This is a genomic window from Rhodanobacter sp. MP1X3, from assembly GCF_014207165.1.
Classification (GTDB): domain Bacteria; phylum Pseudomonadota; class Gammaproteobacteria; order Xanthomonadales; family Rhodanobacteraceae; genus Rhodanobacter.
On record NZ_JACHCO010000009.1, the window covers coordinates 115,344 to 230,686 of the forward strand.

Consider the following 115,343-nt stretch of genomic DNA (forward strand, 5'->3'; position numbering starts at 1 on the left):
TCGACTACGCGCGAGGCTCAGCCCACGAAGTGTTCGATCGCAGTATCGACGTCCAGATCAGCCGCATCCGGCGAAAGATTGAAACCGATACGCGCAATCCGGAAATGATACGCACGGTGCGCAACGCCGGTTACATCTTCACCATGCCGGTCGAACACGCGCAATGAAACGCCATCACGTATTCGACAGCATTGCCTGGTGGTTTGCGCTCAATGTGGCCGGTGCCATCCTGATCGCGCTGCTGATGTGCATGGTCTTTGTGCAATTCGCCGGCGTCTGGGCGCAGCCCTCTGTCGAAAGCGCCGGGTTGATTGAACAGGCAGCCGGCATTGCCCTCACGATCGATAAAGTCCCTGCCACCGAGCGCGCGCAGCTGGCCCTGAAGCTCACCACACCCGCCTTCGCTACGCAGTGGTATCCACAACGCGACCAGGTTCCAATATCGGCTGATCATGACAAGAAAGAACACGATACCCGTTGGGTCAAGCTCACCCGTATGCTGGGCCGACCCGATGCCGGCGTGCTGGCCTCCAGTCCCGATGACGTCGCCGCGAACGCCGCGAACGCACTGCGCAAATATGCCATCGCCATCGAGCTGTCCGACCACAGCTGGATCATGTTCGACACGGCCCAGCGCAGTTGGGGTATCGCTCGCGGTTTACAGATATTGCTAACCATTCTGTTCCTTCTGCTTTCGAGCGGCATCATCGCCAGTGCAGCTGGCCGGCGGCTGGCACGACCCGTGCAGCGATTTGCCGATGCTGCCGAAACCTTCGGCGCCGGTTCGCGTGCCGAGCCATTGCCGCTGGTCGGCCCGCTGGAAATCCGCGAGGCAGCGGCAGCGTTCAACGCCATGCAGGAGCGCATCCAGCAGTTGATGGATAGCCGCACCGAAATGCTCACGGCGATCTCGCATGATCTGCGCGCACCACTTACGCGCATGCGCTTGCGCGGCGAATTCATCGAAGATAACGAGCAACAGCGAAAACTGTTTCGCGATGTCGACGAAATGCAGGCCATGGTCGAGGCCAGTCTGGCGTTCTTCCGACTGGATGGTCAGCAAGAGGAAATGACCCGTTTCGAGCTGGGCGAACTGATCCATACCGTAGTGGATGATTTCCGTGACATGGGCCAGCCGGTAGAGTCCGCTCATTTGATGCCGCTGGTTTACCTGGGTCGCCCGCTGGCACTCAAGCGGGTGCTTACCAATCTTATCGACAATGCAGTGAAGTACGGCAGCAGGGCGCTCATCACGTTGAGCGCGCAGAATAGCCAAGTCATCATTACCATCGACGATGACGGCCCCGGCGTCCCTCCCAGCCTGATACCCAAGCTTTTCCTGCCCTTTTTCCGGATCGAAGCCTCACGCAATCGCGCAACCGGCGGCTTTGGTCTGGGGCTGCCCTCGGCCCGTTCGATCATGCGCAACCACGGCGGCGAGCTCACCTTGGAAAACCGCCAGCCACATGGCCTGCGCGCTACCGTCTTTCTGCCCAATGCTTCGGGCGACGTGTGAAGCCCCAAGGAGACTCCTTGAAACGGTTTCCGCTTGATTCAAGACAACTGACGCTTACAGAACCACGCCCTCGCGAATCAACTCGATAAAAGCGCGCAACGCAGCAGGGACGTGACGATGACCCGGGTAATACAGACGCATGCCCGGAAACGGTGGTGTCCAGTCGTCCAGCACCTGCACCAGTCGGCCCGCAGCAAGATCCTCCGCAACATACCACTCGGACACGAAAGCAAGGCCAATACCAGCGCGAACGGCCTGCGCGATCATCCGAGGCTCATCCAGAATCAGCGGACCCTGCACGTCGACCGCTAACGATTCACCATGACGCTCGAGCTCCCAGCGGTAAATCCCGCCGTGCGACATGCGCAGGCGAATACACGCGTGCGCGGCCAGATCGCCCGGCACCTGCGGCGGCGGGTGATGCTCAAAATACGACGGCGCACCGACCACGATTAAGCGTTGATCACCACCAATCGGCACGGCGATCATGTCGCGCGGCACCGACTCCTCCAGCCGGATGCCGGCGTCAAAGCCTGCAGCGACGATATCCACCAGGCGCGCCTCAGTAACAATGTCCACCGTCATGCCTGGATGGCGTTGCATGAAAGCGAGCACCAGCGGCGCGAAGATCATCTGTGCGGCACCGGTTGATGCATTGATGCGCAGCGTTCCAGTCAGTGACTGATCCTGCGGGTTGATTTCCTCGGACGCGCGGCGAATTTCGACCAGCGCCGGGGTGATCCGGTCGGTGAAACGTCGTCCCGCCTCGGTCAGCGACACGCTGCGGGTGGTGCGATGGAATAGCCGCGAACCCAGCCGTGCCTCCAGTCCTGCAATGGCGTTGCTGACCGCCGAGGTCGACATGCCCATCTCAGCCGCCGCACCGCGAAAGCTGCCGCGTCGCGCCACAGCCAGCACGGCCTCCAGTTCGACCAGTCCCGAGCGATGCATTATCCTGATTTCCAGAATGACCTATCCAGTAAGTCCTAGCTTATCAAAACAATCGTCGACGCCCAGACTGTGCGGATGCCGGATCAACCGGCGTTCGCGGAGATCGGCCATGCAGAACATCGAGACCATTTACATCGGCGGCGCGTTCGTCACGCCTCACGGCGAAGAGCGCTTCAACCTGTTCAACCCGGCGAAGGGCGAAGTCATCGGCCAGGTACGGCTAGCGGACGAACAGGATGCCAACCAGGCTATCGCCGCTGCCAAACACGCATTCCCCGCGTTTGCCCGCACGTCCAGGGCCGAGCGGCTCGGCTGGCTCAGCCGCATGCACACGGCGATCGAGGCACGCGAAGATGAGCTCAATGAGGCGATCATCGAGGAATACGGCGCACCGGTGTCGCGAGCGCGATGGATGGCCAAGCACGCCGCAAGCGTTTTTCTCGATATGTCGCTGGTGCTGGAAAACTATGACTTCAACCGCCGCGTCGGCAGCGCCAAGGTGGTGATGCAACCGGCCGGCGTGGTCGGCCTGATCACGCCATGGAACAGCAATGCCGGTTTTATCTGCGGTAAGCTCGCCACCGCCATTGCGGCCGGTTGCACCGCCGTGATCAAACCCAGCGAAATGAGCGCCATCCAGACCCGCATCGTCACCGAGGCATTGCATGAGGCTGGGCTGCCACCTGGCGTCTTCAATATTGTCACCGGCCGCGGCGAGACCGTGGGCGCGACGATCAGTGCCCATCCGGATGTCGCCAAGATCTCCTTTACGGGCTCCACAGCGGTGGGTAAATCCATCCTGCGTGCCGGCGCCGAGACGCTGAAGCGCATCACCCTCGAACTGGGTGGCAAATCGCCGGTACTGGTGCTCGACGATGCCGACCTCGCGATCGCAATACCAATGGCCATCCAGGCGGGTTTCATGAACAGCGGTCAGGCCTGCATCGCCGGCACGCGCATCCTGGTGCCGGCCTCGCGCATGGCCGAGGCCGAGGCAATTGCAAAGGCGGCTGTGGAAGCTACCGTGGTGGGCGACCCGCGTCATTTCGGCACCGACATCGGCCCCATGGTCAGCCAGAAACAGTGGGACCGCGTGCAGCGCTATATCAACCTGGGCATAGAAGAAGGGGCTCGCCTCGTTGCGGGCGGCCCGGGATTGCCAGACGGCCTAGCTGCTGGCTGGTTCGTCCGACCTACCTTGTTTGCCGACGTGCGCAACGACATGAGGATTGCCCGCGAAGAAATCTTCGGACCGGTGCTATGCCTCATTTCATATGAGGACGAAGAAGACAGTATCGCCATTGCCAATGACACTCCCTACGGCCTGCAGGGTTATGTGATGTCGACCGATATCGAACGAGCGAATCGAGTCGCCGGACGCATCGACGCGGGACGCGTGCTGATCAATACGTTGGCACACGAGCCAAAAGCACCATTCGGCGGTTTCAAGCAGTCCGGCCTGGGACGCGAGTACGGCACCTTTGGACTTGACGCATACCTGGAACCCAAGTCGTTGCTGGGCCTGCACGCTGCCTGATGCATGTAGCGCAACGCGCAGAAACCCCGCACTGACTATCAAAAGCCGCCGCAAGGCGGCCGCAGAAAGTCTTATCTGCGCTTTGATCAGCGTCCAGTCACCTTGGATTTCTCAGGCGCCACCCGCAAACCTGGCCGCTGTCGAGCCAGTTTGCGCAGCAGTTCGGCAAAAGCCTGCAGGTCGACATGCCATGGCGACGCATCGCGCCAGTGCAACGCAATCTCTCTGCCTGGCGCCTGCCCGGTGAGCTTGGCCAGCACGATATTGGGCATCGAGGCCAAGCGCTCATGCGCCAACGCGGGTACCAGGGCATAGCCGCCGCGCAGGCTGACCAAGGCGGCAAGGCTTTCCAGGCTGACGTCCTGCACGTAGCCACGCGACGCCTGCGCGCTCTCGCTGCCCGTGCCGTTCAAGCCATCCGCGTGACCTTCGGCCATCAGTATCGCTTCGGCCGGATCGAGCTGCTCCAGCGACAGGCTGCGCTTGCCGGCCAATGGATGATCGGCGCGCAGCATCAATTCCCATGGCTCGAAAAACAGCGGCCGCACCGCGATGCCGCTGATGGGCGGCCCTGCCGGTGCCAGTACCGCGTCGAGCTCACCTTCATGCAGACGACGCAGCAGGCCGCGCGGCTTGCCTTCGGAAATGCCCAGACGCGCACCGGGAAAGTGCTGCGGAAAGGGCTCGATCAAATGCGGTAGCAGATAGGGACCGAGTGACGCCGGCAAACCGAGCCTCAACTCGCCACCGAAGGCTACCGCGCCCGCGCGCGCCATTTGCTGGAGATGCTCGGCTGCAGTGAGCACGGCGGCAATTTGTGCCAACAGCTGATGACCGCCAGCGGTCGGCACGATGCGCCGACCACCGCGCTCGAACAATGGCGAACCGAGCGCCTGCTCCACCTTCTGAACCTGATGCGAGAGTCCCGACGGGCTGATGTGCATCGCCCGCGCGGCACTGTTGAAACTGCCGTGCTGATGCACTGCCTGCACCAGCGCAAGATCGCGCAGCGAGACGGCGGATAAAGTCATCGAAATCATCGAACGCTGCATGTCATCAAAGGCGTTTGTGTGAGGTAGTCATCGGGTTCATGCTGGGCCGTGAAGTTCAGCCACAAGCGTTGGCAAAGTCTACTCGTCGTACCCGTTTTCAGGCGCGCCGGGAACGACACGACCTGCGATCAAGGTCGCGACCATCCGGCGTTTGGGCGATAATTGCGTTTTACCAAGCCGGCGAATCGCTCTCGCCACGCTTGCAGTCATCCCAGCCGCAGGATCAGCCAGGAACCTACCCATGAAAGACACCTTTTCCGTACGCGACACTCTCGAGGTCAATGGCCAGCACCACGTATTCGCCAGCCTGACCAAACTCGGCGAGCGTTTCGACCTGAAGCGGCTACCGTATTCGCTGAAGATCCTGCTGGAGAACCTGCTGCGCCACGAAGACGGCGTCAACGTGACCTCGAAGGAAATCGAGGCGATCGCGAAATGGGATGCCAAGGCCGAACCCGAGATCGAAATCGCCTTCATGCCCGCCCGCGTGGTGCTGCAGGATTTCACCGGCGTACCCTGTGTGGTTGACCTGGCCGCGATGCGTGATGCCGTGGTGAAGCTGGGCGGCGATGCAAATCAGATCAACCCGCTGGCACCAGCCGAGCTGGTCATCGACCACTCCGTGCAAGTCGACGTCTACGGTTCCGAGTCTGCGCTGGAAAAGAACGTCGAGATCGAGTTCGAGCGCAACCAGGAGCGTTACTCGTTCCTGCGCTGGGGGCAAAAAGCGTTCAACAATTTCAAGGTCGTGCCGCCGCGCACGGGCATCGTGCATCAGGTCAATCTGGAGCATCTGGCTCGCGTGGTGTTTACCGCTGACAAGGACGGCGAGAGCTGGGCCTACCCGGACACCGTGTTCGGCACGGATTCGCACACCACCATGATCAATGGCATCGGTGTACTGGGCTGGGGCGTAGGCGGTATCGAGGCCGAGGCCGCCATGCTGGGCCAACCGTCCTCCATGCTGATTCCGCAGGTCGTCGGCTTCAAGCTGACCGGCAAGCTGCCGGAGGGCGTAACCGCCACTGACCTAGTACTGACAGTGACGCAGATGCTGCGCAAGCTCGGCGTGGTCGGCAAGTTCGTCGAGTTCTTCGGCGACGGCCTCAAGCACCTGCCGCTGGCAGACCGCGCCACCATCGCCAACATGGCACCCGAGTATGGCGCGACCTGTGGCATCTTCCCGATCGATCAGGAGGCGCTGAACTACATGCACCTCTCCGGCCGCGGCGATGCACAGATCAAGCTGGTCGAGGCGTATGCCAAGGCGCAGGGTTTGTGGCATGACGAGAACACCCCGCACGCCGAGTTCACCACCACGCTGGAACTCAACCTTGCCGACGTACGCCCGTCGCTGGCCGGCCCGAAGCGTCCACAGGATCGCGTACTGCTGGAAGACGTCAAGCAGAGCTACCTCGATGCCGTCGGCAGCCTCACCGCCAATCGCAAGCAGTCCAGCGAAGCGACTGCCGATTTCGCCAATGAAGGCGGAGCTACGGCGGTTGGCAATCTGGCCAATACGGTCAGCCATGGTGGCGTGCGCGTCGAGAAAGACGGCGAATCCTTCAGCCTGTACGACGGCTCGGTAGTCATCGCCGCAATCACTTCATGCACGAACACTTCCAACCCGGCCGTGATGCTCGGTGCCGGTCTGCTGGCCAAGAAAGCTGCTGCGCGTGGCCTCAAAGCCAAACCGTGGGTGAAGACGTCGATCGGACCCGGTTCGCTGGTGGTCACCGATTATCTGAAGAAGACCGGCCTGCTGGAGGAACTCGAGAAGATCGGCTTCTACATCGTCGGCTACGGCTGCACCACCTGCATCGGCAACTCCGGCCCCCTGCCCGAAGAAATCAGCAAAGGCATCAGCAAGGGTGACCTCGCTGTGGCATCGGTGCTCTCGGGTAACCGCAACTTCGAAGGCCGTGTGCATCCGGAAGTGAAGATGAACTACCTGGCTTCGCCGCCGCTGGTGGTCGCCTACGCATTGGCCGGCTCGCTGCATGTCGATCTGAGCAAGGACCCGATCGGCGAAGGCAGCGATGGCAAGCCGGTGTACCTGAAGGACATCTGGCCGTCCAACCAGGAAATCTCCGACGCGATCGCCAGCTCGATCAACCCGGCCATGTTCGAGAAGAACTACGCCGACGTGTTCAAGGGCGACAGCCGCTGGAACCAGATCGAATCGCCCGACGGTGCGACGTATGCCTGGGACGATTCCACCTACATCAAGAATCCACCCTACTTCGACGGCATGAGCAAGGAAGCCGGCACCATCGAGGACATTCATGGCGCGCGCGTGCTCGGCCTGTTCGGCGACTCGATCACCACCGATCACATCTCGCCGGCCGGTTCGATCAAGAAGGACAGCCCGGCGGGCCGTTTCCTGATCGAGAAAGGCGTCGAGCCGCACGACTTCAATTCCTACGGCTCGCGTCGCGGCAACGATGACGTGATGGTGCGCGGCACCTTCGCCAACATCCGCATCAAGAACCTGATGCTGGATGGCGTCGAAGGCGGCTATACCCGGCACGTGCCGAGCGGCGAACAGCTGGCGATCTACGACGCGGCCATGAAGTACAAAGCCGATAAGACGCCGCTGGTCGTGCTGGCAGGCAAAGAGTACGGCACCGGTTCATCGCGCGACTGGGCAGCCAAGGGCACATTGCTGCTGGGCGTAAAGGCTGTGATCACCGAGAGCTTCGAGCGCATCCATCGCTCCAACCTCGTCGGCATGGGTGTGCTGCCCTGCACGTTCAAGAACGGCGAGAATGCGCAGTCACTCGGCCTGACCGGCAAGGAAACTTTCGACATCACCGGTCTGGATGACGGCAAGTCGAAGGAAGCCAAGGTAGTCGCGACCCGCGAGGACGGCAGCAAGAAGGAGTTCACCGTGCAGGTGATGTTGCTGACTCCGAAAGAGCGCGAATTTTTCCGCCACGGCGGCATTCTGCAGTATGTGCTGCGTCAGCTGGCGAACAAGAAAGCCGCCTGAGTCGGTGTGGATGAGTAACCGCCAGAAATGAAAACAGCCCCGGAATCCCGGGGCTGTTTTTTAAGGACGTTAACCACGTCGCGCATGGCTCATCATTGCATCAGTTGCTTCCAACTCGCCGTATAGCAGTCCCACTTGCCGTCGTCCTTGCGCCATGCCGACTCGACCTGATAAACGCCCAGCTTGTCCGGAAGCACGTGACTGCCACGGGTCAAAGTAACCGTGAGAGTCCCCATCATCCGATCACCCCGATGCTCGATGGTGACTGGACCGGTGGTGACCCCGATATGATCGCCGCGCAACGCGACCAGTCGCATCATGTTGGCCAGGGAGCGCTTGTCCAGCTCGCCAGCGTTGCCGTCGAAGTCATTACTAAGCGGCTCGACCGCGCCACTTGTGTCACCGGTTTCGGCAGCGTTTGCCACGGAAGCAATCGCCTGACGAACCTGCTCCTCATCCGGCGTGTGCCGGCAGCCCGACAGAAGCGCCGTCGACAGCGCAACGCAGAGCGTGAGACCCGCTATTTGAAGCCATCGAATCATCTGAAAATCTCGCTGCGGCGCGGCTTGCCGCTCTGCAGGGGCTATGCTCCAATGCGTGAGCGTATGGACCAATGCAACTTCTTCCACCATCGATCCATCGGCAACTTTGAGTTGCCATCGATGCCGAACTTAATCGATCCCGTTGTTACCGATCAAGAATTGAGAAACCAAGCATGAGCAATGAACGTCCGTGGCTGGATCACTACCCGGCCGGCGTGCCAGCGCAGATCAATATCGACGATTACGCTTCGGTCGCGGCGGTGATCGACGAGGCTTTCACGAACTTTGCTGATCGCCCTGCCTTCACCAATTTCGGCAAGACGCTCAGCTATCGCGAAATTGACGAGTCGAGTCGGCAGTTTGCCGGTTACCTCACCGGTGTGCTGAAGCTCGGCAAAGGTGATCGCATCGCGATCATGCTGCCCAATGTGCTGCAGTATCCGATCGCACTCTTTGGCGCCTTGCGTGCCGGTCTGGTGGTGGTCAACACCAACCCGATGTACACCGCGCGCGAGCTGCGGCATCAACTGGAAGATTCCGGCGCCAAGGCCATTCTGGTACTCGACAATTTCGCCGCGACGCTGCAGGAAGTGCTCGCGCAGACCCACGTGCAACATGTCGTTACGACCGGTCTTGGCGATCTGCTGGGCGCGAAGGGTGTGTTGATCAACTTCGCGCTCAAGCACATCAAGAAGATGGTGCCTGCGTTCAACATTCCGCACGCTGTGCGCTTCCGCGACGCTCTCGTACAAGGCAATGCGCATCCGCTGAAACCGGTGCAGCTGAGTCACGACGATATCGCCTTCCTGCAATACACAGGCGGCACCACTGGCGTAGCCAAGGGCGCCATGCTGACGCACGGCAATATGGTCGCCAACATGCTGCAGGCCGGCGCGTGGTTTTCGGCCAAGATCCGGCCAGGCGAAGAGATCATCATCACCGCGTTGCCGCTGTATCACATCTTTGCGCTGACCTGTAATTGCTTCATCTTTCTGCGCTTTGGCGGACAGAGCATTCTCGTCACCAATCCACGCGATATGCCGGCTTTCGTGAAGGAACTGGCCAGCGTGAAATTCACCTCGATCACCGGTGTGAATACCTTGTTCAACGGCTTGCTGAACACACCCGGTTTTGATCGAGTGGATTTCTCTCACCTGCGCATGAGCTTCGGTGGTGGCATGGCCGTGCAGCGTACGGTGGCCGAAAAATGGCAAAAGGTTACCGGCTGCGCCTTGGTTGAAGGCTACGGCATGACCGAGAGCTCGCCGGTCGCCACCATCAATCCGCTGGTCGATGGCGCCCGTTTCAGCGGTTCGATCGGGCTACCCATTCCCTCCACCGAAATCGGCATTCAGGACGACGATGGCAAACCGCTGGCGATGGGCGAAGTTGGCGAAATTTGCATCCGCGGACCGCAAGTCATGAAGGGGTACTGGGAGCAGCCTGGCGAAACCAGCAAAGTACTCAGCAGCGATGGCTGGCTGCGTACGGGTGACCTCGGCCGCATCGACGAGACCGGCCTCGTCTATATCGTGGATCGCAAGAAGGACATGATTCTGGTGTCCGGCTTCAACGTGTATCCCAACGAGATCGAAGATACCGTGATGCAGAATCCGGGCGTGGCCGAAGTGGCTGCCGTCGGTGTGCCGGACGAACACTCCGGCGAAGTCGTAAAGCTGTTCGTGGTGCGCAAGGACCCGAACCTCACGGTCGAGGCGCTCAAGGAGTTCTGTCGCGAAAACTTTACCGGTTACAAGCGACCAAAACTGATCGAATTCCGCGATGAGTTGCCGAAAAGCAACGTCGGCAAGATTCTTCGCCGCGAGCTGCGCGACGAAAAAAAGACGGCAGCCTGAGATTTATCAGTCGATCTTTTAGGGGCGCCATGCCGCAGAAGCATGGCGTCACTCAGCTGTCTTTCCAGTATTCGAGTATGTCGGCGTAACCGCCCAGCAGATTCCACAACGGCACCTGCTTGTCTTCGGGAATGTGGCTGTAGGAAAAGCCGATGTGATGATCGGAAATCCGGGCAACTGACGCCTCGAGATGGATGTGCAGGTTGTGGCCGAAGATCATATCGAGCACCCAGCGCTGCCCCAGCTCGCCGGCCCAGCCGAGTGGGCGTCGCAGCAGGGCTCCGGTTGCCGAGATATCCACCAGCTCGGTCGGGTGCGACTCGTCATGTCGGCTCATCAATACCGTTGTCTCAATTTGCATTCGAGCAGGACGCAGTTGCTCCGGCTCTTTTCCACCTTTTCCATTTTCGTCGCTCGTCATCGTCCACCGTCCATTTGCGCTCACGCTTGCCAGCCTCGGCAAAACGCTTAACCCCATCTTCCTGAGAGCGGCCTACGCGTCATTGGGTAACTTGTTCGCTCCCAATCATCGCATCTGCCACAGTCATTGCGTGAAATGCTGTTGCCTGAATTTTGAAACCAAAAAAACCAATTCTGTTGTTATGGCGAATGGCTAAGCAATCGGCGTGCCACTCGGTGAAATGCATCGTCCATGTCCGTTTGCCAGTCCGAAAGCGCAGCAAAATGTTCTGGAGGATGATAAATCGCGGAACATCATGCTGACTCAAAATCTCTACGCTCCGAATGGAAGCTCGTATTTCGTCTTGCCAAACCGCATCTAACGTCACGCCATGCCGCGGACAGACGCTTTAGGTCACATCCGGCCCATCCACTCGCTACATGCATAGCGAGATAACGCAATATTTATCGATCCAATGACGGAAGAGCTGAAGCTGGCAGCCACCAAGTCATAGCTGCAAATTAAGCGCATTGACTGGACTTGTCGCAAAGCAGCCGCTACTCTCTGGTTGCGCGCGGTTCCATGGGAACTAGGCATGTCGACAACACTCGATAGCCAATGGCAACTGCCGATGCTCTTAAATCGATCGATTGAACAGTCAGCGGCTTCCATTTAGCCTCACTGGCCTGCGTACTTACCGCGGCTGACAACCCGGATCTGGCGCACAACGGTCGCCCGCGGCCCGCCTGACCGAACCACGACTGCGTGGATTCATCTTGCCCGTCGCGACGATGACGCTTGACGCGTGTCGACTGAACTGATTTTTGAAACAGGTGTAATCGGGGACGCCCCTCCGCCGTCTCGTTTCGAGTACGGATATTCCCCGGGTGGTATCGATCCCGGAATGATTCCGATCTGATGAATGCACTGCCAGCCGCTGAAGGCGGCCCAACGATATGTATTGATGAGCACTGAGCCAGTCGAGCCCGAGAGCCCGGTAGCCACACCAGCTGACGCATTCGCGTCGATACCGCAGCAGCAGGAAATGCCGCTGGCTATCGTTCGCGGGCAGCCGATGCTGCAGATGCCGCAGGACCTTTACATTCCGCCGGATGCGCTTGAAGTCATACTGGAAGCGTTCGAGGGACCGCTCGATCTGCTGCTGTACCTGATTCGCCGGCAGAACCTGGACATTCTCGACATACCGGTCGCCGAGATCACCCGGCAATACATGACCTACATCGAGCTGATGCGCGATGTGATGCGACTGGAATTGGCGGCCGAATACCTGCTGATGGCCGCGATTCTGGCCGAGATCAAATCGCGGCTGCTGCTGCCGCGACCGCCGGCCGAAGAGGGGCTGGAGCTCGATCCACGGGCTGAATTGGTGCGACGTTTGCAGGAGTACGAACGGTTCAAGCGGGCAGCGGAAGATATCGAAACGCTGCCTCGGCTCGAACGCGACACTGTCGTGGCGCATGCGGAGGTGGGCGAGCGCAATGTCATCAAGTTGCCGCCGCCGCTGGAATTGACCGAGCTGCTGCTGGCATTGAAAGACGTGATGCATCGGGCGGAGTTGTTCGGGCATCACGCCATCAAGCGTGAGGCGCTCAGCGTGCGTCAGCGCATGGGCGAATTGTTGAGCCGGCTGGATGACGGCAATTTTCACCGTTTCGAAAATCTGTTCGACATCAGCGAAGGGCGCCTCGGCATCGTGGTGACCTTCCTGGCCATGCTGGAACTGGCCAAGGAATTGCTGGTGGATATTGTGCAGGAGGAGCCGCTGGCGCCTATTTATGTGAAGGCGAAAGTGAGTCAATCCGAGGAATACATGGAGACGGATACCGATGACGCGCGGAGAGATTCGGCATCGGTCGAACCTTCGCTCATCGAATCGAGCTCCAAATAGCTGTACTCCAAATAATCGTGATCCAAATGAAGCGGCAATCAACCAGGCAACAACCATTGAATCGGCATCCGACCTAAGGCACATGCAGATCGAGCAACTCAAACCCATTATCGAGGCTGCCCTGCTGGCCTCCAGTCAGCCGATGACGGTTCATCAGCTGGGCGACATCTTCAACGAAACCGATGACGTCAGCCCCGAACTCATTGCCCGTGCGCTCGAAGCGCTGGGCAGTGACTGCGACGGTCGTGGTGTCGAACTCAAGGAAGTGGCGTCCGGCTTTCGTTATCAGGTGCGTCAGGACGTACACGCCTGGATATCGCGGCTATGGAGCGAAAAGCCCAGCCGCTATTCACGTGCCCTGCTGGAAACACTGGCGTTGATCGCCTACCGCCAACCGATCACGCGTCCCGAAATCGAACAGATTCGTGGTGTGGTGGTGTCGTCGAACATCATCAAGACAATGGAAGAGCGCGAATGGATCCGCGTGGTTGGCTACCGCGACGTGCCGGGCAAGCCTGCGCTGTTCGGCACGACCCGCGCCTTCCTCGACTACTTCAATCTGAAATCGCTGGACCAGCTGCCACCGCTGTCGGAAATTCGCGACATGGAGGATCCGCAGCTGCGCTTCGAGCAGGAGCCCTTGCCCGTGCGTATTGCGCGCGACCTGCCCATAGATCCAGATGGTGAAGACCTTATCGAAACGGACGTCGCGCAAATCTCCGAATCCGACGATACGGAGCACGACGAGACATTACACGTATCAACCGACGATAGCCGTCATCACGAAAACACTGAACCCAAAGCTGACGCTGAGGCGACGGCCGACCCAATCGAATTAGACGAGCACCACTCCGAAACGAGCGCGCTCACTGAGCTTCCCCCTTCCACTGCCGATGAGGCAGCGACCCCCGCAGACGTCGAACCCGACGACGCCGAACAAGATACCGAGGAGTACCGCGCATGAATGCGCCGCAAAAATCCGTTCTATCCCTGAAGCGCGAGCCACGCAACGAAGCCGAAGCCCAGTTGGAAGAGCGCCTGCACAAGGTGCTGGCCAACGCCGGACTCGGCTCGCGCCGCATGCTCGAGCTGCGCATTCAATCCGGCGAAGTCGAGTTGAATGGCAAGCCTGCCGAGATCGGCACCAGCGTGCATGCCGGTGACCGCGTAGTCATCGATGGCAAACAGTTCGTCGTTGCCACCGATAACCGCGATGAGACCGAAGTGCTGGTGTATCACAAGCCCGAGGGCGTACTGACCACCCGCGATGATCCGGAAGGACGCCCGACCGTGTTCGAGCAGCTGCCGCGCCTCAAGGGTGCGCGCTGGGTCGCCGTCGGCCGACTCGACATCAACACCACCGGCTTGCTGCTGCTCACGACCGACGGCGAGCTTGCCAACGCCCTGATGCACCCCAAGAGTGGCCTCGAGCGCGAGTATCTCTGCCGCGTGCATGGTGAAGTGCCTGACGAGATCATCGAAAAGCTGAAATCCGGCGTGGAACTGGATGACGGCCCCGCCCGTTTCGACGATATCGCCGTGATAAGCCGCGGTGGCAGCCACAGCTGGTTTCGGGTGGTTATCCGCGAAGGCCGCAATCGCGAAGTGCGCCGCCTGTGGGATTCCCAGGGGTTCCTGGTCAGCCGCCTCAAGCGCATCCGCTACGGCAGCATCGAACTGCCACGCGGCCTGCGCCGTGGCGATTGCGAAAACCTCGACGAGGCGGCCGTAAAGCAACTGCGCCAGACCACAGGCACCAGCATGCCGCAGCCTGTGTTGACGCTCAGTCCGGTACTGCACCAGCGTCGCGCCAACCGCAGCGTGACCGAATATCGCCCTGAGCGCGGTAGCAGCACTGCCTGGACAGCCAGCCAGGATGAAGGTCGCGAGCTGCGCGCCTACGACCGTATCCGCGAGGAACCGAGTCGCGGCCGCAAGCCGCCCAATCGCGGCGGCAAGGAAGTCAACGGCAACGTTGTCCGCCCTGAGCGCGGCGCCGGTGGCAAGGGGCGACGCGTAGCGCCAGGTCAGGAACTGCCATCGGTGCGCACCTGGTTTGCCGGCGAAAGCCGCGATGGTGCTGGTGGTGGCCGCCCCGGCGGCACAGGCCCACGCGGTGGCGCAGCCGCTGGAAATCGTCGACCCGGCGGTGGCAAGCCGTTCGGCGCTCGACCGGGCGGCGAAAGTCGCGGTACCGGCGCCCCCTACAGCGGGTTCGGTGGCGATTCACGGGGTAACAGCGGCAACCGCAGCGCCGCAGGTCGCCCCGCTCAAGGAGCCCGTCCACAAGGTCAGGGTAATGGCAATCAGGCCAACGGGAATCAGGCATATGGCAATGGACGTCCAAACGCCCAAGGCAGTGCTCGTCCCCAAGGGTCAGGTCGTCCCCAAGGCCAAGGTGGAAACCGACCGCAGGGTGCTGGGCGGCCGCAGGGCCAGGGCGGCAATCGTCCACAGGGCGCAGGTCGACCACAGGGCCAGGGTCAAGGTGGTCCTGGCGGTGGACGTCCGCAGGGACGTGGTGGCAACCGCGGCGGCAATCGCTGACCAGCTCGCATAGTTCAGTTCAGCCGAAAACAAAAGCCGCCTGATGGCGGCTTTTGTTTTTCCATTAATAATCCCATCAGCTAGCTGATAGCCAGACGTTTCTTCACTGCTTCAGAGCGCCAATCGTCGCATCATCGAACTGGCGCATAATCGGCAATCCGCAGATTTTCTGAAACTGGCTGATTGCGGTCGATACAGGCCCGGAACGGCCGTCGACTTTGCTCTTGTACAAACCCGTGTCAGCGAGCTTGCGCTGTGCGTCAGCGACAGAGAAATCGTCGGACGACTTCGCGCCCCATCTACCCCAAGCTTGCCGCCCGTCCCAAGGCCACCCTCAACGCTCTGCGGTGCTTAGGCGCGAACGGCCTGCGCCAGCGTGGTTATAGGAATCCAGAAACGCAGCCACAATGACCTTGCCTTCCGGCGTATCAACTCGGAATTGCACTGCAACGACATCAGGAAAAAACTACAAAGTAAGGCTGAACTCGTCGGCGTCCATCCAGGCTGGAAAGCGTTCGCGATGGGCGAGCAACGACACTGGATCGAGAGTGACTGTTACCACCTGCTCCTGCACGCCCAATTCGACGAGCGGCTCACCCAGCGGATCGATCACCGCGCTATCGCCAGCATAGGGAAGCTCGTTGCCGTCGACACCGACACGGTTCAGGCCAATCACGTAACTCAGATTCTCGATAGCCCGCGCGCGCAGAAGCGTACGCCACGGCTGCCGACGTGGCGCCGGCCAGTTGGCCACAAAGATCGAGAGGTCGTAGTCCATGCCACCTGCTGCGGAGGCCAACCGCCGATTGCGCAGCCATACCGGAAAACGCAGGTCGTAACAGACCTGCGGCAGGATGCGCCATCCCTTCAATTCGACAATCAAACGTTGATTACCGCCGCCATAACGCGTGTGCTCGCCAGCCATGCGAAACAGATGACGTTTGTCGTACTGCAGGTAGCTGCCATCAGGCATCACCCACAAAAGCCGGTTGTAGACGGTATCGTTCTCGCGGATCGCCAGGCTGCCGCAGACCACCGCACCGACTTCAATCGCGAGCGAGCGTAGCCATGCCACGCTCTCTCCATCCATAGTCTCAGCGCTGGCGCGCGTGTCGTTGCTGAAGCCGGATAGAAAAGTCTCCGGCAGCACAATCAGGTCACTGCCTGCCGCCTGCCTGACGAGTGCGCCGTAATACTCGCGATTGGCCGGTGCGTCGTGCCAGCGTGTGGCGCCTTGCACCAGCGATACCTTCAGGCTTTGCATCTCGGACGACGCTATTTCCGGCACGGGCGTATTCATAGCTGGCAGAGCCTTTCGGCGGCCGCATCCATGGTCGCGTCGCTTTTTGCAAAACACAGGCGAAGCAAACGTGTGCCTGGAGCGCTTTCGTAAAACGGCGTCAGCGGAATCGCGGCCACCCCACCCTGCAGCAACAGCCAACGACTGAAAGCCAGATCGTCCTCATCACGGATGGCTGAATAATCCACCAGCTGGAAATAACCACCCGGTACGTCAAGCAGCTTGAATCGCGATGGTCTCAGCAAGTCGCGAAAGCGATCGCGCTTGGTCTGGTAGAACGCAGGCAATTCCATATAGTGCTCAGGATGGTTCGCCATGAATTCCGCGAACGCGACCTGGGCCGGATGAAAGGTACAAAACGTGAGGTACTGATGCACCTTGCGGAACTCCGCCGAGAAAGCGGCCGGTGCAATCGCGTAGCCCAGCTTCCAGCCGGTGCAGTGATAGGTTTTGCCGAACGAGGAAATCACGAAGCTGCGATCGGCCAGCTCGGGATGGCGCAACACGCTCTCATGTTGGGCGCCGTCGTAAACGATGTGCTCGTAAACCTCATCGGACAAAACCACGATGTCGGTATCGCGAACGATGGAAGCGAGTTCTTCGAGATCGGCCGACGAAAGCACGGCACCGCTGGGATTGTGCGGGCTGTTGATCAGGATCATCCGGGTCTTGGGCGTTATCGCATCGCGCACACGCTGCCAGTCGATCGAAAAAGCTGGTACCGTCAGTGGAATGTGCACCGCCCGAGCGCCCTGTAGCTCGATCGCCGGTTCGTAACTGTCGTAGGCAGGATCGAACATGATCACTTCATCGCCAGCGCGCACAACGGCGGCGATGGCGGAAAAAAGTGCCTCGGTAGCGCCGGAAGTCACCGTGATATCGGTATCGACGTTGACCTTGCGACCATACAATCGCTCGGTTTTCGCTGCGATCTGCTCACGCAACGGAGCGATGCCGTGCATCGGTGCGTACTGGTTGCGGCCTTCGTTCATGGCCCGATTCAAACTGTCGCGCAACGGCTGCGGCGGCTCGAAATCCGGAAAACCCTGACCTAGATTGACCGCCTTGTGTTCCATGGCCAGTTGGCTCATGACCGTGAAGATGGTGGTGCCGACCTTGGGAAGCTTGGTATCGATGATCATCATTCAGCCGTCTGGATGTCTATAGATAGATTTGGTCATTTAGCGTAGCGCATGGATCGCTGCGCGCAAGTCAGGAAGCTCGCGTCGATATCGCAGGAAGATCCTCTAGCGGACGCTTCTTGCACTGCTGATGCTTGATCAATGTGGCTGCCGGCAGACGCTCTGCCAGAAAATCGACCAGCGCGCGCACACCCGGCAGCATGCCGCGCCGGCTGGGGTAGACAAAATGCATGATGCCCTGGGGCACACTCCACTCGGGCAACACAACTTCCAACTCGCCTCGGGTGATCGCCGGCGCGCAGACAAATTCCGGCAACAGCGCGATGCCCATGCCGCGTCGTGCGGCCTCCAGCAGCAAAGCGAAGTCACCGGTAATCAGGCGAGCCTGCATCTCCACGCTGACTTGCTTTCCATCGGCGCCAATCAGCTCCCATACCTGCGCGCCCTCATGCTCCCGCATGGACAGCGCTGGCAGTTGAGCGAGTTCATCAGGCTTTGTCGGGCGCCCTTGACTATCGAGAAGGATCGGACTGGCTACTAACAGCGTATTGCCCTGGCCAAAGCTGCGAACCACCAGATTGGCATCCGTATCAAGCTTTGAGCGGACCCGAATGGCCAGATCGAAGCCTTCGCCGATGACATCAACACGACGGTCGCTCGATGTTACGCGGACCAGCATTTTCGGATATTGCGCCAGGAAATCCGGCAATACATGGGCAAGCACGGTCTGAACCAGCGAGACCGGACAACTCAGCCGAACCACGCCACGCGGCTCGACGCGCAGTTCATCCACGGCGTCCTGTGCGGCCTGGGCCTCTTCCAACACGGCGCGACAGTGTCCGTAAAACCGCTCACCCACTTCAGTGACGACAAAACGGCGTGTGGTTCGCTGCAGCAGGCGCACACCCAACCTTTCCTCCAACTGGGCCACGCGCTTGCTGAGCCGCGACTTGGGTACGCCCAACGCCCTGCCCGCTGCAGAAAAACCACCGTGATCGACCACGGCGGCAAAAAAGTAGAGGTCGTTGAGGTCCTGCAAGGCACCCGCCAATACCGTCATGATCGTTTCCTTGAAAGAACGACTTGTTCGATTATCGCCATCTTATCGCCACATTGTTCCGAATGTATGGTGATTGTATTGCCGGGCAGCCGGCGCACTGAGGCACTCCAATGAAACTTCTTCATATCGATTCCAGCGCACTGGGCGGTTATTCGGTTTCACGCCAGCTAAGCGCCGATATCGTAGCCGAGCTCAAGCGTCAGACTCCTGATGTTGAAATCAGCTACCTCGACCTTGCCGCTGAGCCGCTCGCGCATTGGACACCTGCCGTCGCAGACGCCAGCACCGCCGAAGCCACCTTGGGCAATGCGCTGGTGGAAGAGTTTTTAGCGGCGGACATCGTCGTTATAGGCGCGCCGATGTACAACTTCGGTATTTCCAGCCAGTTGAAGGCATGGATTGATCGCGTCGCTGTGGCCGGCAAGACCTTTCGCTACACGGAAAACGGCGTTGAAGGCCTGGCCAAAGGCAAGCAGGTGATCATTGCATCCAGCCGCGGTGGACTGTATGTCGAGGGCCCGTTTGCAGCTTTTGACCATCAGGAAACCTACCTGCGCGCGGTGTTCGGCTTCATCGGCGTCACCGACCTCACCTTCGTACGCGCCGAAGGGGTCGCCATCAGCCCTGAAAACAAAGAGCAAGCACTTAAATCGGCGCAAAGCTCGATACCTTCGATCGTTACAAAGCTGGCAAAAGCCGCCTGAGTTCAAGAAATCGAGTAAGAAACCAACGGCCCTGCGGGGCCGTTTTTCGTTTAAGCCTTTCTAAACATCAATAAAAACAGTGATGTGGATCTATAGGCCATCAGTCATGTTGCCAAAGTGCGTCTCTACTATTGACGACTATTGTTTTGGTGTTATAGTTAACTACAACACCGGTCAACGAGTTCACCAAGGAGAGTCGTCATGAAAGCACTGAATCAGAAACTGATCGCCACCGTCGCCGCCGTACTGCTGACTTCCGCCAGCCTGATGACCACGGCCACCTTGAGCATGGCTCCACAAAATGCCGACGCCCAAGAGATCAATGCCAACGAAATCCATGGCCTCAAAGTCACCAATCTGCACGAGGTCATTGTTCGTCCAAGCGCGAGCGACATGCGCTCTGCCAGCCTTCTCACCGACATCGGCGCCGCTGGCTTCGCCTCGCTGTCATCACTCGGGCGAGTTGGCGAGGATGGCGGCACCACGCAGCTGAGTCTGCTCGGCTCGCAACTGGCCATGCCCTACTATTCGTTTGGCAACAAGTTCGGCCGTATCAGCAAGGAATAATTGAATGACCATTACCTGGAACGACAGCGTCCCGATCTACCGCCAACTGCACCAGCGTGTCGTGGCGATGATCCTGGACGGCGCCTTGAACGAAGGTGACCCGCTGCCGTCGGTACGCCAGGTGGCCGCGGATTTTCAGATCAATCCGTTGACCGTTTCAAAGGCGTACCAGGAGCTGGTCGACGAACAACTGGTTGAAAAACGGAGGGGCTTGGGCATGTTCGTTATTGAAGGCGCTCGTGAAGCGCTACTGAAATCGGAACGCGAGCGCTTTTTGCGCGAAGAGTGGCCCGTGCTGTTTGCACGACTGCAGCGGCTGGGCCTGGATCTCAAGACCTTGCTGCGCGAAGCCGGCACGCATGGCGACGCCAATGTCAACGACAAGGAACCATCATGAGCGCGGTGATTACGGCCACTGGCCTGAGCAAGCGCTACAAAAATTCGGTGGCGCTGGACAACGTGAGTTTCCAGATTCCCGCGGGACGGATCGTCGGTCTGATCGGACCCAACGGCGCCGGCAAGACCACGGCGCTGAAAGCCATTCTCGGCCTGACCGACTTCTCCGGCCAGCTCAACGTACTCGGCCTCGATCCGCGCAAGCAGCGCGACAAGCTGATGGAACAGGTCTGCTTCATCGCCGACGTGGCGGTGCTACCGCGCTGGCTGCGAGTAAGCGAGGCGGTTGATTTTGTCGCCAACGTGCATCCGCGGTTTGATCGCGCCAAGTGCGAAGCCTTTCTCGCCCGCACCAAGCTCACGCCTTCGATGCGCGTGCGACAGATGTCCAAGGGCATGATCGTGCAGCTGCATCTGGCGTTGGTCATGGCAATCGACGCCCGCCTGTTGATACTCGATGAGCCGACGCTGGGCCTCGACATCCTCTATCGCAAGCAGTTCTACCAGAACCTGCTGGAAGACTACTTCGACGAGAACAAGACCATCATCGTCACCACACACCAGGTGGAAGAAGTCGAGCACATTCTCACCGACCTGATGTTCATCCGCGACGGCAAGATCGTGCTGGACGCCGACATGGATGCGATTGGCGAGCGCTTTATCGAAGTGATGGTCAACGGCGATTGCGCCGAGGCTGCCCGCGCCATGAAACCGCTCAACGAGCGTCAGGTGTTCGGCAAAAGTATTTTTCTGTTTGACGGCGTCGAACGGTCAACCCTGGAGGCGATGGGCGAAGTCCGTCGTCCCTCGGTCAGCGACCTGTTCGTTGCCACCATGAAGGGAACCTACGCATGAAAACCTTCTACTGGTTAGTGAAGCGCGAATTCTGGGAGCATCGCGGCGGATTCCTGTGGACGCCGGTCATCGTCGGCGGCTTGTCTCTTCTATTGACGTTGATGTCACTGGTCACTGGCGAGGTGTTGGGCCGGCGCAACAACCTGTTCCGTTTCGACGGAGGCGACAGCATTGGTCTGAATGGCCACCTAGATGCCAGCATGTTAGACAATGTAGGCGGAGTACTTGACTGCGTCCTGTTCGGAGTCATTGCTTTGATGCTGGGCATAATGGCAATCGTTGTGTTCTTTTATTGCCTGGGTTCGCTGTACAACGATCGCCGCGACCGCAGCATCCTGTTCTGGAAATCATTGCCGATTTCCGATGGTCAAACCGTGCTGGCCAAGGTGACAAGTGCAACTCTAGTCGCCCCGGTCATTGCATGCAGCGTAGGCGTGATAACCGGTTTGCTGATGATGGTGATGGTTGCGTGCGTTGCTTCAATCCACGGCCTTAACCTCTGGCAACTGCTGTTGCACGTTCATCCACTGCAAGTGATCGCAAGCGTTATCGCATTGATCCCTTTGTATGTCATTTGGGCACTTCCTACCGCAGGCTGGCTGATGCTGTGCTCAGCATGGTCACGTAGCATGCCGTTCCTGTGGGCATTGTTGCTCCCACCGGCAAGCCTGCTGATAGTCTGGTGGTTCGGCTTGCTCGGCTTATTCAAGGTCGGCGCCGGCTGGTTCTGGGGTAATGTCGTGGTGCGATTGCTGATGAGCCTCGTTCCTGGCGGATGGCTACGCGATGTCCCGACACTTGGCAATGGGCTGCATGCGAATACTCCGGACGCTCTGCTTGATTTCTTGGGCGTTGCGCAAAATTACGCCACCCTCGTCTCACCCGATCTGTGGATCGGCGCCATCGCTGGGGTCGTCATGATTGCCGCAGCGACTTGGCTCCGCCGCTGGCGCGACGACAGCTGACCTCTGCCGACGTTCGATCGCCGTCGAGACTTAAGGAGAACACTCGTGAAACTCGTCAACTTCAGCGCCCTCGCCCTCATTCTGCTGCTGCCATTGGCCGCGTGCGGCCAATCCAGCTCACAGTCGGGCAATACCGACCACACGGCGTCCGCAACAAGTAATGCCGGCGAGCCTACCTCTTCGTTTATTGGAGCAGAGGTACAGAAAGGCATGCAGCAGGCCAAGCAAGAGCTGGCCACCAAGAACATCGACATCAACAGCGTGCATATCAACGGCGACCATCATAGCAACGACGATTCCCGTCCTAAGGCCGAGATCACGCCTCAGGGCGACCTGCTGATCGCCGGCAACAAGGTGCCGGCGACGCCGGCTCAGCACACCTTGCTGCTGGACTATCGCCAGCAGATCGTCGGTATCGCCGAAACCGGCATGGACATCGGTACGCAGGGCGCCGATCTGGGTATCAGCGCAGCCAAGCAAGCCATGTGGGGCGCGCTATCCGGCAAAAGTGACAAGGACATCGAAGCGGCGATCAAGCCGCAAACTGACAGGATCGAGGCTTCCGCCGCCAAGTTGTGCCTGCGACTGCCCGACCTCCTGTCCACGCAGCAAAAACTGGCCGCAGCGATGCCCGAGTTCAGACCCTACGCAACCATGCAGCAGAAGGATATCGATGATTGCGGCAAGGACATGAAGGACAAGGACGGAAAGAAAGGCTTCTCCGATTGATCCGGGCAATCACTGTCCTGGCGCGCAACGCAGCGAGGGGCTTGAGCGCAGCCCTTCGCTGCGCGGCTTCGCAAGGAAGATAGCGAATCAGCCGCCACCGCCCTCACCGTGGACGCCACCCCTGGTAAGCGTCAGAGGATCGAGTAATTTCTTCAACTCTTCTTTCGACAACCCGGTGGTTTCCAGCGCCACATCGAGAATGGGCCGCTTTTCCTTGTAAGCCTGCTTGGCGGTAGCCGCGCCTTTTTCATAGCCGATGACCGGGTTGAGCGCCGTCACCAGAATCGGATTCATAGCCAGCGCCTGATTCACCCGGTCGGTATTCACCTTGAAGCCTGCAATGGCCTTGTCGGCCAGCAGACGGGACACGTTGGCCAGGATGCCGATCGACTGCAGCAGGTTATGCGCGACCAGCGGCAGCATCACGTTGAGCTGGAAATTGCCGGACTGTCCCGCAATCGTGATCGACGCATCGTTGCCGATCACCTGCGCGGCAACCATCGCGGTCGCCTCGGGAATTACCGGATTGACCTTGCCCGGCATGATCGACGAACCCGGCTGCAACGCCGGTAGCTCGATCTCGCCGAGGCCAGCGAGAGGACCTGAGTTCATCCAGCGTAGATCATTGGCGATCTTCATCAGAGCGACGGCCAGCGTCTTCAGCTGGCCGGACAGTTCCACGGCGGCATCCTGCGAGGCCATGCCCTCAAAGTAATTGTCGGCCGATACGAACTTCGCCCCGGTGAGCTTCTTCAGCTGCGCCGCTATCGCAGGGCCAAACTTCGGGTCGGCATTGATGCCGGTGCCGACGGCGGTACCCCCTTGCGGCAGGCGACGCATGCGCTTGAGGCTGTCCTCAATGCGTTCGATGGCCGAACCGATTTGCGCCGACCAGCCGGACAGCTCCTGCCCGAACGTGATCGGCATCGCGTCCATCAGATGCGTACGGCCCGTCTTGGCGACCCGCTTGAGCTGGCGCGAGCGCCGATCCAGCACGCGCTGAAGATGTTTCAGCCCCGGCAGCAGCTTTTCGCTGGTGGCAAGCGTCGCGCTGACATGGATCGCGGTGGGAATCACGTCATTGGAACTCTGCCCGTAGTTGACGTGATCGTTGGCGTGAACCTTGGTGCCGGCCTTGACCGCCAGATGCGCAATCACCTCGTTGGCATTCATATTGGTGCTGGTGCCGGAACCGGTCTGGAAGATGTCGATGGGGAACTGCGCGTCGTACTCCCCGTTTGCGACCGCCAGCGCGGCCTTGCTGATGGCGCTGGCCTGATTCTTCTTCAGATAGCCCAGCGAGAGATTGACGTCCGCCGCGGCCGCCTTGATAAGACCGAGTGCCCGAATAAACTCGCGCGGCAGATGCAGGCCAGAGATAGGGAAATTGTCGATGGCGCGCTGTGTCTGCGCGCCATACAACGCATCGGCGGGAACCTGCAATTCGCCCATGCTGTCGTGCTCGATCCGGAACTTGCTCATGCTTGCCGTCCTGTATCTCGAAAGGGGAGCCGCCTTTCACGATAGGCCTGATTCACGACAATTCAAGGCCGGCCTTTTCCAAAGCTGGAAACGAGACCACGGCGGCGCGTTGTAGAATGTGCGCTTTGCCGCCTAACGGAACCGTCGATGTCATCCCACGCCCTGACCGCCCTGTCCCCACTGGACGGCCGCTACGCCAGCAAGGTCGAGCCGCTGCGTCCGATCTTCAGCGAGTTCGGCCTGATGCATCGCCGGGTGCACGTTGAAATCGAGTGGCTGCTGGCGCTGGCGGCCGATGCGCAAATTATCGAACTGCCAGCGTTCACCGCCGCGCAGATCAAGACGCTCAAGGCCATCGCGACCGATTTCAGTGTCGATGATGGCGCACGTATCAAGGCGATCGAGGCCACCACCAATCACGACGTCAAAGCGGTCGAGTATTTCATCAAGGAAAAACTGGGCGCCGACGCCAGCCTGAAACAGGCACTGGAGTTCGTACACTTCGCCTGCACCAGCGAGGACATCAACAATCTGTCCTACGCACTGATGCTGCGCGACGCACGCGAACAGGTGCTGCTGCCAATGTTCGACGGAGTCATTACGCAGCTGCGCGAGCTTTCGCACGCCAACGCCGCGCTGCCGATTCTGTCGCGCACGCACGGCCAGACCGCTTCGCCCAGCACGCTAGGCAAGGAAATCGCCAACGTGGTCGCGCGCCTGCAGCGTCAACGCAAGCAGCTCGCCGCGGTGGAAATTTCCGGCAAGATCAACGGTGCCGTCGGCAATTACAACGCGCACGCCATTACCTATCCAGAAGTGGACTGGCAGCAATTTTCGCAGCGCTTCATCGAAAGCCTCGGGCTCGAAGTGAACGCCTATACCACCCAGATCGAACCACACGATGGCGTGGCCGAATACTGCGATGCGGTGCGCCGTGCCAACATCATCCTGATCGATCTGGCGCGCGATATCTGGGGTTACATCTCGCTGGGCTATTTCAAGCAGACGCTGAAGGCAGGCGAAGTCGGCTCGTCGACCATGCCGCACAAGGTCAATCCGATCGACTTCGAGAATGCCGAGGGCAACTTCGGACTGGCCAACGCCCTGCTCGGCCATTTCGCGGAAAAACTGCCGATCAGCCGCTGGCAGCGCGATCTCACCGATTCCACCGTGCTGCGCGCGCTGGGCACCGCGTTCGGCCACACGCTGATCGCACTCGAATCGTTGAAGAAGGGACTGGGCAAGCTGACCGTCAACGCCGATCGCCTCGCTGCCGATCTTGACGCCAGCTGGGAAGTGCTGGCCGAAGCCGTCCAAACCGTGATGCGGCGCTATGGGCTGCCCGAGCCCTACGAGCAGCTGAAGGCGTTGACCCGCGGTCAGGGTATTACCCGCGAGTCGATGCACACCTTTATCAGTGGCCTTGATCTGCCGGCAGAGGCAAAACAGCGGTTGCTGGCACTCACGCCGGGCAGTTATATCGGTCTAGCGGATGAACTGGCCAAAGCGATCTGATCTGCCGCCTTTGGACGCAGGCCGCCACAGGTACTAGACGAGTGATCTGCCCGGTCTGATCACGCACAGCTACAATCTGCGGATGGCCACCTCCAAACTACCCCCAAAGTCGCTGCCGCTCGAAGTTCGCGGCAGCACGAAGCATCCGCTCGGCATGAGTCCGGCACACTTTCTGCGCGACTATTGGCAGAAGCGACCGTTACTCATCCGCAACGCGTTCCCCGATTTTGAGCCGCCGCTGCAACCGGACGATCTGGCCGGACTGGCCTGTGAGCCCACCGTCCTGGCACGACTGATCGTGCACGATGAAAAGCGCGATCGCTGGCACGTCAATCCCGGCCCCCTGAGCGAAGATGATTTCGCCAAAACGCCGAAAGACCATTGGACGCTACTCGTCCAGGACGTCGATAAATGGGACGCCGACGTGGCGGCGTTGCTGGAGCCTTTCAGCTTCCTGCCGAGCTGGCGCGTCGACGACATCATGATTTCGTACGCTGAAGAAGGCGGTGGCGTCGGCGCGCACGTCGACCAGTACGATGTGTTCCTGCTGCAGGGTCTGGGCCAACGGCACTGGGCAATCAGCACCGATCCAGGCGCACCGAAGGATTTTCGCCACGACGTGGAGCTGAAGCAGCTCGCCCATTTCGAATCGACCCACGAATGGATGCTCGATCCAGGCGACATGCTTTATCTGCCACCCGGCGTGCCACATGACGGCGTGGCGTTTGGCGGACCGTGCATGACGTTCTCGATAGGCATGCGTGCGCCGTCGCAAGCCGAACTTACTGGCGACCTCGCCGACCATATCGCGGAGCATCTGCCGGAAGAACTACGCTACGCCGACCCCGATTTGACGCCAGCCAAAGCAACCGGCGAGATCGACCGCGCGGCCATGGAACGCCTGAAAACCGCCCTGCCGTTCGCCGCCGCGCTGAACGATACGATGCTGCGCGACTGGTTTGGTCGATTCATCACCCGCTACCGCAACGCTCAGGTTCCGGTGCCTTTGGACAAACCACTCGACGATGCCGCGCTCGGCAAGCAGCTCGATGCCAGCGCCACCCTGCTGCGACATCCGTGGTCGCGCATGGCGTGGACACGCGCGAAGTCCAACTGCACGCTTTATGTGAGCGGTCACGCGTATCCGGCTACAACGGCACTTGCGCAACAACTGTGCGAACAACGCGAGTTTGTTGTCATACACAAACCCAATGCCGCCGAACGCGTGCTGCTGCTGGCGCTGGTCAACGATGGCCACCTGCTGGTCAGGAAACCCCGTCGCCGGTGAAACTGCAGAACTTCCATGTCGATGTCGCCGACTGGTCGCGCGAGCGCGATCACGAAGCGTTACTCGGCATTCGCCAACAGGTTTTCGTGGTTGAGCAAGGCGTGCCCGAGGCGCGCGAACGCGATGGGCTCGATCCCGATTGCTGGCATGTGCTGGCCCGCGACGAAACCAGCCAGCCGATCGGCTGCGCGCGGCTGTCGCCCGAGCACAAGATCGGCCGCATGGCGGTACTGAGCGAATGGCGCAGCCAAGGCGTCGGCATGGCCTTGCTGCGCGAACTCATCGCACGCGCCCGCACGCTGGGCTGGGGCGAAGTCACTCTCGCGGCGCAGGTCAGTGCGATGGGTTTCTATGAGCGCGAGGGTTTCATCGCCCATGGTGACGTGTTCGACGATGCCGGCCTGGCGCATCGTTCCATGTCGTTGAAACTTGCGACCACCGCCAGCGATGAAGCAGAACCGGCTCGCGATATCGAGGCACTGCCAGTCACCAATCGCATCGAAACCGCAGCCGCACGCAAGCAGGTGTTGAGCGATGCGCGCTACCGGCTCTCCATCCACTTGCCTCTGCTCGGCAACGACATCTATGCCAGCGCAGATGAACTGGCCGAATTCCGACGTATCGCAATCTCCGGTCGTCGCGCGCAGATCCGCATCCTGCTGCACGATCCGGCCGCGGCGCTACGCAACGATCACCGCCTGATCGCCCTGGTGCAGCGCCTGCCCAGCGCCATGCAGATCCGCATGCCAACCGAGGAGGCTGACCTCGGCTACATCTCGGCCTATCAGCTCAACGATGTTGGCGGCTATGTGTTCCTGCCCGAAGCCGACCGTCCACAAGGTCGCGCGGCGCGAAATGATCGCGCCTCCGCCGCGCCACTGCAGAAGCACTTTGATGAGCTGTGGGAACGATCGGAGCGTGCCGGCGTGCTGCAGACGCTCAATATCTAAGCCTCATCGAGTTATCGATGGGCAATCGGCTGAACATGAGCTGGCCCAAGGTTTTTGCTGGTACAACGTCGGCGGGAGTCACAAAGCGTGTAAAAACACTGGTTGCCGGGAACATGCCCCAGATACGCCAGCGCCGATACCTGCGTACTTGACACTTTCTAGCGTTTTTGGGTTGCCGCGCCGCAGCAGGCAAAGGGTATAATTGTTCGGCTTTCTCCCAGTCATCCGTTGGGGGAGTCCTGCCGGGCTTGCATTACCGGCAGACAACCGCGACTTCACAGTCACACGGATGGTTGCAAGCATCCCTTCCCTGCCGGTGGTGACGTGAGTACTAATCTGATCCGCGAGTTTTTCGACTCTTCGCAGCTCGCTGGCGGCAACGCCGATTACGTTGAATCCCTTTACGACTCCTGGCTCTCCGACGCATCGTCGGTGTCGTCCGACTGGAGCCGCTACTTCGAAACGTTCAAGGGCCGTGAGTCGGGCGATGTTTCCCACGTGCCGGCGATTGCTCGCATCGAGGCCGCCCAGAAGCAACGTCACAACGGCGCCACGCCGGTATCTGCCAGCGACGACGAGCATGCGCGCAAGCAGGCGGGTGTGCTGCGATTGCTCACGGCTTACCGCTCGCGTGGTCATCTCGCCGCCGAGCTGGACCCGTTGGGCCTGACCGAAAAAATGCCGGCACCGGACCTTGGGCTGGCATTTCATGGCCTCAGCGACGCCGACCTCAACACCGAATTCGATACCGGCAACTATGCGGGCGATGGACAGCGACTGAAGCTGGGCGAGCTGCTGACGCGTTTGCAGAAAACCTACGCCAGCACGATCGGCGCCGAGTTCATGTACATCAGCAACCATGAGCAGCGTAACTGGATCTACAGCCGCCTCGAACAGAAGGCTGGCAAGAGCGGCCTGGACAAGGCTGGCAAGCAGCGCGTGCTGGACTGCCTCAACGGCGCCGAAGGTCTGGAGCGCTACCTGCACACCAAGTATGTCGGCCAGAAACGCTTTTCGCTGGAAGGCGGTGACAGCCTGATCCCGATGATCGACGACGTTGTACGTGCCGCCGGCGACAACGGCATCAAGGAGCTCGTGATCGGCATGGCGCATCGCGGCCGCCTCAACGTGCTGGTCAATATCCTCGGCAAGGCGCCCAAGACCCTGTTCGACGAGTTCGAGGGCCGCTTCGAGCACCCGGACGATCCGGCGCACTCGGGCGACGTGAAGTACCACATGGGCTTCTCCGCCGACATCAAGACGCCGAAGGGCGGTGTGCACGTGGCGCTGGCTTTCAATCCGTCGCATCTGGAAATCGTCAATCCGGTCGTCTCCGGTTCCGTGCACTCGCGCCAGACCCGTCGTCGCGACACGATGCACGAGAAGTCGATGGCCGTGATCATCCACGGCGATGCCGCGATGGCCGGTCAGGGCGTGAACATGGAGTTGTTCAACATGTCACAAGCCCGTGGTTTCAAGATCGGCGGCAGCCTGCACATCGTCATCAACAACCAGGTTGGCTTTACCACCTCGAACCCGCAAGACGCCCGCTCCACCCTGTACTGCACCGACCTGGCCAAGATGGTCAACGCGCCAGTGTTCCACGTTAACGGTGACGACCCGGAAGCGGTGATCGAAGTCACTCGGCTGGCCTATGAATTCCGCAAGACGTTCCGCAAGGACGTCGTCATCGATCTGGTCTGCTATCGCCGCCACGGCCATAACGAGGCCGACGAACCGGCGGCAACGCAACCCGTGATGTATCAGATCATCCGCAAGCGGCCAACGACGCGTGACCTCTATGCGCAGAAACTGGTGAAGGAAGGCCTGCTGGTTGACGGCGAGCCACAGAAGCAGCTCGAGGCTTATCGCGATCGGCTGGAAGCCGGTGCACCGATGGCTGACCTCGACCCGTCGCCGAACCGCGATGATCCGGTCGACTGGGCGCGCTTTGTCGGTGGCAAGCTGTCGACGCCGACCGATACGACGGTGCCGAAAAAGAAACTGCAGGAACTGGCCGACCAGATCCTGACCCTGCCTGCCGATATGACGCTACAGGCGCGTGTGGCCAAGATCTATGACGACCGCCGCAAGATGGCCGCCGGTGAACAGGCCGCTGATTGGGGCTTCGCCGAGAACCTGGCTTACGCCACGTTGATCGATGGCGGCCACGACCTGCGCATGGTCGGCCAGGATTCCGGCCGCGGCACGTTCTTCCATCGCCATGCCGTGTTGCATGACCAGAAGGATGGCCACACCTATCTGCCACTGGCTACGATTCGCGACGGCGCTGACGTCGAGGTGATCGACTCGTTGCTCAGCGAAGAAGCGGTGATGGCGTTTGAATACGGCCACTCCACCACCGATCCGGACACGCTCAACATCTGGGAAGCGCAGTTCGGCGATTTCGCCAACGGCGCGCAGGTGGTGATCGATCAGTTCATCAGTTCCGGCGAAGCCAAGTGGAATCGCCTGAGCGGTCTGGTACTGCTATTGCCGCACGGCTACGAAGGCCAGGGCCCGGAGCATTCATCCGCGCGTCTGGAACGCTTTCTGCAGCTGTGTGCCATGGAGAACATGCAGGTCTGCGTGCCGACCACACCGGCGCAGGACTTCCACATGATCCGTCGCCAGATGCTGCGCCCGGTGCGCAAGCCGCTGATCGTGATGACGCCAAAATCCCTGCTGCGCCACAAGCTGGCCGTGTCGAGCATGGACGAGCTGGCCAACGGCAGCTTCCAGCTGGTGATCGGCGAGCATCGCGATCTGCCTGCGAAGAAAGTGAAGCGCGTCGTGCTCTGCTCCGGCAAGGTGTATTACGACCTGCTGGAAGAATCCGAGAAGCGCGAACTGAAAGATGTCGCCATCGTTCGCGTGGAGCAGCTCTATCCGTTCCCGCGAGCCGAAGTCACCGCCGAACTCGACAAGTATCCGGGCGCCAAGGAAGTGTTCTGGTGCCAGGAAGAACCGATGAATCAGGGCGCGTGGTTCCAGATCCGTCATCACCTGCAGGCCTGCGTCAGCAGCAAGCACAGCCTCTCGTACGCAGGACGCGCCCGCTCGGCTGCACCGGCTGCCGGCCACCTCAACACTCACGTTGCCGAACAAGCAGCACTGGTCGAGCAGGCGCTTGTCGCGCCGGTCGGCACCGATCACTCAGTCGAATAAACGAATAAAACTTAGGATTACTAATGTCCATCGAAGTCAAAGTCCCCGTTCTGCCTGAGTCGGTCTCCGACGCGACCATCGCCACCTGGCACAAGAAAGCCGGCGACGCGGTGAAGCGCGACGAGAACCTGGTCGATCTCGAAACCGACAAGGTGGTGCTGGAAGTGCCCTCGCCGGTTGACGGCGTACTGAAGGAAATCAGGCACGAAGTCGGCGACACGGTGAATAGCGAGCAGATCATCGCGATCATCGAGGAAGGCGCCGCCGCTGCGCCAGCCAAGGAAGAGCCGAAGGCCGAAAAGCCTGCCGCGGCCAAGGCCGAAGAGCCAAAAGCCGAAAAGACGTCCAGCAAGGGCAACGACGATCTGTCACCCGCCGGCCTGCGTGTGGCCACCGAACAGAAGATCGACGCCTCCAAGGTCGAAGGCACCGGTCGCGATGGCCGCGTGACCAAGGAAGATCTGGTCAATTACAGCAAGGACGGCGGCGCTGCGAAGGCTGCTCCGGCCCCCGCCAAGCCCACCCCAGGCTCACGTCCGGAAGAACGCGTGCCGATGACGCGCATGCGCGCCAAGATCGCCGAACGCCTGATGCAGTCGAAGAACTCGATTGCCATGTTGACCTCGTTCAACGAAGTGAACCTGGCCGAGGTAGTGAAGATCCGCAAGGCACTGGGTGAATCGTTCCAGAAGACCCACGGCATCAAACTCGGTTTCATGAGCTTCTTCGTCAAGGCGGCAGCCGAAGCGCTGAAGCGCCACCCGGTAGTCAATGCCTCGGTTGATGGCAACGATGTGATCTATCACGGCTACCAGGACATCTCGATCGCCGTGTCCACTGAAAAGGGCCTGGTGACGCCGGTGCTGCGCGACGTGCAGAACATGGGCTTTGCCGAGATCGAACAAGGTATCGCCAACTACGCCAAGAAGGCGCGTGACGGCAAGCTGGGCCTGGACGATCTGCAGGGCGGCACATTCACCATCACCAATGGTGGAACCTTCGGCTCGCTGCTGTCGACCCCGATCGTGAACCCGCCACAGAGCGCCATCCTGGGCATGCATACGATCAAGGATCGCGCCATCGTCGAGAACGGTCAGGTCATCGTCGCACCAATGATGTACATCGCCATCTCCTACGACCACCGCATCATCGATGGCAAAGATGCCGTGCTGTTCCTGGTCGACATCAAGGATCAGCTTGAGAATCCGCAGCGGATGTTGCTGGGTCTCTAATTTCTAATCACCGCCCCCGGCGATTAGAAATTAGATAACGAAGCTCTGGTGCCGAAATATCGCTGATGCAAGCGTTTTTCGAGTTGTTTTGACAGCGACCGGAACACATATTTGCCTCACCAGCGAGCGCTGACTCGCCAGCAAGGAACCAAGTCATGAGCGACAAATTCGATGTCATCGTCATCGGCGGCGGCCCGGCCGGTTATCACGCCGCCATCCGCGCCGCACAGCTCGGCCTGAAGACGGCCGTGATCGATGCCTTTGTCGGCAAGGACGGCAAACAGGCGCTGGGTGGCACCTGCCTCAACGTCGGTTGCATTCCGTCGAAGGCGTTGCTGGATTCGTCCAAACAGTTCTACAACCTGGCGCACAACCTGCCCGCGCACGGCATCAGCGTGGAGAACGCCAAGGTCGACCTGAAGACCTTTATCGGCCGCAAGGAAAAGATCGTCAAGCAGTTCACCGGCGGCGTGGCGCAGCTGTTCAAGGCCAACAAGATCACCAGCTACTTCGGTACGGGCAAGTTGTTGAAAAGCAACGAGGTCGAGATTACCGGCAACGACGGTGAAAAGCAGACCATTAGCGCCACCAACGTCATCCTCGCTTCGGGTTCGGTGCCAATCGAGCTGCCGTTTGCCAAGTTCGACAACAAATTCATTATCGACAACGCCGGCGCGCTGGAACTCGACGCCGTGCCGAAGCGCCTGGGCGTGATCGGCGCCGGTGTGATCGGACTGGAACTGGGCAGCGTATGGCGCCGTCTGGGTGCTGAAGTCACCGTGCTGGAGGCATTGCCGGATTTCCTCGGTACCGCAGATGCGGATATCGGCAAGGTCGCGTTCAAGGAGTTCGGCAAGCTGGGCCTGAACATCAAGCTGGGCGCCAAGCTGACCAAGGCTGAAGTGAAAAAGAATGAAGTGCAGCTGACCTACAACGACAAGGATGGCGATCACGATATCGTCGTCGACAAGTTGCTGGTTGCCGTAGGGCGGCGCGCCTATACGGACGGCCTGCTGGCTGAAGACAGCGGCGTCAAGCTCGACGAACGCGGTCGCATCATTGTCGACGAGCATTGCCACACCGGCGTCGATGGCGTCTGGGCCGTCGGCGACGCCGTGCGCGGACCGATGCTGGCGCACAAGGGTTTCGAGGAAGGCATGGCAGTTGCCGAGTGGATCGCCGGCAAGGCTGGCCACGTTAACTACGACACGATTCCGTGGGTGATCTATACCGAGCCGGAAATCGCCTGGGCCGGCAAGACCGAAAAGCAGCTCAAGGAAGAAGGCATCCCGTACAAGGTCGGCAGCTTCCCGTTTGCTGCGATCGGCCGCGCCGTGGCAATGAACGAGGCAATCGGTCAGGTAAAGATGATCGCGCATGCGGAAACCGATCGTATCCTCGGCGTACACATGGTTGGCCCCGGCGTGTCCGAGTTGATCGCCGAGTGCGTGGTGGCAATGGAGTTCAAGGGTTCCGCCGAGGATATGGCACGCATCATCCATGCGCATCCGACCCTGTCCGAAGCCGTGCACGAAGCGGCCTTGTCGGTCGACAAGCGCGCGATCCACAAAGGCAACTGATCGCACCAGTCACATCACACATCGAGCAGCACCTGCGACCCGTCCCTCAAGGACGGGTTTCGCACTTCAGGGAGTAGAGATGACCAAGATCACAGCACTGTGCATCTATTGCGGATCGAGCAGCGGCACTGATCCGGTATACGTCGAGCGCGCCCGGGCATTCGGTAGCTCGCTGGCCCAACGCGGCATCACGCTGATCTACGGTGGTGGCAAGGTCGGCTTGATGGGTACGGTGGCCGATGCGGTGCTGGCCGGCGGCGGCCGGGTTGTCGGTGTCATTCCACGTCAACTGGTGGAGCTGGAAGTGGCCCATCAAGGGTTGAGCGAAATTCAGGTCGTCGACACCATGCATCAACGAAAGACGCGCATGTTCGAGCTGGCCGACGCCTTCGTTGCCTTGCCTGGCGGCTTCGGCACGCTCGACGAAATGTTCGAGATGCTGACCTGGTCGCAACTGGGCCTGCATGAATACCCTTGTGCGTTTCTCGATGTACGCGGCTACTTCACGCCATTGCGCGGAATGATGGATCACATGGTTGGCGAAGGCTTCGTGCGCGCCGAACAACGTGCGCAGATCTGGTTCGGCGACGACCAGGACCAGTTGTTCGAGTGGATGCAGGGTTACAAGGTTCATCACGTACCGAAATGGATCGATCGCCGCAGCGTCGACGCCTGAGCATCACGGCATGATCCGTTGAACGGCAACATCGATATCGCCGTTCATGTGGTCGCTCCCACCGCGGCGGAGTTCAAGGAAGGCGCTGCCGTGCCTCGCACCGGCAGCGGCCTTTCCGAAACCGCGATGGCTGCAGTAAGCCATTCGCGACGAACTCTGGCATCGGCTGGGCAATGAGTGGAAACCACAGCATCGCCATGCGCGAGATCAGCCTCGCAGAACTACCAAAGGTATTTCCGCGTATGCTGACGGGGGACTCGTTTGGCCGCACCATTCTGTGTAGACACTGCACCCTGATGAAGGCGCGCTTGGAACTACCGCAGCCAAAGCTTAGAATTCACGAAACTCGAAGGGAACCCACATCTAATGGCACGCATCTTGATCGTCGACGATTCTCCGTCCCAGTTGCTGGGCATCAAGCGAATCGTTGAAAAACTCGGGCACGAAGCCTTTTCCGCCGAAGACGGCGCTGCCGGCGTCGAGGTTGCCAAACAGGAACTGCCTGACCTGATCCTGATGGATGTGGTGATGCCGAACCTCAACGGATTCCAGGCTACCCGCACGATCAGCAAGAACCCGGAAACGGCGCATATTCCGATCATCCTGGTAACCACCAAGGATCAGGAAACCGACAAGGTCTGGGGCATGCGCCAAGGTGCAAAAGCCTATGTCACCAAGCCGATCAAGGAAGAGGATCTGGTCAAGACCTTGAATGAGTTTCTGCCCGGCGCGCATGCACCGTAATAGCGCGCGAATGGACGTATTCATGGAACAGAAAACGGCGCCTCACAGGCGCCGTTTTTACGTTCGTTATCCGCAATGGTCAGCCGCGCGGATCGTAACCGCCGAACTGATCACGCAATGCCTCGTAGGCCGCACGCTGGGTATCGCTTTCGGCCAAGGGAGCGCGTATCGACAGCTCCACCAGTTGATCGCCAGGATTCGCACCGGGCATACCGCGTCCTTTCAGACGCAATTTGCGGCCTGACTGTGAACCTGCAGGTATGCGCAAATCCACGGCTCCTGCCAAAGTTGGTACGGCTACGGTGGCACCTAACGCTGCTTCCCACGGTGCAATCGGCAACACATGCACTACGTTACGGCCATCCAGACGAAAACGCGGATCCTCGCGAAGACCGACCTCAAGCAACAGATCGCCGTTCGGCCCGCCGGCCATACCCGCCTGCCCCTGGCCCGATAGTCGAATCGTCTGCCCCGACTGGATGCCTGCCGGAATTTTTACTTCAAGCACACGCTCGCCGCCGGCAGGATCCTGCATCGAGAGGCGCGTACGGCCACCGTCGAATGCGGTCTGCAGATCAATTTGCACCTGCGCCTGCACGTCACGCCCGCGCCGTGGACGTACCTGGCCACGCTGGCCACCTGTGGCATTTCTGCCGAACAGACTTTCAAAAAAATCACTGAAATCGCCATCGCCAGCATCACCATGCTGTCCCTGCCAGCCCGGCGGTGGACGGAACTGCTCGCCTTGTCGGTAACCGCCCGCGCGCAACTCATCGTAAGAGCGCCGCTTTTCGGCGTCCTTGAGCACTTCGTTGGCTTCATTGATCGACTTGAACTTGTCTTCGGCACCAGCCTCCTTGTTCTTGTCGGGATGATACTTGCGCGCAAGCTTGCGATACGCCGACTTGATGTCGGTCTCGCTCGCGTCCGGCTTCACGCCCAGAATGTCGTAATAATCTTTAAATTCCACTGCCACTCCCCAACTGACGCAAACCCGCGGCGGAATCTTTCACCGCCGCGGTAAGTGTTGCAACGTACCCGACTTAAATAACTGCCCGCTCAGTGGCCGCTGTTGATGGTAATGCGTCGCGGCGTCGGCAGCGCCTTTTTCGGTATGGTGATTTCCAGCACGCCATGGCTACCGGTAGCGGTGATGCCCTCGGCGTCGGCACTTTCCGGTAGCGAAAACCGGCGCTGGAATTTTCCCTGCACGCGCTCCACACGTGTAAATCTGGCTGCCTGGCCATCGCTGGCCGTGCCACCACTGCCGCTCTCACGGGCGCCATTGATGCTGAGCACCCCCTTGTCCATGCTCACCTCGATCAGCGACGGATCAATGCCCGGGATATCGGCAAGAATCACGAAACGCTGTTCGTCTTCGCGAATGTCCACCCGCGGCGACCACTGCTTTGGCGCTGCATTTGAAATGTCGTTGTCCTGTACCGGCAGAAAGCTGTCAAACGCCTGACGAATTGCAAAGGGCGCGGAATGGCCAGTATTGAATAGGGAGTGACGGGTCACGTACATACACTGTCTCCTTGAATGGGTTGCGGTGCGACCACCGCCTGTACTGGAAAATAGGTGCGGTCGCGGGTGATTCAAGTCGATGGACCCGCTCAGCGAGGACGACGACAGCCTGCGATTCAGCGCGACAGCGACGGGCAAGCGATCTAGCATGGCGTATCCCGTCCCTCCATCCGAGATCTGCATGACCATCCAGCCCGGCAAAATGATCCCAGATGCCTCCGTCCAGGTGATCGACGGCGAAGTGCGGAAGTGCCGAACCAGCGAGCTGTTCGCGGCGAGGAAGGTGGTTATGTTTGGTGTACCTGGAGCATTCACGCCGACCTGTTCCAACAAACACCTGCCAGGTTATGTGAATCATCTGGCCGACTTCCGCGAGCGCGATATCACGGTGATGTGCCTTGCGGTCAACGATGCACACGTGATGCAGGCCTGGGCTGCGTCGCTGCAGGTGCCGGCGGAGCTGTTGATGATCGCTGACGGAAATGCCGCTTTCACCCAGTCGATGGGCTTGGAACTGGACGGTACGGCTTTCGGCATGGGCGTGCGCGTCAAACGCTTTGCCCTGTTTGCGGAAGACGGCGTTGTGCGTCTGCTGCAGATCGAGGCACCCGGCGAGTTTCGGGTTTCAACAGCCGAGGCGATACTGACAGCGATCGATCATTGAGAGGGGCTAGCAGTGCATCTACCTTCGAAGCGTTTCGCTTATGGCCGTCCAAATATTCTGGAGAACACATGACCAAGCCGTCGATACATTTTTCTCTGGCAACGCTTCTTTCGGCTTGTCTGGCATTGAATGCAGTTCACGCTAACGAACAGGCCCAGTCGGCAACTACAGGCAAGCTCACAGCAACACCGGGCGGCAGCAACCATGCCTCGATGGAGACGATGCAGATTCCGAGTCACGGATCGCTGATGAACGCCCTGGTTTACGTGGCGGCAGGAGCAGGACCGCATCCGGCCGTGATCCTGCTGCACGGCTTTCCAGGTAACGAACGCAATCTGGATCTCGCGCAGGATATGCGCCGCGCCGGTTGGGATGTTCTCTACTTCGACTACCGTGGGTCGTGGGGCACGCCGGGAAATTTCTCGTTCTCGCACGGTATTGAAGATACGGCCGCCGCGCTGAATTACCTGCAGCAACCGGAAGTCGCCAAGAAGCTGCGGCTGGACCCGAGGCGCATCGTGTTGATCGGACACAGCATGGGCGGCTTCATGGCAGTCGAAGCCGCGGCGAAAGACCCAGCCATCAAGGCTTTTGCAACCATCTCGGCCGCAGATTTCGGAGGGCGCTTTCTGAAATCACTGGACAAGAATCAGAAATTGGCCGCCATTGAAAATTTGGGCATAGGCCTGGCACAGGAGGGCATGGCACCTCTTAGCGGATGCACGCCAAATGGGCTGGCACACGATGTCGCTGACCACGCAGCCAGCTGGAGCTTACAGGCGAAAGTCGACGCATTGAAAGACCGCATGGCCCTGATCGTGACATCGGACGATGGCCTGGCAACAGAGAACGAGACGTTTGCCGAGGCTCTTCATCAGGCCGGCGACACCAAGGTGACTGCGGTGCATTTGGCGACCGATCATGCCTATTCCGATCAGCGCACGGAATTATCCCAGGCCGTATTGCGTTGGTTGGCGTCGCTGCCCAAATAACGCAACCAAAAACTATGTAAATGTACATGGCCCACTAGCAGCAGCAACAAAAAAGCCCCGGCATGACCGGGGCTTTTTTGTTCACGAGGAACTTTCTATCAGTCCTCGGCAGGCGTCGGCTCAACGTCAGCGGAGCCGCTTCCGTCGACAGGAGCGGTTCCATCGACTATCTCACCCTCCTCGCCGTTGCCCTCTTCCGCATCCAGCCGCATCACGCTGACCAGCTTTTCATCCGCCGGCAGCTTGATCAAGGTAACGCCCTGGGTATTACGGCTGAGCTGCGAAACTTCAGCGACGCGTGTACGGACCAGCGTGCCCTGATTCGAGATCAGCATCAGCTCGTGCGCTTCGGTGACCTGCGTCGCCGCGACCAGGGCACCATTACGCTCGGAGCACTGGATGCCGATCACGCCCTGAGTGCCGCGTCCTTTCTTTGGGAATTCGGCCAGTTGTGTGCGCTTGCCGTAGCCACGTTCGGTGGCGGTGAGGATATCTCCACCAGAAGCCGCGCCCTCGTCCGCCACGATCAGCGACACCACGTTCTCGTCCTTGGCCAGACGCATGCCGCGTACGCCACCCGCTGTGCGCCCCATCGAGCGCACAGTGTTCTCATCGAAACGATTGACCTTGCCATTGGAGGCAAAGAGCAGGATGTCGCTGTTGCCGTTGGTCAGTTCCACGTTGACCAGCGCATCGCCCTCATCGAGCTTGATCGCGATCTTGCCCTTCTGCAGCTGGAACGCGAATTCGGTCAGTGGTGTTTTCTTGACCGTGCCGTGGCGCGTGGCAAAGAACACGAAGCGATCCTCCGTGTACTCGCGCACCGGCAGTACGGCCTGTACCTTCTCGTTTTCGCCAAGCGGCAACAGGTTCACGATCGGCTTGCCGCGCGCACCCGAGCCGGCTTCCGGCATCTGGTAGACCTTGAGCCAGTAGACGCGTCCGGTGCTGGTAAAGGTCAGCAGGGTGTCGTGCGTATTGACCACCCACAGCTGCTCGACGAAATCCTCGTCCTTCAGCGCGGATGCCGAACGCCCCTTGCCGCCGCGACGTTGCGAGCGATAGCTACTAGCCGGCTGACGCTTGATGTAACCGGTATGCGATAGCGTGACCACCACGTCTTCGGGAGTGATCAGGTCAAGTACGTTGAGATCTTCCTGAGAATGCTGAATCTCGGTGCGACGTGCATCGCCGAACTCTTCCTTAACCGCCTCGAGTTCGCCGCGAATCACTTCGAGCAAACGCTCGGGGTTTTCGAGGATTTCGATGAGGCCACGGATCGTTTCGAGAATCTGCTTGTACTCGTCGGAAAGCTTTTCCTGCTCCAGTCCCGTCAGGCGATGCAGACGCATGGCCAGAATTTCCAGCGCCTGTGCCTCTGACAGCTGATAACCGTCATCCTTCAGGCCATCGCGCGGATCCATCTCTTCCGGCCGCGAGGCTTGCGCGCCGGTCGCCGACAGCAGCGAGCGCACCAGACCGGCATCCCAATGTCGCGCAACCATGCGCTCACGCGCTTCGGCCGGCGATGACGAGGTTTTGATCAGCTCGATCATCTCGTCGATGTTGGCCAGCGCGACGGTGAGGCCTTCGAGAATGTGCGCGCGTGCGCGCGCCTTCCGCAATTCGAAAATCGTGCGGCGTGTGACCACTTCGCGCCGATGGCGAATGAACGCCTCGAGGATGTCCTTGAGATTGAGCAGCTTGGGCTGGCCGTCCAACAACGCCACCATGTTGATGCCGAACGTGACCTGCAGCTGGGTCTGCTGAAACAAGTTATTGAGCACCACGTCGCCCATCGAGTCACGACGGATTTCGATGACGACGCGCATGCCGTCCTTGTCGGATTCGTCGCGCAGTTCGCTGATGCCTTCGAGCTTCTTTTCTTTGACCAGCTCGGCGATCTTCTCGATCAGCCGCGCCTTGTTCACCTGATAAGGCAGCTCGTGGATGATGATCGTTTCACGACCGTTCGCCTCGGTTTCCACCTCGGCCTTGGCGCGAACGAGAATACGACCGCGGCCCGTGCGATAGGCCTCGATGATGCCGGAGGAACCGTTGATGATGCCGTAGGTCGGAAAGTCCGGCCCGGGAATGTGCTGCATCAAATCGTCGATACCGAGTGACGGATCTTCGATCAGTGCCAGAGTCGCCGCAATCACTTCATTGAGATTGTGCGGTGGAATGTTGGTGGCCATGCCGACCGCAATACCAGCCGAACCATTGATCAACAGGTTCGGCACACGTGCCGGCAGCACCAGCGGTTCGTGCTCGCTTTCATCGTAATTGGGACCGAAATCGACGGTTTCCTTGTCGATATCAGCCAACAACTCGTGCGTGAGGCGCGACATGCGTACCTCGGTGTATCGCATCGCCGCAGCATTGTCCCCATCGACCGAGCCGAAGTTGCCCTGGCCATCGACCAGCAGGTAGCGAAGCGAAAAAGGCTGCGCCATACGCACGATCGCGTCGTAGACCGACTGATCGCCATGCGGATGGTATTTACCGATGACGTCACCGACCACGCGGGCCGACTTCTTGTATGGCTTGTTCCACACGTTGCCCAGTTCATTCATCGCGAACAACACGCGGCGATGGACGGGCTTGAGACCATCGCGGACATCCGGGAGGGCGCGGCCCACAATCACGCTCATGGCGTAATCGAGATAGCTCTGACGCATCTCATCTTCGATGTTGACGCGAATGATTTCTTTGGCGAGCTCTGCCATGAATTAGCTTTCCTGGGGGACAAAAAAGGTCGGCGATGACGTGCCTCAAGCACGTCCGCAGATGACCCGAATTCAACCTTCAAAGTGTAACACGAACGGCATCAAAAAGATAAGATTTAGATCTTATTAATCAATGACTTATGCTGATGCCTTGGGGCTTCTGAAAAGCAGCTTGCGGGCGGCTACGAAATTGACAAATGCCGCAACCGCTGAACCCGCTGCTGCGCCGATTGCCGGCCAGCGGTGCAGGATCGAAAAGTTCAGCAGCAGCAGCGCGTAAACCCCGTAATTGATCACCGCACCAATGCTCATCAGCCCGATCCAGTGCAGCCATTCGGCGTGTGCCGAGCGGTTACTTTGACGCGAAGCAAACGTGTAATGACGACTCCACCACCATGTAAATGTGGCTGCGATGACAAACGAAAGCACGCGCGCCAGATAGGGATTCCAGCCCGCAAGACTCACCAGCAACTGCACGATGCCAGCGTCGATAATCAGGCCGCCGACACCGCCCACGGCGAACAAAAAAATTTCCCGCGACAGCTTTACCATCCGAACATCGCCTGCATGGCAATGCTGTTCGGCCGCTCGATGACGCCACGCTCGGTCACGATCGCATCGATCAGTTCGGCCGGGGTGACGTCGAATACCGGGTTCCAAGCCTGCGCGCCTTCCACCACGGTGCGCTGCCCTGCCGTACTGAGCAGCTCGGTTGCATCACGCAGCTCGATCTCGATTTCCTCACCGGTGCCCGTCGCCATATCGACGGTGGACGAGGGAGCTACCACCATGAATTTCACCCCGTGATATTTCGCTGCAATCGCCAATTGATAGGTGCCGATCTTGTTGGCGGTATCGCCGTTGGCGGCGATACGATCGGCGCCGACGATCACCCACTGCACGGCGCCGGATTTCATCAGATGTGAGGCAGCCGAATCGGCGATCAATTTCGCGGGAATACCGTCACGCACCAACTCCCACATGGTCAGCCGTGCACCCTGCTGCCACGGCCGCGTTTCACCGGCGTAGACGTGATCGATCTGGCCGCCCGCCACGCCGGCGCGTATCACGCCGAGCGCCGTGCCGTAACCAGCGGTGGCCAACGAACCGGTATTGCAGTGGGTCAACACGCCAGAATGCGCGGTAATCAACGAGGCACCCAGCTCACCCATCCGGCGATTGGCTGCCAGATCCTCATCCTGGATAGCTTGTGCTTCGCGCAGCAAGGCATCGGCATCCGCACCGGCGGCAATGCGCTTTTTCATCCGGTCGAGCGCCCACATCAGGTTGACTGCGGTTGGCCGTGCCGCCCGAAGCGTGGACAGCACACCATCGAGATCAACTCTTTGCTGTGCTGCCATGGCCACGCCCCAGGCCGCAGCAATACCGATGGCCGGTGCGCCGCGTACAGCCAGATCGCGGATTGCCTGCGTCACCTGCCCGGCATCACGGCAATCGATCCAGAGCTCCTCGGCTGGCAACAGGCGCTGATCGAGCAATCGCAGATGATCGCCCTGCCACTGCACGGCGCGGATGGAGTCGAGGTTTTTGTCGGATGTTGTCATTCTCACATTATCGCCGAAGCCACCGCCCGGCGACGACATCCAGCTCAACTTTCAAAGCGAACTATTCCAACTGCACCTATCCGCCCGGCACGCAGCGAATGCCTGATTTTCAAGAGGCCTCGGGCACCACCAGCCAGAGGATCACGTAAATCAGAATGCCGGAGCCGCCAAGCAAGGTCAGCAGAATCCAGGCAATGCGCACAAGCGTCGGATCCCATCCGAAATAATCGGCAATCCCCGCACAAACGCCAGCAAGAGTCCTGTTGGTACGCGACCGATATAACCGCTTTTCTGTATTCATCAAGCTCTCCCCACCTTGAAAGTAGTCAGTCGCGCGCGCGCAGCCACTGATGGATCGCCGGTGGCACCTCACGCTGCGCGCGGCCGGATACATAAATGCCGATGTGGCCACCTTTGAACGCCAGCTGGGTGTAGTCCTTGGTGCCTAGGTGCCGGCCCATTGCGCGCGAAGCATCCGGGGGCACCAGATGATCCTGCTCCGCAAAAATATTTAACACAGGATGCTTGATCGCACCAAGATGCACACGCAGACCACCGATCTCCAGTGAGTCGTTGACGAGTCCATTGTCCTGATAAAACTTCTTGATGAACTCACGGAACGCTTCGCCGGCCTGATCGGGTGAATCGAAGATCCAGCGCTCCATCCGCAGAAAGTTCTCCAGCTCGATCGGGCTGTCGAGAATATCGACCAGCCCCACATACTTCTGCTGATTCAAGCGCACTGGTTTGAGCGAAAGATAAACGTAATTCATCAACGCAGCGGGGATATTGCCCACGGTGTCGACAAACCGGTCGACGTCGAGCAGGCGCGCCCAATGCGACAACATATTGTCCGGTGTTTGAAAATCGACCGGCGTGACCATGGTGATCAGGTTCCGGATCTTGTGTGGATGTAGCGCCGTGTAACACAACGAAAACACACCGCCCTGGCAGATACCCAGCAGATCAATCGCATCGAGCTTATGGCGCTGAAGCACCGCGTCGACGCATTGATCGAGATAACCGTTGATGTAATCGTCGAGCGTCAGCCAGCGATCGGCAGCGTCAGGATAACCCCAGTCGATCAGATAGACGTCCTCACCCTGCTCCAGCAGGTTGCGAACCATTGAGCGATCGGCCTGCAGATCGGTCATCCAGACGGTATTGACCAGCGCATAGGCGATCAGCAACGGCGTCTTCGAAGTCGGCTTTCTCTCGCCCTTGAAGTGCCAGACCTTCAACTTGTCCTCGCTGTAAACGAGTTCGCGTGGCGTATTCGCGTATTCGGGCTGGCGCGCGCCCCGCAGCTGGCCCATGCCTGATGCCAGCTTGCGCTGAAAGGCGCTGACTTCGTCCATGATTTTGGTGGGGTCCATCCGAAACGGCGAGTGCGGCTCCACTACCTCTCCTTACTTGCGCTTGCGTGTCTTGGCCGCCGCAGCAGGCTTTGCGCGCGACGTGGAAGCCGCCGTTTTCTTGGCAGCGGTCTTGGGTGATTTTGCCGATGAAGCCTTGGTAACGGACTTCTTTACGGCCGAACGTGGAGTCTTGGCCGCGGCTGCCTTGGCTGCGTGGCTTTTCCTGACGACGGATCGTGGCGCCTTGCTGACAAGCAACTGCTCTTTGAGCGCAGCAACATCACGACGCAAGGCTTCGATCTCTTCGGCATGGCTGGCAGCCGCCGACGTCTTGCTATTGCGTAGTTCGCGCCGCAGCGACTGCAGTCGTTCGCCTAAGCTCGACACATCGCTGCGCGTCGGTATGCCGAGCTGCTGACAGAGATATTCGGTTTGTTCCTGCTGCAACTGGCGCACGCGTATCTGCGTATTGACCATCTCGCCATAAGCCTCGCGGAATTCCTCCGAAAGCGCGATCTCGGCATACGCTTCTTCAGCACAGTCGACCCACAGGTCATACAAAACCTTCAGCGACTCGATCTGCTGACCCGGCTTGGCGAGCTTCGATAATTTTGCCTGCATCTTTTCGATGGCTTGGGCATTGGAACGCTGCATCAGTACCTGATAACGCTGTGAAGCCTCCAGATGCTGGGTGATCGCATCCGCGAGAGCCTGCTGCTGTGCGTGCTGCTCGTGGCCAAAGCCAAATCCGGTCGTTGATCCTTGCTCTTGCGGCTGCGCTCCGGAAGCACCCGTTTTTTGACTGGCATTCAGCCACGCCTGCCATTGTTGGATAAACGCCTTGGCGCCCGAACTGTCCGCACCTCCGAAGCCGTGAGAGAACGGCTGGCTGGCGCCTCCAAAAAGCTGCTGCATCTGCTGGCGCCAGTCGCTTTGCGGTGTTGAAACGCTTGCTGCGGCACCCTGCAACCAGTCCGCATAGCTCTTCAAACCGGCCAATGCATGGTCAATCGTGACATTGGCTGACGAGTTTTTTGCGGAGGACGATCTGGAAAAATCCTCCGCACCTGCCGTGCCGAATTGCTTTTGCATCTGGGCAGCAAAAGTTTCCCAGGACTGGCGAGCCAGCTCCTGATAGTCCTTAATAAGATCGGCCTTCATGGCATCGGCTTTGAAAAAATCATCTGCTTGCTTGTTCACGCGCTATTTCTCGTCACTCATGTCGCTTCATCCTAGCAAAAGCGTCCCGCAGAAAAATGCCCATCGCAAAAGCAAGAGGCCCGGCATAAAAGCCGGGCCTCGCTATGTCACGCTGAACCTTGGACTCAGGCGCCGGCGGCGGCTTCGTCTTCGGTCACAGCCTTCATTGACAGGCGGATACGGCCCTGCTTGTCCACTTCGAGCACCTTCACCTTGACGATGTCGCCTTCCTTCAGCTTGTCGGAAACCTTCTCGACGCGCTCGCTGGAGATCTGCGACACATGCACCAGGCCATCCTTGCCCGGCATGATCGTCACGAATGCACCGAAGTCCATCAGCTTGGCGACCTTGCCTTCGTAGATGCGGCCCGGCTCGACGTCGGAAACGATCTGCTCGATGCGCTTCTTCGCCGCGTCGCCCGCTTCGCGGTTGACCGACGCGATGATGACGGTGCCGTCATCATTGATATCGATCGTGGCACCGGTCTCCTCGGTGATCGAACGGATGGTCGCGCCACCCTTGCCGATCACTTCGCGGATCTTGTCCGGGTGGATCTTGATGGTGATCAGGCGCGGCGCGTACTCGCTCATCTCGAGACGAGCCGTGGTGATGACCTTGGCCATTTCGCCGAGGATATGCAGACGACCACGCTTGGCCTGCTCCAGCGCCACCTTCATGATTTCTTCGGTAATGCCGTCGATCTTGATGTCCATCTGCAGCGCGGAGATACCGTTGGCGCTACCGGCCACCTTGAAATCCATGTCGCCGAGATGATCTTCGTCACCGAGGATGTCGGACAGCACGACAAAGTCGTTGCCTTCCTTCACCAGACCCATCGCGATACCAGCCACCGGCGCCTTCAACGGCACGCCAGCGTCCATCATCGCCAGTGAGGAACCGCACACCGACGCCATCGACGAGGAACCGTTGGACTCGGTAATTTCCGAGACCACGCGCACCACGTACGGGAATTCCTCGATGCTGGGCTTGACAGCCTGCACGCCGCGCTTGGCGAGACGGCCGTGGCCGATCTCACGACGCTTCGGCGCACCGAAACGGCCGGCCTCGCCCACCGAGAACGGAGGGAAGTTGTAGTGAAACAGGAACGGGTCCTTCGACTCGCCTTCCGGCGCATCGATGATCTGTGCATCGCGGGTGGTGCCGAGCGTGGCAATCACCAGCGCCTGGGTTTCGCCGCGGGTGAACAGCGCCGAACCGTGCGTACGCGGCAGCACGCCAACGCGGCAGGTGATCGGACGCACGTCGTCGAGCTGACGGCCGTCGATACGCACCTTGGTCTTGAGCACGCTGTCACGCATGGTGTGGTACTCGAGCTCGGCGAATTCCTTCGACAGCTCGGCGGGATGCCATGCACTCTCTTCGGCCTGACCCTTGATCGACGCCAGAGCCTCGGCCTTGATCGCGGAGATCGCGTCGCGGCGCTGCAGCTTGTCACGCACCTGGAAAGCCTCTTCCAGCTTGCTGCCGACGGCGCCCTTGACGGCAGCGATCAGCGACTCGTTCTGTGCCGGTGCCTTCCAGTCCCAGGATGGCTTGGCGGCTTCAGAAGCCAGCTCGGCAATGGCACGGATAGCCACCTGCATCTGCTGGTGACCGAACATCACCGCACCCAGCATCACGTCTTCGGAAAGCAGCTTGGCCTCGGACTCCACCATCAGCACCGCACCGCTGGTGCCAGCAACGACGAGGTCGAGGTCGGACGTCTTCAACTCGGTGTGGGTCGGGTTGAGCAGGTACTGGCCGTTGGCGTAACCCACGCGCGCAGCGCCGATCGGACCCTTGAACGGGATACCGGCCAGGCTCAATGCTGCAGAAGCACCGAGCAGCGCGGCGATGTCGCCGTCGACTTCCGGGTTCAGCGAGACGACCTGCGCGATGACCTGCACTTCGTTCTTGAATTCTTCCGGGAACAGCGGACGCACCGGACGATCGATCAGACGCGAGGTCAGCGTCTCCTTCTCGGTCGGGCGACCTTCGCGCTTGAAGAAACCGCCGGGGATACGACCGGCAGAATAGAACTTCTCGACGTAATCCACCGTCAGCGGGAAGAAATCCTGACCTTCTTTCTGCTTGGTTGCGGCGACGGCGGTGACCAGCACCACCGTACCGCCCATGCTGACCATTACCGCGCCGGACGCCTGGCGGGCAATTTCGCCCGTCTCCAGAGTGACTTCGTGACTACCGTACTGGAATGACTTGGTTACTTTTGCCACGTTGATTTGTCCTGATCTGATTGAGAAGTGCGCTCATGGATGAGCGCCTCTTGATCTTTGCGTTCATGACGAACGCACGAATTACCTACGCAGGCCGAGGCGTTCGATCAGGGTCTGATAACGCGCAAGATCGCGATCTTTCAGATAGCTGAGCAGACGCTTGCGCTGGTTTACCAGCTTCAGCAGGCCACGGCGGGAATGGTGATCCTGCTTGTGCTCTTTGAAGTGGCTGGTGAGATGGTCGATACGAGCTGACAGCAGCGCAACCTGGACTTCCGACGAACCGGTGTCGTTGGGGACGCGGCCGAAATCAGCAATGATCTTGCCGGTTTGTTCTACGGTGAGAGACATGAGTATGTATTCCTTGAAAAGCGATGCGAAGCTTACGCAACGTCACCACGAATGACGTTGCGTAAGCTTCGCCTAATGAATGAAAGCGTTTAAATAACCTGTCTATTCTACTGACCGGAGTGGTGTTACAACAAGTGCGCAGCGGATTATCACGATAAATCCGCTAGCCCGGCGGCAGGTTGAAACCGCGCACGATGCGGGTAAATCCGTCGATATCGACCTCAAGTAACGCAAGCAAGGCGCCATCGCTGGCATAAGCGGCACATTGACCGACCGGCGGAGCTGGATTCAGCTGGATTTTCTGGCCACGTGAAATGGCCATGCTTTGCGCATCATCAAGGTGGGCGACAGGCAGGTCAGACAAGCCAGCCGACACCGGAAGCAGCCATTTCAGCAGTTCCTCGTCACCTTGTTCAGCAGCCAGCTGCAGCGCCTCGATCGTCACCATCTGTGGCTCGCGGAATGGTTCGACCCAAAGGCGCCGGAGCACGGTGACATGTGCACCGCAGCCCAAATCCTCGCCGATATCCACCGCCAGCGAGCGGACATAGGTACCCGAACCGCATTCGATGTGCAGAGTCAGCGTGTCGGCGGTCCGGGAGAGCAGATCGAGACGATAAACGTCGACCTCGCGCGGTGGCACATCGACGGCTTCGCCCCGACGCGCCTTGACGTACAGCCGCTCGCCGTCCTGCTTGAGCGCCGAATACACCGGCGGCACCTGCAGGATGCGACCACGCCGTTTGGCCAGTGCCTTTTCGATGACAGCCTCGTCCAGTGCGGGCACGGGGCGGCTCAGCAAAACCTCGCCCTCCTTGTCCGCCGTATCCGTGGTAACGCCGAGTTGGCATTCGGCAACATAGGCCTTGCGCGAACCCAGCAGGCTCCCGGCCAGTTTGGTTGCCTCGCCGAAACACAAAGGCAGCAGGCCAGTGGCCAGCGGATCGAGGGCGCCAGTGTGGCCGCCCTTGGCCGCGCACAACAGGCGGCGTACCGCTTGCAGCGCCTGGTTGGAACTCAGGCCCAGAGGTTTGTCGAGCAATAGGATGCCATGCAGATCGCGGTTTTGAATCCGCGGTGGACGATTCAGACGACTCATCAATTCAGTGTCACCACGTTGATGTTTCAGTCTTTCTTGTCGCCAGCAGGCGGCAACAGATCACGCGCCTGATCGCGCAGCAATGACTCGATGCGCTCGCCCTTGTCGACCGAATCGTCATATTTGAACTTGAGCTCCGGCACCCGCCGCATGCGCATGCCGCTGTGCGCCAGCGAATGACGGATTTCGTGGCCGATCTCGTTCAGCGCCTTGACCGCCGGCAGACCCTGCTCAGGCATCAACGCAGTCACCCACACCGTGGCCCAATCCAGATCACGGGTGATCTCCACATCGGACACGCTGACCGACGGCAAGCCGTGATCGCGCACCGCCGCGTGCACCAGCAAACCCAGTTCGCGGCGCAGCTCGGCACCGATGCGGTCGGTACGTTTGAAATCACGGGATGGCATAAGAGACTCCAATCAAATTAAGGTGCAGCACCGCATAGCGGCGATGACCTTGTTCCCTCTCCCCACTGGGGAGAGGTACGGGTGAGGGGCTGGCGTTGCGAAAAGCTCGAACAAAGGAAGCTTATGCCAGGCCTTGGCCCCTCACTCCAACCCTCTCCCCGCAGGGGAGAGGGAGTTCATAAGTCAAAGCGTCCGCGCGACTTCCGTACGCTCGAAGCACTCGATCTGGTCGCCCGGCTTGACGTCGTTGTACTGCTTGACGGCGATGCCGCACTCCATGCCGTTACGCACTTCGTCGACCAGTTCCTTGAAGCGACGCAGCGATTCGAGTTCACCTTCGAAAATCACCACGTTGTCGCGCAGCACGCGGATCGGTTTGCTGCGCTTCACCGAACCCTCAGTCACCATGCAGCCTGCGACGGCGCCGAACTTGGAACTGCGGAACACGTCGCGAACCTGAGCGATACCGATGATGTCCTCGCGCACTTCCATGCCGAGCAGGCCGGTTGCCGCCTGGGTGACCTGATCGATAACGTCGTAGATGATCGAGAAATAACGCACGTCCAGACCGGCGGTTTCGATGACTTTGCGCGCCGAGGCGTCGGCACGCACGTTGAAACCGATAACCAGGGCTTTGGACGCGGCGGCTAGCGTGGCATCGGATTCGTTGATACCGCCAACGCCCGACGAAACCACATTGACGCGCACGCGCTCATTGCCGATTTGCGTCAGTGACTCGCGCAATGCCTCGACCGAACCCTGCACATCACCCTTGACCAGGATATTGAGCGTCTGCTGTTCCACGCCCTGACCCATCTTCGCGATGATGTCCTCGAGACGATTGCTCTTGCTGACCATGCGCGTTTCACGGCGCTTGAGCTCGCGCTCCTGAGCCACTTCACGCGCCAGACGCTCGTCATCGACACAGACGAAGTCGTCGCCGGTTTCCGGCACACCGGACAAGCCGAGCACCTGCACCGGAATCGAGGGACCCGCTTCCTGCACCTGTTTGCCGGTTTCGTCGATCAGCGCGCGCATGCGGCCGTATTCAACGCCGCAGACAATGAAATCGCCCTTCTTCAACGTGCCCTGCTGCACCAGCACGGTCGCGACCGGACCACGGCCACGATCGAGACTGGATTCGATCACCACGCCGGAGGCGCGGCCATCGGCCACGGCCTTCAACTCCATCACTTCGGCCTGGATCGAGATCGCATCGAGCAGATCGTCGACACCGGTACCGGTCTTGGCCGAAACCGGAATGAACTGGACGTCGCCGCCCCAGTCTTCCGGCACGACTTCGTACTGCACCAGACCCTGCTTGACGTTCTCCGGGTTGGCGCCGTCCTTATCCATCTTGTTGACCGCGACGATCAGCGGCACCTTGGCGGCGCGCGCGTGCTTCACCGCTTCGACGGTCTGTGGCATGACGCCGTCATCGGCCGCCACCACCAGCACCACGATATCGGTCGACTGCGCGCCACGGGCACGCATCGAGGTAAACGCAGCATGGCCGGGGGTGTCGAGGAAGGTGATGACGCCGCGCGAGGTTTCGACGTGATACGCACCGATATGCTGCGTGATGCCACCCGCTTCGCCCGATGCCACCTTGGTACGACGGATGTAGTCGAGCAGTGAGGTCTTGCCATGATCGACGTGACCCATGATGGTCACCACCGGCGGACGGGTGATCTTGTCGCCTTCCAGCTCGACGTTCTGGGTGTGCGCGGCCAGCGTGTCTTCGGCGTTGCTCTGATTGTCAGCTATTACCGTATGACCCAGTTCTTCAACGACCAGTACGGCGGTGTCGTGATCGACGGTCTGGTTGATGGTCGCCATGACGCCCATCTTGAACAGCGCCTTGACCACCTCCGAACCCTTGACTGCCATCTTCTGGGCCAGGTCAGTCACGCTATTGGTCTCGGCCACCACCACTTCACGCACCACTGGCGCGGTCGGACGGGAGAAGCCGTGCGGACCAGTCGGCGCGCTGCTGCTGCCGCGCGACATCTCGCGACCTGAAGTGCGACCAGCCTTGCCGCCACGCTTGTTGCTGGACGACGAACGGCGGGCGCGATCGGCCTCGCTCAAATGCATCTGGCCGCCGGCAAAGCGCTTGCTGCCATCGCGCTCTTCCTTTCCGCTGCCGGGATTCTCGCTGCGCTCACGCGCATGCTTGGGCTTGCGGCTGGCATCACCACCCGCAGGGGCGGCTGCGGGCGATGCGGGGCTGCCAGCGGCCGGGCTCACCCGTGCGGCTGCCGGAGCAGCAGCTGGCGCTGGAGCGGGCGCTGGAGCGGGCGCTGGTGCAGGCAACGGCTTGACCAGCTTCTCGCGTTTGCGCGGCTCGTGGATACGCGGCAGGATCATGCCGAGTTCGCGCGTATCCATGCGCTGGGTGACAAACGGTTCATCAGCGCTCGGTGTCGACGGCACCTCGACGACGGGCGATGGTGCCTGCTCAGCCTCAGCCTGATCATCGCTGGCAACCACCTGCTCGGCGACGACGACTGCGGCGGCGTCAGCCTGACGCTGCGCGTGCTCCTGCTGGAGCTGCTGCTCTTCCAGGGCGCGCTGCTGCGCTTCGTGCTGGCGGCGCTGTTCGGCGTCGGCACGCTCTTGTTCCTCGGCTTCACGCTGCTGCTGGGATTCCTGCAGTTTGCGCACGGCATCTTCGCGCTCGCCGTCGACACTGGCGTCTTCGGCAATCACGCTACGCTTGACGTAGGTGCGCTTGGCGCGGACTTCGACGTTGACTGTCTTGGCTGTGCCCACCGTACCGCGGGCGCCGGGCGTGGCGATCTTCAGTTCGCCAACGGTGCGGCGCTTGAGAGTGATCTGGCGCGGTGCACTGTCATCGGCCTCGGCAGTCACTTCGTTCTTGCCGTGTGTGCGACGCAGGAATCCGAGCAGCTTCACCTTTTCGGTGCTGCTGATGGTCTGCTCCTGGTCGGAGAATTCCATGCCGGCTTCACCAAGCTGCTTGAGCAGCCGGTCGACGGGCATGCCCAGTGTATGGGCGAGTTGTTTGATCGTGTCCGACATCGTTTTGTTGCTCCGCCGTTTCCGCGCTTGGGCCTTCTTCGGCCCTCGGACCTCATCGGTCCTTATCGACTGTGCCGCGATAAGTTGCACCGCCACCGCCATCCATGGTGAAAGGCCCCGAAGGAAACCTTTCTCGGCGCGCCCATCCAGGGCGCAGCCTTGTCCGCGGGTTAGCCGCCTTTCTCCAGTCGCTCAATCATCGGCGCTCGTGCAGCCATGATCAGTGCGGCAGCCCGCGCTTCGTCCATGCCTTCGATATCGATCAGGTCGTCGACGGCCAGATCCGCGAGGTCGTCCACCGTGCTGATTTCGCGCGCAGCCAGTGCATAGGCTGTCGCCTCGTCCATGCCCTTGAGCGCCAGCAGCTCGTCGGAAGGCTGATGGTCACCCACGCCCTCCTCCGCTGCCAGTGCCTCGGTGAGCAGTGCGTCACGGGCACGGGCACGGAGTTCTTCGACGATGTCCTCGTCGAAGCCTTCGACCGCCAGCAGCTCGGCGCTAGGTACGTAGGCAATTTCCTCGACGCTGGAGAAGCCTTCCTGTACCAAGATAATGGCGATTTCCTGATCCACTTCAAGCTTGTCCATGAACAGCTGGCGCGCGGCCTCCTGCTCGGACTCACTCTTGGCGGTGACCTGATCCTGAGTCATCACGTTGAGCTGCCAGCCAGTGAGCTTGCTGGCCAGACGCACGTTCTGGCCACCGCGACCGATCGCCTGGGACAGTTTGTCCTCGGCTACCGCGATATCCATCGAGTGCTTTTCCTCGTCCATGATGATGGACTGCACTTCGGCCGGCGCCATCGCATTGATGACGAACTGCGCCTGGTTTTCGTGCCACAGGATGATGTCGACGCGCTCGCCGTTGAGATCGTTCGACACCGCCTGCACGCGCGAACCACGCATGCCGATGCAGGCGCCGATCGGATCGGTGCGGCTGTCGTGGGCCAGCACGGCAATCTTGGCGCGATCGCCCGGATCGCGGGCGCAACCCTTGATTTCGACCAAGCCCTGGCCGACTTCCGGCACCTCCAGCTTGAACAGCTCGATCATGAATTCCGGTGCGGCGCGCGAAACGAACAGCTGCGGACCACGCACTTCGGACTTCACTTCGTACAGATAACCGCGAACGCGATCACCGACGCGGGCCGATTCGCGTGGAATCGTCTTGTCGCGCGGAATGAACGCCTCGGCATTGCTGCCCAGGTCGAGGTAGATATTGCCGCGCTCGACGCGCTTGACAATGCCGGTGACCAGTTCGCCCACGCGATCGGCGAAGGCGTCGACGACCTGCTGGCGCTCGGCTTCGCGCACGCGCTGCACGATCACCTGCTTGGCAGCCTGCGCGGCGATGCGGCCGAACTCGGCGTTCTCGACCTGCTGCTCGATGAATTCGCCGACCTCGGCGCCTTCACGCTCGTCGATTGCGTCCATCAAACGCAGCTGATAGGAGGGCGATTCCATCTCACCATCGTCGGCAATGATTTCCCAGCGACGGAAGGTTTCGTATTCGCCGGTGTCATTGTTGATCGACACGCGAATGTCGGGTTCTTCGTCCGGATAACGTTTCTTCGCCGCCGAAGCCAGCGCGGCCTCCATGGCTTCGAAAATGACTTCACGCGGCACGCCCTTTTCATTGGCGACGGCATCAACGACCAGCAAAAGTTCTTTGCTCATTGCAGCAACTCCATAGGCGCCCAGCGGCGTCCCATCGTTCTGATTGATTGTTTTGTGCTTTTTCAATACGTACTTAGGTTTGTCGTGTTTAATCTTTGGGTGCCTTGGAGACCGCCGGCTTGCCGCCACGCTTGGGCTGGGGCGCATATCCCAGTGCCACCCAGTCCGGCACGACGCGAGCGGTATCCACCAGCGAATGCTCGAACGCAAACGTCTTGCCTTCCGCTTCCAGCGTGATCTGCTCGCCTTGCACCGACACCAGCTTGCCGCGCAGGCGACGACGACCTTCCAGCGGTGCCTTCAGCAACAGCTTTATTTCCTGACCAACGACCTTCGCAAACTGCGCGGCGCTAAATAGCGGCCGATCCAGACCTGGCGAGGAAACTTCCAGCACGTAGTTACCGGGGATCGGATCCTCTACATCGAGCAGCGCCGACAATTCCCGGCTGGCCGTCTCGCAATCCTCAATGCCGACCTCGCGACGATCACCGTCTGCGCCAGCCTCACCGGGTTCGCTCTTGTCGAGCCCGATTTTATCGAGCAAGTCCAAGTAGACCCGAAGGGTACTCTGCCCGTGTGACGGGGTGAACTCCACGCCGATGCATTCCAGCCTCAGATCGGCCAGAACTTCGTTGAAACGTTGTGCCAGTGCCTGTGTATCCATGGGTTTGTCTCCCAGACCACCTTTGATCAAATCACTAAATTCAGAACCGCAGAAACAAAAAATGGGCTCCAACGGCCCATTCCTTTACCTCGCCGATGTATCTGCTCTACAGCTCTTTCAGGCGCCGATGACCAACTTCAGTCCGGCACCGCGCATCCTAGCGCCCAACAAAAAAGCCTCACGAGGAGGCTTTCTTTGCATCAAGAAAGATCTGGTAGCGGGGGCAGGATTCGAACCTGCGACCTTCGGGTTATGAGCCCGACGAGCTGCCAGACTGCTCCACCCCGCATCAGAGTCCGAGGAGTTTAACGGTCTGGCCGGTTTCTTGCAAGCGATCGCTGGTAAAAAAAGTCATAAACATGCACACAACGAAATCAGAGTTACTGCGAATAGAGGTATCAGAGCCCGAAGGCACTGCGACACCAACTCAGCAACGGCCCCCAGTAAAGCCCCAGAGCCAACAGCGCCAGCGCATTCAGCGATAGCACCACCCGCAACGAGACATCCGGTTTTGCTGCCAGCACGCTACCCTCAGCCGGTTTGTCGAAGTAGACGACCTTGATCACATGCAAGTAGTAATAAAGTCCGATGATCGCGAACACGACGCCGACGATAGCCAGCCACAGCATATTGGCGTGGATCGCCGACTCCAGCACGAGTGCCTTGGCCCAGAAGCCAAACAGCGGCGGCACACCAGCCAGCGAGAACATCGCCAGCAGCATCAGGAAAGCCATCCACGGTGACTTCTGATTCAGTCCCTTCAGATCGGAGATTTCCTCGCATTCGAAGCCCGAGCGCGCCAACGCCAGAATCACACCGAAGGCAGCCACACTCATCAGCGCATAGCAGATCGCGTAGAACATCGCCGCGGCATAGCCTTCCGGGCTGGCCGCCGACAGACCCAGCAGCAGGTAACCCATGTGCGAAATGGTCGAATAGGCCAATAGACGTTTGAGGTTGGTCTGAACGATCGCGACCAGGTTACCGATCGCCAGCGACAACACAGCCAGCACGGCCAGCATCAGCTGCCATTGATGCGACAGATCACCCATACCCGCATAAAGCAGACGGTACGCCATGCCGAACGCAGCCAGCTTGGAACCCGACGCGATAAACGTGGTGACCGGGGTCGGCGCACCTTGATACACGTCAGGAATCCACATGTGGAACGGCGCGGCGCCGAGCTTGAAACCGATGCCGATGATCATGAAGATCAGTCCGAACAGCAGCAGTTTCGGCGCCGTGGTGTACGACGTCACGTGATGTAGCTGCGCCAGATCAAGCGTTGGCGTACCGCCCATGCCCGAAGCACCATAGACCATCGACATACCGTACAAAAGCATGCCCGAGGCCAGCGCACCGAGCACGAAATACTTGATTGCCGCTTCGGACGGCAGCTTCGCATCGCGGTTCAACGCCACCAACGCATACGACGACAGCGACAACAGCTCCAGTCCCAGATAAACCGTGATCAGACTGCCAGCCGAAACCAGCAGCATGATGCCGATCACGGCAAAGATCATCAGCGTATAGAACTCACCGGTCACCAGCTTGCGATCGATCAGATACGGACGCGCATAAACGAACACGATCGCCGTGGTGAGCAAGGCGAATACCTTGAGGATCTCCGACACGCCATCGCGCACGAACATGCCACCAAACGCCGTTACTGACTGCGCAGGCTGACCCACTATTACCAGATAAATCGCTACCAGCAGTACTGCGATCGAAATCCAGTGCAGCCATGGACGCTCTTTCAGCGCCATAAAAGCATCAAGCAGCAACAACAAGCACGCTGCCACTACCAGGTAGAGCTCCGGCAGCATGATCAGGATGTCATTCAAATTCGGCATGGTCGGTCCCGATCAGATCTTGTGGATGGCAAGCTGCTGCACCAGATGCGACACCGAAGTGTCCATCAAGTGGATCAGCGGCTGCGGCCAGACGCCGAGCGCCAGCACGGCGGCGGCAAAAGCAACCAGCACGAAGGTTTCGCGACCGTTGATCTCCTTCATCTCGCCCACGTGCGGATTGGTGATGTCGCCCCACAGCACCCGCTTGACCATCCACAGCGTGTAAGCCGCACCGATGATCAAGGTGAACGCGGCAAAGAGCGCAATCCACGGATTGGCACTGAAGCTGGCCAGGATCACCATGAACTCGCCGACGAAACCGCTGGTGCCCGGCAGGCCGCAGTTGGCCATGGCAAAAAATACATAGAAGAAGCCGAACCACGGCATCACGTTGATCACGCCGCCGTAGTCCTTGATCTGGCGCGTGTGCATGCGGTCATACATCACGCCGATGCAGCTGAACATGGCGCCGGAAACGAAGCCGTGCGAAATCATCTGCACCATCGCTCCCTGCATGCCCAACTGCGCCATGTCGACGCTGCCTGGCTCGCGCATCAGTAGAAACGCGATAAAGATACCCAGCGTCACGAAGCCCATGTGTGCCACTGACGAATACGCCACCAGCTTCTTCATGTCCTCCTGCACCAGCGCGACATAACCGATATAGACGATCGCGATGAGGCTCAGCACGATCACCAGCCACGCGTAATGCGAGCCGGCATCCGGCGTGATCGGCAGGATAAAGCGCAGGAAGCCGTAGGTACCCACCTTTAGCATCACCGCTGCCAGCACCACCGAGCCGCCGGTCGGCGCCTCGACGTGGGCATCCGGCAGCCACGTGTGCACCGGCACCATCGGCACCTTGATCGCAAAGGCGATCAGGAAGGCGAAGAAGATCCAGGTCTGCTCCTTCATCGTCAGCGGCAGTGCCGCCAATGTGGCCATGTCGAACGTGCCGGCCTTCTGATACAGATACAGCAGCGCGATCAACATGAAGACCGAGCCGAAGAACGTATAAATGAAGAACTTCAACGTCGCATACACGCGGCGCGGACCACCCCAGATACCGATCAGGATGAACATCGGGATCAGGATCGCCTCAAACAGTGCATAGAACAGCAGCGCATCGGTGGCACAGAACACCCCGATCAGCAGCCCCTCGAGCACCAGCATCGCGGCCATGTATTGGTGTGGCTTATCCTGGATGACCTCCCACGCGCCAACGATCACAAGAATGCTGACGAACGTCGTCATCAGGATCAATGCGACCGAAATACCATCCACCGCCAGGGCGTAATGCACGCCCCACGAAGCGATCCAGAGATAGTTTTCAGACAGCTGCATGCCGCCGGCATCGGGTTGGTACTGCACCAGCAGGAACAGGCTGACCACAAAGGTCAGCACGGCGACGATCAGCGACAGCCAGCGCGCGAGGTTGGGCCGGCGTGAGCCAGCCAGCAACACCGGAATCGCACCGGCGACGGGTAGCCAGATCAGCAGGCTAAGCAAGTGATTGAACATGTGTGCCTGCTTCCCTTATTGCCCGGCCACGCCGGTGCCAATCAACAAATACCCGCCGAGTAGCACGATCAGGCCGAGAATCATCGCGAACGCGTAGTGATAGAGATAACCCGACTGCAAACGACGGACGGTGGCCGCAATGCGGTGAACCACGCTTACCGAACCGTTGACCATCACGCCGTCGATCAGACCAGCATCGGCAACCTTCCAGAAGCCCTGCCCCAGCTTGACGCCGCCACGAGCGAATACCGCAAAGTAGACGTTGTCGACCCAGTATTTGTTGTCCAGCACGGTCCAGAGCGGCTTCAACGCGCTCTTGATCTTGCCGGCCATCGCCGGGTTGAAGAGATAGATATAGGTGGTGATCAAAAACGCGGTCAGCACCAAAAAGAACGGCGGCTGTGCGAAACCCTCGAGCGCAAGACCCATTGCGCCATGAAAGTCTTTACCCACTTCCGCCATGACGTTGTTGGCTTCATCGATATGAATAGCGTTGCCAAACCAGTTACCGAATAGCATCGGGCCAACTGTGAAAAACCCCACCAACAGCGAAGGAATCGCCAACAGCACCAATGGCACCGTCACCACCCACGGAGACTCGTGCGGCGCATGTTCCAGCACGCCCTGCTCGTGATGATCGTGGTGATCATCCAGATGCGCATGCCCGTGATGCTCGACCACGGTAAAACGCTCCTTGCCGTGGAAGGTCAGATACATCTGGCGGAAGGTATATAGACCCGTTACGAATGCGCCGGTCAGTACGCAGAAATAAGCGTAATGCGCACCCCAGCGATGGGACTCGCCGACCGCCTCGATGATCGCGTCCTTCGAGTAGAAGCCCGAGAAGAACGGCACGCCGCACAGCGCCAGCGAACCGATCCACATGGTGATCCAGGTGATCGGCATGTACTTGCGCAAGCCGCCCATGTAGCGCATGTCCTGCTCATGGTGCATGGCGATGATGACCGAGCCCGCGCCGAGGAACAGCAGCGCCTTGAAGAACGCATGCGTCATCAGGTGATACACCGCACCGGTATACGCCGACACGCCCAGCGCCACCGTCATGTAACCCAGCTGCGACAGCGTGGAATACGCGATTACCCGCTTGATGTCGTTCTGCACGATGCCGATCATCCCGGTGAACAGCGCCGTCGTCGCGCCAATGACCATGATGAAGCTGAGCGCCGTCTGCGACAGCTCGAACAGCGGCGACATGCGCGCCACCATGAAGATGCCGGCCGTCACCATCGTCGCCGCATGGATCAGCGCGGAGATCGGCGTGGGGCCTTCCATCGAGTCAGGCAACCACACGTGCAGTGGCACTTGGGCGGACTTGCCCATCGCACCGATGAACAGGCAGATGCAAATCACCGTCGCCGCATCCCAGTGCGTATTGGCCGTGATCTGCAGCGTCTTGCCGACCAGGCTCGGTGCGGCGGCGAAGGCGGTGTTGTAGTCCATCGTACCGAGGAAATACAGCACGCCAGCAATACCCAGCAAAAAGCCGAAATCGCCCACGCGGTTGACCAGGAAAGCCTTGAGGTTGGCGAAGATTGCGGTTGGCTTCTTGTACCAGAAGCCGATCAGCAGGTACGACACCAGGCCCACCGCTTCCCAGCCGAAGAACAACTGCATGAAGTTGTTGCTCATCACCAGCATGAACATCGAGAAGGTGAACAGCGAGATGTAGGCAAAGAAGCGCTTGTAGCCCGGGTCGTCGCTCATGTAACCGATGGTGTACAGATGCACCAGCAGCGAGACGAAACTCACCACGACCAGCATCATCGCGGTCAGGCGGTCGACCATGAAGCCGACGCTGGCATTGAAGTGACCGATCTGGAACCAGGTGTAGAGGTTCTGGTTATAGACCTCCGCACCACCGAGCGTAAGCTGGTAAAGCACGTAGAACGCCAGCGCGCACGAGATCGCTACACCGAGAATAGTGACGGTATGCGAACCGGCACGACCGATAAACTTGCCGAGAAAACCGGCGAGCAGACAGCCCGCGAGGGGAGCCAGCGCAATCGTCAGCAGGATGGATGTCGAAAGCTGCATCGGATCAACCCTTCATGCTGTCGATATCGGAAATATTGATCGTGCTGCGATTGCGGAATAGCAGCACCAATATCGCCAGACCGATGGCGGCTTCCGCCGCAGCCACGGTAAGAATGAAAAACACGAATACCTGACCAGACACATCGCCGAGAAAACGCGAGAACGCCACAAAGTTGGTGTTCACCGCCAACAGCATCAGCTCGATCGACATCAGCAGTACGATGACGTTCTTGCGATTGATAAACAGGCCGGCAACGGCGATGCAGAACAGAATGGCGCCGAGCACGATGTAGTGCGATAGCGTAATCATGAACTTGGCTCCTGGGGTGGCACGGGCGTCGACTGAGCAGGACGCACCGCGTCCATTTTTACGATGCGGATGCGGTCACGCGGATTGACCCGCACCTGTTCGTTGGCCGACTCGTGACGTACACCGGCACGCTGGCGCAAGGTGAGCGCCACGGCCGCCACCACACCGACGGTAAGAATCAGGGCAGCTACTTCGAAAGGCAGCAGATATTTGGTGTAGAGCGCCTGACCCAGCCATGCGGTGTTGGATACACCTGCTGCTGCGGCCGGATCGGGACCCATCACCTGCGCGTGCATCGCCTTGACGCCAATCAACCCGAGCATCTCGACCAACATCGCCACAGCGACGATCAAGCCGATCGGCAGGAATTTGACGAAGCCTTCGCGAATCTTTTCCTGGTCAATGTCGAGCATCATCACCACGAACAGAAACAGCACCATCACCGCGCCGACGTAGACCACGATCAGCGCCAACGCCAGAAACTCGGCATCGGCCAGCATCCAGAGACAGGCAGTACTGAAGAATGTGAGCACGAGCGAAAGCACGGCATGCACGGTGTTCTTCAGCGTAATTACCGACAACGCGGCGACCACGGTGATGAAACCGAAACCGTAGAAACAGATGAGTTGGAACAATTGGGGATTCATCGTCGGCCTCAGCGATATGCCGCGTCTTGCGTGCGGTCAGCGGCAATCTGCTTTTCGAAGCGATCGCCGATGGCGAGCAACTGCAGCTTGTTCACCACGTTCTCGCCACGATGCTCGAAGTGGTACTCGTGGATGCTGGTTTCGACGATCGAATCCACCGGGCAGCTCTCCTCGCAGAAGCCGCAGAAAATGCACTTGAACAGGTCGATGTCGTAGCGCGTGGTGCGGCGTTGGCCGTCCGATTCGCGCGGCGCCGAGTCGATCGTGATCGCCAGTGCCGGACACACCGCCTCGCACAGCTTGCAGGCGATGCAGCGCTCTTCGCCATTGGCGTAGCGGCGCAATGCATGCAGACCGCGGAAGCGGTTCGACTTCGGAATGTGCTCCATCGGGTAGCGCACGGTGTATTTCGGCTTGAACATGTAGCGGATGGTCAGCGCCATACCGCGGAACAGCTCGATCAGCAGCAGACTTTTGAAATAATGGGTAATGCGGGACATGGCTTTCTTCAGACCCCCGTGCCGATGGTGACCCAGCCGAAATATTTCAGGCAGCCGGCGACGAGGACCCATACAATGGCGATGGGAATGAATACCTTCCAACCCAGCCGCATGATCTGGTCATAGCGGTAGCGTGGGAAGCTGGCGCGAAACCAGAGGAACAGGAACGAAAACAGGAATGCCTTGATAAGCAGCCACGGAAAACCGCCCTGCCCGATGAAACCCCAAGACGAGGGAAACGGCGACAACCAACCGCCCATAAACAGCACCGCGGCCAGGAAGCTGACCAGGATCATGTTGGCGTATTCGGCCAGGAAGAAGATCGCGAACGCCGAACCGGAATACTCCACATGGAAACCGGCCACGATTTCGGACTCGCCCTCGGCCACGTCGAATGGCGCTCGGTTGGTCTCAGCCACGCCGGAGATGAAATAGATCACGAAAACCGGCAGCAGCGGCAGCCAGAACCAGTCGAGGATGCCCTTATGGCCAGCCTGCGCATTGACGATGTCGGTGAGGTTGAGGCTACCGGCCAGCACAAGCACGCAGACCAGGCAAAGACCCATCGCCAGCTCATACGAAATCACCTGCGCCGCCGAGCGCATGGCACCGAGCAGCGCATAGCGCGAATTGGACGCCCAACCGGCGAGGATGATGCCGTAGACGCCCATCGAGGTCATCGCCAACAGATACAGCACGCCAGCATTGGCATTGGACAGCACCATCTTGCTGCTGAACGGAACGACAGCCCACGCCGCCAACGCGGGGACCAGGGTCAGCAACGGCGCGAGGTAATACAGGAACCGATTCGCCGTCGTCGGCAGGATCACTTCCTTGATCAGCAGCTTCACCACGTCGGCAAATGCCTGCAGCAAGCCGAACGGACCGATCTTGTTCGGCCCCATGCGAACGTGCATCCAGCCGATGACCTTGCGCTCCCAGTACACGAACATCGCTACCGCGAGGATCAATGGGATCGTGATGCACAGGATGTAGACGATCGGCCAGACGAGATGATTGATGAGTTGATCAATCATGATGCTTATGCCTTGCTCAAGTTGATGGCTGCGCCGTAAGGCGGCAGTGTGGCAGTGACGTCCTGGCCAGCTTCGATCCATGCCGTGCCATCGGGTACGGATTTATCGATCACTAGCGGCAGGGTTGATTCGGCCAGGCGAACCTGACTGCCCTCGGTCAGACCCAGCCGCCCGGCTTCATCCGCATTCAGACGCACGGCAGGCGCACGATTGAGTGGGTGAGCCTGCAACGCCGTGGCTCGGCGCACTACCGCATCGCTGCGATAGATCGGCCAGGTTGCAAGACGCGTGAGGCCGGTGACTTCGGCACGCTTGGCCAAACCGCTACCCGATGTCGATGCACGCTCGCTGATGCCATCGCGCAGACCGGCAAGATCATCAAACTCGAAACCTGCCAACTGCAACGAACCACCCAGCGCACGCAACACCTTCCAGCCGGCGCGCGTCTGTCCAGCTGCCTTGGCACCGGCGCTGACGCTCTGTGCCAAACCATCGACGTTGACCAGCGTGGCATCGATCTCCGGCAACAGTGCGATCGGCAGGATCACATCGGCAACCTCGCGCAATGCAGCGCTGGCATAAGCGCTGAACGCAACGACCTGCTCGGCGGCATGCAGCGCTTTCAACGCAGCGCCACCATCGGCAAAATCGTGCGGCGGCTCGACGCCATACAACACATAACTTTTGCGTGCCTGCGTGAGCATCGCCTGTGCATCCAGACCGCCATTGCCCGGCGACACGCCGACCTTTGCCAGACCCACGGCATTAGCGCCGACCGGCAGTTCGTTGTAACCGGCGCCGGTGGCGTCAGCGATGAAACGCGCGATGGCGCGAAGCCAGGATGCCTGCGGGTGTGTTACCGCGGCTTCGCCGAGAATCACCACGGCCTTGCCCGACTTCAGTGCGCTGATGACGTCATTGTCACCGTCGTCGCTCTGCGCGCCGTTGATCGCTTCGCTCAGTGCCGTCGGCGCAGATGCACCCGCACCGACGGCAGCCTTGGCTACCGATAGCAGCGCATCGACCATGGCCTGCGGCGCCACAATGGCCTGGCCTGCCAGCTGGTAATTGAATTCAAATAGCGCCGGGTTGACGAGATAGACCTTGGCACCCTTCTTGGTCGCCTGGTGCAGACGATGGTTGACCAGCGGCATCTCGTGGCGCAGGTCGGAGCCGACCAGCAACGCTGCCCTCACTTTGTCGATTTCGGCAACCGGCAACCCGAAGGGTTGCGCCGAGGCGTTGTCGGCAAAATCGAGCTGACGCAGACGGTGATCGATGTGCGCACTGCCCAGGCCACGAGCCAGACGCATCAGCAGATCACCCTCTTCGTTCGAGGTGGCTGGGTGAACCAGGATACCTAGCTCACTGCCCTGCTCTTTCTTCAAGGCTTCGCCGGCGAACTTCAACGCGTCTTCCCACGTCGTCACCTGCCACTGACCATTGCGCTTCACTTCCGGCGCGCTGATGCGATCGGGCGCGTACATACCCTGGTAGCTGTAGCGATCGCGATCTGACAACCAGCATTCGTTCACCGCTTCGTTGTCGCGCGGCACGGTGCGCAGCACGTCGCCACGACGCGTATGCAGCCACAGGTTGGAACCCAGCGCGTCGTGATAGCTGATGGATGGTTTGGCAATCAGCTCCCAGGCACGCGCCTGGAACTGGTAGGGCTTGTTGGTCAACGCACCGACCGGGCATACGTCGATGATATTGCCCGACAGCTCGGTCTCGAGCGTCTTGCCGATATACGTGCCGATCTGCAGGTTCTCGCCGCGGCTCATGCCGCCCAGCTCATACGTACCGGCGATTTCGCTGGTGAAGCGGACGCAGCGCGTGCACTGGATGCAGCGAGTCATTTCGGTGGCAACCAACGGGCCGAGATTTTCGTCGGTGATGGTGCGCTTGCGCTCGGTGTAGCGCGACACGCTGCGGCCGTAGCCGAGTGCCACGTCCTGTAGCTCGCACTCACCGCCCTGATCGCAGATTGGGCAGTCGAGCGGATGATTGATCAGCAGAAATTCCATCACGTCACGCTGGAACTTCAACGCCTTGTCCGATCGCGTGGTGACCTTCATCCCCTCGGCCACCGGCGTGGCGCAAGCCGGCTGGGGCTTGGGCATCATCTTGCCGCCCATCTCCACATCGACCAGACACATGCGGCAGTTGGCAGCAATCGGCAGCTTGCGGTGGTAGCAAAAGCGCGGGATGGCAACACCAATGGCATCGGCGGCCTCGATGATCATCGCGCCCTTGCGGATCTGCGTGGGCTTGCCATCGACCTCAATATTCAGCAGGTCGGGGGCGGCGTTGTTGACGGGTTGCGCACTCATGCGGCAACTCCATGCTGATTCAATTCGGGATTTGCTTCAGCCATCTGGTCTTCGGTCATTGAACGGCCGTGCTGTACGTAGTATTCGAATTCATGCCAGAAACGACCAAGGAAGCCCTGCACCGGCCACGCCGCTGCCTCACCGAACGCGCAGATGGTGTGCCCTTCGATCTGGCCGGCAACGGCCTTGAGGCGATGCAGATCATCGGTGGTGCCCTTGCCGTCGACGATGCGCGACAGCACGCGATACATCCAGCCAGTACCTTCGCGGCACGGTGTGCACTGACCGCAGGACTCCGCGAAATAGAAGCGCGAAATGCGATGGCACATCTTGACCATGCAGGTGGTGTCGTCCATCACGATGACCGCGCCCGAGCCCAGACCGGAGCCGGCCTTCTGCAGGGCATCGAAGTCCATCGTCATCTCCATCATGATGTCCGCCGGCAGCACCTTCATCGAGGCACCGCCGGGGATCACAGCTTTGAGCTTACGACCCGGCCGCATGCCGCCGGCTATTTCGAGCAGATCCTTGAATGACGTTCCAAGGGCAATTTCGAAATTACCCGGCTTGGTGACGTGGCCCGATACCGAGAAAACTTTTGGCCCGCCATTGTTCGGCTTGCCGATGTTGAGGAACCAGTCCGCCCCATTGCGCATGATCGCCGGGATCGAAGCATACGTCTCGGTGTTGTTGATGGTCGTCGGCTTGCCGTACAGCCCAAAGTTGGCCGGAAACGGTGGCTTGAAGCGCGGCTGGCCTTTCTTGCCCTCGAGCGATTCCATCAGCGCGGTTTCTTCACCGCAGATGTAGGCGCCGGCGCCCAACGCGGCATAAATGTCTACATCCAGACCACTGCCTTGGATGTCCTTGCCTAGCAGGCCCGCGGCGTAGGCTTCTTTCAATGCTTCTTCAAAATGCTCGAACGGCTCGTGATGAAACTCGCCGCGCAGATAGTTGTATGCCACCGTGGAGCCGGTGCAGTAGCAGCCGATGGCCAGTCCTTCGATGACCGCGTGCGGGTTGTAACGCAGGATGTCACGATCATGCGATGTGCCGGGTTCCGATTCGTCGGAATTGCACAGCATGTATTTTTGCATCGTCCCTTTTGGCATGAACGACCATTTCAGACCCGTCGGAAAGCCGGCGCCACCGCGACCGCGGAGCGCACTTTTCTTTACCTCTTCGATCAGCGTCGCCGGGTCGGGCTTTTCGGCGAGGATCTTCCGCCATGCCTTGTAGCCGTCCACTTGCTCGTAGCTGTCCATCGCCCACGGTTTGTCGAAATGCAGCGTGGTCAAAACGACCTGATGTTCTTTGGGTGCGGGTCCGACTGCCATGATCTACTCCAACCCGTCCAGAATTTTGTCGAGCTTCTCGATGTCCAGATGCTCGTGATAGTGGCCGTTGACGGTCATCGCCGGGGCGCGCACGCAAGCAGCGATGCACTCTTCTTCGCTTTTCAGATAGACGCGGCCATCGGCGGTACTTTCGCCGAGCTTAATGCCCAGCTTTTTTTCGCAGTGACGCACCAAGTCGTCCGCGCCGTTGAGCCAGCACGAGATATTGGTACAGATCGCTACGTTGTTGCGGCCAACCGGCTTGGTCTCCAGCATCGAATAGAAGCTGGCTACCTCGTACGCCCATACCGTCGGCAGATCGAGATATTTCGCCACCGCGGCGATGAGATCATCGCTGAGAAAGCCCTGGTTCTGCTCCTGCGCCGCGAATAGCGACTGGATCAGCGCTGAACGCTTTCGATCCGGCGGAAACTTGGCCACCCATGCGTCGATGTGATGGCGTGTGTGCTCAGTGAGAACGACGAGTGGATCGACGTTCCTGACCTGATCGAAATGTCCGGTGACTTTCATAGATTCTTTCCTTCGGACTCAGCGATCGACTTCGCCGAACACGAGATCGTAGGTGCCGATCATGGCAACCACGTCGGCGAGCATATGGCCGCGCACGATGGTGTCCATGGACGAGAGGTGGGCAAAGCCCGGCGCGCGCAGATGCACGCGGAACGGCTTGTTGGCGCCATCGGAAACCAGATAGCAACCGAACTCACCCTTGGGCGCTTCGACCGCACAATAGGTTTCGCCAGCCGGTACGCAATAACCTTCGGTGAACAGCTTGAAGTGGTGGATCATGGCTTCCATGTCCTCCTTCATTTCAAAGCGCGTGGGCGGCGCGACCTTGAAGTTCTTCACTATCACCGGACCGGGATTCGCCTTCAACCACTTCACGCATTGCTGGATGATCCGATTGGACTGGCGCATCTCTTCCACGCGCACCAGATAACGGTCGTAGCAATCGCCGTTGACGCCGACCGGGATATCGAAATCCACTTCGGCGTATTTCGCGTACGGCTGCTTCTTGCGCAGATCCCATTCCACGCCCGAGCCACGCAGCATCGCGCCGGTCATGCCCCATTGCTGGGCCAGTTCCGGGCTAATGACGCCGATACCAACGGTGCGCTGCTTCCAGATGCGGTTGCCGGTGAGCAGTTCTTCGTACTCGTCGACCTTGCTCGGAAAATCGTTGGTAAACGCTTCCAGGTAATCGAGCATCGAGCCTTCGCGCCAGCTGTTGATGCGCTTGAGGTCGTTACCTTTGTGCCACGGCGATTCGCGGTACTGCGGCATCTGCGAAGGCAGATCGCGGTACACACCGCCGGGACGGTAATAAGTGGCATGCATGCGCGCGCCGGAGACCGCCTCGTAGCAGTCCATCAGCTCTTCGCGCTCGCGGAAGGCGTACAGAAACACCGCCATCGCCCCCAGATCGAGCGCGTTCGAACCGACCCACATCAGGTGATTGAGGATGCGGGTGATCTCATCGAACATGGTGCGGATGTACTGCGCACGCTCCGGCGCCTCGATGCCCAGCAGGGTTTCGATCGCTTTGACGTAAGCATGCTCGTTGCACATCATCGAGACGTAATCGAGCCGATCCATGTAGCCGATCGACTGATTGAACGGCTTGGACTCGGCCAGCTTCTCGGTACCACGGTGCAGCAGCCCGATATGCGGATCAGCACGGACGATGGTTTCACCGTCCATCTCCATGATCAGGCGCAGCACGCCGTGAGCGGCCGGATGCTGCGGGCCGAAGTTCATCGTGTAATTGCGAATTTCCTGCATGCTCAATTCTCCCGCCAGTGATCGGCGGCTTCGGCTTCGGCCTGCATGAGGTCGGCGTCGTTGCGGATGGTGCGCGGTACCAGGATACGTGGCTCGATGGAGACCGGCTCGTAGATCACGCGCTTCTGCTCGGGGTCGTAACGCACTTCGACGTTGCCGATCAGCGGAAAATCCTTGCGGAACGGGTGACCCACAAAACCATAGTCGGTAAGAATGCGGCGCAGGTCGGGATGGCCATCGAAGATGATGCCGTACAGATCGAATGCCTCGCGCTCGAACCAGTTCACACCCGGCCAGATCAAGGTCAGCGACGGCACCACCGGCAGCGTGTCGTCGTCGCAGAACACGCGCAGGCGCAGGCGGCGGTTGTGCGCGATCGACAGCAGATGGATCACAGCGGCAAAACGGCGCGGCTCATTATTGCCGCGCGGACGCTCGGCCCAGTTGAAGCGGCCCATCGCCTGCCCTTCCACGCCACGCGAAAAGCCCGTGCTGGAAATGGATTCGGTATCCCACTCGGTTTGGCAATGACCGAGATAGTCAATGCCGCAAAGGTCGACCAGCTCGCTGAAGCGAAACTCGGGCTCGTCGCGCAGGGCAGTGGCCACGGCGATCAAGTCGGCAGCGGCCAGCTCGGCCGTGGTTTCGTTGCGAACCGTGCTGAGGGTCAACGTTTCGCCGAATCGCGCAGCGAGACTTTCGGCCAGCGCGCTCGAATGTGGGTCGGACATAAAGAGCCTCTTACGAACGCGCGATGGTGCTGGTGCGGCGGATTTTTTTCTGCAGCTGCAGGATGCCGTGGATCAACGCCTCGGCCGTCGGCGGACAGCCCGGCACGTAGATGTCGACCGGCACGATGCGATCGCAGCCGCGCACCACCGAATACGAATAGTGGTAATAGCCGCCGCCATTGGCGCAGCTACCCATCGAAATCACCCATTTCGGCTCGGGCATCTGGTCGTAGACCTTGCGCAGCGCCGGAGCCATCTTGTTGACCAGGGTGCCGGCCACGATCATCACGTCGGACTGGCGCGGGCTGGGACGGAAGATCACGCCATAGCGATCCAGATCCAGACGGGCGGCGCCGGCGTGCATCATCTCCACTGCGCAGCAGGCCAGACCAAACGTCATCGGCCACATCGAACCGGTACGCGCCCAGTTCATCAACGCATCAACGCTGGTGGTGGCGAAGCCGCGCTGGACGATCGGATTGTCGCCGGCCGGACGCAGGATATCGTCGACCAGATTCAGCGGCTCCGGGTTGTGCATCACCCGGCTGATGGAATTGCTCACTCCCATTCCAGTGCCCCTTTCTTCCAGACGTAGGCGAAACCGATAACCAGCAAGAGCAGGAACAAGGCCATCTCGATCAGCGCCGTGGCGCCGATCTTCTGGAACACCACCGCCCACGGAAACAGGAAGGCTATTTCCAGATCGAAAATGATGAACAGGATAGCCAGCAGGTAGTAGCGCACGTCGAACTGCATGCGGGCATCTTCAAATGCCTCGAAGCCGCACTCGTAGGGCGCCAGCTTTTCGGCACCTGGACGGCTCGGACCCACCAGCAGGCCGATGGCGAGAAGCGCCAGACCCAGACCGATGGCAACACCGATGAACAACAAAACGGGCCAGTATTCGGCAATCACGATGCAATTTACCTCCGCGCCAAGCGGCGCATCAGTGACCGCGGGGAAACGGTCTGGCGACTTTTGGTTCGTCAGGCCGGCACAGCCGTAAGCTGCTTGGCCACACTTGCAGGCACTCAGCCCGAAGCATGCGACGTTTCGCGAAGAACGGGTCCGCGAACCCCGTTATTGTACCAGCGCGTACGGGTACTACGACAAGCTCTAATGATCCCAATGTGCGGATTGACCACACATCAAGACGATCGACGTGACGTCACCATTACATGGTATGCGTCGCGCGATCCGAACTCAGCGTGCCGGCGAGGATGTTCTCGATGCGGCTGCGGGCCGCTTCCGCGTCACCCGATTCGTTGAAGTGGACGCCGATGCCGGCGATGCGGTTGCCCTGTGCACCCAGCGGGCTGATCCATACCACTTTGCCAACGACCGACAAACGCTCGGTTTCCTCGGCCAACGTCACCAGCAAGACCACCTCGTCGCCCAGCGCATAATGTTGCGCCGTTGGCGCGAACAGCCCGCCATTCTTGAGGAACGGCATATAAGCGTTATAGAGCGAAGGCGCGTCCTTGATCTTCAACGAAATAATGCCCTGTCGGGCGGCGGCCACCACGGGTTTCATGCTTGACTCCTGCCGGACGAACGCATCGACCGATTATGGCCTGATCATAAAGGCTGCGCTGACACCGCACCACAATGGCGACGCCGACGATCACCGTATCGACCACACGAACCCTGCCGATGAACGCCGATCCTCAGCACCAGACTCATATGTTTACTCGTCGCCCATCCACAAGTAACTGGCGCTCGCTGGCAAGATGACTCCACGAGGGTGGCGGCATCCAGCCAGTGACCCATTGCGGCACCGCCTCGCCAGCCATGGGCCGCGAAATGGAGAATCCCTGCAGCTGGTGGCAACCAAGCGACGCCAGCACGTCACCCTCCTCCAGCGACTCGACGCCTTCGGCAATCACCGACTTGGCCAGCATGCGTGCCGTGGTGATCACGCCTGCCGCGATGGCCATGTTGCGATCATCGCTGAGAATGCCTCGCACAAAACTCTGATCGAGTTTGATGTGCTCGATATCGAGCCGCTGGATGTGACTCAGTGATGCGCTGCCGGTACCGAAATCATCCAAGCCCACGCGAATGCCCCGACGGCGGCATTCCTCGATAACCAGGGTCGCCTGCGCGTGATCCATCGTTGGCCCGGTCTCGGTGATCTCAATGCCGAAACCCACATCCATCACCCGAGGATACGCGTCGAGCGCCACATCGATGTCGCTGAAGAAACCCGGATGCAGCAGATGCCGCGTGCTGATATTTACCGATACGGGGATGGAGACGCCATACTGCAGCCACTCTTGGCATTGCTTGAATGCCTCGTTCAATACGAAGCGGCCGATCGGTCGTGCCAGCTGCGGGTCATCCAGCGCGTGGGTGAAATTGGCGGGCTCGATCAAGCCAAGCTCGTCATCATGCAGACGGATCAGCGCCTCCATACCCGCGACACCGTGCAGCCCCGGCAAACCGTCGATATAGACGATCGGCTGAAACAGCAGCCGCAGGCGCGACTGCACCAACGCCTGGGCGATTCGCTCACGCATCGCCTGCAGCCGCAGCTGCTCCAGCTCCATCGCAGGCTCGTACAAAGCCCCGCGATCCTTGCCCTCCTGTTTTGCCGCATACATGGCGAGATCCGCGTGGCGCACCAGCCCCTCGGCATCGGACGGATCGAGTGGAAACAACGTCCAGCCAATGCTGGCCGACAGATGCAGTTGCTCTCCCATGTACTGGAACGGCACCCGCAATACCTGCAGGATGCAGCGGCTGATCACATCGAGCTGCTCGTTGCTGTCCAGACCGGAAATAATCAGAGCAAATTCATCACCACCGAACCGGGCCAGCACGTCGGCCTTGCGCAAAATGCCGAGTATGCGAGAAGAGGCTTCGACCAATACCTGATCGCCGCCGCCGTGGCCGATCGTATCGTTGACGCTCTTGAACCGATCGAGGTCGAGCACACCAATCGCCAGCAGGGAGTGATCCTTCACCGCGCTGACGCGCGTTTTTTCGAGCAGATCGAACAGCAGGCGACGATTCGGCAATCCGGTGACCACGTCGTAAAACGCCAGCCGATGGACACTCGCCTCGTGCATCTTCTGAGAGGTGACATCGCGCTGATTCCAGATGCGTCCACAGCGGACTCCATCGATATAGATCGGCGTGAAATCGCGCAATAGAGTGCGCCCATCCCTCATCAGGACCTCCTCATCCCTGACCACCTCGCCTCTCAGCAGAATTTCATTCAGCCGGAGAAACTCCTTATCGGGATCCTTGTACGCATCCGTCAACCGGGAAAAAATCATGCTCGATGGCTGATTTTCCAGTTCGGCTGGCGTCTTCTCGAAACCATACAATTTGCAAAAAGCCTCGTTGGCAAACTTCACCCGCCCTTCTTCGGATATCACCAAAATGCCTGAATGCTGGTGTGAGAGAATGGTGCGAAAATGCTGCAGATTAAAGCGCAGATCACGCTCGGCATTGAGCCGTGCAGCACGCGCACGCTGAATCTGTATGCTGAGCCCCAGCTCGATCGCCATTTCCGAAAAAACCTGAATTTCGATCGCGGTAAACGCCTCGGTATCCACCGTGCCGATGACAAAAGCACCGATCACCGTCTCGTCCGCCCGCAAGGGCAGCGCCAGCAGCGCGCGCAGATGCATCACCTCGTCGCCGGGCGAAAACTCGCCCAGGTCGGCAAGCGATGGATACCAGACCTGCGGCTCGCCAGTCTGCATCACGAGCAAAGCGACATCGTTGGCGTAGCCATCAACCGCCGCACGACTTTCACTAGCCACCTCGAAACCATCGCGCACCTGCCAGCGCAGGATCGGTTCGGCAGCACCCTGGATCAGTCCTATCCAGGCAAGGCTGTAGTCACCGATGTGCCTGGCCACATGGCAGGCCTCGATCAGCAAAAGAGGCTCTTCCCTGGCGTGCGAGACCACTTTAATCATCTCGCTGAGCAACCGCAGCGCGCGACGCTGGCGCGCTTCGTGTTGAACCGACTTCAGCAGCAGTACCCGTTGTTGGTGGGCCTCAAGCCCCAAACCGATATTTGCCGCAGCCTGCTGCAGCAACTCGATCATCGCCGGGGAAAAAAAATCGACGTCGGAAGACCGTATCACCAGACCTGCATGCACTTCGCCAAACGTCAGCACCGGTACCGCAATCGATGACGTGATGCCGTGGCGCATAAAAGCCTGACGAAACATTTCCATGCCAGACGTATGCGCAATATCGGCTTCCAGCTGCGGTGTGCCATGCCAGAACGACGGTTGTGCCACAGCAAACGGCAATTGCTCAGGATAGATATCTTCCATGCCCAGCGGGACGTGAGCCGGTGCGATGCGTCGAAACCAACCACTGGCGCGATCAACCTCGCCAATCATGACAAGACGTGCACCGATCCGTCGCTCAAGCACCTCGATCACGGCCTCGTAGAGAACGACAGGATCGAGCGAGTTCAGTAACAACTGACTCAGATCGGAAAGCGCCGCATAGAGGCTTTCGCCGGACACGGCCCGAGGCTTCAGCTCAGGGCTAACCAGTCGCGGATTCTGATCCGGGGTGCGCATGCATGTGGCCAGCCGGTAAACGGGATCCGCCTAATCGCAGCGCCCATAACGGCGTGCCATTCGACAGCGTTCTTGTCGGTATCGAAAACGCCGCCAGCGCCTCAGTGCGCCAATCCCCAAGTCGGCATAGTCATTCCCCTCCGCCGAAGCTAGCTCTCCCGCGCAACCTATGCAAGGGCCAGCTGGCAGTGAAGGACCTGGGCTAGAGCTCGCACCAGCCCCAGTGATCGAATATCCACAAAGACGGAAGATCGCAAGTCAGCTTGGCAAAGCGCAGGCCCTCGTGGTTTTTGGCAGAGAGCGCAAGGTGATACGTACCATCACTATCGCGCTGCAACGGTGCCTGTGACCAACGCCAGACCTGCGTCTCCGACCCATCGGCCACGCTAAGCCGCAACCGCGGCTGCAACCATATCGGCGGTTGCCAGGGCAGCGCGGTCGCTGATGCCTGCCGTGTCGACGGCACCTCTGAATAACGCTCCGGCCGACCAGCAAGTCGGTGCATGCGTCGTCCGCTCAAGGCCATCTGGCTATGGTGCGCCGTCATTGCCTCCCGCTTGTTGATCGATTGGGTGGCTGTTCCCGCGACTTCAACGAAGCGGTCATGCGCCGGATGACCATGAATCAGATAGGCCAGTTGCATTGGCGCACCGTTCTGTTCCGCCAATGCCAGACGCATGAGCACATGCGCGGCGCCGTGATCGGGATGACGATCATCGATCGACGGCATGGCAAAGATGCTGGGGCGAAACGTGCCGATAGCCGCAGACAGCGTGGCTATCGCGTGACGGCTCGTTTGCAACAGAACGTCGGTAACCCCCATGTCCGGCCAACCCAGCTTTTGCAGCGACTGCGGTGGCACATCGAGCCGCCGCAATGCCTGCTCCAATTCGGCATGGCGACGCTGTCCCCAGCGCGCGCGCTCGGCCGCGCCAATACGCACTCTTCGTTCGAGCCAGCGCTGCGGCCAGGGATTGTTGTCGCCTGCGGTCAGCAACAGGATTTTTACCTCACCACCTGCTGCACGCACCCGCTGGATCAGCAAACCCGTCGCAATGGTTTCGTCGTCCGGATGCGGTGCGATCACCAGCAGGCGCGTCTGCGCGGAAAACTCTGGCAGCTCCAGCGGGGTGGGCGACGATGGAAGCGCGTTGACGGCGGTTGCCATCAACGCCATTGCGCCAGCAGTTCGAGCAGCAGCAGATCGGCGCGCAACGGTCCACGCAGACTCTCCCGGGTGCGGTTGACCGCGTTGTACCAATGGTCCAATGCCTCGGCGTTCAATGCACTGGCGAGCGGCCCGGTTTTCTCGGTGACCTTTGATTTGATCTCATCGGCGGCAGCCTGAGCGGCAAACCACAAACGCTGCGCCGGCTCGTTATCCAGCCAGCGCTTGACCACTTCCATCGGCTGACCGCGACCGGCAGCCAGCGCGGCGAGATCCTTCCTCACTTCCAGTCGACGATCAAGCGCTCCCTCTTTTGCCCACGCACTCGCCAGACCGGGATTGCCACCGGCAGCCGCAAGTGCGGCCGGTGCATCGCCGACACCCTCATCCTGCAGCCATGCCAAAGCAGCGGCAGCGTCGGGCAGATGAAATTCGATCCGCTGGCACCGGCTGCGAATGGTCTGCGGCAGGCGCCACGGCGCGTCGGCGAGCAGAATCAGCATGGTCTGCGCGGCGGGTTCCTCGAGTGTTTTCAGCAGCGCATTGCCGGCAGCCGCATTCATCGCGTCGGCCGGATCGATCAGCGCAACCTGCCAACCACCGAATTGGCTGCTCATCGCCAGCCGTACCGACAGATCGCGGATCTGGTCAACCACAATCTCGCTGCGCTGCACGCCGTCCTTGCGCAGACCAAAGCTCAGCTCGATCAGATCCGGGTGCGTACCAGCCGCCAGCAGCAGGCAACGACGGCAATGACCGCAGGCTTCGCCATCGACCGGTTGTTCGCAAAGTAGACCTTTGACGAAACGCTGCACAAATTCGCGCTTACCCAAACCCGCGGCACCACAGACGAGCAGCGCGTGCGGCAACGCATCGCGCTGACGGCGCGACTGCAGCCGCGACCAGTGTTCCGCATGCCAGGGCAATGCACTCATGCAGTCAGACCTTCGAATAATTCGGCTATCGCCTGAGTGGCCGCACTGAGTACATCCGCAGGTGACTGACTGGCATCAAGTACCCGAAAGCGGCTCGGCTCGGCAGCGGCACGGTCACGATAGGTGGATCGAATGCGTTCGAAAAAAGCGTCCGCTTCGATCTCGATACGATCCGCATCACCACGACCGGCAGCGCGAGCGCGCCCGGTCGCTACCGGCAAATCGAGCAGCAAAGTCAGGTCAGGTTTCAGCCCGGCGCAAGCCCAACGCTCCAGTTCCGCGATGCGCTCGACCGGCTGACCGCGGCCGCCGCCTTGATAGGCATAGCTGGCATCGGCAAAGCGATCGCAGAGTACCCACTGCCCGGCATCCAGTGCCGGTGCAATTACCTCGCGCACCAGTTGGGCACGCGAGGCAAACATCAGCAGCAGCTCAGCTTCCGCCGTCAGACCATGCTGTGCGGGGTCAAGCACGATACTGCGCGCGGCCTCACCCAGCTGCGTACCGCCGGGTTCACGCGTCTGCACCAGCGTGATACCACGCTGCTCGATGCTCGAACGCAGCCCGGCCAGCAAGGTGCTTTTACCGGCACCTTCGCCGCCTTCGAGGCTGATGAATTTTCCTCGCCGTGGATGGATCGATGACGCACTCACTGGCAATGCTTCCGTTGGTAGCAATCAACGTTGCGATTGTGCTCCTCGAGCGTGCTGGCAAACACATGCCCGCCATCACCGCGGGCGACAAAATAAAGCTCGTTGCCGGCGGCGGGGTGCAGGGCGGCTTCCAGCGCGGGCTTGCCCGGCAACGCGATCGGCGTGGGCGGCAGACCCGCCCGGGTATACGTGTTGTACGGCGTGTCGGTGGTGAGATCGGTCTTGTGGATATTGCCTGTGTACTGCGCGCCCATGCCATAAATCACACTGGGATCGGTCTGCAGCAGCATGTGGGCCTCCAGGCGTCGCACAAACACACCGGCAATCCGCGGACGCTCGTCGGCACGCCCGGTTTCCTTTTCCACGATCGAGGCGAGAATCAGCGCATCGTACGGCGTAGCCAGCGGCAGATCCTTGTCACGCAGCGGCCATAGCGCATCGAGTGTCTTGGCCATCGCACTATGAGCGCGCTTGAGAATATCCAGATCACTATCGCCTTTCACATAAGCATAGGTTTCGGGCAGAAAGCGCCCCTCCGGCGTCTCTCCGCCAGCGCCGATTTTCTGCATAAGGGTCGCGTCATCGAGACCGGCGCTTTCGTGCTTGAGCTTGTCGGCTGCGGCCAAGGCCTGGCGCAATCCAGCGAAGGTCCAGCCATCCACGATGGTGAAATTGCGCTGCATCACTTTGCCGGCGGCCATGTTGGCCAGCAGCTGGCGCGGCGTCAGACCCATCTCGATCGCGTACTCACCAGCGTGCAGCTTGCCGGCCACACGCATCTGCTCGGCGAGCAAACGCCAATACAGCCCGTTGGCCTCACTCAAATCGCGCTGCTGCAGATCCGTCACGATGTTTCTGAAACTGGTTCCACGCGCAATATCGATGCTCTCGCCCTGTGCCGTGACATGCAGCGGTGTGCGGCTGAAGCGGTTGAAGTCGTACACGCCGTAGGCCAGCCCGCCAACAATGATCAGCAGCACGATCATCACCAGCACGCGCACAAACACGCCGCCTTGCATCATCTTGCGGCTCATCCCGCCTGCTCCATCGAAAATCCCAGGTTGTGCCAGTGCTGTTGAAGTTTGCGGGTGATGGTACCCGGTGCATAGTTACGATCACCCAGTGACTGTACCGGCAGAATCCCGCGCACGCTTGAGGTGAGAAAGATTTCCTCCGCCTCCAGCAATGCCTTCAGGTCGATCCGACCAACCTGCGTTTGCGGACAAGCCGCCAGCACTTCGGCACGGGCGACGCCGGCGATGCCACAGTGATCGAGCGCTGGGGTGCGGAGCTCGCCATCGATGACGGCAAACAGGTTGGCCATGGTGGCCGAAATAACCGATCCGTCAACATCACGGAGCAGGCCTTCGGCGATCGCCGGATCGCTCCACTCACCACGTGCCAGCACCTGCTCCAGACGATTGAGATGCTTGATGCCGGCGAGCAGCGGCTGCGCCGCCAGACGCAGTTCGCAGATACGCATGCGCACGCCGCGAGAATAGCTTTCCGTGTTCACAGACGGTGGCGCGAAAGCCGCAACGATCCGTGTCAGCAAAGGCGATGCAGCCGGTGCATAACCGCGGTCACCCACACCACGGGTCAGCGTGATGCGCACCACCGATTGCGGCAAATCGTGGCTGACTTCGCATGCCTCGTGCCACAGCTGTTCGTTGTCCGGTGGAGGTATTAGCAAACGCCGACAGCCCTCTTCGAGCCGCTGCATATGCCTGGACCACAGCGGAGCCTCAGCCCCGACGAAACGGATGCTTTCGAACAGACCGTCGCCATACGCAAGTCCACGGTCCAATGGCGACACCGTACCTTGCGCCGATCCATTGATGAGCATCATGGGCGCCATCAATCCGGCACTCCCAGTGCGCGCAGCAACCCGCGAGCCTTGGCGCGGGTCTCATCCAGTTCGAGTTCCGCCACCGAATCGGCAACGATGCCGGCACCCGCGCGCAGGCTCACATCATTGCCGGTCAGCGTCAGGGTGCGGATCAGGATGTTCAAATCGAGGTCACCGTTGCGATCGAGATAGCCCAGCGCGCCGGTGTAGGCGCCGCGCGGTACGTCTTCCAGCTCCGCGATGATTTCCATGCAACGCACTTTCGGACAACCGGTGATCGTGCCGCCTGGAAACGTGGCAGCGATCACCTCACCCGGCGTCACGTCGCCGCGCAGTTGGCCTCGTACATTGGAGACGATATGGTGAACATGAGCATAACTCTCCACCGCCATCAATTCGTCGACTTCGACCGTGCCGGGAATGCAAACGCGGCCAAGATCGTTGCGCTCCAGATCGATCAGCATCACATGCTCGGCGCGCTCTTTCGGATGCGCACTCAGTTCGCGGATGCGCGCCAGCTCATCATCGCCAGGCAGTCGTGCACGTGTACCGGCGATCGGCCGGGTCTGCGCCACACCACGACGTACTTCAACCAGACGCTCGGGCGACGAACTCGCCACTGCCCAATCCGGTTGCTGCAGCAAACCGGCAAACGGCGCGGGATTGGCTTGGCGCAACGCACGGTAAAGCGACGCTGGCGGTGGTGCTTCTGCGTATTGCGCACGCCATGCACGCGAGAGGTTCACCTGAAAAATATCGCCCGCCTGGAGATGTTCGTGAACGCGTTCCACGCCGTCGAGAAAAGACTCGGCCGCATCTTCCTGCCAGTCTTTCAACGATGGCAATGGCGGGATCCGCGGCACTGCAGCGAGATCAACTTCCAGCTGATCGAGCAGGCTTTCATCGCCCTCTTCGGCAATCAGGATCGTGCAATCGTGCAGATGATCAACGATGACGGCGGCAGGACATCGCAACGCCAGCGCGACTGGCAATGTCGACGGCGGGCGCAGCCGCAGCCGTGGTTCAATTTCGCCGGCGAGTTCGTAAGCCAGTAACAGCACCCAGCCGCCATGAAACGGCAGGCCGTCATCTTCGCCATGCGGCAGACTTTCGGCCTTCCACGCCCAATCCAGCGCATCGAGGAAACGGCCGTCCAGAACCTGCCCCGCTCCGTCGCGCAAGATACCATCGGTATCCAGCGTCAGCGCATCCCGCGGAAACGCGAACAGAATGTCGTAGCGCGACTGCGCCGTACCCCGCACCACACTTTCGAGCAGGCATGGATAACGTGCTGGAAACGCAGCGGCCGGCGCAAGTAGATCGCGCCGGCCGCTGAGAGTACGTCGATTAAGGGCCGGTCGATCGATGGCCGACCGATCGAGAGCTGGCCGATTGAACGCCGATCGAGGGTCACTCACGCTCAGACGCGGCGAAATGCCAGTGTGCCATTGGTACCGCCGAAGCCGAACGAGTTGGAAATCGCCACGTCGATTTTTGCTTCGCGCGCGGTGTTTGGCACGAAATCCAGATCGCAGCCCTCGCTGGGTTCGTCGAGATTGATGGTCGGCGGCAGCACCTGGTCACGCAGTGCGAGAATCGTGAAGATTGCCTCGACACCACCCGCGGCACCGAGCAGATGCCCAGTGGTCGACTTGGTCGAACTCATCGCCAGTTTGTAGGCGTGCTCGCCGAAGACCGACTTCGCTGCCATCACTTCGCTCAGGTCGCCCGGCGGTGTCGAGGTGCCGTGCGCATTCACGTACTGCACTTCGGACGGATTGAGGCCGGCATCGTTAAGCGCGGTCTGCATACAGCGTGCCGCACCTTCACCGCCTTCGCTGGGTGCCGTCATGTGGAAAGCATCACCGCTCATGCCAAAGCCGACCAGCTCGGCGTAGATGCGTGCACCGCGCGCCTTGGCGTGTTCGTATTCTTCCAGCATCAACACACCGGCGCCATCGGACAGCACGAAGCCATCACGATCCTTGTCCCATGGCCGACTGGCCTTGGTCGGTTCGTCGTTGCGGGTGGACATGGCCTTGGCCGAGCAGAAACCGGCCATCGCGGTACCCGTAGTCGCAAACTCGGTGCCACCGGCGATCATCGCATCGGCATCGCCGTACTGGATCATTCGCGCCGCCAGGCCAATGTTGTGCGCGCCGGTGGTGCAGGCTGTGACGCAGGCGATATTCGGCCCCTTCAGACCAAACATGATCGACAGCTGGCCGGCCACCATATTGATGATCGAGCTGGGCACGTAGAACGGCGACACCCGGCGCGGCCCCTTTGCGGCCAGCTCTAGCGTGGTAGCCTCGATCGTATAGAGACCACCAATGCCTGCGCCAACGGCCACGCCGATACGCGGTGCATTGGCTTCGGTGATTTCCAGCCCGGAATCACGCAGCGCCTGGGTACCCGCAGCAACACCGTAGTGAATGAACGGGTCCATCTTCTTGATGTCTTTTGCCGCCATCCACTGCCCCGGATCGAAGTCGCTGACCTGGCCTGCAATACGGGTAGCGTAGGCCGATGCATCGAAGTGGGTCACCGGACCAACGCCGCTGACACCTTTGACGACGCGATCCCATGCACTGACGAGGTCGTTGCCAACCGGGGAAATAATGCCCATGCCAGTCACTACAACTCGACGCTTGCTCATGCTGTGTTCCTTAGTCAATCCGTCAATCTACGCAGGTCTGCGGTTTACCGTGCAACGGTAGATACGTCTTCGGTCATCGCGCAGACGCACGGCGCACACCATACGGGATCGGACGTTACAAATTGCAGAAATGAAAACTGCGCCGGGAGGCGCAGTGTTCGATCTGGTCAGATCGGTGGCGAGGCAACATCAATGCCTGGTCCGAGTCTGCCCGATGTCGTATCAATCAATCCTTGGAGTGGGCCTTGATGTAGTCAACAGCCTGCTGCACGGTGGTGATCTTCTCGGCGTCTTCGTCAGGAATCTCGGTCTCGAACTCTTCCTCAAGTGCCATGACCAGTTCCACCGTATCGAGCGAATCGGCGCCCAGGTCGTCCACGAACGAAGCGTTCGCCGTGACTTCATCTTCCTTTACGCCGAGCTGTTCGATGACGATTTTCTTGACGCGCTCTTCGATGGTGCTCATGTTGCCCATACCTCTCAAGGAGTAATTGTTTGTCTGTGCAGGCGACTGCCTGCACAGGCCCGGCGGCATTGTAGTGGCTTCGTTGCAAAGCCGCCACGATACGCCAGTAATACCAAGCGAAGGCCACCAGTGCCCACGCGAAAGAGTAATTGTCGCCTAAAACGTGTCCGCTGGCGACAACCAGGCCCGCAGGCCTTATGGCATATACATGCCGCCGTTGACATGAAGGGTTTCGCCGGTGATGTAGGCCGCCGCGGGCGAGGCCAGAAAACCCACCGCCTTGGCGATATCGGCCACCTCTCCAAGGCGGCCCAGCGCGATTTGCCCCAGCAAAGCCTGTTTTGACTCCTCCGGCAGAGACTTGGTCATGTCTGTATCGATGAAACCAGGCGCCACCACGTTGACCGTGATGCCGCGCGAACCGATTTCGCGTGCCAGGGACTTGGAGAACGCGATGATGCCGGCCTTTGCGGCGGCATAGTTGGACTGGCCCGGGTTGCCGGTAAGTCCGATCACCGAGGCGATCGAGATGATGCGTCCCTTGCGAGCCTTCATCATGCCGCGCATCACCGCCTTGGAAGTACGGTAGACCGAACTGAGATTGGTATCGAGGATGACATTCCAGTCTTCCTCGCGCATGCGCATCAGCAACTGGTCGCGGGTGATGCCGGCGTTATTGACCAGAATCGAGATCGCGCCGAATTCCTTGCCAATGCCATCGATCAACGCTTCAACCGCGGCGCCATCGGTGACATTCAGCAGACGGCCATGGCCACCGTGCGCAGCCAGCCGCTCGCCGATGGCGGCAGCACCACTTTCACTGGTTGCCGTGCCGACCACAGTGGCGCCCATGGCGGCCAATTCATCGGCAATCGCCGCGCCAATGCCGCGACTGGCGCCGGTAACCAGCGCGATTTCACCTTGCAGTGTCTTGCTCATCGAGAGGGATTCCTGGAGTTCAATATTTGAAAAAAGATCACGCTAGCGGTCAGACCCATTCGGCAACCGCCGCATCGATATCCGCCGGCATGCCGACAGCGCGCGCTTCGATCGTCTTGTCGATGCGCTTGATCAGACCCGTCAGTACCTTGCCCGGGCCGCATTCAACGATGCGCGAGGCACCAGCACCGGCCAGCGCCTGCACGCACTCGGTCCAGCGCACGGGCAGGTAAAGCTGACGCTGCAGTGCAAAGCGAATATCGTCAATCGCATCGTAAGAACGCGCCTCGGCGTTCTGCACGACCGGGATTGATGGCAACTGCCAGGCAATGGAGGCCATGCGCTCACCTAGCCGATCGGCGGCGTCCCGCATCAATGCACAATGCGAAGGCACGGAGACGGCAAGCTTGATCGCCTTCTTCACGCCCAACTCGGCCAGCCGCGCCAGCGCTCGATCCACCGCTTCCGCGTCGCCTGCGATCACCAACTGGCCGGGCGAGTTGAAATTGGCCGGTGAAACGACCTGGCCCTGTGCCACCTCCTCGCACACGGCCGCAATCTGCGCATCATCACCGCCAAGGATCGCCGCCATGGCGCCAACCCCAGCCGGCACCGCCGCCTGCATCAGGCGTCCGCGCTCCGCCACCAGCGACGCTGCGTCGTGTAGCGACAGCGCGCCCGCACAGACCAGGGCGCTGTATTCGCCAAGGCTGTGGCCAGACAATTGAGCGGGTTTCGCGCCCCCGAGCTTCTGCCATACGCGCCACACCGCCACACTGGCAGCCAACAATGCCGGCTGGGTATTTTCGGTGCGATTGAGCTGGTCCTCAGGCCCCTGTGAGGTCAGGTTCCACAGATCAAGACCTGCTCCTTGCGACGCCTCTTCAAAGGTCGCCTGTACTTCGGGATGCACGGTGGCCAGCTCGGCGAGCATGCCAATCGATTGCGAACCTTGACCGGGGAAAACAAAAGCAAGCGACGCAGATGTTGAACTCATGAGTCTGGTGAATTCTTTTCGAGGAAAACCGCCATGGTGCCAGCATCACGAGCCATACGCAGCTGTATCCCACTTTTCACGTGATAAAAAGCACGATGCCGCACTAGGCGGCATCGTTGGGCAACTATCGAGTTAGATCGAACAGGCATCAATAGCGCAGCAAGGCCGACGCCCAGGTAAAGCCGCCGCCAAACGCTTCCAGCAGAAGGTTCTGGCCACGTTGCACCTTGCCTGATCGCACGGCGTAATCGAGCGCCAGCGGTACCGATCCCGCTGAGGTATTAGCATGTTTGTCGACCGTCACTACCACACGATCCATCGACATCTTCAAGCGCTTGGCCGTGGCCTCGATGATGCGCAGATTGGCCTGGTGCGGAATCAGCCAGTCGATATCCGATTCCTCCATGCCGGCCGCCTGCAGGGTTTCACCCACCAGCGAGTCGAGCGTCTTGACGGCGACCTTGAACACTTCACGGCCGGCCATGCGGATACGCACGCCGTGGTTGGGCTCGTCGGTAAAACCTGCCGACACGCCAACTGGGTTGTACAGCAGATTCTTGTGCCCGCCATCGGCATGCAGGCAGGTAGCGTAGATGCCTGGCTCGCTGGACGCTTCCAGCACCACCGCGCCCGCGCCATCGCCAAACAGCACGCAGGTTTCGCGCTCCGTCCAGTCGACCATGCGGGTCAATGTTTCGGCACCGATAACCAGCACTTTCTTGGACGCGCCGCTCTTGATGAATTTGTCGGCAACGCCCAGCGCATAGACGAAGCCCGAGCAGGCTGCGTTGACGTCAAACGCGGCGCAACCGTTGGCGCCGAGACGATGCTGAACAAGGCACGCCGTGGACGGAAAAATGATATCGGGCGTGGTGGTACCCAACACGATCAGATCCAGCTCGGACGCCTTGACGCCAGCCGCTTCCAACGCGCGCTGCGCCGCTTCGAAAGCCAAGTCACCGGTGGTCTGGCCGTCCGCCGCTATATGACGCTGACGAATACCGGTGCGGGTGCGAATCCATTCGTCACTGGTGTCGACAATCTTTTCCAGATCAGCGTTGGTTACCACGCGCTCAGGCAGTGCGCTGCCGGTAGCGATGATGCGGGAGTAGATCTGGGTCATTACCTATCCATCAACGAAAACAGGGTGTCGAGTGGCATCGCCACATCGATATAAACCACGCCACGTTACTTTCCACCGGACAGAAACGCAAAACGGCGCGTCACCGCGCCGTCTCGCATGATCCGATGATCAGCGGGGATCAGAGAAGATTCCCGCAGAACCCATCAATCTTCGACCGACACCGCGCCCTTGGTCTCGATCACTTTCTTGCCGCGATAGTAGCCATCCTTGGTGACGTGATGGCGCAGATGCACTTCGCCACTGGTCGGATCGGTGGACAGCTGCACGGTCTTCAGCGCGTCGTGCGAACGACGCATGCCGCGGGTGGACGGGGTACGGCGGCTCTTGGCAACTGCCATGGTATTTCTCCAGCGAAAACTTTTAGTGGACTAAATCAACGTGACCTGGATCAGATGAATCAGGTCGGTGGCTACTTCTTCAGTTCGCGCAACACCGCAAACGGATTCTCGGAACGCCCCTCGCTGGAAAATTCCTCTTCCATCTCGTGGCCTGTTACGTCGTCGGGCAGGCTGCTATCCGGATTTACCGGCACCAGCGGCAGCGCCAACAGCAATTCATCTTCAATCACATCGGCCGGGTTCAACCGACCATCTTCAGCAACCAGCAGCGGTTCGCACTCAGGCGGCAAACCAGCCTCATCGCGCTCCTGCTTGATCAAACCCAGTCGCGTATTCACCACAACCGGCAGCGCAAACGGTTCAAGCGAGCGTTGACAGATAACGGTCAACGACGCCTCGGCACGCACATCAACATAGCTGATGCCAAGGCTGTCACGACCGAAATCCAGCGCGTATTCGACGACACCTTCGCTGGCTGCCAGCATGTCGCACAGGCGTGCCAGTGCGGCGATGGGTAGCATTCCCTCGAACGAACGCCGCGCCGAAACCATGCGCCAAGCGTCCACGGACTCTGGCAGTGTCACGGACATAATCTGTAAATGTTAGGTTTCTAGCGCACTTAAGTCAACCGATACCGTTAAAAGGCGGCATTAATCGACTGAAACGGCCGCTTATTTTGCCCTACGAGGTTCCAATGCGGCAAACTGCATGCCATTGCAGCCCGAGCCGAGTTTCGTGAATGCCTAATTTGACGCTCGGCATAGCCGCACTCGCATTACTTGTTATCGCTGTTGCGGCTTGGCTGATCCTGTTACGCCGGCGCCAGGCCAAACGAACATCAAGCCTCCAGTATCTGCTCGACCTCGCCGATCGGCTCGAAATTGATCTGAAAACCTGCCGGGCTGGCCTGGAGCAGGCCCATGCCGTGATGTCACTCAATCCCGATCTGCCAGCTGCCAGCGAGCAGGATGCGCAAAACGCGATCGACGCCGGTTTGCGAGCCCTGCTCCAACAACGCCTATGGATCCGCGACCGCTCGCCGCAGGCCAGCCAGCGCGAGCTGGATGAAGCCGCACTGTCGATGCGCAGCGCCCGTGATCGCCTGCAGCCGCTACTGCAAGCGTTGACCCAGGCGCAGCGCGACCTCAACAGTGCCATGCGCGAGCACATTCGCCGCGAACCCGAAGCATGATGACTGCGCAGCACCGCGGTGACGTGCGCATCGTGCTCGGCTCCACCTCTCGCTATCGGACAGAACTTCTGCGCCGGCTGGTTTCCGATTTCGAACAACGTACGCCGGGCACTGATGAAACGGCACTCGCCAGTGAGCCACCCGAAACGCGCGCGCTGCGACTGGCGATTGCCAAGGCCGAGGCTGTCGCCGATGGATTGCACAACGCGCTGGTGATCGGCTCGGATCAGGTCGCCGAACTCGACGGGCAGGTTCTCGACAAACCCGGCACCGCTGAAAACGCACGCCATCAATTGGCGGCCAGCTCTGGCCGCACCGTGCAGTTTCATACGGCGCTGTGCCTGCTGGATACCCGCAATGGCCGTCGGCTAACGCATGTCGATCACACCAGCGTGCACTTCCGCCAACTCGACACTGCCGACATCGAACGCTATGTCGAGCGCGAAAAGCCGCTCGACTGCGCGGGTAGTTTCAAATGCGAAGGCCTGGGTATCAGCCTCTTCGAGCGTATCGACAACCAGGACCCCACCGCATTGATCGGACTGCCGCTGATTGCCCTGGCGCGGCTGCTGCGCGAATGCGGGATCGTGATTCCATAAGCAAGCAGCGAAAAGAACGCGATCAACGCCTCCCCAATGGCTGAAGATCGCTACTGCCGCGCATTTCGTCGCACCGGCAAACAGCTCATGGCGAACCATCGCCAACACGCGAAGGCGAACGCTACACTGGCTCAGCTGCGTCAGTGATGGCGTTCCGTCCACCTGCTATCCCCAAGAAGAACCATGGCCGCCAACATCCAGCCGCGCGACGAGACTCTGCAGAAGCATCTTGAAGCCGCGATAGCCCAGGTCAACCATGTGTTGCTCGGCAAGCCACGGCAGGTGAAGCTCGCGTTTACGTGCCTGATCGCCGGTGGACATCTCTTGCTGGAGGACGTGCCGGGCGTAGGCAAGACCACCCTCGCCCACGCACTGGCCGCAACCTTCGCGCTCGACTTTCAGCGTGTGCAGTTCACCAGTGACCTGCTGCCTTCGGACATCATCGGCGTCAGCATTTACGAGCGCGAAACCGCCACGTTCCGCTTCCATCCCGGCCCGATCTTCACCGGCCTTCTGCTGGCCGACGAAATCAATCGCGCCAGCCCGAAAACGCAAAGTGCATTGCTGGAAGCGATGGCCGAAAATCAGGTGACGGTGGACGGCCAGACGCATGTGCTGGCACAGCCGTTCTTCGTCGTCGCCACGCAGAACCCGCTCGATCTCAACGGTACGTTTCCACTACCTGACTCGCAGCTCGATCGTTTCATGTTGCGGCTGTCGCTGGATTATCCCGATGCAAACGCCGAGCGCGCGCTGCTTACCGGCAGTGATCGCCGTGACCTGCTGGCACAGCTGACACCGCAGCTCGATGGAGCGGGACTACTCGCGCTGCACCAGCAGTCGCTGGCGATTACCGCCAGTACCGCCCTGCTCGATTACCTGCAAGCCCTGCTCACCGCCAGCCGCCGGCACGCGGAAATTCGCGTAGGCCTGTCACCACGTGCCGGCCTGGCCCTGCTTGGTGCTGCACGTGCATGGGCTTTGCTGAGCGGTCGTTCGCACGTGCTGCCAGAAGATATCCAGGCCCTGTTCGTCCCACTGGCTGCGCACCGCCTGCTGCCGGCACGCGGCGCCAATGGCGATCTCCTGGCTCGCCAACTGCTGGCCGAGGTCGCGGTGGATTGATGCGCGACTTGCTGCAGCGACTGCAAACCTGGGCCGAGCGCCGGCTGCCCGCGCTCACCCGTTACCGTCGTCCGGAAACCTTGCCGATCGAACTGCATCGCCGGCGCATCTACATCGTACCGACGATGTTCGGCCTCGGTTTCTCGATCCTGCTGCTGGTGATGATGGTCGGTGCGCTCAACTATTCCAACAACGCCGCGCTGCTGCTGACCTGTCTGCTCGGCGCCGCCAGCTCTACCAGCATGCTGTTCGGGTTTCGCACCCTCGATGGCTTGCGGCTTAGTCATATTCGCGCAGGGCATGCCGTTGTGGGGCAGCCGATCGAACTGACGCTGGTTTTCGAAACCGTGCGAGCACGCAGTTCGATACGCGTCGATCTCGATGACACGTTCACTGCGTTCGCGATCGAAGCAGACGGGACAGCAACGGTGAAGATGATTCTAGCCACCACTTATAGAGGATGGCAGCCGCTACCGCGCATCAGATTGTGGACCACCTGGCCGCTGGGCCTGTTTCGTGCGTGGAGCTGGCTGTATCCGGATCAGTCCGTGCTGGTGTGGCCACGGCCTGAATCGGCGGGTCCACCGCCGCGCGCGCCGGCCGACGATGCGCGCCACATGCGCTTGTATCGAGGTGATGAGCTGGCCGCGCTGCGTGATTATCGTGCGGGCGATCCGCAACGTCACATCGCCTGGAAGGCCAGCGCCCATCACGACAATTTGCTGGTGAAGGATTTCGAACAGCCGCAAAGCCGTCCGCAGTGGCAGCTGGACTGGCGCCAGTTGCGAAGCATGGACAACGAGTCACGCATTGCACGACTGGCACGCTGGGTTAGCGAAGCGCAGGCGCAGCGGCGCAGTTACAGCCTGTGGTTACCCGACAGCGAGATTGCCGCGAGCAGCGGTCCACTGCATTACGCGCACTGTATGAACATGCTGGCACAGCTGCCGTGACACTCTGGGCACGCCGCAAAAAACCGGTAGAACCGGCCATCGACAACCGCGTATTCGACCTGCTCAGCATTACGGTGACGCTGGTTCTGCTGGTGCATGCGCCACATCTGCCCTGGTGGCTGAGCATCGCGCTGGCGTTGACGCTTGGCTGGCGCTGGTGGCAGCGGCGGCGGCACATGGGTCGCGTGCCGGCTTGGCTGAAAATACCACTGCTCGCCTTGTTGACGCTGGCTGTCGTCGTTAGCTACGGCAATATTTTTGGCCGTGAACCCGGCACAGCCCTGGCCGTTGGATTGTTGATACTGAAGCTGCTCGAAACCGAAACGGCTCGTGATGTACACGTCGGTGTCGGTTTTGCCTGCTTCGCCCTGATGAGCGCGCTGCTGATCGATCAAGGGCTTGTCGCTACGGTTGTTGTGGCACTGGGTCTGTTGCCGGCGCTGGCAACCCTGCGTGCGCTTGAACCGGCGCAAGTGCCGGTGAGCCTGCCACGCACACTGCTACCCGGATTGGTGTTGCTTGTCGCCGCGATACCGATGGCACTGCTGGCGTTCCTGCTGGTGCCTCGTCTCAGCGAGCCATTGTGGGGAGCGCCCACGCCCGACGAGGCACGTATCGGCCTCAGCGACAGCATGTCACCAGGCAACTTCACCGATCTGCTGATCGACGATAGCCCGGCGATGCGCGTCACGTTTGATGGTGCGCCACCGCCGCCAGACCAACGTTATTTCCGCGCCTATGTGATGTGGAATTACGACGGTCGTAGCTGGCGACGCGCATTTGTCCGGCATGACGAGATGCAAGTGCCAACACCGATCGAAGCCGGCACCACGATCAACTACAGCGTCAGCCTTGTGCCTACGCACCAGCGCGTGTTGCCTGCGCTCGACGTGCCGTTGAGCGTGCCTGCCCAGGCGCGGATGCAGCCAGATCACGAAATACTGGCCGACAAGCCGGTGAACGATCCACTCAACTACACGCTGCGTTCGGCACTGGGCTATCGACTGCAGCCCGACCTGGACGATCGCGCGCGACGGCTTGGCCTGCAGCGGCCGATCGGTTTCAATCCACGTACGCTCGCGTTGGCAGCCCAGTGGCGGCAGCGCTTCGGCAACAACGATGCGGCGATCGTGCAGGCTGCCCTGTCACTGTTTCACGATGGCGGCTTTCGCTACACCCTGGCGCCGGCACCGCTGGGTCGCGATGCGGTCGATGATTTTCTGTTCTCCACTCATGAAGGTTTTTGCGAGCACTACTCGTCCGCTTTTACGCTGCTGATGCGTGACGCCGGCATCCCTGCGCGCGTGGTCACTGGCTATCAGGGCGGCTACTGGAACAAGTTCGGCAACTATCTGCTGGTGCGCAACTCCGACGCCCACGCGTGGAGCGAAGTGTGGTTGGCCGGGCGCGGCTGGATACGCGTCGACCCCACCGGCGCCGTTCGTCCCGAGCGGGTATCGATGGGCGCATCGGCCGCAGCCGGCGACCAGCTGTCCTGGTATCGCACCGACTGGCTGCAAGGCATCCGCAATCGCTGGGACATCGTCAACCGCTGGTGGGCTCAGGGCGTTATCGGGTTTGACTCGTTGCGTCAGCGCGGCCTGCTTACACCGTTTGGGGTGCGTGATGTCGATACAGCAACGCTAGGCGTGTTGCTCGCCATAGGGAGCGTGCTGTTTATTGGCATCGGGCTGGGCTGGGCGTTATTGCGAAGGCAGCCGCGCGATAGTCTGAGAACAGCACTGCGTGAGCTTGAACGGAAATTGGCGCACGAGGGAATCGTGCGACGATCCAGTGAAGGTCCACAGCATTATTTAAGCCGCGCCGCACGCGCCCTGCCGCACCAACGTGATGAACTTACGACGCTGATGAAGAGTTACCTGGAACTGCGCTATGCGAATGACATACCGGCACCTGAACCGTTGTATGCATTTCGACGTGCGGCAAGGGAATTCCGAGTCACCCGCGTGGTCAAATAACGTCAATCCGACGGCATGCGCCGTCGTACCTTCCGGAGATGCCGCCATGTCACTGTATCGCCCGCTCACCCTCGCTGCTACCATCGCCTTGCTGGGTGGTTGCGTGACGGTACCGCAACCGCTTCAAGGCACCTACACCAATGTCACCACCGCCAGCGCCCAGCAAGGCGGCGCCGGTGGCACCCATGTGCGTTGGGGCGGCGAGATCATCAAGACAGAACCCGGTCAGCAGGGGACCTGCTTCTATGTACTTTCGCGACCACTGGATAGCCAGGCGCGTCCGATCCGTGGCAGCGAAGGCGACAATCAGGGACGCTTCGTCGCCTGCCGCACCGGATTCTATGATCCGGAAGTCTTCACCCGCGGCCGCGAGCTGACCGTCACCGGTACGCTGCACGGTACCGTGTCGCAGAAAGTTGGCGACTTTGACTATGCCTACCCACGCGTCGAAGCAGATGTTGTCTATCTGTGGCCCAAGCGCGTGGCCAATTATGGTTATCCCGGCTACTACGACCCGTACTGGGGCGGCCCTTGGGGACCGGGTTACTACGGCGGTTACTGGGGTGGCGGTTGGGGCGGCTACGGTTGGGGCGGCCCACGCGTGATCGTCGTGCAACCAGTTCACCGCTAAGCGCATTGGCAGACAAAAACGCCGGCGGTATGCCGGCGTTTTTTTATGGCACTTATTTCAATCTGCCATATCAGCCCGGCGGCCAATTGAGATGACGCCCGGCCAGCAAATGCACGTGCAGATGAAACACCGTCTGCCCGCCATCCTGGTTGCAGTTGATCACCGTGCGATAGCCCTGCTCGGCAAAACCTTCCTGCTTCGCATAGGCCGCCGCAGCGAGCAGCAGCTTGCCCAGCAAATCGGACTCCGATGCGGGCACGTCGTTGAGCGTGGCGAACGGTTTTTTGGGAATAAACAGCACGTGCACCGGCGCCTGCGGGTTCACGTCGCGGAAAGCCAGCAAGTCATCATTCTCGAAGACGATATCCGCGGGAATTTCGCGGCGAATGATTTTGCTGAAAATGGTGTCGCTCATGCCCAGGTTCCTTATGTGAATCAATCCAGTAACTGTCGGCTGCCGAAGGCATGCGCCAGCGTGCCGCGGTCGACGTATTCCAGCTCACCACCGAGGGGCACGCCATGGGCCAATCGGGTCGGCCGCACGCCGCCAGCGCGGGCCAGTTGAGCGAGGTAATGTGCGGTTGCCTCGCCTTCGACGGTGGGATTAGTGGCGATGATCATCTCTTCGATCTCGCCTTCGCCGAGGCGCTGCGTAAGCTGAACCAGACCCAGCTCTTCCGGCCCCAGACCATCCAGCGGCGAAAGCCGCCCCATCAATACGAAATATTGGCCGCGATAGCCAGTAGCCTGCTCGATCGCCGCCAGATCGGTCGGCGATTCCACGATGCAAAGCACCTGACGATCACGACTACTACTGGCGCAGAGCGCGCACAAAGGATCTTCACTGAAGTTGCGGCACTGCGTACAGCGGCCGATGCGCCGCATCGCCTGCTCCAACGTTGCCGCCAGCTTCAGCCCACGCTCGCGCTCGCGCTCGAGCAGATGGAAGGCCATCCGCTGCGCGCTCTTGTTGCCCACGCCCGGCAGGCAACGCAAGGCTTCGATCAGATCACTCAGCAGCTTGCTCATGAATCCGCGCGGTTAATGGATAAGTTGGGGCTCGGACGGCCAAAGCCCGGTAGAAAATCAACGTGCCGAAAAAATCAAAACGGCATCTTGAAGCCGGCCGGCAGATTCATGCCAGCGGTAACGCCGCCGAGCTTGTTCTTGCTTACTTCAGCCACCTTGTTCACTGCATCATTGATCGCCGCAGCTACCAGATCCTCAGCCATCTCCGGATCGTCGGCAAAGGTCTGCCGATCAATCTGCACGCGGCGCACTTCATGCACCCCCGTCATCACGACGCTGACCAGGCCGCCACCGGCACTGCCGGTCACTTCGAGTTTGGCAATCTCGTCCTGCGCGCGTTTCATGTCTTCCTGCATGCGCTGCGCTTGTTGCATCAATTGACCGATCTGTCCTTTCATCGCATGACTCCGCTACTAAAGATTTTGGTTAAAGGGTTTGATGGATTGGGGTACCACGCGCGCGCCGAATTCACGCTTGAGGGATTGCACTAGCGGATCGCCCTCGATCGACTCCTCGGCGGCGGACTGCGCCGTATCGCGCGCCTGCGCCGCACGGGCTGCCGGCGTTTCCGCGACGGCGCTTGACGTGATGCTGACAAAGCGCAAGCGGATGCGTTCGCCAAGTGCGTGGCCAATGCGTTCTTCCATCTGGCTGACCATCGGCTCGACGGCAAGGCTCATATGCGCCGGCTGCAAAGCGAGTACCAGTGTATTGCCGTCGCGTTCGCGCAGCAGTGCGTTCTGCGCCAACAGGCCGAATGGGCCACGCAAGTTTGCCCGTTCGATCAGGCTTTCCCAATGCGGCAGGCCTTTTTCGTCCAGAGCCAGAGGTGCGATAACCGGCGTCGGTGCCACGGCAACTGGCGCATCCACACGCGGCGCAGGCGCCTGCCTGGGCGGCGCCACATCCATCGGTTGATGCGTTGCCGCGGCAGCAGGAGGACGCTCAAGCGCAGCGACATTGGTACGTGGCGCCGCCGGTGGGCTGGTGCCAGCAGGTCGCTGGGCGGTACGTGCCACCGGCGCGCCATCATCCGGCCGAAACGCCAGCATGCGCAGCATTGCCATCTCGAAGCCCGTACGAGCGTCCGGTGCAATGGCCAGATCGCGTCGACCCGAGGTGGCAATCTGGTAATACAGCTGTACGTCTTCCGGCGTCATGCGTTCGGCCAGCGTTACCAGCGCGCTGTCGTCGTCGCTGCCCTCTTCGGGCTTGTAACCCGGAATCAGCTGGATCAACTGCAGCCTATGCAGCACGCTGGCCAGATCATCCAGCACGCCGCCGAAATCCGGTGAGTACGAGGCGATCTGTGTGCACTCGGCTAGTAGCCTTTCGCCATCTCCGACTGCCAGTGCCTCGAGTACACCAAGCACCTGACCGCGCGCCACGCTACCCAGCATGGTGCGTACGTCGTCGGCATGCAGTGAGCCGCCGCCGTAGGCAATCACCTGATCAAGCAGCGACAGGCCGTCGCGCAGCGAGCCGTCGGCCGCGCGCGCCAGCTCGCCGATCGCGCTGTCTTCGTACGCAATATTCTCGGCACCGAGGATGTGCCGCATCTGGCCGGAAATTTGCTCCGGCAGCAGTCGCTTCAGATTGAACTTCAGGCAGCGCGACAGCACCGTCACCGGCAACTTCTGCGGGTCGGTGGTGGCGAGCAGAAACTTTACGTGCGGTGGCGGTTCTTCCAGTGTCTTCAGCAGCGCGTTGAACGCGTTGCGCGAGAGCATGTGCACCTCGTCGACCAAGTACACCTTGAAGCGTCCGCGCGACGGTGCGTACTGCGCGTTCTCGATCACTTCGCGCACGTCGTCCACACCGGTATTGCTGGCCGCATCGATTTCCAGCAGGTCGACAAAGCGGCCCTCATCCACCGAGGTGCAGACCGAACATTCACCGCAGGGATCAGCGGACTGCCCGCGCTCGCAGTTCAGCGACTTGGCGAAAATTCGGGCGATGGTGGTCTTGCCGACGCCGCGCGTGCCAGTGAACAGATAGGCGTGGTGCATGCGTCCGGTGTCGAGTGCATTGGTGAGTGCGCGCACCACGTGCTCCTGCCCGACCAGCTCGGAAAACTTGCGTGGCCGCCATTTGCGTGCGAGTACCTGATAGGACATGGCTACCAACATGAGGGCAAAGGACGATTGTGCCAAGTCGGCGATGGCAAGTCAGTAGCCGGCGCCGCGCGATACCAGCCATTTTGCGCCAGGACTGTCGCAAGGGTTGCGAGGCAGCACCCAAAAGGCGGCGGCCCCGCCAGCCACACCCCGGCACCCGAATCATTCGCTACCGTTGCTTCCTTCCGGACCTGGCGGAGTTTGCGAACTATCGTCGCGGGGGGACCGACGGGGCCACCATAGACGTCAAGCTGTTTTGTCCAGCTTGCTTGTTTCAATGCGCCGAGCCGGTTGGCTGTCGCACTTATTGCTCAAATTTGGCGGAGAGAGCGGGATTCGAACCCGCGATACGTTTGACCGTATACACACTTTCCAGGCGTGCTCCTTCAACCACTCGGACACCTCTCCATGCAACCTCTTCCGTCAGACAATCCGGCCCGACAAAGAAGCGGAAGGATAGCGTCAGGGCGTTATACAGGCAAGCAAGCGTTGCTCAACTCAACCCGCATCAGCCCTTGGAGTGGCTGGCCTGGCCACCAACACACGCTCATCGGTACCGACAATACGGAATCCGCGGGCCGCAAGCGCGGCGCCATCGGCGGCACTGCCGTAGTGATACAGCAGACATTGCGCACGCAGGGAATCGTCGTATTCGCGCTCGATATCGTCCACGCCAGTATGCGACGGGTTGCCTACCAGGCCGCAGTCATGCGCAATCAGCTCCGGGCCACCGGCATATCGGGCAAGAACCTCGGGGATCGGCCGCGTGTCGCCGGTATAGACAAAACTGCCGTCCAGCGCGAGACCGTAGGATGTGCCCGGCGCGTGATGGCGCGTAGCAAAAACGTCGAACCACAGCCCATCCAGCCAGAATCCTCGCGTGCAAGGCACCAACCGAAACGCCTCCCAGTAATTGACACCGCCTTCGGCCAGTGCACCGGGATAATCTGCGACGCGCGCCTGCAACCAGGGCAACAGCGCAGCATGCAGAAAAACCTTGGTGTTGCCGCGCAGTTGCTCGTCGAACCATAAGCGAAAGAACAGCCGCTCCAGTCCCGCCACATGATCCATATGCGTATGCGTAATGAACAGCGCACGGGGCGGCGCACCGTAAGCGGCCTGATAGCGATCGAGCGTATCGGGGCCGCAGTCGATCAACAGCAGCGGCTCACCATCGCGTTCGAACACAGCGGCAGACGAACCCAATTCGACTGCGTGCGCTGCGCCCACGCCAAGAAAATGCAGATGCCAGTTCATGCGTCGAATGTACGCTGATAAGCATAAAGAAGGGGCTGCCAGACGGCTTGCTCGAATGCCGCATCACCGTGCGCTGCCGCGCCGAGTTTCACCAGCGAACGACGCAGCCGCTGCAGATTGGAAAGCCGCCACGCCTCTGCCGGCTGGCGCAACTCGCCACGGTCAAAGTCGATCAGATAAAGCTGCCCTGGAGTCACCAGGATATTGTGTGCATTCAAGTCTGCATGCCAGATGCCAGCATGGTGGAATCGCGCGACCAGCATGCCTACGTCTTCGGCAAGCTTGGTATCGAGTTGTCCGGCGGCCAGACGCTCGGCGAGCGTCGGCGCATCGGAGATGCGGCGAGTGATCAAGTCAGCGGTGTAGTAAACGCCATGCCGGCAATATCGCGCAGCAACAACCTGCGGACCGGGTAGCCCGAGCCGGGCGATTTCACCAAGTAGCCGAAACTCCGCAAAAGCGCGCGTTCGATCGGCACCGGTCCAGAGATAACGATCACCCATCAGTGCCGCCACCATGCCGCCGCGGCGATAGTGCCGCAGCACGCATTCGCCGGCAGGCGTGCTGATCATTGCTACACCGCCGCGGCCGCCAGTTTGCACACGCAAGGCATCGCGCGAACGCCAGTAATCGGGTGAGAACCAGTCATTGGCGACGTCTGGCGACACATCCGCATCGAACAGGACCACATCGGTTGTATCTTTGTGCGTTCGTTCCTGCATCATCCTGCCTGAAGGCGTCTGATCTCGGCGCCCTTCACGTTCGCCGATTCAACACGACGATTCTAGCCCAAGCCTCATGACAGCCCCCGACTCGATCTGCCTGCTGCGCACTTCCGCCATTGGTGATGTTACCCACGTCGTGCCGTTGGTGCGCACGCTGCAACAGGCGTGGCCGCAAGCCTCTTTGACATGGATCGTCGGCAAGCTCGAGCGCAAGCTGGTCGGCGACCTGCCCGGTGTCGAGTTCGTCACCTTCGACAAGAGTACCGGTTGGGCCGGCATGCGCGAAACCCACAGGGCACTGCGTGGGCAACGCTTCGATGCGCTGCTGCAAATGCAGGTGGCGATGCGCTCCAATCTGTTGAGTCTGGGCATCAAGGCCAGACAGCGGATCGGTTACGACGCGGCGCGCTCGAAGGATTTGCATGGCCTGGTGATCAACCGGCGCATTCCCGCGCGCAGCGGCGAGCACGTACTTGATGCGTTGGGTAGTTTTATCGAACCGCTTGGGCTGAAACAGACGCAGGTGCGCTGGGATATTCCTGTTCCTGATGAGGCCCTGGCCTGGGCTGCCGACACATTACCCGGCAATGCACCGACCCTGCTGGTCAGTCCGACCTCCAGCCACGCGCTGCGCAACTGGCGGCCCGAGCGCTATGCCGCCGCCATGGATCATGCCAGCGCACGCCGCTGGCGTGTGGTGCTGATCGGTGGCCCATCGCCAGGCGAACGCGCGATGGCCGACGCCGTGCTGACCGCCTGCAAACACGCACCGCTCGACCTTACCGGCAAGGACACGCTCAAACGCCTGATGGCCATGCTCGGTCGTGCACAGCTGGTGCTGACGCCGGATTCCGGGCCGATGCATATGGCCAACGCCGTCGGCACGAAAGTACTCGGCCTGCATGCGGCCAGCAATCCGGACCGCTCCGGCCCGTATTCGGACCGCCGCTGGTGCGTCAACAAGTACGACGAGGCGGCGCAAAAATACTTCGGTAAACCCGCGAGCGAACTCGCGTGGGGCAGCAAAATCGAGCGGCCCGGCGTGATGGATCTGATCAGCGTGAACGACGTGATCGAGCGCTTCGAAGCTGCCGCGCTCGATCTTGGCGTGGCCTGATCGCGCCAATCAAACCGCGCGGTAGTCCTGGTAGGACTTTTCCTCGACCAGCTCCGAACCGAGCTTGATATTGATCTCGCGCTTGAACGCGGCGCGCTCGTCGTTGCGGAAATACACCGCACGCGCCAGCTCGATGAACTCCTGATCGAACGCCTGCGCGCGCTCCTTCATGCGGATCGCATCTTCGATGTCCCACAGCGTTTCGTTAACGGCATGCAAACGCTCGCGCTCGTCGGCGATGTCCGTTTGTGAGGCCGCGTCGTTGGCCCAGGTAGCGTTGAGCATGTCCAACTCGTTGCGTACGTTGGCAAGCTTGGCGTCATCAGTGATACGGCGTGACTTGATTTCGAGAATGGTGATCTTGTCGATCAATTCGCCGTAGGACACCGGGGTCTGAATAAGGCTCATGAGTAACTCCGCGAAAAAAGAAATCAGTGCGACCGACGAAACGCGCCCTGCTGGACCAGTTCACACACCATGCGCACCTCGCCATCCATCGCGCGATCGCGATGCATGAAATCGATGTGCTGGCGCAATACCGCATGGGCATCGCGCACACGCGTGCCCGCGTGGAAATCACCGGTCTCGGCCAACGCTGCCGTAAGCTGCTTCACCTCGGTGACGAATTGCGCGTAATGCGGGTGATCCTCGCGCGGTGCGTTGGTGATCTTGTCGGCAATGGCCTGCCAACCGGCACGCGCTGCCAGCCTGCGTGCGGCGTTCAACATGGCCTGGCGGAAATCGAGCGCCTGCGCGGCCGTGTAGATTTCCAGCGCCAGCACATGACTGAGGTCATCGGTCATTTCCAGCACGTGGCGAGCTTCGTTGGCGCCCATCGAGACATGATCTTCGGCGTTGGCGCTGGTGGGTACCGAGTAAACGCTGGCGGGATGCGCACGCGTGGCAAGGTCGTTGACCAAGGCGGCAGCGGTGTACTGCACGATCATGAAACCGGAATCGGTGCCATCCTCATTTCCCGTGAGAAACGCAGGCAAACCGTCATTTGTCGCCGGGTCGACCAGCTTGTTGAGGCGCCGTTCGGAAATCGATGCCAATACCGGAATCGCCGCCTTGATGTAGCTCATGGCCAGCGCCAGCGGCATGCCGTGAAAGTGGCCGGCGGAGATCACCTGCTCCTCGATGAACTGCGCATCTTCGGCGTCGGGAAAGATCAGCGGATTGTCGGTGACCGAATTCAGCTCGATGTCGATCACGCGACACGCCTGTGCCCATGCATCGCGCACGGCGCCGTGCACCTGCGGCATGCAACGCAGACTATAGGCATCCTGCGGTTGATGCTTCTTGCCACCCTTGAACGGCAGGAAGCGGCTGTAAAACGCTTCGCGACCATGCCGCTGATTCGCAGGCACCCACTCCCAACCAATATCGAAGCTCAGCGCCTGGTCGTCCGGCTCACTCCAAGCCTCGGCGCTCCACGACTTGAAGCGCGGCACCAGGTGATACGGGATATCGATCAAGGTCGAACCGACGAGCAGGTCGCGTACGTTCGCCGCGGTTTCCACCTGTCCCGGATGTGGACGCAGCGCATGCACTTCCGGCCGCAGGGCGCCGCTGCGACCGGCGAATGCATCGAGTGTCATCGAGGCTGCGAGGTCGGCGGTAGCCAGCAATTGTTCCAGCGTATCCAGCGCCAACGCGGCGGTGGCCAGCATCTGTGCAGTACCGTTATTGAGCGCCAGACCTTCTTTGAACGACAAGCGAATCGGTTCGAGCCCCGCGCGCTTCAACGCCTCCGCACCGGAAACGCGCTCGCCCTGATAGAACGCCTCACCACCACCCAGCAAGACGATTGCCAGATGCGACAAAGGCGCAAGGTCGCCACTGGCACCAACCGAACCTTTCTCCGGTACCACCGGCACCACGCCCGCATTGAGCATCGCGGTCAACGCTTCGAGCGTGCTGACGCGTATGCCCGAATGGCCGCGCATCAACGTATTGATGCGGATCAGCAACATGGCCCGCACCACGTCTTCGCCGAACGGTTTGCCCACACAGACCGCGTGCGTGATGATCAGGTTGTGCTGCAGCTCTTCCAGCAGCGTGCCTTCGGTTTCATGTGGACCACGTTTGGTCAGAGCCGCTCCAGGCAATTCGTCGCGCAGACGATGCGCGCCAAGCAGCTTGTCGGCGTTGCTGCCGAAGCCGGTAGTCACGCCGTAGGTTGGCTCACCGCAGCTGACTTTCTCGGCCAGAAAATCCGCGGCGCGCTGCACGCGCTTCAGGCCTGCTGGATCAAGCGAAACCTTGCTGCCGGAACGTGCGACGGCAACCAGCTGCACGCGGGTGAGATGGTTGCCATCGAGAAGAATGGTGTCGGACTGGACCACGAGTGCCTCGCAAAACGGATGATCGAACGGGGATGATCGGATGTAGCGAAAGCCGGCAGGATGCTGGCGGATTGCAGTGAAAGGAATACGGCCGAATCAACCCATCGCCGCGGCCTGCTCCAACTCCACCCGCAACGTCTTGACCAGTTCGCTACGCGCCACTTCGAACTGATCCTCACGGCGCAGATCCTTGACCGTCACCACGCCCTTGGCAATTTCATCCTCACCCAGCACGATGACGAAGCGGATACCTGCACGGTCGGCGTACTTGAACTGCTTGCCGAGCTTGCCGCCCTCCAGCACCACCTCGGTGGCGACACCGGCCGCACGTAACTCACCAGCCAGCGCCAGGTAGGCCGGCAGTTGCGCCTCGTCCATCTGCGTCACCAGTACGTCGACCGTACTCTTGGCAGTGCTGATCAAACCGGCGTCGCGAAGCTGCCAGTAAAGCCGCGTCAGGCCGATCGAGATGCCGACGCCCGGCAGATGCGACTTGGTGTACTGACCCGCCAGATTTTCATAACGACCGCCCGAGCAGATCGAGCCGATCTGCGGATGATCGTTCAACGTGGTTTCGTAGACGGTACCGGTGTAGTAATCGAGGCCGCGGGCAATCGACAGGTTCAGCACGAAATGCGTTTCCGGCACGCCGAACGCGTGGATCAGGTTCAGCACTTCCTTCAGTTCGGCGCGGCCCTGCTCCATTGCTTCCGGCCCGGCACCCAACGCATCAAGATGGTCGAACGCATTCTTCAATGACGTCGAGCGTATCTGCACGACAGCCAGGATTTTTTGCGCGACATCGGCGCTGAGATTGAACGCTTCGCCAGTGAGCGTATCGCGCACATAATCCGCGCCGCGTTTGTCGAGCTTGTCCACTTCGCGCAGCACCAGCATCTGCTGCTCACCATCGACAATGCCCAGGCTTTCGAAGTAGCCACGCATCAGCTTGCGGTTATTGAGCTGGATGGTGAACGCACCGATATTCAGCTCGCGGAACACGCTGTAGATCACCGCCGGAATCTCGGCGTCGTAGCGCACCGACAGCGCATCCTTGCCGATCACATCGATATCGCACTGATAGAACTCGCGGAAACGCCCGCGCTGCGCGCGCTCGCCGCGATAGACACGCTGCATCTGGTAGCGTCGAAACGGAAAGCTCAGCTCGCGCTCGTGCTCGGCCACATAACGCGCCAGCGGCACGGTGAGATCGAAGCGCAACGCCAGCTCGGGCATGCCTTCCTTCTCGACCGCATTCAGCGCGCCAGTGGACTGAACGAAATACACCTGCCGCTCGGTCTCGCCGCCGGTCTTGGTGAGCAGCACGTCGGAATATTCGATCACTGGCGTTTCGATCGGCAGAAAGCCGAAACGTTCGTAATTGCGACGGATCACGTCGAGCATGCGCTGAAACGCGATCTGGTCGAGCGGCAGCAGCTCGAGCACGCCGGGCATGGTGCGGGCCGGGGTAAGCGCCATGAAATCCTCTGCTGACTATGACAATGGGACCGCATGCCACGCGACTTCACGCGCAGCGGCAGCCGTAAAGATTAGCAGAAGGCCGGTCCGGTTCCGTAGCCGTTCGGTGCGACACGGCCATCACCGCTGTTGCCAAGCCTGCGGACGACGATTAAGATACGCGGCTTCCCACGGGGTGTAGCTCAGCCTGGTAGAGCGCTACGTTCGGGACGTAGAAGTCGCAGGTTCGAATCCTGTCTCCCCGACCAATAAATCAAGCACTTATGCTGCTTGTCGACGAAAGGCCCGCCCTTAAAAGCGGGCCTTTTTCGTGACCAGGCGTCCCGGAAATGTCCCGCATATATCTGCGGTAGATCTCCGATGCGTCCGCATCCACGACCTAAAATTGTCCCGCCGCAAACATGACCGCAGACAGGGCGCCCCACTGCGCCTACGGCTTGCAGGGCGCTCCTGCAGCGATACGCCGCCTTCCGCCGCTGCGCGACGCACGTCGGCAACGTTGCCGACGTGCCTGCCTGTGAAGATTCGGCCGCCCGTGCGACCTACTCCCACGCGGCTGCACCGTGCGCCCCTGGCCAATGCAGACGGCTACCGCGTCAAGGGACGTTCCGGGACCGTGTCAGCCGCCAACCTGTGTCGCTGTGCTCCCGCGCCACGTCGGCTTTATCTTACGCCAGTCCTCCACATCGCCCTACAGGCGCCCTTGACCCCACACGCCACCTCCGGCCACCCGGTCCTGCGTATCGGAGCGTCCGCAGCCATCCGGGCCGCAGACGCTCCGATACGGAGACCACGGCAGCCCAATAGGAGGCATCCCCATGCTCATCAAGTCCATCGCCTTCTGCGCTATCGCAACAGTTAGCGTCGCTGTGGCAAGAGCCAATGAGCATTTAACTGTCAACGCGCTACAGAGCCATAGCGCTCGTCGCCTCGCCAACGAAAACTATGCGAATAGATTTCAATTGACAGCAGCGCCGGCTCCGCGCGCCCCTCGTCGCAACAATAGACAGTTCAATATGCTCGAAGGCTGAGCACGATAATCGCAGGAAAGCATTGAGCGCAGCCTCGGGCTAAAGTTTCCAAAGTAAGGCAGGCCCACTCGGCAGAGCACAGAATTCTAAGTGGAAGTGGGCAACGGGCAGACCAGACTAAGGTCAGCACAAGTCAACGAGGATGCACCAACGGCGCATAGCTGTGAACGACGCCGCGAGGCTCATGAAGAACCTTTGGTCCGGCGCGATTTGCTCGATCACGGCACGATCGATTACATAGGATCATCGGCTAACACCACTGTGACTGTGACTGTGGCTGAAGGTATTGTGCGATCGATCGTCAGAATACCCGACTGGCCGGGTCAATAACCGGCCTGTCCACGTCGCGCAAAGCGAGGCTCGGGTTCATTAGAAGTTTCGAAGAAACAATGGGCACGGTGAGCATCGTGCTAATGATAGCCATGATTAGCAAAGCCGTAAAAGTGTTGCTGGTAATTAATCCTTTATCCAACAAGACACTGGTAAATATAATCGTTATCAGCGACTTGGATTGTAACAACCAGCCGATCACAGATGCTTCGCCTTGGCCCCATCGTAAAATCTTTCCAGCTATGTGAATCGCCAGCAGCTTGCCTGTCACCGCTGCGCACAACAAAAAGCTCGCTGCGACAAAAACAGACCATCCGCCCAAGGACCAGCTTGTCTTCAGCCCTGTGCTCAAAAAAAACACCGGCATCATGAAGATCAATACGTGTTGCCGCAACATATCCAATTTTTTCTGATCAAACCAACTCGAATCGATTACAGCTCCGGCCATAAAAGCGCCAGCAATAAAATGTAAGCCCGACGACTCTGCCATTAGTGCGACTGCTGCCAACCAGATAAGCGCCCAGGACCATCGATCAAATTCTGAGACCGAAGCCATAATTTTTCTAAAGAAAAATGACACGATGATAAATCCCACGAAAAATAATACCTGGGACTCAAGGCGTCTAATATCCACGATAACGACAGCCAATACGGCCCATATAAGTATGTCGTCGAGGCTTGCGTAGCGCAAGACACGCCGTCCAATTGGATGTCGCAATAGCTCCAGTTTTTCTAGAAATATAATGAGGATAGGCAACGCAGTAATGGAGCAAGACATGCCTATCCCAAGGACAAACTGCCAATGCTCTGCCCTGGCACCGATCCAGCCCGATTTCTGCAAGAGAAAGACACCAACGATTGAACCAAACAACAATGGAACTAGCAGGGCCAATGCCGCGGTAATTCCATTATCTACTTTGTTCCGCCATACATCTTTTAGATCAAGCTCTATGCCCGCGACAAACACAAAAATGATGACAGCCCAAGAGGCTATACCATCCAAGTTATCAATAGTTTCGTGATTAAAAATCAAGCTGTACGAATTATTGAAATAGGCACCCAACAAACCCTTTCCTACGACGATCCCCGTAATAATCTGAACGGCCACCATAGGTGCGAGATAGTCGATCTTTAAGTAGCGCCATATCAGGTATGGCAGACCAAATATGATCAGCATCGCGATCAAAAATAGTTCGGGCTGGGAAAATTGATGCGTCACGTTTGGCTCCGTTTGCCGCCACCCTGGGCGATACGAAATAAAGCAATGTACAACTAATCAATATGCAAGGGCCAGTACTTGCCTCCAAAAAAAACCAACGGCCTTTCCTCTGACCCGGTTGAGAATTTATCCACAGTGGCGACAACAATTTTGTGATCTCCGGCATCGATCAGGCGCCAGTTTCGGCATTCAAAATGAACCAGACATCCCTTGACGTAGGGAAGGCCAGTTGCTGAAATTGAATAGTCATCGGGGTTCATGACGTGATCCCCCGCTTTTGAATATCTACTGGAAATATCACTTTGCTTTTCAGACAAAACACTAATGGCATAAGAATGCAGCTGCGAGAATAACGAATAGCACAACGATTTTTTCTTTATGTTCCATTGAATAAGACATGGATCTAAAGACAGTGACGAGAAGGAATTGATGGTCATGGCTATTGGGCCACGGACGGCGTCATAGGCCGATACAATGCACACGCCAGTAGTAAACCGGCCAAGGGCATTACGGCATTGTCGCTGTTCGTGCGCAGTGGCCGGGCCAACATCCTGCTCGGCAGTTTTCGTGCATGTACTTCCCGATGTTTCTGGGTACCGGCATTCTTTCGAGTCCTGTTGCATGGTGTCCTTACCTTTACAATTGGCTGATCAGTTCGTGCGTTCGATGGAGGACAAGCCTGTTAATGCGTACTACGTTCTTTAATTGAGGACGATCGTTTTTGATCATTTCTCGTTGATGGAATTTTTTTTGTGTCACCTGTTCAAAGTTTTGATTGTAATTATTGCTTCTACGACTGGGGCAATGATGGCAACATACGATAAACTTTACGTACTTCTATGACAGTTATTCGGATAAAATCGCGGGTTGACAGCGGTGTCGAGTCTCATCTGATTCTTAGTTTTTCTGACGAAGGGATTCGACCGCTGCTCGTGCCACGCACGAGTCGCCTGCCGCAGGGTCTTGCAGCAGACGGATCGCTGCGAAAGTTGCTCGTTGTAGATCTTCACGTAAGGCTCGATCGTGATTTGTAATTCCTCACGCGAACGGAGGCGCGTGGTAGCCGGGGTGTCGCTGGTGCGGCCGTTGAAACGCTCGACCATGCCGCCTGTCTGGGGATGGCGCTGTTTGATCAGACGATGTTCGATACCCAGCAGCACGCACTCACGATTAAAGGCATGGTGGCCCGAACGCCCTTTGAAGTGGTCAGTGAATCGACTGATGTTGTCGGTCAGCAGCTTCTCGATCCTCATCGGCGCGACGGCGTGCAGACCGCGCGGGAAGTCGGTGCTGCTGGCCTCACTCTGATCGGCGTAGATGCGCAGGTAGACCCAGCGCGCGGCATGGTCAGTGGTCACCCTTGCGGTTTCATCGGCCATCTGTGGCAGGTGCCTGACATCGATGTAGACAAAGGCTGATGCATAGTCCTTAAAGGTCTTGCGCACAATCGGCGCGCCCTTGTTCTCCACTAGGCTCGTGTTCATCGTATGTCGGCGCAGGCAACGCGCCAATCCCGACCGCGAGGCCGCGGGGTTGAGGAACTCGAGGACCACCACGAGCAGGTCATCCAGCGACAGCCATAGCTTTCGGCGGACCGCCAGCGCCACCGCTTCCTGAGCGGCGATCAACGATGCAATGCAGCGTGGCCGGGCGATGCGAACGATCAGTGGCCGAATCGCGCTCACGCCACTGGCGAACCGTGGGTGCGGTGATACCCTAGCGAGGGCGAGTAATTCATGTTTCAGGGCAGAATCTTCGGCTTGTAGCTCTGCGCGAATGCGCGGTGTCGTGCGTGCCAGTGGATGCAAAGTCAGCCACATCTCAGGCTCCAAGGCACTGATAGAGTTGACCCATCGCAGCACAGGCGCTCAAACGCCAGACACCCTGCTCAGGAGCATCACACGGCACCTGACAGCTAATACACCCAGCTTCATCTGATCGTGGCGCTCATCTGCTTGCCCCGATTCCTGATGTAGGTGCGCGCCATCGCTTCGTCCAACCCCACCGTCGAGATGAAGTATCCTCTCGCCCGAAACGACTCCCCGGTAAAGTTTTTTGACCAACCGCCGAATCGTCGCGCGATCGTGATCGCGCTGTTTCCCTTCAAGTGACCCCCCACGTTCGATACCGCGTACTTCGGTGGAATGCTGATACACATGTGGATGTGATCCAGCATCACATACCCTTCAACAATCTTCGATTCCTTGTGTGAGGCCAACTCATACAATACTTCCACCAGCTTTGTCCTAAATGGGCCATACATTCGCTTTTTCCTTCGCTTCAGAATGAACACCACATGGCGCTTACAGTCCCAATGGGCACGACTTAGGCTTTGAAACTCTTTCATCGTAAATGCCATCTCTTGGTCGAGATTTCAGATTCACAACGATCGCGGTATAGGTCAAACCTTGGCGAGTCCCCCGACAGAGCCGGGGGCTTACCTCACCGCCGAGCCAAATGACCTCAAGCTAAGCAAATGACATAGTCAACGACCGTGTCAGCCAACAGCGTCTGCCATTTCGGCCGACTTCTTGACTCCGTGCAGTGACTTCAGGTAATCCACACAGCTAGGCAAGGTGCTGGTCAGTCGATGCGCATCACGCTTGATCGACGCGAAAAGTTCGTTCGCCTTATGAATATGCTCGTCTTTATAGAGGAGTTTGGGAAGCGCTCGCTCCGGCAGCCAGCCCATGCCGGCCAGAACGCAGTAATAGTTGTTGTTGGTCCAGAAGTTGCGGAATTCCGTTTCGAAATTGCCGTAGTACTGCTCTTCGTTTGTATATGGCATGTTGACCGGAAGGCCGACACGATACATGGCGAGTTTGTGCTTGATGTTGTCAGACAGGTGGATTTCGTTCTTGTTGGCAAGCCAGAACGGTGTGTCGTCGCGCGACGAAGTCAGATAGTGCGCCTGAATGAAGTCGCGGCAATCGTCGTACATCGTCTCGATTTCCTGATTGAATTGGTTGATCAGAGTGTTATCGAAGGACGTGTCAGGGAAATGCTTGACCAGCTGGTAGATTGCCGCATAAATAAAGTAGATACCGGTCGATTCCAGCGGCTCAAGGAAGCAGGACGCCAGACCGATCGACACGCAGTTCTTCACCCACGCGCGACGGTTGCGGCCCGTCCGAAACTGGATGTGGTTCAGCTGCTTCTTCTCGGGATCAAAGTTCCAGAGTTTGGCGAATTCCAGCGTGGCGTCATCCTGCGAGACGAAATCGCGTGAGTACACATAACCTGATCCGAACCGGCCAAGCATCGGGATCTTCCAGGTCCAACCATGCTTCATGGCAATCGCCGAGGTATACGGCTCAACTCCGTTCTGTTCGTCATCGTGCGGGATCGGACAAGCCACCGCGCTATTGCAGAACAAGTGGTTACTCATATCGATAAACGGTTCTTCCATCGCCTTATTGATCAGCAGGCCGCGGAAACCCGAGCAATCCACGAACAAATCGGCTTCGTAGCGCCCGCCTTGCTCGGTGAGTAGCGCTTTGATATCGCCGTTTTCGTTCTTTTCGACAGACTGCAAATTGTCGATGACGTGCTTGACACCCCATTGCACGCCCAGTTTGGCCAGATAAGCGGCAACCAGATGCGCATCGAAATGCCATGCATAGGCGAATGCCGGCTTGCCATCCATTGTGCAGGGAGCCAGATTCTGGTCGAGAAGCTGCGGCTGTGAATAGCACGCGTAATCAAAAGCTTCCGCCTTATTTTCGGCCATGCGACGCAGCAGCCAATAATGCGAAAGCGGTACGTTGTCATGGTTCGGGATCATCCCGAAGAGATGATAGAAGTGGTTGTTACCAGCGGCATCGGCGTTTTTACGCCAATTCACAAACTTGATGCCCCCCTTGAAGGACGCGTTGCACTCCTGCATCCACTCCCGTTCCGGAATTCCCAGGAAGTCAAAAAAGGCTCGCTGCAAATTCGGCAGGGTGGCTTCACCCACGCCGATCTTGGGAACCGTCGCAGATTCGATCAGCGTAATCGAAATTTTCTCGCCAAAGGCCTTGGAGAGATAAGTGGCTGTCATCCAACCGGCCGTTCCACCGCCGAGAATCACCACGGAACGTATAGGAGCTTGAGTATGAGAATGATCTTTGTGAAGTCCAGACATATGTAATGATTCCAAAGAAATCTTAAATCATGAAGGGGCGCCAACTTATGCTCCAATCGTCACGGAGCAGGTCATAGGCGGCTTTATTACAAAAACACAAGCGCCGGTCCCAAGTACTGCGGTTGCTTGCACTATCCAATCTGTATGGACGTCCGTTTCGGATCCAATAGGTCAGAGCATCCCTAGAGAAAAAATGTTCGCTTACTTATAATCTTCCCAGTGCAAATCGGAGGATGCGGACAAATGGCCAACTCCTTAATGTTGGTTTAGGAACGAGAGTTGGGAGTTGGGATTGGCGATACGCAAAAGTGAAATCTCACGACCCCACTGCTTGTCGGAGCCCCAATTCCTCATTCCAAATCTCGGTTCATTACACACTTCGCGTCGCCACCACAGGCGAGACCGCGGCCGCACGTAGTGCGGGGCCGAGCACTGCGAGCTGGCCGATGATCCATAGCGCCAGCGCGCCTACTGGAAAATAGATAGCGGGCAATCGGGGCAATTCGTAATGCGTCATCAAGAACAGGTTGATGCTATAGGCCAGCACCATGCCGAGCGCGATACCGAACGTGGCGAGCAGGAAGTTCTCGGTCTGGAAGAAGCGCAGGATGTCGCCGCGCGTGGCGCCCAAGGCTCGCCGCACGCCGATGGTGCGCCGACGCTGCCCTACCCAGAAGCTGGCCAGTCCCGCGATACCCAGCGCAGTGACGGTGAGCAGCGCCACGATCACACCAGTCAGGATGCCGGCCATCGCGCGATCTCTAGCAAAGAACTTTTGGCGCGCTTCGTCGTAGGTGCGTTTTTCCAGCACCACACGGTTGGGATCGATCTGCATAAGCTTCGCAAGGGCAGCCTTGAGCACCGCCTCGCGATCCTGCGGTGCGCAGCGCAGCAGGTAGCTCGCGCCTTCGGCCGGAGTCACGTGGATAGGCCACAACGTGCTGTAGTAAGGTCCTTGTTGCAATTGATTCGGCCGCGCCAGGTTCGTCACTACGCCGATGACGCGGAACGGAAGATCCTTCCCGAAATAGAGTGTCTTGCCGAGTGCGCTCTGGCCCGGCCACAGCTGTGCGGCCAATGCGCGCGTTAGGATCACTGTCTGCGGCAAGCCTTTCGGATCACCGGTCTGCAGGGCCGCGATAGCAACGTCTAGGTCGACGTATTCGCCGGGCTGAAAGTCTCTGCCGGCCACGAGTTGCACGCCTAGTGTGGGCATCACGTTCTGCCCATAGAACGTCGTCGCTTGGACGGTTGGCTGTTGCTGTTGCGGATCGAGCATGATGCCGCTGTTCGACGAGCCACCGTCGCTGAAGGGCAGTTGGTTGATGAGCGCCGCCTGCTTCACGCCGGAGATCTGCCGCAATGCGGCCAGATCGGTTCCCGTTTGCGCCATGGCATCGGGGCGTTTGCCGATATAGCCCATCTGTATCTGCACCAGCTCGTGCTCAGAGATGCCGCTGACCATGTGCATGCGCTCCAGTCGCTGTCCGATCAAGAACACCGCGTTGCACACGATCGCGCAGGTCAGCGCGATCTCCAGGATTAGCAGTCCCGCGGTGATCTTGTGTCGCAGCAGGGCAGAAAGTATCGGTCGCAGTTCCATCTTGATCCCTCTCAATTGCTCTTCAAGTGCAGGGCTGGCGTGATCTGGCAGGCACGCCACGCGGGTAGCAAGCCGGCCAACAGGCTCGCACACAGCGCCAGCAGGAAAGTGGCGAGCAACATCGCCAGGTCCAGATGCGCCAACGCGGCATAACTGTCCGGCTGTCGCCGCACCAGCCACAGACCGAAGACGGCCAGCAGCAGACCGCCGAAGCCCCCGGCGAGACCGACCACGCCAGACTCGACCAGCAGCTGTGAGAACACCTCGCGCTTGGATGCGCCCAGCGCGCGCCTCACGCCGAGCTCGCCGGCGCGGCGCAGGAACTTCGCTAGCATCAAACCCACTGTATTCACCAAACACACCAGCAGGAAGCCGAACGCCAGCCAAGTCTGCAGGCGCACATCGTCGGGCACCACCCCGTTGTAGTCCAGCCACTGCATCACGTTACCCAGCCGCACGTTCGGAGGGCGCTGGAAACGCCCCAGCGCCCTCTGCTCCTCCGAATAGTGGACGAGGAACTCTTCATACGCGGCTGCCTTGAGTGGGCTATCCAACTGCACCCAGAACTGCAGCCATGCACAGGGCGAGTTGTGGTCAGGCGTAGTTGCGCCGCCGCCATTGCCCCAGCAATTGACGTTGCCATCATGGACCATGCCTAGGTCCTGGGAGGTCGACAGTGGCACGTAGACCCCCTCGTTCTCGTTGTAGTTCAAGCGATTGAGGTCGTAGAAGTGCGGATTGGGGTTCCAGTCGCCGATGACGCCGATGATGCGAAACGACGTATCCGACAAGCGCAGCGTCTGTCCGGTGCTGTCCTTACCGCCGAACAGTTTGTCGTTAAGCTGGCTGCTAATGATCACCACGCGAGCATGCGACTCGTCGTCCGTTGCGTCCCAAGCATGGCCGTATTCGAATGGCACGCCGAACATCGGGAAAAAATCGACAGTGGTATAGCGCGCGTCCGCGTAGAACGGATTGAGCGCGGAGTTATCAGGCTGCACTGCCACCGAGCCACCGCTCATCAGCGCCTGATGGATACCCCGCTTCGCCTGCAGCAGGTTCACGCCGTCGATCCAGCTCACTTGGTCCATCGGCGGCGACTTGCCAGGTAGATAGCCGCGACTGTCACGCGGATCGATCTGCGGGTAATACAACATGCCGCTGCGACCCGGCAGTGGGTCGCCGGACAGCACGTGCAACACCGTCAGCGTAGTCATGCTGGTGCCAATGCCCAGCGCTATTGCCAGCACCATCAGCGCAGTAAGCGCGCGGTTGCGCCTCAGGCTGCGCTGAGCGAGGTCAAGGTAGTAGCCAAGCATTCCATTTCTCCATTGTCTGGAAGCACCTCTCCCTTCGAGAGAGTTCGCATAATTGGTCCCTGCCCCTCCCGGGAAGCAACCGTGTTCCTCAAGCTTGCATTTCGCTGGCGGCGGCGTGATACGCGGTGTGGAAGCGCGGACCCTCGGCCAGATCCACCACCTGTCCATCGGTGACGTGCACGTTGCGCTGCGCACGCGCTGCCAGCTCGGGATCATGTGTAACCATCACGATGGTTGCGCCTTCACGATGAATTTCCTCGAGCAGCTCGAGCACACTGCGAGCCATCTGCGTGTCCAAATTGCCGGTCGGTTCATCCGCCAGCAGCAGGCGCGGGGATCCAGCAAGCGCGCGGGCGATGGCCACACGCTGCTGCTGACCACCGGACAGTTCTGCCGGGTAGTGCTTGGCACGGGAAGCCAGACCGACGCGCTCGAGCGATTCCATGATCCGCTGTTTGCGCTCGGTCGCCTTCATGCCGCGATAGCGCAACGGTACTTCGACGTTATCAAACACGTTGAGGTCAGGAATCAGGTTGAACGCCTGGAAGATGAAGCCGATCTTCTCGTTGCGGATCTTCGAGCGGGCGTTGTCGTTTAGGTTGCTGACTTCGATACCGTCGAGGTGATACTCGCCGGCACTAAACGTTTCCAGCAAACCGGCAATGGTCAGGAAAGTGGTCTTGCCGGACCCGGACGCACCGGTGACGGCGACGAACTCCCCTTCTTTCACGTCGATGTTGAAATCGCGCAGTGCGTGGGTCTCCACCACTTCGGTACGGTAGACCTTGGACAAATGGGACATTTTGAGCATGATTCACATTCCTAGGAGGCGGTGGATCTTTGGAGCCCATCCCATCGGGAGAGAGGTTGGCGCGAGGGTCCGGCATGCACCTTGAGCGTCACCGCGGACCATAGTTGGCGCACAGGGTGAGGCTATTAGCGCTACAGCAGCCCCCAATTGAGATCTCGGGCGAACGGCTCTCGCTCGACAGTGATGAACACGAGCCGTAATATAGTTACTGATGCATTGGCCAAAAACTGGCGGAGCATGCAGGACATGGCGATGGCCAGCACTTACAGCGCCACCACGCCAGCACCGATGAAAATCATGGCAATTGGGCTCGATCTCGACCAGGCGGTCTTGAGCGGAAGTGTCGCGAATCATGGTGCGTTCCCTGACCATTGTGCGTTCCCTGACCATTGTGCGTTCCCTGACCGCGGGCAGTGCAGCCCGCGCTCCTCGTCTGCAGCAATCCGCGTGCCAAACGGCGCTGTAAGAAAAACAGATCATCTATCAATAACTTGTAATCGCACTCCTTATCAACTTCTGTGTCCGCGGACACCACGCGGACAGCGGACAGCGGACAAGCTCCACTGCGCCGGCAGCACGATGCTCACGACGGAGCTGGCCTTCATGCCTTGCGCGACCTCGCCGCGCAGCACGGAGGCCCGCGCGGGCACGACGTCGAGCGCGTCGAGTGCGGCCAAAAACGCCTGCCGTGACCGATCGGACACATCCCGCGAGTGGAGGCCGAAGCGGCCCACGATCGGCAAGAGGTTATGCTGCCCAAGGCGGCGTGGTTCAAACGAAACAGCCTCCGGCCCGCACGAATGGCTGGAATGCAGCGCCGACGATGAGCCGCGTGCGTGCCCGATTGCATCCGCTCGCGGACACCAATTAACTGAACTGGATAGCTTGCTGGCGACAGGTGTTGTTGAACGCTGCAACCGGGCAACGCTTCGACGACAAACGCGTCGAAGCGGCGCGGTTGCCCGACCTCCTCTACCGACGATTGGCAGTACCAGTCCACTTAGTCTGGCGTCACCAATTCCACTGCTTCGCGGCTCTTTCAAGACTGCCAATGGATCACCTACAGAGAGTGCGTGGATGTTAAGGCGTTTAGGCTGCTCTATCAGTCTTTCTAGTACGAATGCATGCCATGCCCACGAGTACCCTGCGCTCACCAGCGTAAGGCTGACGGCCATGAGTGAACAGCATGTTGTCGAGCAGGATGAGATCGTTGGACTGCCATGGGAAGTGGAATGTCACCTCGTCGTAGGCCCCGCGAATCGCATTCATATCCGCAACATCAATGGGTGACCCGTCGCCAAAATAAACGTTACGTGGCAGGTCCTCTTCGCGGTACAGCGAGAGCATGTCGCGCCTCAACTCGCCTTCAAGCGCCGACACATGAAACAGGTTCGCTTGGTTGAACCACACCTTCTCGCCAGTCACTGGGTGCACAGCCGTTGCCGGCGTAACTTGCCTCGTACGCAGGCCGTTTTCGCCCGTCCACTCGAACGAGATGCCATTTTCCAGACAGAACGTCTCGACCTCCGCGCGGTCCGAGGTTTGGAAGACCTCGCTCCAGGGCAGATCGATGCTCCCATAGTTGCGAACGTACTGAATCTGGCGGTCCTCGAACCTGGCGACGACCTCGGACGGGATTCTCGCCAACACGGCACGGCTGTCAGCCAGCGGCGTCGCCCCACCCATGCCTTCGCCTGGAGCCACCATGCAGAGGAAGCCTATGCGCATCGGCCACGCGCTTGCATAAGACGATTCATTGTGCTGTGGAATCGTCTGACTGGGATGATATTCGGTCGCCGTATAGACATTCCCCCCTAGCTTGGTTCGCGGTGTGGAGCGATAGCTATATTCGGCGAGATCCTCTTCGAACAGCGCTTGCAAGTACTGGCCAAACTGCCGGCTGCTGAGAAAGTTGAACCCACGAACAAGCACAGCGCCATACGTATTCAGCAATTGCTCGACCCGATCACGATTTTCATGAGCCCAGTCCTGAGATCGCATAAGCGGTGGTATCTGCAAGAGCAAGGGCCGGCCAGCCACTTCCTGAAGCTTGTCGCTAACCAATACGGTCATTCACCTGTCTCCGTTTTTTTATGATGATGGGCGCTTACGCCTCTGGTAATCGAGCGCCCTTACGCCATTGCGTCTGCGGGCTGGCGCCAAGCCTGCCGAGCGATTGCGCTGAGCCGCTCGATGATTTTTTCACGGTTCGGGTGAATGTAGAAATGGTCTCCCGGAAATATCTCGTAGTCGAAACGACTGCCCACCAAACGCACCCAGGCCGCCAACTGGTCCACGCTTACATCCGCGTCGGCATCGCCTCCCAATGCCGTCAGGGGACATGCGACGGGCGTGTGATCAGTGCAAAAGTAGGTTTCCGAGATCGCGAAATCGTCGCGTAGCAGCGGGATGAACAACTGCATCACCTCGGCATTCGTCAGTAGCTCCTTGGGTGTTCCATTGAAGCCTTTCATCCTTGTTAGGAAAGCGTCGTCATCCAACAAGTACGTGCGTTCGTCAGCCGAAGTTAGTTGCGGGGCACGACGTCCGGAGACTACAAGGTGAGAGGGCCCTGGCCGTCCCTGTCTATGAAGCAGGCGCGTCAGTTCGAACGCGATCAGTGCGCCTACGCTATGTCCAAAGAAGACAAAAGGCCGATCAACGATTCCCGCTATCGCTTCACTCAGAGCATCGAGGACACCCTCGAGCCGATCAAATCGCTTTTCCGTGAAACGATTCTCACGCCCCGGAAGCTGGATTCCCACCAGTTCAACGTCCGCCGGAAACGCCGTATACCATTCACGAAAAGCCGACGCGCCCGCTCCCGCATAAGGGAAACAGAACAACTGCACCTGGGCGGATGGGTTAGGGTGGGGCCGCCAGAACCATTTTCCCCGCGGAGTTGTCATTAGGTTATTCCTTAACTTCGTAGACAATGGCTTCCTGCGCTCCCTTGGCGGAATTGATGATGCCGCCCCCCCCCTCTTTCGGCATTAGACGCAACCAGCATCCGCCGTAACACTCGCCAAAACCAAAAACGCCCCAGACGACATCATGGATCGTATAACCGCGACCGCCCGACTGTCCATAGAACGGCAGTGAAGCGCAGTATTCCTGGGCAAGCCACTCCCCTTCCGACATAACGCGACTAATGATCGCCTCCCATGCCTCCATGGAATGGAGCCTTCCGATAAAGACATCCTCGCCCTGCGCGCCACGCGCCGCCTTAACCACGATTGATTCGCGATGGTCTCGTAGCACTTCTGCTAACGGCGCCGTCTGCCCGCGGAACGTCGTTAGCAACGGGCCGGGTATCGCACTCCACGGAACGAAGACATCGATAAGCTGACGCTCGG

The 115,343-nt window shown here is 59.8% G+C and carries 105 protein-coding genes, 3 tRNA genes, 1 other RNA gene and 3 pseudogenes (2 of these 112 cut by a window edge); 34 read left to right on the forward strand and 78 right to left on the reverse strand.

The genetic code is table 11. From position 1 onward, the window contains the following. Together HDE79_RS19805 and HDE79_RS19810 are read left to right on the forward strand one after the other, a co-directional pair. Positions 1 to 167, forward strand: partial view of a response regulator gene (locus tag HDE79_RS19805; RefSeq protein ID WP_184604654.1) — the 3' portion only. It extends 544 nt beyond the left edge of the window; only the last 167 of its 711 coding nucleotides appear in the window; its start codon lies off the left edge, out of view; the stop codon is at positions 165 to 167. Continuing rightward, positions 164 to 1,516, forward strand: coding sequence for an ATP-binding protein (locus HDE79_RS19810; RefSeq protein WP_184604656.1), 1,353 nt, complete (start codon positions 164 to 166; stop codon positions 1,514 to 1,516). Before HDE79_RS19805 ends, HDE79_RS19810 begins: the two co-directional genes overlap by 4 nt. Before the next feature lie 54 nt (positions 1,517 to 1,570). Here the strand turns inward: HDE79_RS19810 and HDE79_RS19815 are convergent, their stop codons facing one another. Then, the gene (locus tag HDE79_RS19815) at positions 1,571 to 2,467 is read right to left on the reverse strand and encodes a LysR family transcriptional regulator (protein ID WP_184604658.1); all 897 of its coding nucleotides are present in this window, start codon (positions 2,465 to 2,467) and stop codon (positions 1,571 to 1,573) included. A gap of 109 nt (positions 2,468 to 2,576) precedes the next feature. On the opposite strand from HDE79_RS19815, the gene HDE79_RS19820 reads away from it, so the two are divergent. After that, positions 2,577 to 4,004, forward strand: a complete 1,428-nt coding sequence (locus HDE79_RS19820) for an aldehyde dehydrogenase family protein (protein WP_184604659.1) — start codon at positions 2,577 to 2,579, stop codon at positions 4,002 to 4,004. A gap of 86 nt (positions 4,005 to 4,090) precedes the next feature. Here the strand turns inward: HDE79_RS19820 and HDE79_RS19825 are convergent, their stop codons facing one another. After that, a complete protein-coding gene (locus HDE79_RS19825; RefSeq protein ID WP_184604661.1) occupies positions 4,091 to 5,056 on the reverse strand; it encodes a LysR family transcriptional regulator in 966 nt (321 codons plus the stop codon). A 241-nt stretch (positions 5,057 to 5,297) separates the two neighbouring features. Between HDE79_RS19825 and acnA the strand changes: the two genes are divergently transcribed. Then, positions 5,298 to 8,048 carry an aconitate hydratase AcnA gene (gene acnA / locus HDE79_RS19830; RefSeq protein WP_184604663.1) on the forward strand — a complete coding sequence of 917 codons (2,751 nt, stop codon included), beginning with the start codon at positions 5,298 to 5,300 and terminating at the stop codon, positions 8,046 to 8,048. Between the two features lie 92 nt (positions 8,049 to 8,140). Here the strand turns inward: acnA and HDE79_RS19835 are convergent, their stop codons facing one another. Next, positions 8,141 to 8,590, reverse strand: coding sequence for a hypothetical protein (locus HDE79_RS19835; RefSeq protein WP_184604665.1), 450 nt, complete (start codon positions 8,588 to 8,590; stop codon positions 8,141 to 8,143). Between the two features lie 173 nt (positions 8,591 to 8,763). Between HDE79_RS19835 and HDE79_RS19840 the strand changes: the two genes are divergently transcribed. Next, on the forward strand, positions 8,764 to 10,446 hold the full coding sequence (locus HDE79_RS19840) for a long-chain-fatty-acid--CoA ligase (protein WP_184604667.1): 1,683 nt from the start codon (positions 8,764 to 8,766) through the stop codon (positions 10,444 to 10,446). A 52-nt stretch (positions 10,447 to 10,498) separates the two neighbouring features. Here HDE79_RS19840 and HDE79_RS19845 read toward each other — a convergent pair whose 3' ends face one another. Further along, complete coding sequence (locus tag HDE79_RS19845) at positions 10,499 to 10,867, reverse strand: PilZ domain-containing protein (RefSeq protein WP_184604668.1); 369 nt, start codon at positions 10,865 to 10,867, stop codon at positions 10,499 to 10,501. A gap of 79 nt (positions 10,868 to 10,946) precedes the next feature. Beyond that, the gene (locus HDE79_RS19850; RefSeq protein ID WP_184604670.1) at positions 10,947 to 11,093 is read right to left on the reverse strand and encodes a hypothetical protein; all 147 of its coding nucleotides are present in this window, start codon (positions 11,091 to 11,093) and stop codon (positions 10,947 to 10,949) included. Positions 11,094 to 11,891: 798 nt separating this feature from the next. On the opposite strand from HDE79_RS19850, the gene HDE79_RS19855 reads away from it, so the two are divergent. From HDE79_RS19855 to HDE79_RS19865, 3 genes are all read left to right on the forward strand, one after another. Beyond that, entirely contained in the window at positions 11,892 to 12,755 is an 864-nt protein-coding gene (locus HDE79_RS19855) for a ScpA family protein (protein ID WP_255488529.1), read from the forward strand. Positions 12,756 to 12,837: 82 nt separating this feature from the next. Next, entirely contained in the window at positions 12,838 to 13,719 is an 882-nt protein-coding gene (gene scpB, locus HDE79_RS19860) for an SMC-Scp complex subunit ScpB (RefSeq protein WP_184604673.1), read from the forward strand. Then, complete coding sequence (locus HDE79_RS19865; protein WP_184604675.1) at positions 13,716 to 15,302, forward strand: pseudouridine synthase; 1,587 nt, start codon at positions 13,716 to 13,718, stop codon at positions 15,300 to 15,302. The genes scpB and HDE79_RS19865 overlap by 4 nt, the downstream gene beginning before the upstream one ends. A gap of 103 nt (positions 15,303 to 15,405) precedes the next feature. Here the strand turns inward: HDE79_RS19865 and HDE79_RS22280 are convergent. The 4 genes and pseudogenes from HDE79_RS22280 to HDE79_RS19880 form a co-directional block, all read right to left on the reverse strand. Next, a pseudogene (locus tag HDE79_RS22280) lies at positions 15,406 to 15,558 on the reverse strand (peptidoglycan-binding protein); the annotation flags it as partial. A gap of 210 nt (positions 15,559 to 15,768) precedes the next feature. Further along, positions 15,769 to 16,566, reverse strand: coding sequence for an amidohydrolase (locus HDE79_RS19870; RefSeq protein ID WP_184604843.1), 798 nt, complete (start codon positions 16,564 to 16,566; stop codon positions 15,769 to 15,771). Between the two features lie 32 nt (positions 16,567 to 16,598). Then, positions 16,599 to 17,744 carry a pyridoxal phosphate-dependent aminotransferase gene (locus tag HDE79_RS19875; RefSeq protein ID WP_184604677.1) on the reverse strand — a complete coding sequence of 382 codons (1,146 nt, stop codon included), beginning with the start codon at positions 17,742 to 17,744 and terminating at the stop codon, positions 16,599 to 16,601. 70 nt (positions 17,745 to 17,814) lie between these two features. Next, complete coding sequence (locus HDE79_RS19880; protein ID WP_184604679.1) at positions 17,815 to 18,804, reverse strand: LysR substrate-binding domain-containing protein; 990 nt, start codon at positions 18,802 to 18,804, stop codon at positions 17,815 to 17,817. Between the two features lie 110 nt (positions 18,805 to 18,914). Here HDE79_RS19880 and HDE79_RS19885 point away from each other — a divergent pair, with 110 nt between their 5' ends. The 6 genes from HDE79_RS19885 to HDE79_RS19910 all read left to right on the forward strand — a co-directional run bounded on the left by HDE79_RS19885 (position 18,915) and on the right by HDE79_RS19910 (position 23,020). Then, positions 18,915 to 19,508, forward strand: coding sequence for an FMN-dependent NADH-azoreductase (locus HDE79_RS19885; protein WP_184604681.1), 594 nt, complete (start codon positions 18,915 to 18,917; stop codon positions 19,506 to 19,508). A 201-nt stretch (positions 19,509 to 19,709) separates the two neighbouring features. Continuing rightward, a complete protein-coding gene (locus tag HDE79_RS19890) occupies positions 19,710 to 20,075 on the forward strand; it encodes a hypothetical protein (RefSeq protein WP_184604683.1) in 366 nt (121 codons plus the stop codon). A gap of 4 nt (positions 20,076 to 20,079) precedes the next feature. Then, positions 20,080 to 20,472 (forward strand): GntR family transcriptional regulator, encoded by a 393-nt coding sequence (locus HDE79_RS19895; protein ID WP_184604685.1) that lies wholly within the window; start codon positions 20,080 to 20,082, stop codon positions 20,470 to 20,472. Beyond that, the gene (locus HDE79_RS19900) at positions 20,469 to 21,326 is read left to right on the forward strand and encodes an ABC transporter ATP-binding protein (RefSeq protein WP_184604687.1); all 858 of its coding nucleotides are present in this window, start codon (positions 20,469 to 20,471) and stop codon (positions 21,324 to 21,326) included. Before HDE79_RS19895 ends, HDE79_RS19900 begins: the two co-directional genes overlap by 4 nt. After that, complete coding sequence (locus tag HDE79_RS19905) at positions 21,323 to 22,291, forward strand: hypothetical protein (protein WP_184604689.1); 969 nt, start codon at positions 21,323 to 21,325, stop codon at positions 22,289 to 22,291. Before HDE79_RS19900 ends, HDE79_RS19905 begins: the two co-directional genes overlap by 4 nt. 45 nt (positions 22,292 to 22,336) lie before the next feature. Next, a complete protein-coding gene (locus tag HDE79_RS19910) occupies positions 22,337 to 23,020 on the forward strand; it encodes a hypothetical protein (protein ID WP_184604691.1) in 684 nt (227 codons plus the stop codon). Positions 23,021 to 23,107: 87 nt separating this feature from the next. On the opposite strand, the gene HDE79_RS19915 is transcribed toward HDE79_RS19910, so the two are convergent. Beyond that, a complete protein-coding gene (locus HDE79_RS19915) occupies positions 23,108 to 24,502 on the reverse strand; it encodes a class II fumarate hydratase (protein ID WP_184604692.1) in 1,395 nt (464 codons plus the stop codon). A 147-nt stretch (positions 24,503 to 24,649) separates the two neighbouring features. Between HDE79_RS19915 and purB the strand changes: the two genes are divergently transcribed. The 9 genes from purB to HDE79_RS19960 all read left to right on the forward strand — a co-directional run bounded on the left by purB (position 24,650) and on the right by HDE79_RS19960 (position 35,655). Further along, positions 24,650 to 26,017 (forward strand): adenylosuccinate lyase, encoded by a 1,368-nt coding sequence (gene purB / locus HDE79_RS19920; RefSeq protein ID WP_184604694.1) that lies wholly within the window; start codon positions 24,650 to 24,652, stop codon positions 26,015 to 26,017. A gap of 82 nt (positions 26,018 to 26,099) precedes the next feature. Next, a complete protein-coding gene (locus HDE79_RS19925; RefSeq protein WP_184604696.1) occupies positions 26,100 to 27,305 on the forward strand; it encodes a cupin domain-containing protein in 1,206 nt (401 codons plus the stop codon). Next, positions 27,302 to 28,255 carry a GNAT family N-acetyltransferase gene (locus HDE79_RS19930; protein WP_184604698.1) on the forward strand — a complete coding sequence of 318 codons (954 nt, stop codon included), beginning with the start codon at positions 27,302 to 27,304 and terminating at the stop codon, positions 28,253 to 28,255. Before HDE79_RS19925 ends, HDE79_RS19930 begins: the two co-directional genes overlap by 4 nt. Positions 28,256 to 28,579: 324 nt before the next feature. Next, a complete protein-coding gene (locus HDE79_RS19935; RefSeq protein WP_184604699.1) occupies positions 28,580 to 31,423 on the forward strand; it encodes a 2-oxoglutarate dehydrogenase E1 component in 2,844 nt (947 codons plus the stop codon). A 23-nt stretch (positions 31,424 to 31,446) separates the two neighbouring features. Continuing rightward, the gene (gene odhB / locus HDE79_RS19940) at positions 31,447 to 32,655 is read left to right on the forward strand and encodes a 2-oxoglutarate dehydrogenase complex dihydrolipoyllysine-residue succinyltransferase (RefSeq protein WP_184604701.1); all 1,209 of its coding nucleotides are present in this window, start codon (positions 31,447 to 31,449) and stop codon (positions 32,653 to 32,655) included. A 155-nt stretch (positions 32,656 to 32,810) separates the two neighbouring features. Continuing rightward, positions 32,811 to 34,235, forward strand: coding sequence for a dihydrolipoyl dehydrogenase (gene lpdA / locus HDE79_RS19945; RefSeq protein WP_184604703.1), 1,425 nt, complete (start codon positions 32,811 to 32,813; stop codon positions 34,233 to 34,235). 88 nt (positions 34,236 to 34,323) lie between these two features. After that, positions 34,324 to 34,911, forward strand: coding sequence for a TIGR00730 family Rossman fold protein (locus HDE79_RS19950; protein ID WP_184604845.1), 588 nt, complete (start codon positions 34,324 to 34,326; stop codon positions 34,909 to 34,911). Between the two features lie 18 nt (positions 34,912 to 34,929). Then, positions 34,930 to 35,088, forward strand: a complete 159-nt coding sequence (locus tag HDE79_RS19955) for a hypothetical protein (protein ID WP_184604705.1) — start codon at positions 34,930 to 34,932, stop codon at positions 35,086 to 35,088. 189 nt (positions 35,089 to 35,277) lie between these two features. Continuing rightward, on the forward strand, positions 35,278 to 35,655 hold the full coding sequence (locus HDE79_RS19960; protein WP_184604707.1) for a response regulator: 378 nt from the start codon (positions 35,278 to 35,280) through the stop codon (positions 35,653 to 35,655). Between the two features lie 79 nt (positions 35,656 to 35,734). Here HDE79_RS19960 and HDE79_RS19965 read toward each other — a convergent pair whose 3' ends face one another. Further along, positions 35,735 to 36,625, reverse strand: a complete 891-nt coding sequence (locus HDE79_RS19965) for a DnaJ C-terminal domain-containing protein (RefSeq protein WP_184604708.1) — start codon at positions 36,623 to 36,625, stop codon at positions 35,735 to 35,737. An 89-nt stretch (positions 36,626 to 36,714) separates the two neighbouring features. Beyond that, positions 36,715 to 37,182: an Hsp20/alpha crystallin family protein gene (locus tag HDE79_RS19970; RefSeq protein ID WP_184604710.1), complete on the reverse strand. Its 468-nt coding sequence runs from the start codon at positions 37,180 to 37,182 to the stop codon at positions 36,715 to 36,717. A gap of 181 nt (positions 37,183 to 37,363) precedes the next feature. Here HDE79_RS19970 and HDE79_RS19975 point away from each other — a divergent pair, with 181 nt between their 5' ends. Together HDE79_RS19975 and HDE79_RS19980 are read left to right on the forward strand one after the other, a co-directional pair. After that, positions 37,364 to 37,846 carry a peroxiredoxin gene (locus tag HDE79_RS19975; RefSeq protein WP_184604712.1) on the forward strand — a complete coding sequence of 161 codons (483 nt, stop codon included), beginning with the start codon at positions 37,364 to 37,366 and terminating at the stop codon, positions 37,844 to 37,846. 68 nt (positions 37,847 to 37,914) lie between these two features. Beyond that, positions 37,915 to 38,838 (forward strand): alpha/beta fold hydrolase, encoded by a 924-nt coding sequence (locus HDE79_RS19980; protein ID WP_184604714.1) that lies wholly within the window; start codon positions 37,915 to 37,917, stop codon positions 38,836 to 38,838. A gap of 98 nt (positions 38,839 to 38,936) precedes the next feature. Here the strand turns inward: HDE79_RS19980 and gyrA are convergent, their stop codons facing one another. The 43 genes from gyrA to HDE79_RS20195 all read right to left on the reverse strand — a co-directional run bounded on the left by gyrA (position 38,937) and on the right by HDE79_RS20195 (position 85,548). Further along, a complete protein-coding gene (gene gyrA, locus HDE79_RS19985) occupies positions 38,937 to 41,567 on the reverse strand; it encodes a DNA gyrase subunit A (RefSeq protein WP_184604716.1) in 2,631 nt (876 codons plus the stop codon). A gap of 138 nt (positions 41,568 to 41,705) precedes the next feature. Then, positions 41,706 to 42,083, reverse strand: a complete 378-nt coding sequence (locus HDE79_RS19990) for a GtrA family protein (protein ID WP_343206012.1) — start codon at positions 42,081 to 42,083, stop codon at positions 41,706 to 41,708. A gap of 29 nt (positions 42,084 to 42,112) precedes the next feature. Further along, positions 42,113 to 43,132, reverse strand: a complete 1,020-nt coding sequence (mtnA, locus tag HDE79_RS19995) for an S-methyl-5-thioribose-1-phosphate isomerase (RefSeq protein ID WP_184604720.1) — start codon at positions 43,130 to 43,132, stop codon at positions 42,113 to 42,115. Positions 43,133 to 43,241: 109 nt separating this feature from the next. Continuing rightward, complete coding sequence (locus HDE79_RS20000; protein WP_343206009.1) at positions 43,242 to 43,436, reverse strand: PspC domain-containing protein; 195 nt, start codon at positions 43,434 to 43,436, stop codon at positions 43,242 to 43,244. Positions 43,437 to 43,458: 22 nt separating this feature from the next. After that, positions 43,459 to 44,508: a class III poly(R)-hydroxyalkanoic acid synthase subunit PhaC gene (phaC, locus tag HDE79_RS20005; protein WP_184604724.1), complete on the reverse strand. Its 1,050-nt coding sequence runs from the start codon at positions 44,506 to 44,508 to the stop codon at positions 43,459 to 43,461. Between the two features lie 33 nt (positions 44,509 to 44,541). Continuing rightward, positions 44,542 to 45,690: a poly(R)-hydroxyalkanoic acid synthase subunit PhaE gene (locus tag HDE79_RS20010; protein ID WP_343206010.1), complete on the reverse strand. Its 1,149-nt coding sequence runs from the start codon at positions 45,688 to 45,690 to the stop codon at positions 44,542 to 44,544. A 125-nt stretch (positions 45,691 to 45,815) separates the two neighbouring features. Beyond that, complete coding sequence (gene pnp / locus HDE79_RS20015) at positions 45,816 to 47,924, reverse strand: polyribonucleotide nucleotidyltransferase (protein WP_184604726.1); 2,109 nt, start codon at positions 47,922 to 47,924, stop codon at positions 45,816 to 45,818. An 81-nt stretch (positions 47,925 to 48,005) separates the two neighbouring features. Then, entirely contained in the window at positions 48,006 to 48,275 is a 270-nt protein-coding gene (gene rpsO, locus HDE79_RS20020) for a 30S ribosomal protein S15 (RefSeq protein ID WP_179481595.1), read from the reverse strand. Between the two features lie 163 nt (positions 48,276 to 48,438). Further along, the gene (truB, locus tag HDE79_RS20025) at positions 48,439 to 49,374 is read right to left on the reverse strand and encodes a tRNA pseudouridine(55) synthase TruB (RefSeq protein ID WP_184604727.1); all 936 of its coding nucleotides are present in this window, start codon (positions 49,372 to 49,374) and stop codon (positions 48,439 to 48,441) included. Between the two features lie 26 nt (positions 49,375 to 49,400). After that, the gene (gene rbfA, locus HDE79_RS20030) at positions 49,401 to 49,784 is read right to left on the reverse strand and encodes a 30S ribosome-binding factor RbfA (RefSeq protein WP_184604729.1); all 384 of its coding nucleotides are present in this window, start codon (positions 49,782 to 49,784) and stop codon (positions 49,401 to 49,403) included. A 183-nt stretch (positions 49,785 to 49,967) separates the two neighbouring features. Continuing rightward, positions 49,968 to 52,829, reverse strand: coding sequence for a translation initiation factor IF-2 (gene infB / locus HDE79_RS20035; protein ID WP_184604731.1), 2,862 nt, complete (start codon positions 52,827 to 52,829; stop codon positions 49,968 to 49,970). A 170-nt stretch (positions 52,830 to 52,999) separates the two neighbouring features. After that, entirely contained in the window at positions 53,000 to 54,505 is a 1,506-nt protein-coding gene (nusA, locus tag HDE79_RS20040) for a transcription termination factor NusA (RefSeq protein WP_184604733.1), read from the reverse strand. A gap of 88 nt (positions 54,506 to 54,593) precedes the next feature. Then, the gene (rimP, locus tag HDE79_RS20045) at positions 54,594 to 55,169 is read right to left on the reverse strand and encodes a ribosome maturation factor RimP (RefSeq protein WP_184604735.1); all 576 of its coding nucleotides are present in this window, start codon (positions 55,167 to 55,169) and stop codon (positions 54,594 to 54,596) included. Positions 55,170 to 55,381: 212 nt separating this feature from the next. Next, positions 55,382 to 55,458: transfer RNA gene (locus HDE79_RS20050), tRNA-Met, on the reverse strand. Positions 55,459 to 55,567: 109 nt separating this feature from the next. After that, positions 55,568 to 57,022, reverse strand: a complete 1,455-nt coding sequence (gene nuoN / locus HDE79_RS20055) for an NADH-quinone oxidoreductase subunit NuoN (RefSeq protein WP_184604736.1) — start codon at positions 57,020 to 57,022, stop codon at positions 55,568 to 55,570. 12 nt (positions 57,023 to 57,034) lie between these two features. Beyond that, positions 57,035 to 58,543 carry an NADH-quinone oxidoreductase subunit M gene (locus HDE79_RS20060; RefSeq protein WP_184604738.1) on the reverse strand — a complete coding sequence of 503 codons (1,509 nt, stop codon included), beginning with the start codon at positions 58,541 to 58,543 and terminating at the stop codon, positions 57,035 to 57,037. Between the two features lie 15 nt (positions 58,544 to 58,558). Then, positions 58,559 to 60,598 carry an NADH-quinone oxidoreductase subunit L gene (nuoL, locus tag HDE79_RS20065; protein WP_184604740.1) on the reverse strand — a complete coding sequence of 680 codons (2,040 nt, stop codon included), beginning with the start codon at positions 60,596 to 60,598 and terminating at the stop codon, positions 58,559 to 58,561. Positions 60,599 to 60,602: 4 nt separating this feature from the next. After that, positions 60,603 to 60,908, reverse strand: a complete 306-nt coding sequence (gene nuoK / locus HDE79_RS20070; protein WP_179481613.1) for an NADH-quinone oxidoreductase subunit NuoK — start codon at positions 60,906 to 60,908, stop codon at positions 60,603 to 60,605. Further along, positions 60,905 to 61,555, reverse strand: coding sequence for an NADH-quinone oxidoreductase subunit J (locus tag HDE79_RS20075; RefSeq protein ID WP_184604741.1), 651 nt, complete (start codon positions 61,553 to 61,555; stop codon positions 60,905 to 60,907). The genes nuoK and HDE79_RS20075 overlap by 4 nt, the downstream gene beginning before the upstream one ends. A gap of 8 nt (positions 61,556 to 61,563) precedes the next feature. Beyond that, complete coding sequence (gene nuoI / locus HDE79_RS20080; RefSeq protein ID WP_184604743.1) at positions 61,564 to 62,055, reverse strand: NADH-quinone oxidoreductase subunit NuoI; 492 nt, start codon at positions 62,053 to 62,055, stop codon at positions 61,564 to 61,566. An 8-nt stretch (positions 62,056 to 62,063) separates the two neighbouring features. Next, entirely contained in the window at positions 62,064 to 63,092 is a 1,029-nt protein-coding gene (nuoH, locus tag HDE79_RS20085) for an NADH-quinone oxidoreductase subunit NuoH (protein ID WP_184604744.1), read from the reverse strand. Positions 63,093 to 63,097: 5 nt separating this feature from the next. Further along, on the reverse strand, positions 63,098 to 65,425 hold the full coding sequence (nuoG, locus tag HDE79_RS20090; protein WP_184604746.1) for an NADH-quinone oxidoreductase subunit NuoG: 2,328 nt from the start codon (positions 65,423 to 65,425) through the stop codon (positions 63,098 to 63,100). After that, positions 65,422 to 66,762 carry an NADH-quinone oxidoreductase subunit NuoF gene (nuoF, locus tag HDE79_RS20095; RefSeq protein WP_184604748.1) on the reverse strand — a complete coding sequence of 447 codons (1,341 nt, stop codon included), beginning with the start codon at positions 66,760 to 66,762 and terminating at the stop codon, positions 65,422 to 65,424. The genes nuoG and nuoF overlap by 4 nt, the downstream gene beginning before the upstream one ends. Positions 66,763 to 66,765: 3 nt before the next feature. After that, entirely contained in the window at positions 66,766 to 67,293 is a 528-nt protein-coding gene (nuoE, locus tag HDE79_RS20100; RefSeq protein WP_184604750.1) for an NADH-quinone oxidoreductase subunit NuoE, read from the reverse strand. An 18-nt stretch (positions 67,294 to 67,311) separates the two neighbouring features. Then, on the reverse strand, positions 67,312 to 68,565 hold the full coding sequence (locus HDE79_RS20105; protein WP_184604752.1) for an NADH-quinone oxidoreductase subunit D: 1,254 nt from the start codon (positions 68,563 to 68,565) through the stop codon (positions 67,312 to 67,314). Between the two features lie 2 nt (positions 68,566 to 68,567). Further along, on the reverse strand, positions 68,568 to 69,296 hold the full coding sequence (locus tag HDE79_RS20110) for an NADH-quinone oxidoreductase subunit C (RefSeq protein WP_184604753.1): 729 nt from the start codon (positions 69,294 to 69,296) through the stop codon (positions 68,568 to 68,570). 10 nt (positions 69,297 to 69,306) lie between these two features. Further along, positions 69,307 to 69,864: an NADH-quinone oxidoreductase subunit B gene (locus HDE79_RS20115; RefSeq protein WP_184604755.1), complete on the reverse strand. Its 558-nt coding sequence runs from the start codon at positions 69,862 to 69,864 to the stop codon at positions 69,307 to 69,309. After that, entirely contained in the window at positions 69,855 to 70,211 is a 357-nt protein-coding gene (ndhC, locus tag HDE79_RS20120) for an NADH-quinone oxidoreductase subunit A (RefSeq protein WP_184604757.1), read from the reverse strand. The genes HDE79_RS20115 and ndhC overlap by 10 nt, the downstream gene beginning before the upstream one ends. Before the next feature lie 259 nt (positions 70,212 to 70,470). Further along, positions 70,471 to 70,818 (reverse strand): PilZ domain-containing protein, encoded by a 348-nt coding sequence (locus HDE79_RS20125; protein ID WP_184604848.1) that lies wholly within the window; start codon positions 70,816 to 70,818, stop codon positions 70,471 to 70,473. A 157-nt stretch (positions 70,819 to 70,975) separates the two neighbouring features. Then, the gene (locus HDE79_RS20130; protein WP_184604758.1) at positions 70,976 to 73,849 is read right to left on the reverse strand and encodes an EAL domain-containing protein; all 2,874 of its coding nucleotides are present in this window, start codon (positions 73,847 to 73,849) and stop codon (positions 70,976 to 70,978) included. 202 nt (positions 73,850 to 74,051) lie between these two features. Continuing rightward, positions 74,052 to 75,017: a PIG-L family deacetylase gene (locus tag HDE79_RS20135; RefSeq protein WP_184604760.1), complete on the reverse strand. Its 966-nt coding sequence runs from the start codon at positions 75,015 to 75,017 to the stop codon at positions 74,052 to 74,054. Continuing rightward, on the reverse strand, positions 75,017 to 75,952 hold the full coding sequence (gene holB / locus HDE79_RS20140; RefSeq protein ID WP_184604762.1) for a DNA polymerase III subunit delta': 936 nt from the start codon (positions 75,950 to 75,952) through the stop codon (positions 75,017 to 75,019). The genes HDE79_RS20135 and holB overlap by 1 nt, the downstream gene beginning before the upstream one ends. Further along, positions 75,949 to 76,590 (reverse strand): dTMP kinase, encoded by a 642-nt coding sequence (gene tmk / locus HDE79_RS20145; RefSeq protein ID WP_184604850.1) that lies wholly within the window; start codon positions 76,588 to 76,590, stop codon positions 75,949 to 75,951. The genes holB and tmk overlap by 4 nt, the downstream gene beginning before the upstream one ends. 11 nt (positions 76,591 to 76,601) lie before the next feature. Continuing rightward, positions 76,602 to 77,639, reverse strand: a complete 1,038-nt coding sequence (mltG, locus tag HDE79_RS20150) for an endolytic transglycosylase MltG (RefSeq protein WP_184604764.1) — start codon at positions 77,637 to 77,639, stop codon at positions 76,602 to 76,604. Continuing rightward, entirely contained in the window at positions 77,636 to 78,463 is an 828-nt protein-coding gene (gene pabC, locus HDE79_RS20155) for an aminodeoxychorismate lyase (protein ID WP_184604766.1), read from the reverse strand. The genes mltG and pabC overlap by 4 nt, the downstream gene beginning before the upstream one ends. Beyond that, entirely contained in the window at positions 78,463 to 79,821 is a 1,359-nt protein-coding gene (locus tag HDE79_RS20160; RefSeq protein ID WP_184604852.1) for an aminodeoxychorismate synthase component I, read from the reverse strand. Before HDE79_RS20160 ends, pabC begins: the two co-directional genes overlap by 1 nt. A gap of 53 nt (positions 79,822 to 79,874) precedes the next feature. Beyond that, positions 79,875 to 81,113 (reverse strand): beta-ketoacyl-ACP synthase II, encoded by a 1,239-nt coding sequence (gene fabF, locus HDE79_RS20165; protein ID WP_184604768.1) that lies wholly within the window; start codon positions 81,111 to 81,113, stop codon positions 79,875 to 79,877. A 226-nt stretch (positions 81,114 to 81,339) separates the two neighbouring features. After that, on the reverse strand, positions 81,340 to 81,579 hold the full coding sequence (gene acpP / locus HDE79_RS20170) for an acyl carrier protein (protein WP_007805185.1): 240 nt from the start codon (positions 81,577 to 81,579) through the stop codon (positions 81,340 to 81,342). Positions 81,580 to 81,774: 195 nt separating this feature from the next. Continuing rightward, positions 81,775 to 82,518 carry a 3-oxoacyl-ACP reductase FabG gene (fabG, locus tag HDE79_RS20175; RefSeq protein ID WP_184604769.1) on the reverse strand — a complete coding sequence of 248 codons (744 nt, stop codon included), beginning with the start codon at positions 82,516 to 82,518 and terminating at the stop codon, positions 81,775 to 81,777. Between the two features lie 49 nt (positions 82,519 to 82,567). Beyond that, positions 82,568 to 83,515 carry an ACP S-malonyltransferase gene (gene fabD / locus HDE79_RS20180; protein ID WP_184604771.1) on the reverse strand — a complete coding sequence of 316 codons (948 nt, stop codon included), beginning with the start codon at positions 83,513 to 83,515 and terminating at the stop codon, positions 82,568 to 82,570. Positions 83,516 to 83,663: 148 nt separating this feature from the next. After that, positions 83,664 to 84,638, reverse strand: coding sequence for a beta-ketoacyl-ACP synthase III (locus tag HDE79_RS20185; RefSeq protein WP_184604773.1), 975 nt, complete (start codon positions 84,636 to 84,638; stop codon positions 83,664 to 83,666). Between the two features lie 164 nt (positions 84,639 to 84,802). Further along, entirely contained in the window at positions 84,803 to 84,997 is a 195-nt protein-coding gene (rpmF, locus tag HDE79_RS20190; protein WP_077441856.1) for a 50S ribosomal protein L32, read from the reverse strand. Positions 84,998 to 85,068: 71 nt separating this feature from the next. Then, positions 85,069 to 85,548, reverse strand: a complete 480-nt coding sequence (locus tag HDE79_RS20195) for a YceD family protein (RefSeq protein ID WP_184604854.1) — start codon at positions 85,546 to 85,548, stop codon at positions 85,069 to 85,071. A gap of 188 nt (positions 85,549 to 85,736) precedes the next feature. Here HDE79_RS20195 and HDE79_RS20200 point away from each other — a divergent pair, with 188 nt between their 5' ends. The 6 genes from HDE79_RS20200 (at position 85,737) to HDE79_RS20225 (ending at position 91,476) form a co-directional block, all read left to right on the forward strand. Then, positions 85,737 to 86,189 (forward strand): hypothetical protein, encoded by a 453-nt coding sequence (locus HDE79_RS20200; protein ID WP_184604775.1) that lies wholly within the window; start codon positions 85,737 to 85,739, stop codon positions 86,187 to 86,189. Continuing rightward, entirely contained in the window at positions 86,189 to 86,788 is a 600-nt protein-coding gene (locus tag HDE79_RS20205) for a Maf family protein (protein WP_184604776.1), read from the forward strand. The genes HDE79_RS20200 and HDE79_RS20205 overlap by 1 nt, the downstream gene beginning before the upstream one ends. Positions 86,789 to 86,971: 183 nt before the next feature. Beyond that, positions 86,972 to 87,913 carry a MoxR family ATPase gene (locus tag HDE79_RS20210; RefSeq protein WP_184604778.1) on the forward strand — a complete coding sequence of 314 codons (942 nt, stop codon included), beginning with the start codon at positions 86,972 to 86,974 and terminating at the stop codon, positions 87,911 to 87,913. Then, entirely contained in the window at positions 87,913 to 88,866 is a 954-nt protein-coding gene (locus HDE79_RS20215; protein ID WP_184604780.1) for a DUF58 domain-containing protein, read from the forward strand. Before HDE79_RS20210 ends, HDE79_RS20215 begins: the two co-directional genes overlap by 1 nt. Beyond that, complete coding sequence (locus HDE79_RS20220; protein ID WP_184604781.1) at positions 88,863 to 90,845, forward strand: DUF3488 and transglutaminase-like domain-containing protein; 1,983 nt, start codon at positions 88,863 to 88,865, stop codon at positions 90,843 to 90,845. The genes HDE79_RS20215 and HDE79_RS20220 overlap by 4 nt, the downstream gene beginning before the upstream one ends. Positions 90,846 to 90,891: 46 nt before the next feature. Beyond that, positions 90,892 to 91,476: a Slp family lipoprotein gene (locus HDE79_RS20225; protein WP_184604783.1), complete on the forward strand. Its 585-nt coding sequence runs from the start codon at positions 90,892 to 90,894 to the stop codon at positions 91,474 to 91,476. Between the two features lie 70 nt (positions 91,477 to 91,546). On the opposite strand, the gene HDE79_RS20230 is transcribed toward HDE79_RS20225, so the two are convergent. The 8 genes from HDE79_RS20230 to HDE79_RS20265 form a co-directional block, all read right to left on the reverse strand. After that, positions 91,547 to 91,891: a histidine triad nucleotide-binding protein gene (locus tag HDE79_RS20230; RefSeq protein ID WP_184604785.1), complete on the reverse strand. Its 345-nt coding sequence runs from the start codon at positions 91,889 to 91,891 to the stop codon at positions 91,547 to 91,549. A gap of 20 nt (positions 91,892 to 91,911) precedes the next feature. Further along, positions 91,912 to 92,505, reverse strand: a complete 594-nt coding sequence (gene recR / locus HDE79_RS20235; protein ID WP_184604786.1) for a recombination mediator RecR — start codon at positions 92,503 to 92,505, stop codon at positions 91,912 to 91,914. Positions 92,506 to 92,579: 74 nt separating this feature from the next. Next, complete coding sequence (locus tag HDE79_RS20240; RefSeq protein WP_184604788.1) at positions 92,580 to 92,903, reverse strand: YbaB/EbfC family nucleoid-associated protein; 324 nt, start codon at positions 92,901 to 92,903, stop codon at positions 92,580 to 92,582. 15 nt (positions 92,904 to 92,918) lie between these two features. Beyond that, positions 92,919 to 94,622: a DNA polymerase III subunit gamma/tau gene (gene dnaX / locus HDE79_RS20245; RefSeq protein WP_184604790.1), complete on the reverse strand. Its 1,704-nt coding sequence runs from the start codon at positions 94,620 to 94,622 to the stop codon at positions 92,919 to 92,921. A 134-nt stretch (positions 94,623 to 94,756) separates the two neighbouring features. Then, positions 94,757 to 94,853: signal recognition particle sRNA small type (gene ffs / locus HDE79_RS20250), an RNA gene on the reverse strand. Positions 94,854 to 94,940: 87 nt separating this feature from the next. Continuing rightward, positions 94,941 to 95,030: transfer RNA gene (locus tag HDE79_RS20255), tRNA-Ser, on the reverse strand. 90 nt (positions 95,031 to 95,120) lie between these two features. Further along, positions 95,121 to 95,879, reverse strand: a complete 759-nt coding sequence (locus tag HDE79_RS20260) for an MBL fold metallo-hydrolase (protein WP_184604792.1) — start codon at positions 95,877 to 95,879, stop codon at positions 95,121 to 95,123. Next, on the reverse strand, positions 95,876 to 96,601 hold the full coding sequence (locus tag HDE79_RS20265) for a 3-deoxy-D-manno-octulosonic acid kinase (protein WP_184604793.1): 726 nt from the start codon (positions 96,599 to 96,601) through the stop codon (positions 95,876 to 95,878). The genes HDE79_RS20260 and HDE79_RS20265 overlap by 4 nt, the downstream gene beginning before the upstream one ends. A gap of 76 nt (positions 96,602 to 96,677) precedes the next feature. Between HDE79_RS20265 and HDE79_RS20270 the strand changes: the two genes are divergently transcribed. Then, positions 96,678 to 97,721 carry a glycosyltransferase family 9 protein gene (locus HDE79_RS20270; protein WP_184604795.1) on the forward strand — a complete coding sequence of 348 codons (1,044 nt, stop codon included), beginning with the start codon at positions 96,678 to 96,680 and terminating at the stop codon, positions 97,719 to 97,721. A gap of 9 nt (positions 97,722 to 97,730) precedes the next feature. Here HDE79_RS20270 and HDE79_RS20275 read toward each other — a convergent pair whose 3' ends face one another. From HDE79_RS20275 to hisS, 3 genes are all read right to left on the reverse strand, one after another. Continuing rightward, positions 97,731 to 98,129, reverse strand: a complete 399-nt coding sequence (locus HDE79_RS20275) for a DUF6165 family protein (protein ID WP_184604797.1) — start codon at positions 98,127 to 98,129, stop codon at positions 97,731 to 97,733. Between the two features lie 23 nt (positions 98,130 to 98,152). Further along, the gene (locus tag HDE79_RS20280; RefSeq protein WP_184604799.1) at positions 98,153 to 100,069 is read right to left on the reverse strand and encodes an aromatic amino acid ammonia-lyase; all 1,917 of its coding nucleotides are present in this window, start codon (positions 100,067 to 100,069) and stop codon (positions 98,153 to 98,155) included. Positions 100,070 to 100,165: 96 nt separating this feature from the next. Continuing rightward, positions 100,166 to 101,548, reverse strand: coding sequence for a histidine--tRNA ligase (gene hisS / locus HDE79_RS20285; RefSeq protein ID WP_184604801.1), 1,383 nt, complete (start codon positions 101,546 to 101,548; stop codon positions 100,166 to 100,168). Positions 101,549 to 101,719: 171 nt separating this feature from the next. Here hisS and HDE79_RS20290 point away from each other — a divergent pair. Both HDE79_RS20290 and HDE79_RS20295 read left to right on the forward strand, forming a co-directional pair. Next, positions 101,720 to 101,796, forward strand: a tRNA-Pro gene (locus tag HDE79_RS20290). Positions 101,797 to 102,366: 570 nt separating this feature from the next. Then, complete coding sequence (locus HDE79_RS20295; RefSeq protein ID WP_184604803.1) at positions 102,367 to 102,579, forward strand: hypothetical protein; 213 nt, start codon at positions 102,367 to 102,369, stop codon at positions 102,577 to 102,579. Positions 102,580 to 102,880: 301 nt separating this feature from the next. Here the strand turns inward: HDE79_RS20295 and HDE79_RS20300 are convergent, their stop codons facing one another. The 12 genes and pseudogenes from HDE79_RS20300 to HDE79_RS20355 form a co-directional block, all read right to left on the reverse strand. Further along, positions 102,881 to 104,128, reverse strand: coding sequence for a cation:proton antiporter (locus tag HDE79_RS20300; protein ID WP_343206011.1), 1,248 nt, complete (start codon positions 104,126 to 104,128; stop codon positions 102,881 to 102,883). Positions 104,129 to 104,181: 53 nt separating this feature from the next. Continuing rightward, positions 104,182 to 104,751, reverse strand: coding sequence for a flavin reductase family protein (locus HDE79_RS20305; RefSeq protein ID WP_184604805.1), 570 nt, complete (start codon positions 104,749 to 104,751; stop codon positions 104,182 to 104,184). 204 nt (positions 104,752 to 104,955) lie between these two features. Continuing rightward, positions 104,956 to 105,948: pseudogene (locus HDE79_RS20310) on the reverse strand (integrase core domain-containing protein). Between the two features lie 48 nt (positions 105,949 to 105,996). Further along, positions 105,997 to 106,475: pseudogene (gene tnpA, locus HDE79_RS20315) on the reverse strand (IS200/IS605 family transposase). A gap of 150 nt (positions 106,476 to 106,625) precedes the next feature. After that, positions 106,626 to 108,254 carry a tryptophan halogenase family protein gene (locus HDE79_RS20320; protein ID WP_184604808.1) on the reverse strand — a complete coding sequence of 543 codons (1,629 nt, stop codon included), beginning with the start codon at positions 108,252 to 108,254 and terminating at the stop codon, positions 106,626 to 106,628. A 370-nt stretch (positions 108,255 to 108,624) separates the two neighbouring features. After that, entirely contained in the window at positions 108,625 to 109,857 is a 1,233-nt protein-coding gene (locus tag HDE79_RS20325) for an FtsX-like permease family protein (protein ID WP_184604809.1), read from the reverse strand. Between the two features lie 11 nt (positions 109,858 to 109,868). Then, positions 109,869 to 111,176: an ABC transporter permease gene (locus HDE79_RS20330; RefSeq protein WP_184604811.1), complete on the reverse strand. Its 1,308-nt coding sequence runs from the start codon at positions 111,174 to 111,176 to the stop codon at positions 109,869 to 109,871. Positions 111,177 to 111,264: 88 nt separating this feature from the next. After that, positions 111,265 to 111,987 (reverse strand): ABC transporter ATP-binding protein, encoded by a 723-nt coding sequence (locus HDE79_RS20335; protein ID WP_184604813.1) that lies wholly within the window; start codon positions 111,985 to 111,987, stop codon positions 111,265 to 111,267. A gap of 509 nt (positions 111,988 to 112,496) precedes the next feature. After that, positions 112,497 to 112,730 (reverse strand): hypothetical protein, encoded by a 234-nt coding sequence (locus HDE79_RS20340; RefSeq protein ID WP_184604814.1) that lies wholly within the window; start codon positions 112,728 to 112,730, stop codon positions 112,497 to 112,499. A 346-nt stretch (positions 112,731 to 113,076) separates the two neighbouring features. Continuing rightward, positions 113,077 to 114,060: a TauD/TfdA family dioxygenase gene (locus HDE79_RS20345; protein ID WP_184604816.1), complete on the reverse strand. Its 984-nt coding sequence runs from the start codon at positions 114,058 to 114,060 to the stop codon at positions 113,077 to 113,079. Positions 114,061 to 114,119: 59 nt separating this feature from the next. Continuing rightward, positions 114,120 to 114,896 carry an alpha/beta fold hydrolase gene (locus HDE79_RS20350; protein ID WP_184604818.1) on the reverse strand — a complete coding sequence of 259 codons (777 nt, stop codon included), beginning with the start codon at positions 114,894 to 114,896 and terminating at the stop codon, positions 114,120 to 114,122. A 4-nt stretch (positions 114,897 to 114,900) separates the two neighbouring features. Continuing rightward, positions 114,901 to 115,343, reverse strand: the end of a protein-coding gene (locus tag HDE79_RS20355; RefSeq protein WP_184604820.1) for a hypothetical protein. The gene runs 952 nt beyond the window's last position; 443 of the gene's 1,395 nt are visible here — the last part of the coding sequence; its start codon lies beyond the right edge, outside the window — the gene reads right to left on this strand; the stop codon is at positions 114,901 to 114,903.

What these genes read in the sequence shown, in the direction of transcription:
- HDE79_RS20345 (WP_184604816.1), bottom strand. Translation starts at nt 114,060, where the DNA reads ATGACCGTATTGGTTAGCGACAAGCTTCAGGAAGTGGCTGGCCGGCCC.
- HDE79_RS19810 (WP_184604656.1), top strand. Translation starts at nt 164, where the DNA reads ATGAAACGCCATCACGTATTCGACAGCATTGCCTGGTGGTTTGCGCTC.
- rpsO (WP_179481595.1), bottom strand. Translation starts at nt 48,275, where the DNA reads ATGTCTCTCACCGTAGAACAAACCGGCAAGATCATTGCTGATTTCGGC.
- HDE79_RS20075 (WP_184604741.1), bottom strand. Translation starts at nt 61,555, where the DNA reads ATGAATCCCCAATTGTTCCAACTCATCTGTTTCTACGGTTTCGGTTTC.
- HDE79_RS20305 (WP_184604805.1), bottom strand. Translation starts at nt 104,751, where the DNA reads ATGCAACAGGACTCGAAAGAATGCCGGTACCCAGAAACATCGGGAAGT.
- HDE79_RS20110 (WP_184604753.1), bottom strand. Translation starts at nt 69,296, where the DNA reads ATGTCCGACCCACATTCGAGCGCGCTGGCCGAAAGTCTCGCTGCGCGA.
- pabC (WP_184604766.1), bottom strand. Translation starts at nt 78,463, where the DNA reads ATGGCGCCCATGATGCTCATCAATGGATCGGCGCAAGGTACGGTGTCG.
- nuoI (WP_184604743.1), bottom strand. Translation starts at nt 62,055, where the DNA reads ATGTCCCGCATTACCCATTATTTCAAAAGTCTGCTGCTGATCGAGCTG.
- HDE79_RS20135 (WP_184604760.1), bottom strand. Translation starts at nt 75,017, where the DNA reads ATGGCAACCGCCGTCAACGCGCTTCCATCGTCGCCCACCCCGCTGGAG.
- HDE79_RS20270 (WP_184604795.1), top strand. Translation starts at nt 96,678, where the DNA reads ATGACAGCCCCCGACTCGATCTGCCTGCTGCGCACTTCCGCCATTGGT.
- HDE79_RS20350 (WP_184604818.1), bottom strand. Translation starts at nt 114,896, where the DNA reads ATGACAACTCCGCGGGGAAAATGGTTCTGGCGGCCCCACCCTAACCCA.
- HDE79_RS20130 (WP_184604758.1), bottom strand. Translation starts at nt 73,849, where the DNA reads ATGCGCACCCCGGATCAGAATCCGCGACTGGTTAGCCCTGAGCTGAAG.
- odhB (WP_184604701.1), top strand. Translation starts at nt 31,447, where the DNA reads ATGTCCATCGAAGTCAAAGTCCCCGTTCTGCCTGAGTCGGTCTCCGAC.
- HDE79_RS20060 (WP_184604738.1), bottom strand. Translation starts at nt 58,543, where the DNA reads ATGTTCAATCACTTGCTTAGCCTGCTGATCTGGCTACCCGTCGCCGGT.
- HDE79_RS19825 (WP_184604661.1), bottom strand. Translation starts at nt 5,056, where the DNA reads ATGCAGCGTTCGATGATTTCGATGACTTTATCCGCCGTCTCGCTGCGC.
- HDE79_RS20320 (WP_184604808.1), bottom strand. Translation starts at nt 108,254, where the DNA reads ATGTCTGGACTTCACAAAGATCATTCTCATACTCAAGCTCCTATACGT.
- dnaX (WP_184604790.1), bottom strand. Translation starts at nt 94,622, where the DNA reads ATGTCCTATCAGGTACTCGCACGCAAATGGCGGCCACGCAAGTTTTCC.
- HDE79_RS20335 (WP_184604813.1), bottom strand. Translation starts at nt 111,987, where the DNA reads ATGCTCAAAATGTCCCATTTGTCCAAGGTCTACCGTACCGAAGTGGTG.
- recR (WP_184604786.1), bottom strand. Translation starts at nt 92,505, where the DNA reads ATGAGCAAGCTGCTGAGTGATCTGATCGAAGCCTTGCGTTGCCTGCCG.
- HDE79_RS19840 (WP_184604667.1), top strand. Translation starts at nt 8,764, where the DNA reads ATGAGCAATGAACGTCCGTGGCTGGATCACTACCCGGCCGGCGTGCCA.
- HDE79_RS20115 (WP_184604755.1), bottom strand. Translation starts at nt 69,864, where the DNA reads ATGGGAGTGAGCAATTCCATCAGCCGGGTGATGCACAACCCGGAGCCG.
- scpB (WP_184604673.1), top strand. Translation starts at nt 12,838, where the DNA reads ATGCAGATCGAGCAACTCAAACCCATTATCGAGGCTGCCCTGCTGGCC.
- nuoK (WP_179481613.1), bottom strand. Translation starts at nt 60,908, where the DNA reads ATGATTACGCTATCGCACTACATCGTGCTCGGCGCCATTCTGTTCTGC.
- nuoG (WP_184604746.1), bottom strand. Translation starts at nt 65,425, where the DNA reads ATGAGTGCGCAACCCGTCAACAACGCCGCCCCCGACCTGCTGAATATT.
- HDE79_RS20325 (WP_184604809.1), bottom strand. Translation starts at nt 109,857, where the DNA reads ATGGAACTGCGACCGATACTTTCTGCCCTGCTGCGACACAAGATCACC.
- HDE79_RS20265 (WP_184604793.1), bottom strand. Translation starts at nt 96,601, where the DNA reads ATGCAGGAACGAACGCACAAAGATACAACCGATGTGGTCCTGTTCGAT.
- HDE79_RS20225 (WP_184604783.1), top strand. Translation starts at nt 90,892, where the DNA reads ATGTCACTGTATCGCCCGCTCACCCTCGCTGCTACCATCGCCTTGCTG.
- holB (WP_184604762.1), bottom strand. Translation starts at nt 75,952, where the DNA reads ATGAGTGCATTGCCCTGGCATGCGGAACACTGGTCGCGGCTGCAGTCG.
- HDE79_RS20230 (WP_184604785.1), bottom strand. Translation starts at nt 91,891, where the DNA reads ATGAGCGACACCATTTTCAGCAAAATCATTCGCCGCGAAATTCCCGCG.
- mltG (WP_184604764.1), bottom strand. Translation starts at nt 77,639, where the DNA reads ATGAGCCGCAAGATGATGCAAGGCGGCGTGTTTGTGCGCGTGCTGGTG.
- fabG (WP_184604769.1), bottom strand. Translation starts at nt 82,518, where the DNA reads ATGAGCAAGACACTGCAAGGTGAAATCGCGCTGGTTACCGGCGCCAGT.
- HDE79_RS19900 (WP_184604687.1), top strand. Translation starts at nt 20,469, where the DNA reads ATGAGCGCGGTGATTACGGCCACTGGCCTGAGCAAGCGCTACAAAAAT.
- infB (WP_184604731.1), bottom strand. Translation starts at nt 52,829, where the DNA reads ATGTCGGACACGATCAAACAACTCGCCCATACACTGGGCATGCCCGTC.
- HDE79_RS19880 (WP_184604679.1), bottom strand. Translation starts at nt 18,804, where the DNA reads ATGACGGTATTGGCGGGTGCCTTGCAGGACCTCAACGACCTCTACTTT.
- gyrA (WP_184604716.1), bottom strand. Translation starts at nt 41,567, where the DNA reads ATGGCAGAGCTCGCCAAAGAAATCATTCGCGTCAACATCGAAGATGAG.
- rimP (WP_184604735.1), bottom strand. Translation starts at nt 55,169, where the DNA reads ATGGATACACAGGCACTGGCACAACGTTTCAACGAAGTTCTGGCCGAT.
- HDE79_RS19885 (WP_184604681.1), top strand. Translation starts at nt 18,915, where the DNA reads ATGAAACTTCTTCATATCGATTCCAGCGCACTGGGCGGTTATTCGGTT.
- acnA (WP_184604663.1), top strand. Translation starts at nt 5,298, where the DNA reads ATGAAAGACACCTTTTCCGTACGCGACACTCTCGAGGTCAATGGCCAG.
- HDE79_RS19815 (WP_184604658.1), bottom strand. Translation starts at nt 2,467, where the DNA reads ATGCATCGCTCGGGACTGGTCGAACTGGAGGCCGTGCTGGCTGTGGCG.
- HDE79_RS20195 (WP_184604854.1), bottom strand. Translation starts at nt 85,548, where the DNA reads ATGGTTTCGGCGCGGCGTTCGTTCGAGGGAATGCTACCCATCGCCGCA.
- HDE79_RS20275 (WP_184604797.1), bottom strand. Translation starts at nt 98,129, where the DNA reads ATGAGCCTTATTCAGACCCCGGTGTCCTACGGCGAATTGATCGACAAG.
- phaC (WP_184604724.1), bottom strand. Translation starts at nt 44,508, where the DNA reads ATGGACCCCACCAAAATCATGGACGAAGTCAGCGCCTTTCAGCGCAAG.
- HDE79_RS19875 (WP_184604677.1), bottom strand. Translation starts at nt 17,744, where the DNA reads ATGATCATCGATACCAAGCTTCCCAAGGTCGGCACCACCATCTTCACG.
- HDE79_RS19820 (WP_184604659.1), top strand. Translation starts at nt 2,577, where the DNA reads ATGCAGAACATCGAGACCATTTACATCGGCGGCGCGTTCGTCACGCCT.
- nuoL (WP_184604740.1), bottom strand. Translation starts at nt 60,598, where the DNA reads ATGCAGCTTTCGACATCCATCCTGCTGACGATTGCGCTGGCTCCCCTC.
- purB (WP_184604694.1), top strand. Translation starts at nt 24,650, where the DNA reads ATGTCATCCCACGCCCTGACCGCCCTGTCCCCACTGGACGGCCGCTAC.
- HDE79_RS19870 (WP_184604843.1), bottom strand. Translation starts at nt 16,566, where the DNA reads ATGCAAAGCCTGAAGGTATCGCTGGTGCAAGGCGCCACACGCTGGCAC.
- HDE79_RS20240 (WP_184604788.1), bottom strand. Translation starts at nt 92,903, where the DNA reads ATGAAAGGACAGATCGGTCAATTGATGCAACAAGCGCAGCGCATGCAG.
- HDE79_RS19905 (WP_184604689.1), top strand. Translation starts at nt 21,323, where the DNA reads ATGAAAACCTTCTACTGGTTAGTGAAGCGCGAATTCTGGGAGCATCGC.
- hisS (WP_184604801.1), bottom strand. Translation starts at nt 101,548, where the DNA reads ATGGCGCTTACCCCGGCCCGCACCATGCCCGGCGTGCTCGAGCTGCTG.
- acpP (WP_007805185.1), bottom strand. Translation starts at nt 81,579, where the DNA reads ATGAGCACCATCGAAGAGCGCGTCAAGAAAATCGTCATCGAACAGCTC.
- nuoH (WP_184604744.1), bottom strand. Translation starts at nt 63,092, where the DNA reads ATGATTGATCAACTCATCAATCATCTCGTCTGGCCGATCGTCTACATC.
- truB (WP_184604727.1), bottom strand. Translation starts at nt 49,374, where the DNA reads ATGAGTCGTCTGAATCGTCCACCGCGGATTCAAAACCGCGATCTGCAT.
- lpdA (WP_184604703.1), top strand. Translation starts at nt 32,811, where the DNA reads ATGAGCGACAAATTCGATGTCATCGTCATCGGCGGCGGCCCGGCCGGT.
- nusA (WP_184604733.1), bottom strand. Translation starts at nt 54,505, where the DNA reads ATGAGCAAAGAACTTTTGCTGGTCGTTGATGCCGTCGCCAATGAAAAG.
- HDE79_RS20330 (WP_184604811.1), bottom strand. Translation starts at nt 111,176, where the DNA reads ATGCTTGGCTACTACCTTGACCTCGCTCAGCGCAGCCTGAGGCGCAAC.
- nuoF (WP_184604748.1), bottom strand. Translation starts at nt 66,762, where the DNA reads ATGGCAGTCGGACCCGCACCCAAAGAACATCAGGTCGTTTTGACCACG.
- HDE79_RS19850 (WP_184604670.1), bottom strand. Translation starts at nt 11,093, where the DNA reads ATGCATTTCACCGAGTGGCACGCCGATTGCTTAGCCATTCGCCATAAC.
- HDE79_RS19960 (WP_184604707.1), top strand. Translation starts at nt 35,278, where the DNA reads ATGGCACGCATCTTGATCGTCGACGATTCTCCGTCCCAGTTGCTGGGC.
- nuoE (WP_184604750.1), bottom strand. Translation starts at nt 67,293, where the DNA reads ATGAAAGTCACCGGACATTTCGATCAGGTCAGGAACGTCGATCCACTC.
- rbfA (WP_184604729.1), bottom strand. Translation starts at nt 49,784, where the DNA reads ATGCCATCCCGTGATTTCAAACGTACCGACCGCATCGGTGCCGAGCTG.
- HDE79_RS19865 (WP_184604675.1), top strand. Translation starts at nt 13,716, where the DNA reads ATGAATGCGCCGCAAAAATCCGTTCTATCCCTGAAGCGCGAGCCACGC.
- HDE79_RS19915 (WP_184604692.1), bottom strand. Translation starts at nt 24,502, where the DNA reads ATGAGCAAGTTCCGGATCGAGCACGACAGCATGGGCGAATTGCAGGTT.
- nuoN (WP_184604736.1), bottom strand. Translation starts at nt 57,022, where the DNA reads ATGCCGAATTTGAATGACATCCTGATCATGCTGCCGGAGCTCTACCTG.
- HDE79_RS19845 (WP_184604668.1), bottom strand. Translation starts at nt 10,867, where the DNA reads ATGACGAGCGACGAAAATGGAAAAGGTGGAAAAGAGCCGGAGCAACTG.
- HDE79_RS20200 (WP_184604775.1), top strand. Translation starts at nt 85,737, where the DNA reads ATGCCTAATTTGACGCTCGGCATAGCCGCACTCGCATTACTTGTTATC.
- HDE79_RS19975 (WP_184604712.1), top strand. Translation starts at nt 37,364, where the DNA reads ATGACCATCCAGCCCGGCAAAATGATCCCAGATGCCTCCGTCCAGGTG.
- rpmF (WP_077441856.1), bottom strand. Translation starts at nt 84,997, where the DNA reads ATGGCAGTTGCCAAGAGCCGCCGTACCCCGTCCACCCGCGGCATGCGT.
- HDE79_RS20215 (WP_184604780.1), top strand. Translation starts at nt 87,913, where the DNA reads ATGCGCGACTTGCTGCAGCGACTGCAAACCTGGGCCGAGCGCCGGCTG.
- HDE79_RS19835 (WP_184604665.1), bottom strand. Translation starts at nt 8,590, where the DNA reads ATGATTCGATGGCTTCAAATAGCGGGTCTCACGCTCTGCGTTGCGCTG.
- fabF (WP_184604768.1), bottom strand. Translation starts at nt 81,113, where the DNA reads ATGAGCAAGCGTCGAGTTGTAGTGACTGGCATGGGCATTATTTCCCCG.
- HDE79_RS19925 (WP_184604696.1), top strand. Translation starts at nt 26,100, where the DNA reads ATGGCCACCTCCAAACTACCCCCAAAGTCGCTGCCGCTCGAAGTTCGC.
- HDE79_RS19890 (WP_184604683.1), top strand. Translation starts at nt 19,710, where the DNA reads ATGAAAGCACTGAATCAGAAACTGATCGCCACCGTCGCCGCCGTACTG.
- HDE79_RS20105 (WP_184604752.1), bottom strand. Translation starts at nt 68,565, where the DNA reads ATGCAGGAAATTCGCAATTACACGATGAACTTCGGCCCGCAGCATCCG.
- mtnA (WP_184604720.1), bottom strand. Translation starts at nt 43,132, where the DNA reads ATGACAACATCCGACAAAAACCTCGACTCCATCCGCGCCGTGCAGTGG.
- fabD (WP_184604771.1), bottom strand. Translation starts at nt 83,515, where the DNA reads ATGAGTTCAACATCTGCGTCGCTTGCTTTTGTTTTCCCCGGTCAAGGT.
- HDE79_RS19895 (WP_184604685.1), top strand. Translation starts at nt 20,080, where the DNA reads ATGACCATTACCTGGAACGACAGCGTCCCGATCTACCGCCAACTGCAC.
- HDE79_RS19970 (WP_184604710.1), bottom strand. Translation starts at nt 37,182, where the DNA reads ATGTACGTGACCCGTCACTCCCTATTCAATACTGGCCATTCCGCGCCC.
- HDE79_RS20210 (WP_184604778.1), top strand. Translation starts at nt 86,972, where the DNA reads ATGGCCGCCAACATCCAGCCGCGCGACGAGACTCTGCAGAAGCATCTT.
- HDE79_RS20185 (WP_184604773.1), bottom strand. Translation starts at nt 84,638, where the DNA reads ATGACCCAGATCTACTCCCGCATCATCGCTACCGGCAGCGCACTGCCT.
- HDE79_RS20260 (WP_184604792.1), bottom strand. Translation starts at nt 95,879, where the DNA reads ATGAACTGGCATCTGCATTTTCTTGGCGTGGGCGCAGCGCACGCAGTC.
- HDE79_RS19980 (WP_184604714.1), top strand. Translation starts at nt 37,915, where the DNA reads ATGACCAAGCCGTCGATACATTTTTCTCTGGCAACGCTTCTTTCGGCT.
- HDE79_RS20205 (WP_184604776.1), top strand. Translation starts at nt 86,189, where the DNA reads ATGACTGCGCAGCACCGCGGTGACGTGCGCATCGTGCTCGGCTCCACC.
- HDE79_RS19855 (WP_255488529.1), top strand. Translation starts at nt 11,892, where the DNA reads ATGCCGCTGGCTATCGTTCGCGGGCAGCCGATGCTGCAGATGCCGCAG.
- HDE79_RS20295 (WP_184604803.1), top strand. Translation starts at nt 102,367, where the DNA reads ATGCTCATCAAGTCCATCGCCTTCTGCGCTATCGCAACAGTTAGCGTC.